Here is a 114,287-nt window from a genome sequence, read left to right as displayed (position 1 = left end):
CCGGCACGATCGGCCTGCCGCTGCCCTCGACCGAGATCGCCATCCGCGACGACGACGGCAACAATTTGCCGCTCGGCGAAGTCGGCGAAATCTGCATCCGCGGACCGCAGGTGATGGCCGGCTACTGGAACCGGCCGGACGAGACCGCCAAGGTGATGACCGAGGACGGCTTCTTCAAATCGGGCGACATGGGCTTCATGGACGAGCTTGGCTACACCAAGATCGTCGACCGCAAGAAGGACATGATCCTGGTTTCCGGCTTCAACGTCTATCCGAACGAACTCGAGGAAGTGGTGGCGCAGCATCCAGGCGTACTCGAAGTGGCGGCGATCGGCGTGCCGGACGAGCATTCGGGTGAAGTGCCGAAGCTGTTCGTCGTCAAGAAGGACCCGGCACTGACCGCCGACATGCTGACGGCTTATTGCCGCGAGAACCTGACCGGCTACAAGCGTCCCAGGTATATTGAGTTCCGCACCGAGCTGCCGAAGACACCGGTCGGCAAGATCCTGCGACGGGCGTTGCGGGGCTAGGCGCAGCTTGAGCGATTGCATCGCCGGCGCCAACGCCGTGAGTATAGGTTCGCGCCCGGACCCGGCAGAGTTCATCCGGGCGAACATGCGGATCGCCCCCGTGCCCGCGCTTCCCGAAATTCGGCTTTACACCGCCCATCCGGGAAGCGGGCTCAGGCGGCTTCTCGAATGGAACCAACATGCGACCGAAGAAGACGGACCTGAACCGGAGCCACCGTACTGGGCCTATGTCTGGGCCGGCGGCGCGGTGCTCGCCCGCTACATATTCGACCGGCCGGAGACCGTGGCCGGCCGTCGCGTACTCGACCTCGGCGCCGGCTCCGGCCTTGTAGGTATCGCCGCCGAGAAGGCCGGCGCAAGCGCGGTGATCGCGGCCGAGATCGATCACAACGCCGTTGCCGCGATCGGCCTCAACGCCGCGGCCAATAGTGTCACGATCAATATCGTCGACAAGGATATCACCACCGGTCCGCCACCACGGGTCGACGTCGTGGTTGCCGGCGACGTGTTCTACGGTCGCGAGGTTGCTCTACGGGTTATCCCATTCCTCGACCGCTGCCTAGCAGCCGGCATCAAGGTGCTGGTCGGCGACCCCCGCCGCACGGACCTGCCGCTGTCCCGGCTTCGGCTGCTCGCCGAATACCAAGTGCCGGATTTCGGCGACGCGAAGGGTGTGACCAGGCCGAGCGGCGTCTTTTCCTTCGAGCAGGACGATCGCTAGCGCCAGGATCAAAATCAAATCGCTATGAACGGCCGACTTCGACCCGTTGCGTACCAAGCAGTAGCTAGCGTTGCTCACCTGAAGTGCGCTTAGCCGAACCTTTATTGGCAACCGCTTCCTTCATCATTGCAAGCCATTGCAACCGCCAAGACGGAGAATTGCCCGGCAGGCTCGCCATACCAATCAGTACGCCCGCTTCCTCCCATGTGATTGGAGTTTGAGGGCCACTCAGTTCGCTGTAGATCATCCCCGCAGAAGCGCGCGGTCGCAGTTTGATGTTGCAGTTGATCAATACTGGATCATGGTAGCGAGCATAGGATGCTTGGCTATTTTGATCCGCCTCGTGGACAATCTGCAAAAGAAGTATGTGGTTATGGTCATCGTCATTAAAAGTAGCTGTGAGCGAGCCGCCATCCCTAAGCATTTCAATATCGACAAAGCGCGACAGGTTGGGGAGCATATCAGGCAGACAACATTGATCCGTGTGCACTCGCTTCTACCACGGCTAGTGCTATCCGACCATCCGCGATACCAACGGCAATGTCCGCTTCCACCCATCTCGGCCATTGTGGAAAAGCCCAAGTGATTTGCGTTTTGCCCCCGGGCCTCGGCCGTCAGGCCGTCTCTGTCACTCGTGCCGAAAGAAAATCAGGCAGGTCGGCCACCGAATCCAGAATGACGTCGGCTATCTGGGACAGCGATTCACGTGTGCCGGTGCCGGACAGCACGCCGACCGCCAGACCGCAGCCGCCGGCCCGCGCCATTTCAAGATCGTGACGGTTGTCGCCGACCATGGCGATTGCCGCGGGCCTGAGCCCCGCCAGATCCCGAGCGGCGTGTTTTCTTTGAACCGAAAGATTGCTGACATCGGCTCAAAACCAAATCATTCGAATGACTGAGTTCGACCCCTTGCAGACGATTCTATGGAGGCTATAATCCAGCGATGGGGTATCGGCTCGTCCTTCGATGTAGCAGCCTTGCTAGCCCCGCTTGAACTTGATCATACCGCCCGCGAACATAGACCAAGACCTGTTTTTACAGTTTCGTTCGCCCAGTCGAGGTTCTGGCAATCCGGAACCTATGACCAACCCTGTCTGGGTATGGGCAATTGAGCACCGTCTCACCGGTTACTCCCTGAACAAAGCGTTCCACGGCCCGCCTTCAAAGGATGTCGGGCCGTGCTGGAGCTTCAGCCGGTACGGGCGCACTGAAACGGTGCTGCCAGACGGCCGCCTTGTCAGGATCGGCGGCGAGTATGAAGATCACTATGATGCAGATTTCTATATCTACAACGATGTGATCGTGAGTCATCCTGGGAGCGGCACCGAGATTTTGGGCTACTCGGATGAGGTTTTTCCACCGACCGACTTTCATACGGCAAATCTTGTCGACGACCGAATATTTATAGTAGGCAACCTATCTTATCCGAATGTTCGCGGTCACAAGGCCCAGGTGCTCGTTTTAGACATAACAAACTTTGGTGTTGGCCGCTTCGATACGACCGGAGAAACGCCGCCATGGATATACAAGCACTCTTCGGAACTCGTGGAAGATGGTGGCGCACTCCTGGTTCGCGGCGGGCGCCTGATCGGGCCGCGATGGCCTGGAGTGGTCGAGAACATCGACGATTGGCGCCTGGACCTCCATACAGGCCGCTGGGAGCGCCTTACCAGGCGGCTCTGGCCGCGATTTGCATTCGTTCGAGATGATGGCTGTCAAAATCATATCTTTTGGCTTCGCCGCCGCCTTTCAGATCGCGCCAGCGGCAGACCAGAGGACAGCGACGGCTTTCGAGCCAAACATCTTCGCCATCTCGGCCCCAATCCTCGAATAGACTTGCTCGAAACATTGTACACGCCCGACGTGCCTCACTCGAAGATGCCTGAAATCACGGACGAGCATCGTGTCTATCGCCTCTGCGTCGAAGGCGTCACCGTGCGCTATGTCGAGGACTGGTATGATATTCAGCTGACAGTGGAAGGGGTTCTACCGAGCCGGACTGTCGAGATGATCCGCTTGGACCTGCTGGCCAAACTGACGGCCATCGAGAATACGACCATCAACTGTACCCATCTGATGGTCGATTAGGCTCCGGAAGAAGTCCTATGCAAGGAAGAGATGGCCTCGGCCGTCAGGCTGTCTCCGTCACTCGCGCCGAAAGAAAATCAGGCAGGTCGGCCACCGAATCCAGAATGACGTCGGCTATCTGCGACAGCGATTCACGTGTGCCGGTGCCGGACAGCACGCCAATCGCCAGGCCACAGCCGCCGGCGCGCGCCATTTCCAGATCGTGGCGATTGTCGCCGACCATTGCGATCGCCGCCGGCCTGAGCCCTGTCAGGTCCGAGAAGGCAAGGATCGTATCCGGCGCCGGTTTTGGATTGGCCACCGCATCGTAACCATAGGCGGCGTCGAAAAGCTGCGCGACGCCCAGCGTGACCAAGGTTTTTTCCGCGCCGCTGGTCGAGTCGTTGGTGGCGACGCCAAGCCGGTAGGATTTTCTGTGAAGCAGCCCAAGCGTCTCGACCACACCCGGCAGCGCCACCGCCATTGCCGATCCTTGCGCCGAAGTGATGGCGTTGAAGCGGGCGACGGCAAGCATCTGGTCCTCGTCGGACAGCCGTGGAAACCACAGCTCGACGACGTCCATGTTGGTACCGGAGGCAAAAATCGAATCCGGCTTGAAGCGCTTGGTGGCGAAGTCGAAGCCCGCCGCCGCAAGCAGCCTGTCTGCTTTCCACCGATCGCCTTCGGCCGCATCCATCGCCATGAAGTCGGCGATGCCCAGCCATGTCGCGTTGAAATCCACGAGCGTGCCGTCCTTGTCGAACAATATTCCCTTAATGTCCGCCAAGCTTTTCACTCCGGGCCGCGCAAGCGGTGGATGTATTCCACCAGTCCGGCAGTCGAGGCATCCCGCTTTGCGGCGTTCTCCTTGCCTTCAACGACGGGCAGCAGCCCGGTCGCCAGTTCCTTGCCGAGTTCGACGCCCCATTGGTCGAAGGAGTTGATGTTGAACAGCGTGCCTTCGACAAAGACGCGGTGTTCGTAAAGCGCAATCAGCCGTCCGAATGTATGCGGGTCGAGCTTTCTGTAGAGAATCGTCACCGAGGGGCGGTCGCCGGAGAAGACGCGGTGCGGAGCAATCCTGTCGACATCGGCGGGCTTCATGCCTTTCGCCAGCATCTGCGCTCGGGCTTCCTCAAGCGTGCGGCCCTTCATGAAGGCTTCCGACTGCGCCAGGCAATTGGCAAGCAGAAGGTCGTGGTGATGCTTCAGTTCCGGCTCGTGGCCGACGGCAGCGGCAAGGAATTCGACCGGAATGAAATCGGTGCCCTGATGCAGAAGTTGGAAGAAGGCATGCTGGCCATTGGTGCCGGGCTCGCCCCAGACCAGCGGGCCGGTCGGCGTCGTTACAGCGCCGCCTTCCAGGGTGACGCTCTTGCCGTTCGATTCCATGTCGAGCTGCTGCAGATAGGCCGGCAGCCTGGACAGACGCTGATCGTAGGGGATGACGGCGCGAGCGGGGTATTTGCAGATCACGCGGTGCCACCAGCCAATCAGCCCCATCAGCGCCGGCAGGTTCTTCGCCAGCGGCGCGGTGCGGAAATGCTCGTCCATCTCATGGGCGCCGTCGAGAAAGGCGCGAAAATCCTTCGGGCCGATGGCGATCATCACTGGCAGACCGATCGCACCCCAGACGGAATAGCGGCCGCCGACCCAGTCCCAGAAGCCGAAGACGCGATCGGGCGCGATGCCGAATTTGGCGACCAGGTCGAGCGCCGTCGAGACGGCGGCGAAATGCTTGCCGACCGCTTCCTTGCCGAGCGCCTTCTCGACCCATCTGCGCGCGGTTTCGGCATTGGTCATCGTCTCGACCGTGGTGAAGGTCTTGGAGGCGATGATGAACAGGGTGGTTTCGGCGGAAAGACCCTTCAGCGTGTCGTGGATATGGGCACCGTCGATATTGGATACGTAATGCGCGCGCGGCCCGTCATGATAGGGCGCCAGCGCCAGCGTCGCCATGGCCGGGCCGAGATCGGAGCCGCCGATGCCGATGTTGACGATGTCGGTGATTTTCTTGCCGGTCGCGCCGGCCGCCTTGCCGGAACGCACCGCGTCGGCGAAGGCACCCATCGCGTCGAGTACGGCAAGGACGTCCGCCTTCACGTCCTGGCCGTCGAGCACGATGCCCTTGCCGGTCAGGTTGCGCAGCGCCGTGTGCAGCACGGCACGGCCTTCAGTGACGTTGATCTTCTTGCCGGCAAACATCGCGTCGCGCCGGCCTTCGAGGTCAGCGGCCTCAGCCAGTTTCTCCAGCAACTCCATAGTCCGCGCATCGACCGCGCATTTCGACCAGTCGAGCAGCAGGTCGCCGTCACTGGCGGAGAATTTCTCGAAGCGCTGCGGATCGGCAGCGAAAGCCTCGCGCATCGAGCCCGATTTGGCCGCACGGTGATCGCGCAATGCGTCGAGCTGCTTTTGAAAGGACGATTGATCCACTGCTTCGCTCCGGTCTCTTGAGATGCATCTTATCAGGCCGGATGTTTCCGGCGCGTGTCGTCGCGGCAAACTATCGGGTCGAATTCCATCTGTTTCAATGCGCAGCGATGCCGCAGCGCAGCGTGGGCCGGCTCAAAGGATCACTGGCATAAATCCCAGCGATCAGAAAAATTGATTGGCGCAACACCTTGTGCCACCGGTACATTCGACTGGTCCAGCCAAGTGAAAAAGCTGGCCATCGAGGAACATCTCCCATGCCACAGCGAAACGACACGGCCATATGGTCCGGCCTGTTCCGGATTTCGGCGGAATCCGGTCAGACCCTGCAGGCGCAGATCCGCCAGGCGATCGTCGCCGCCATCCTCGACCGGCAGATCGCGGCTTCCATGCCGCTTCCGTCCTGCCGGATTCTTGCCGAAAAACTCGGCGTGGCGCGCGGCACCGTGGTGCTGGCCTTCCAGCAGTTGGTCGATCAGGGCTTCCTGGTGGCGCGCGAGCGCCGCGGCCATTTCGTCAATCCCGAAGTGCTGGCGACGCCGGCCAAGCCGCATCAGAAGGCGCCCGACCAGGCCAACGAGATCGACTGGAAGGCGCGTCGGCAGATCGCGGCGAGCGACATGCCGCCGCCGGCCAAGCACGACAACTGGATCAAGTCGTCATACCCCTTCGTCTATGGCCAATTCGACCCGGCGCTGTTCCCGACCGCCGAATGGCGCGAGTGCAACCGCATGGCGTTGGCGGTGCTCGAAATCCGCAACTGGGCATCCGACATGGTCGATCGCGACGATCCGCTCCTGATCGAGCAGATCCAGGCACGGCTGCTGCCGCGACGCGGCATCTTCGCCAATCCGGACGAGATCATCGTGACGTTGGGCGCGCAGAACGCGCTTTACATGCTGGCGACGCTGTTGATGACCAAGGGCTCCAAGGTGGCGATGGAGGACCCGGGCTATCCCGATGCACGTTCGATCTTCCGGCTGGCCGGCGCCGAGATCCAGCCGGTTCCGGTCGACCACTCCGGCATCGTAACCTCGGCCATTCCCAATGATTCCGGCTTCGTCTTCGTCACGCCCAGCCACCATTGCCCGACCATGGTGCCGCTGTCGGCAGAGCGGCGGCAGGAGCTTTTGGCGCGCGCCAACCGGCACAACCAGATCATCATCGAGGACGGATATGACAGCCAGCTCCTGGACGAGGCGCCGCAGCAGGCGCTGAAGAGCCTCGATCGCTCCGGCCGGGTCGTCTATGTCGGCTCGATGTCGAAGACGCTGGCTCCCGGCCTCAGGCTCGGCTACATCGTCGCCTCGGCCGGGCTGATCTCCGAGCTTCGGGCGCTACGCCGCTTCATGCTGCGCCATCCGCCGGCGAACAACCAGCGCGCCGTCGCATTGTTCCTGTCGCTCGGCCATCACGAGGCGCTGGTGCGGCGGCTGTCGAGCGCCTTCGACGAGAGGCGCAAGCGTCTGGTCCATGCGATTTCCGCCTTCCTGCCGGAGTGGCGCTCGACCGATTCGGCCGGCGGCACGTCGCTCTGGCTCGAGGGGCCGCGCGGCACCGATTCGCGCGGGCTGGCGGAGGCCGCGGCCTCGCGCAGCGTCATCATCGAGCCTGGCGACCGCTTCTTCGACCGTACCGAAAAGCCATCGCGTTTCATGCGCTTGGGCATTTCCTCGATCGCGTTGCAGCACATCGAACCCGGCATCCGCGAACTGGCGACGGCAGCTGGACGCAGGCCGGCAGCGGCCTGATCTCCCTTCCCCGACCGGAGCCTGGCGCATGTAGTGCGGCTCCGGTTCTTTAGCTCCTTGGCATATGCGACGGGACCGGCTGGCACATAGGCTGTGCCAATGCCGGCGGCATAGTCGCTGCATAGAGGGGACGAAGCAGGCCGATGGTGGACCAACCGCCGCGCCCGCTCCGCAGCTAAAGTTGGAGTGCCTTCATGCCAATGGCCCATGAGAAGCAGGACGTGTCCGCAGACCAGCGTTCGCGGCGGTCCGGCGGGCGCGAGGCGCGCCGCGCCATGCGGGCGGCACCGCTTGCCGACGACGTCAAGCCGGTGCGTGCCGGCCTCGAAGGCGGAAGCTACAGCCCGCTCAGCGGCAGCGATTGCGAACGTATCCACGAGGCCGTGCTTACCCTTCTGGAGACGGTCGGCTTCGCCAACGCCATCCCCTCCTGCATCGAGGCGCTGACCAAAGCCGGCGCGACCTTCAGTGAGGACGGCCGCCTGCGCTTTCCTCGCGGCCTTGTGCTCGACACCATCAAGAACGCGGCGCGGCATTTCACCCTCCACGGCCAGGATCCGAAGCACGACATGGTGATCCAGGGCAAGCGTGTGCACTACGGCACGGCCGGTGCTGCGGTGCATCTTGTCGATGTCGAAAAGCGTGAGTATCGCGAGTCGCTGCTGCAGGACATTTACGATGCCGCGCGCCTGGTCGAAGGGCTCGACAACATCCATTTCTTCCAGCGGCCGATGGTGCCGCGCGACATTCCCGACCCGCTCGATATGGATTTCAACACGCTCTACGCCTGCGTCATGGGCACGTCGAAGCATGTCGGCACCTCGTTTACCGTGCGTGAGAACGTCAAGCCGGCGCTCGACATGCTCTATGCGATCGCGGGCGGCGAAGAGAATTTTCGCGCGCGGCCTTTCGTCTCCAATTCGAACTGCTTCGTCGTGCCGCCGATGAAGTTTGCCGAGGACGCCTGTGGCGTTCTCGAAGCCTGCGTCGAGGGCGGCATTCCGATCCTGCTGCTGTCGGCAGGACAGGCGGGTGCGACGGCACCGGCGGCGATTGCCGGCGCCGTGGTGCAGGCGGTCGCCGAAGTCCTCGTCGGCCTCATCTACGTCAACGCCATCAAGCCAGGCCATCCGGCGATTTTCGGTACCTGGCCGTTTGTCTCGGATCTCCGGACCGGCGCCATGTCGGGCGGTTCGGCCGAGCAGGCGGTGCTGACCGCGGCCTGCGCGCAGATGGCGCAATTTTACGACCTGCCGGGCGGTTCGGCCGCCGGCATGACAGATTCGAAACTGCCTGATATTCAGTCCGGCTACGAAAAGGGCATAACCGACGTGATGGCCGGTCTTGCCGGCCTCAACCTGGTTTACGAATCGGCCGGCATGCACGCCTCGCTGCTCGGCTTTTGCCTTGAGAGCCTGATCATCGACAACGACATGCTCGGCCACTGCCTGCGCTGCGTGCGCGGCATCGAAGTGACGGACGAGTCGCTGTCGATCGACACGATTGCCGATGTCTGCCTGAAGGGCCCGGGCCATTATCTCGGCAACGAGCAGACGCTGCGGCTGATGCAGACCGAATATTTCTATCCGGCCGTCGGCGACCGCTTTTCGCCGAAGGAATGGAATGAGAAAGGCAGGCCCGATATCCTGCAGCGGGCGATCATCGAGAAGAAACGCGTGCTTGCCGAACGCTTCCCGCGCCATGTGCCAAAGCCGGTCGACGACAAATTGCGCGCCCGCTTCGGCGATATGATCAAGCTGCCGCGCAGCGGCATGGGCGGTTGAGGCTCTACCCGCTCACCGCCAGCAACAACACACCGGCCAGCGCCGATCCGGCAAGCGTCGGCAGCATGCCGATTTTCAGCTTCAGAATGGCGATCATGGCGGCACAGGAAAGCAGCGCCGCGCGCCAGTCTATCGATGAAAGCACCGGCACGTCCATTCCAAGCCCGACATTGCGCACTTCGCCGAAGATGACGTGTAAGCCGAACCAAAGCGCGAGGTTCATGATGACGCCGACGACCGCAGCGGTGATCGCGCCGAGCGCCGCCGACAGCGCCCTGTTGCCGCGCAGCGCTTCGATGTAGGGCGCGCCGAGGAATATCCACAAGAAGCACGGCGTAAACGTCACCCACAGTGTGAGCAGTGCCCCAAGCGCGCCGGCAAGCAGCGGGGCGAGCGCGCCGGAGTGGCGGAAGGCGGCAATGTAACCGACGAACTGCAAGACCAGGATCAGCGGGCCCGGCGTGGTTTCGGCCAGCCCAAGGCCGTCGACCATTTCACCGGGTGCGAGCCAGCCGAAGGACTCGACCGCTGCCTGCGCGACATAGGCAAGCACGGCATAGGCGCCACCAAAGGTGACGACCGCCATGAGACTGAAGAACCCACCGATTTGTGTCCACACGCTGGCCGAGCCGGTGAAAGCCCAGATCAGCAGAACAGGCCCGAGCCAGATCGGCAGCCAGATCGCCAAAATGCGCGGCGCATGCCATCGCGTCGGCTTGACGTGGGTCAGTTCGCCGCGCTCGAACATCAGATCGACCGCGCCCTTAATGTCGGGAACATCGCCTTTGCCCTGCGATGTGCCGGAAAAAAATGCCGGTGCAATGCGGTTGCCGATCCAGCCTGTCAGGCCGGCAAGCAGGACGATCAGCGGGAACGGCACGTTTAGCGCGTAGATGGCGATGAAGGCGGCGAGTGCGATCGACACCATGATCCGGTTCTTCAGCGCACGTCGCCCGATCCGGATCACCGCCTCGATGACAATGGCGAGCACCGTCGCTTTGACCCCGAAAAACAGCGCCTCGACGAAGGGTATGTCGCCGTAGAGCGCATAGAGGCTGCTCAAGACGAGCATAACAAGCGCGCCCGGCACAACGAAGAGAATGCCGGCAACAAGGCCGCCGACTGTTTTGTGCAGCAGCCAGCCGATATAGATGGCAAGCTGCTGAGCCTCGGGGCCGGGCAGCAGCATGCAGTAGTTCAACGCATGCAGAAAGCGCTGTTCCCCGATCCAGCGCCGTTCCTCGACCAGTTCCTTGTGCATGAGCGCGATCTGCCCGGCCGGGCCGCCAAAGCTGAGCACGCCGATTTTCGCCCAGACCTTCACGGCCTGCCGGAAGCTCGGCACAGCGGGCTCCTGGATCTCCGCCGGCTTTTTCGAAAAGACGGCGCTCACGATGGTTTGCCTGCGCCGAGACTGACTGCGCCGGCGACCGGCCAGTTATGCGTCTCCTCGGTGGCATCGCGGCACCAGCGGAAGAACGCATCGTAAAGCAGCATGCCGGCCTCGAGCTGCTCCAGATCGTCGCGAAACATCCGTGACAGGCCAAGCGAGGCGGCCAGGAACCCGGCCGCCTGTGGAACAAGATCGAGGCTCGCAGTATCGGCAGCGCGTATGATCGTGGCCAGGCGATCGAGCGCTTCGGATTTGAGCCCGAACTCCTCGATCATGGTGTCGAAGGTGCAGCGTTCGCCGCGGTGGCTCCAGAACACGTTCTCGATGTCGAAAGGGATGGCCTGAAAGCGATCGGCGACGGCCGCCACTTCGGCCGGCTCGACGAAGAGAAAGACCGCGTGAGGATCGATGAAGCGCCGGATCAGCCAGGGGCAGGCGATGCGATCGACCTTCGGGCGCGTACGCGTGACCCAAACGGTGCGGCCCTTGGCATCGGCGGGCGGTATCTTATCGGCGTGAACGAGAAGGCCCTTGGCATCGCGCCATGCTTCAAACCCGCCATCGAGCGATTCGGCGGCAACGCCCTCCTGCCGTAGCCATGCGGCCACGCCTTGCGAGAGCTTTTTTCCCTGTTGGCAGACGACTGTCACTTGCCTGCCGACGAAGTCGGCAGCCCAGTTCGAGACACTCCTGAAATCACGACGATCCGACCCCGGCAGCAGGCGCGGATCGGCGTTGTAGTCATCGTCGATGCGGACGTCGATGATCGCGGGTGCACCCGGCAGCCCAATCAGACGGGACAGTTGCGGTACGGTGATGGTTGTTGTCGACGGCATGGCGTCCACCTCCTTGAAAGAGAAGCTTGGACGCGAACATTGGGCTGACGCCTCACGGGGTCGTCGCGATTAACCCCTTGCGATGATCGTGGATTTGTCGCGCTCGCTTGTCAAGCATTGCCGTTCTCGCGGGAGCAATCGCTGTTGACAAATGACCGCGTCCAACCCTGTGCCGGGCATTTCTGCCCATTAACGGCAGGCTATCGCAGGTGGAAAGCCGAGGCTTTCGCTCTACGATGTACCCCCACCCCTACCCCTCCTGGCGCTGACCTCGGCAAATTGCCTGCACCGGCGGCTGGCTCGTGCGACGGAACCCTGGTGTCAGTGATTGTCCCTCGGTACGCCGCTTGTATGCGCCACATCCTGGTATTTCACCGCCGGCTTCAGCACCATGCCTTCGGAAAACTGGTCGACCATGCCACGCTGGATCTCCTGCCACGGCGTCTGGTGCATGGGATAGTGATAGCCGCCATTGTTCTGCAGCTCGGCGCGCCGCCGCGTGATCTCGTCGTCGCTGACGAGGATGTCGGCGGTGCCCTTGCGCAGATCGACGCGGACGCGGTCACCGGTCTTCAGCAGCGCCAGCCCGCCGCCGATGGCGGCTTCCGGCGAGGCGTTGAGGATCGAGGGCGAACCCGACGTGCCCGACTGGCGGCCGTCGCCGATACAGGCCAGCGCGTGGATGCCCTTTTTGATCAGATAGGCCGGCGGCTGCATGTTGACGACTTCGGCGCCGCCGGGATAGCCGATCGGGCCGGCGCCGCGCATGAACAGGATGGTGTGCTCGTCGATGCCCTGTGCCGGATCGTCGATGCGGGCGTGGTAGTCCTCGGGCCCGTCGAACACCATGGCGTTGCCCTCGAAGGCTTCGGGGTCCTTCGGGTTCGACAGATAGCGCTCGCGGAATTCGGGCGAGATGCCGCTGGTCTTCATGATCGCCGAATCGAACAGATTGCCCTTGAGATTGATGAAGCCGGCATTGGCTTTCAGCGGCTCGGCAACCGTGCGGATGACGTCGAAGTTCTCGTTGACGGCGCCGCTGCAATTGTCGCCGATGGTCTTGCCGTTAGCTGTCATGGCTTCCGGATAGGGCAGCAGGCCGCCCTTCATCAGTTCGGCGACCACGGCCGGCACGCCGCCGGCATGGTGATAGTCCTCGCCGAGATATTCGCCCGTCGGCTGCAGATTGACGATGAGCGGTATGTTGAGGCCGACCTTCTGCCAATCGTCATTGTCGAGCGAAACGCCGAGATGGCGGGCGATGGCGTTGAGGTGGATCGGCGCATTGGTCGAGCCGCCGATCGCCGAGTTGACGACGATGGCGTTCTCGAAGGCCTTACGGGTCATGATGTCGGAGGGCTTCAGATCCTCATGCACCATGTCGACGATGCGCTTTCCGGTCTCGTAGGCGATCTGGCCGCGCTCGCGATAGGGGGCGGGGATAGCGGCCGAGCCCGGCAATTGCATGCCGAGCGCCTCGGCCAGCGAATTCATCGTGGTGGCGGTACCCATCGTGTTGCAATAGCCGGTCGACGGCGCCGAGGAGGCAACGATATCCATGAACTCGTCATAGCCAATCTCGCCGGCCGACAGGCGCTGGCGCGATTCCCAGACGATGGTGCCGGAGCCGGTGCGCTTGCCCTTGTGCCAGCCGTTGAGCATCGGGCCGACCGAAAGCGCGATAGCCGGAATGTTGACGGTGGCCGCGGCCATCAGCATGGCCGGCGTCGTCTTGTCGCAGCCGATGGTGAGCACCACGCCGTCGAGCGGATAGCCGTAAAGCACCTCTACCAGGCTGAGATAGGCAAGGTTGCGGTCAAGTGCAGCAGTCGGCCGCTTGCCGGTCTCCTGGATCGGGTGGCAAGGGAACTCGAAAGGGATGCCACCCATCGAGACGATGCCTTCGCGCACGCGCTTGGCCAGTTCGATGTGATGGCGGTTGCAGGGCGACAGGTCGGAGCCGGTCTGGGCGATGCCGATCAGCGGCTTGCCGGACATCAGTTCGGCCCGCGTCAGCCCGTAATTCAGGTAGCGCTCCAGATAGAGTGCCGTCATGCCCGGATTGTCGGGATTGTCGAACCACTCCTGCGAGCGAAATTTTTTCTTGTGGGTGGGGGCGCCTGCCATCGTGGTCTCCGTATTTGTATGACAAATCGATATGACAACGCGCGGGAGCAGGCAAGGGGCACGCGCCATCCGAATCCGCTCTTTGGTACGAAAGACATACATTTGCCTCCGCGCTAGACGGGATCGTGGTTTGTCAGCCCGCTATCCCGGAGAGTTGGAGCGCGTCGCCGCGAACCCACCCGGCCCTTCCGGCCACCCTCCCCTCAAGGGTACCACTTGGGGGAGGGACATCCGTATCACTCGAATACGATGCTCGGCACTGCAGCCTCGGCCGCGCCGCGCTCTTCATTGACGCGGTCCCAGACCTTGGCGGCGATGTCGCGATAGATTTTCGCCTCAGCGCCATCCGGCTTGGAGACCACCACCGGCGTGCCGGCATCGGAGCTTTCGCGGATGCCCATCTCGAGCGGCACTTCGCCAAGGAAGGTGACGCCGAGACGCTCGGCCTCGCGGCGGGCGCCGCCATGGCCGAAGATGTCGTAGCGTTTTCCCGTATCGGGGGCGAGAAAATAGCTCATGTTTTCGACGATACCCAATAGCGGCACGTCGACCTTCCTGAACATGTTTAGGCCTTTGCGCGCATCGATCAGGGCCAGGTCCTGTGGCGTCGAGACGATGACGGCGCCGGCCAGCGGCACCTGTTGGGCCATGGTCAGCTGGGCGTCGCCGGTGCCGGGCGGCATGTCGACGACGAGCACATCAAGCGGTCCCCATTCGACCTCGCGCAGCATCTGCGTCAATGCCGACATCACCATCGGCCCGCGCCAGATCATCGGCGTCTCCTCATCGACGAGGAAGCCCATCGACATGACCTTGAGGCCATAATTCTGCATCGGCTTCAGGATCTTGCCGTCGACGGTCTGCGGCCTGCCACGAATGTTGAGCAGACGCGGCATGGAAGGGCCATAAATGTCGGCATCGAGCACCCCGACCCGCAGCCCGTTGGCGGCAAGCCCAAGGGCGATATTGACGGCGGTGGTCGACTTGCCGACGCCGCCCTTGCCGGAAGCGACGGCGATGATCGCTTCGATGCCGGGTACGCCGCGCTTGCCCTGGCTGTGCGAGGCGGGCGCCTGCGGCGCGGGACGCGCAGGTGCGGTCGGCGGAGCGGGCCTCTGAGCCGGTCTTTGCGGAACCGGCGCCTCCATGCCGCCGCCCTTCTTTTCCGCCGTCAACGCGACCACGGCGCCGGCAACACCGGGGATCGCCTTGACGACACGTTCGGCCGCCGCACGCAGCGGTTCCATCTCCTGGGCACGGGCAGCGGGAACGGTGATCGAAAAGAACACCTTGGCATCGGCAATGAAAATCTCGGAAACCAGGCCGAGGTCGACGATATTGCCGGTGAAATCCGGCCCATTGACCGTCTTCAGGCGCTCGATAACGATTTCCTTGGTCACGTTTTCATTGGCGGCGGGCATGAGTTTTTCCTCTACTTTTCCGCTCCAGATAATGCAGTTCCGGAACAGAACCAAGCGATGGACCACCAATTGCAGCGGCGTATCGGGGAGGCAGCGAGCATATGACGGCATTTCCAGTGGGAGCAGCCGTCGCCAAATCGTCAACGCAGCCTATTTCATGAGCATGGAATGACAGCCAGGGAAGGAGACGAATCATGCTCGCAAACAGCAACGCGACGGCCAATCTCGCCGTGAAGGACCTGGCCAAGGCCAAGGCATTCTACGAAGGGGTCCTTGGCCTGAAAGAGGTGCACAATGAAGGTGGCGAACTGATCGTCTATAAAAGCGGCGACACCAGCATCAACGTCTACCGTTCGAACTTCGCTGGGACCAACAAGGCGACGGCTGTGACATGGACGGTCGGCGACGAACTCGGCAAGATCGTTGAGGCATTGAAATCGAAGGGCGTGACCTTCGAGCATTACGACATGCCAGGCCTGACGCTGGAGGGCGATGTTCATGTCGGTCAGGGCATGAAGGTCGCATGGTTCAAGGATCCGGACGGCAACATCCTGAACCTTGTGGATAGGTAGATACGGCGCATCGCCTGCCGCGCAGTGCTACGGTGCTGTCACCATGCCAGGCCGACCGCGAGGTAGGTGAGAGCCGCGATCGCCGCGGTTGCCGGCAGGGTGACGATCCATGCCACCACGATGTTACCGGCAATGCCCCAGCGAACGGCGGAGACGCGGCGGGCGGCGCCGACGCCGATGATGGCGCCGGTGATCGTGTGCGTGGTCGATACAGGAATACCGAGCCAGGTGGCGGCGAACAGGGTGATCGCTCCGCCGGTCTCGGCGCAGAAACCCTGCATCGGGTTCAGCCGGGTGATCTTCGAGCCCATCGTGTGGACGATGCGCCAGCCGCCGAGCAACGTGCCCAGCGCCAGCGCCGACTGACAGGTGATGACGACCCACAGCGGCACGTAAAAATTCGCGCCGAGCATGCCTTGCGAATAGAGCAGCACGGCGATGATGCCCATAGTCTTCTGCGCGTCGTTGCCGCCATGGCCGAGCGAATAGAGCGAGGCGGAAAAGAACTGCATGACGCGGAAGGTGCTGTCGACGGCGAACGGCGTCCGCCGCACGAACAGCCAGGAGACCGCGAGGATCAGGACGAGCGCCAGCAGAAAACCTGCCGCCGGCGATAGCACGATGGCCGCCGTCGTTTTGCCCAACCCGGTCCAGACGATGGCGCCGGTGCCTGCCTTGGCAACGCCGGCGCCAACCAAACCGCCGATCAGAGCGTGCGAGCTGCTGGACGGGATGCCGACGAGCCAGGTGACGATATTCCAGACGATGGCGCCGACAAGTGCTGCAAAGATCACTGCCGGCGTGACGATGCTGGCGTCGATGATGCCGGTTCCCAGCGTCTCCGCCACGTGGAGACCGAAGAACATGAAGGCGATGAAATTGAAGAAGGCCGCCCAGAACACCGCATAATGCGGCCGCAGCACCCGGGTGGAGACGATGGTGGCGATAGAGTTGGCGGCATCGTGCAGGCCGTTGAGGAAATCGAAGAACAGCGCGACGACGACAAGGCCGACCAGCACCGGAAAGGCTATCGCGGCTTCCACTATACGTTCTCGATGACGATGCCGCTGATTTCGTTGGCGACGTCCTCGAAGCGGTCGACCACCTTTTCCAGCTGGCCGTAGATCTCGCTGCCGATCAGATAGGCCATAGGATCGCTGCGGCCGTGCCGCTTGAACAGGTCCTTCAGGCCCTGTTCGTGCAGGTCGTCGGCCCGGCCTTCGGCGCGCATGACTTCCTCGGCGATGGCGTTGAGGCGCACCGTGTGCGCCCCGACCTTGCCGAGAAGCGGGATCGCCTCGGCCACCAACTTGGCGGCCTCGACGATGACGCCCCCCATTTCCTGCATCAGCGGGTCGAATTCCTTCTTTTCGAACAGCTTTACCGTCTTGACGGTCTTGTGCATCATGTCGATGGCATCATCCATCGACTGGATCAGGTCCTTGATGTCGCCGCGGTCGAAGGGCGTGATGAAGGAGCGGCGCACGGCCAGCAGCACTTCCGCGGTGATCTGATCGGCTTCGTCCTCGAGATCGATGATCGTCTGACACCAGCGGTCGATGTCGTTGCCCTGCAAAAGCTGCTGCAGTGCCTCGGCGCCACCGACCACGGTGCGGGAATGCCGCTCGAACAGGTCGAAGAAGCGATCTTCGCGCGGCAAAAGCTTGCGGAACCAGCCCAGCATGTTCGGTCTCCCGTCGTGTCCAGTCCACGACCCCGTCTCATTCACATAGCGCCGCATTCCATCGCGGGAAACAGTAAGCCGGCTGAAAGATGTGGATGCGGACGATTTAGACAGGCGGCTTGCGGCCGAAGGCGATTTCCACGACGTTGCGCGCTACAATCGGACACAGCGTCCGTGACAGGCTCCCGACGGCATGATCGATAAGCTGGAATTCTTCATAGCACTTGCCAGGGAAGAACATTTCGGCCGGGCGGCGGAGGTGTGCGGCGTCACCCAACCGACGCTTTCGGCCGGCATCAAGCAGCTGGAAGGCCAGCTCGGCGTGATGCTGGTGCTGCGCGGCTCGCGCTTCCAGGGATTGACGCCGGAAGGCAAGCAGGTGTTGGTGTGGGCGCGCCGCATCGTCGGCGACAGCAGGACCATGCGCGAGGAGATGCGGGCGGCACGCCACGGCCTGTCAGGGCGCATCCGCATCGCCGCGATCCCGACGGCGCTGGCCATGGTGGCGCGACTGACGACGCCGTTTCGGGCAAAGCACCCCGGCGTCACCTTCTCGGTGCTGTCGCGGACCTCGATCGAGGTGCTGTCGCTGCTCGGCAATTTCGACATCGACGCCGGTATCACCTATCTCGACAACGAGCCGCTCGGACGCGTCACCAGCGTGCCGCTCTACGACGAGCGCTACCAGCTGATCACCGCCGTCGGGAACCCCTATTTCGACCGCGACAAAGTGACATGGGCGGAACTCAGTCAGCTGCCGCTCTGCCTGCTGACGCCCGACATGCAGAACCGCCGCATCATCGACCAGCATCTGGCCGAAGCCGGCGTGCAGGTGCGGCCGACATTGGAATCCAACTCGATGATCGTGCTGTTTTCGCATATCCGCACCGGCAAATGGTCGTCCATCATGCCGCTTAACCTTGCGGAAACGTTCGGCTTTTCCGAGCCGATCCGGGCTATCCCGATCGTCGAGCCGGATGCCAGCCACACCGTCGGGCTGGTGGCGGCACGGCGCGAACCGCACACGCCACTGGTCTCGGCGCTGTTGGACGAGGCAATGGCGCTGGCGGACGATTTCCGCGCCCGCCGCTAGGCTAGACAAGGCTGGTGACCGCGAACGATTGGAAATTTCTATCGAGCAACGGATCGGCTTTATTGATTTAGCGGGTTTCCTCTGATTTCCTAAGCACTTAGCGGAAGACCGCCACGACCAGGGAGGGCGCTGCATGACGATGCAGCCTGCAAGTACCGAGATCGCATCGCGCACCGCGGCGATCATCCACGAGCTGAAAGGCCTCGAAGGCCCGCTGCTGCCGATCCTGCACGGCATCCAGGAAGAGTTCGGTTATGTGCCGCAGGACGCGCTGCCGGTCATCGCCGAGGCGCTGAACATTTCCAGGGCCGAGGTGCACGGCGTCGTGACCTTCTATCACGATTATCGCAGCCAGCCGGCTGGCCGCCATGTGCTGAAGCTCTGCCAGGCGGAAGCCTGCCAGTCGATGGGCTCGGATGCGATTGCCGCCAAGCTCAAATCATTGCTGGGCATCGGTTTCCACGAGACAACCCGCGACGGTTCGGTGACACTGGAGCCGGTCTATTGCCTCGGCCTTTGCGCCTGCTCGCCGTCGGCAATGCTGGATGACGAGGTGATCGGGCGGCTCGACGACGAAAAGCTCAACGAGATCGTTGCCGAGGTGCGCTCATGATCCCGCGTATCTATATTCCCGGCGATTCCGGCGCGCTGGCGCTCGGTGCGGAAAAGGTCGCCAAGGCGGTTCGTGCGGAATTGGCCGAGCGCGGCATCGAGGCCAAGATCGTGCGCAACGGCTCGCGCGGCGCCTATTTCCTCGAGCCGATGGTCGAAGTGGCAACAGCTAATGGCCGCGTCGCCTATGGGCCGGTGAAGCCCTCCGACGTCAAAAGCCTGTTCGACTGCGGCTTCCTCACCGGCGGCCACCACAAGCGCTGGCTGGGCGCACCGGACAAGATCCCGTTCCTTGCCAGGCAGACGCGGCTGACCTTTGCGCGCTGCGGCGTCACCGATCCGCTGTCGCTCGATCACTACAAGGCGCATGGCGGGCTGAAGGGCCTGCAGAATGCAGTGGCGATGACGCCGGCCGAGGTCGTCAAGCAGGTGACCGAGTCCGGGCTGCGCGGTCGCGGCGGCGCCGGCTTCCCGACCGGCATCAAATGGAAAACTGTGCTCGATACGTCGGCCGACCGCAAATACATCGTCTGCAATGCCGATGAAGGCGATTCCGGCACGTTCGCCGACCGCATGATCATGGAAGGCGACCCCTTCGTGCTGATCGAAGGCATGGCGATCGCCGGCATCGCCACCGGCGCGACCAAGGGCTTTATCTATATCCGCTCCGAATATCCGCACGCGGTGGCGGTGATGCAGAAGGCCGTCGAGATCGCCCGCAAGGCCGGCGTGCTCGGCGTCAATGTGCTCGGCTCGGCCAATTCATTCGACATGGAAGTGCGCGTCGGCGCCGGCGCCTATGTTTGCGGCGAGGAAACCGCCCTGCTCGACAGCCTCGAAGGCAAGCGCGGACAGGTGCGGGCCAAGCCGCCGCTGCCGGCGCACAAGGGCCTGTTCGGCAAGCCGACAGTGATCAACAACGTCATCTCGCTGGCCTCGGTGCCGGTGATCATGGACAAGGGCGCTGCCTTCTACAAGGATTTCGGCATGGGCCGTTCGCGCGGCACCATCCCGATCCAGATTGCCGGCAACGTCAAGTATCCCGGTCTCTACGAGGCCGCGTTCGGCATGACGCTGGGTGAGATCGTCGACGATATCGGCGGCGGCACGGCGACCGGGCGTCCGGTCAAGGCGGTACAGGTCGGCGGTCCGCTCGGCGCCTATTTCCCGCGCGCCCTGTTCGACACGCCGTTCGACTACGAAGCGTTTGCGGCCAAGGACGGGCTGATCGGCCATGCCGGCATCGTCGTTTTCGACGACAGCGCCGACATGCTGAAGCAGGCACGCTTCGCCATGGAATTCTGCGCCATCGAGAGCTGCGGCAAGTGCACGCCGTGCCGCATCGGCTCGACGCGCGGTGTCGAGGTGCTGGACCGGCTCTCCCAGAACGTCGAACCGGAAAAGCAGATCGCGCTGGTCACCGACCTTTGCAACACGATGAAGTTCGGCTCGCTTTGCGCTCTCGGCGGCTTCACCCCATATCCAGTGATGAGTGCACTCAACCATTTCCCGGACGACTTTCGGCCGACGCCGGTCGCCGAAGCAGCGGAATAGGAGCGGACAGGTATGAACGCGGCATTCGACATCAAATCGCTGGTCCAGGAAATCGACTACGGCACACCCGCCTCTGAAGCAGAACAAAAGGTAACGCTGACGGTCGACGGCAAGTCGGTGACGGTGCCGGCGGGGACCTCGATCATGCGCGCTTCGATGGAAGCGGGCGTCGAAATCCCGAAACTCTGCGCCACCGACATGCTGGACTCGTTCGGCTCCTGCCGGGTCTGCCTCGTCGAGATCGACGGGCGCGGCGGCACGCCGGCCTCGTGTACGACGCCGGTCGGCGAAGGCATGGTCGTGCATACGCAGAGCGACCGGCTAGACGCCATTCGCCGCGGCGTGATGGAACTCTACGTCTCCGACCATCCTGCGGCGTGGGGCGAGAAGGCCGGCACTGGCGCCAGCGAGTTCGACAAGGTCGTCAGGACGGTCGGCCTGACCGAGAACCGCTATGGCGTGGACGGCCGCAACCACGTCAAGCAGGAAAACGGCGTGGCGCCCGGCCATGGCTCGCTGACCATCGATTACATCGCCCGCGATGAATCGAACCCGTATTTCACCTACGATCCGACGCAGTGCATCGTCTGCTCGCGCTGCGTGCGCGCCTGTGAGGAGGTGCAGGGCACGTTCGCGCTGACCATCGAGGGCCGCGGCTTCGAATCCAGGGTCTCGGCCGGCATGCACGAGGCGTTCGTCGATTCCGAATGCGTGTCGTGCGGGGCCTGCGTGCAGGCCTGCCCGACCGATGCGCTGAGGGAAAAGACCGTGCTGGCGAAGGGCCTGCCCGAGCGCTCGACCGTCACCACCTGCGCCTATTGCGGCGTCGGCTGTTCGTTCAAGGCCGAGGTCAAGGGCGACGAGGTCATCCGCATGATGCCCTACAAGGCAGGCAAGGCCAACCACGGCCACTCCTGCGTCAAGGGCCGCTTCGCCTATGGCTACGCGACGCACAAGGACCGTATCCTGAAACCAATGATCCGCGAGAAGGTCAGCGATCCGTGGCGCGAAGTGTCGTGGGAAGAGGCGCTCACCCATACGGCGAATGAATTCCGCCGCATCCAGTACCAGTACGGCCGCACCTCGATCGGCGGCATCACCTCCTCGCGCTGCACCAACGAGGAGACCTACCTCGTCCAGAAGCTTGTCCGGCAGGGCTTCCGCAACAACAATGTCGATACCTGCGCCCGTGTCTGCCATTCGCCGACCGGCTATGGTCTCGGCCAGACCTTCGGCACCTCCGCCGGCACGCAGGACTTCGATTCGATCGAGCAGACGGACGTGATCCTGCTGATCGGCGCCAATCCGACCGATGCGCATCCGGTGTTCGCCTCGCGCATGAAGAAGCGCATGCGCGAGGGCGCCAAGCTGATCGTGCTCGATCCGCGCCGCACCGACATCGTGCGCTCGGCCCACGTCGAGGCGCAGTTCCATCTGCCGCTGAAGCCGGGCACCAACGTCGCCATGCTGACCGCACTTGCCCATGTCATCGTCACCGAGGGCCTGTTCGACGAGGCCTTCATCCGCGAGCGCTGCGACTGGGACGAGTTCCAGGACTGGGCATCGTTCGTGGCGCTGCCGGAAAATAGCCCGGAAGTGGTCGGCCAGCTTGCAAATGTCGATCCCGACGACATACGCGGCGCGGCGCGGCTCTACGCCCGCGGCGGTAACGGCGCGATCTATTACGGCCTCGGCGTGACCGAGCACAGCCAGGGCTCGACCACCGTCATCGCCATTGCCAACCTCGCCATGGCGACCGGCAATATCGGCCGGCCGGGCGTCGGCGTGAACCCGCTGCGCGGCCAGAACAATGTGCAGGGCTCCTGCGACATGGGCTCGTTCCCGCACGAGCTTCCCGGCTATCGCCACATTTCAGGCGACGCGGTGCGCGCCATCTATGAGAGCCTGTGGGGCGTCAAGCTCGACGACGAGCCCGGCCTGCGCATCCCCAATATGCTGGATGCGGCCGTCGACGGCTCGTTCAAGGGGCTCTATGTGCAGGGCGAGGACATCCTGCAGTCGGACCCCGACACCAAGCATGTCGCCGCCGGTCTCGCCGCGATGGAATGCGTCGTCGTGCACGACCTCTTCCTCAACGAGACGGCCAACTACGCGCATGTGTTCCTGCCCGGCTCGACGTTCCTCGAGAAGGACGGCACCTTCACCAATGCCGAGCGCCGCATCAACATGGTGCGCAAGGTGATGGAGCCGAAATGCGGCTATGCCGACTGGGAAACGACGCAGGAGCTCGCCAAGGCGCTCGGCCTCGGCTGGAACTACACGCATCCGTCCCAGATCATGGACGAGATCGCCAAGACAACCCCAAGTTTCGCCGGCGTTTCCTTCGACCTTCTCGACCGGGTGGGCTCGGTGCAGTGGCCCTGCAACGAGAAGTCGCCGGAAGGCACGCCGATCATGCATATCGGCGGCTTCGTGCGCGGCAAGGGCAAGTTCATCCGCACCGAATATGTGGCGACCGACGAAAGGACCGGACCGCGCTTCCCGCTGCTGCTGACCACCGGCCGCATCCTGTCGCAATACAATGTCGGCGCGCAGACCCGGCGCACCGACAATGTGGTCTGGCATAGCGAGGACCGGCTGGAGATCCATCCGCACGATGCCGAAAATCGCGGCCTGCGCGACGGCGACTGGGTGCGGCTGACCAGCCGCTCCGGCGAGACGACGCTGCGCGCGCTGATCACCGAGCGGGTGTCGCCGGGCGTCGTCTATACGACCTTCCACCATCCCGACACCCAGGCCAACGTCATTACCACCGACTTCTCCGACTGGGCGACCAACTGCCCGGAATACAAGGTGACCGCGGTGCAGGTGGGTGCATCCAACGGCCCGTCGGAATGGCAGCGCGACTATGACGAGCAGGCAAAGCAAAGCCGCCGCATCGCCCCGCTGCAAGCAGCGGAGTAGCGGTTTTGGTTTCGTGCCGGAGTACCCCCCTCTGGCCTGCCGGCCATCTCCCCCTCAGGGGGGGAGATTGGATGTCATCTCGACTTTCGCCAATCACCAAAGTCGAAAGGTGCGCTGCGACGCCTGAACTGCCGATCTCCCCCCTTGAGGGGGAGATGCCAAATGATGACAAAGAGGGCAGGCCAGAGGGGGATGCCGCGTGATGCCCAAACGTCGTGCTGTCACACAGATCAGCCGCCTGGCGCGCCGCGCCGGCGGTACTGCGGCCGCCAACCGCATGGTGCCGGAAGAGACGCCGGTGGCGTTCTCCTTTGCCGGCACCACGCATGCGGTGATGATGGCAAGCCCGGCTGATTTCGAGGATTTCGCGCTCGGCTTCTCGCTGACCGAAGGCATCATTGCCTCGCCGGACGAAATCGAAGCGATCGAGGTCGAGGATCACGGCGCCGGCATCGATATCCAGATCCGGCTGAAGGACCAGGCCAACACCCGCTTCGAAGCGCGGCGGCGCAGGCTCGCTGGGCCGGTCGGCTGCGGGCTGTGCGGCATCGAATCCATCGAAGAGGCAATGCGCTCGGTAAACCCGGTCGGTGCGTCGCAACTTACACTTCAGGCCAATGACATCGTCCGCTCGGTCAAGCTTTTGTCGAAGCTGCAGCCGCTGCACGCCGAGACCGGTGCCGTCCACGCCGCCGGTTTTTACCTCCCCGGCAAGGGCATCGTCATGGCGCGTGAGGATGTCGGCCGCCACAACGCGCTGGACAAGCTGGCTGGCGCGCTGGCCAAAGCCGGTATCGACGGCAGGTCGGGGGCCGTCGTCGTGACGTCGCGCGTTTCGGTCGAGATGGTGCAGAAGACCGCGGCGATCGGCTCGGCCGTCATCATTGCCGTCTCGGCGCCGACCGCACTTGCCATCCGCACCGCGGACGATTCCGGCATGACGCTGGTGGCGCTGGTGCGCGGCGACGATTTCGATATTTTCACCCATCCTGACCGAGTGGTTTCCGGAGTTGCCAAGCATGTCGCATGACGAGGGCCACCTCATGAGCACCAGCGAAAAGCTGGTTCGCATGGCCAACCAGATCGCCGCCTTTTTCCACTCCAAGCCGCGCGAGCAAGGCATTGCCGGCGTCGCCGAGCACATCAACAAGTTCTGGGAGCCGAGGATGCGCCGGCAATTGTTCGAGATGCTTGACAGCGGCGGCGAAGGGTTCAATGAACTTGTCGTCGCGGCCGCGCCACACATCAAGCGGCCGGGCGCGCCGGAGGGCGCAGGTTTCAGCGCTGGCGGAGCGAACACCGAGACGACCGCCGCGTCACAGAAGTAGGCGCCGCAGGCCCACATTCACGCTCTCTAAAGTTTCATCTGCCGCAAGCTGCGCGCCTCTGCTATGATCCGGCGATAAGAAATCGTCGGGTCGGGCGGACAACTCGTGAGGCCGATCGAAACTCGATACGCGCCCAGTGGCGACGTGCGGATCGCCTATCAGGTGGTCGGCCAGGGATCGCTCGATCTCGTCTTCGTGCCGGGTTTCATTTCCAATCTCGACCTGCACTGGGAAGACGAGGGCTACACCCGGCTGTTGAAGCGGCTTTCCGCGTTCTCACGGCTGATCCTGTTCGACAAGCGCGGCACCGGTCTGTCCGACCGCGTCGATGTCCACCACCTGCCCAGCCTCGAAACCCGCATGGACGATGTACGCGCGGTGATGGATGCGACCGGCAGCGGCCGCGCCGCCTTGCTCGGCGCTTCGGAAGGCGCGCCGATGGCAATGCTGTTCGCCGCCACCTACCCGGAGCGGACGCGGGCGCTGGCGCTTTATGGCGGCTATGCGCATTTCCACAAATGGGTGATGCCGCCGGAACGCTTTGAGGCGTTCATCGCGACGGCGGAGACCGCATGGGGTACCGGCGCCACCCTGCCGCATTTCGCGCCCGGCCGCGTCGACGATCCGCGTTTCGCCACATGGTGGGCGCGCTTCGAGCGGCTGTCGGCGAGCCCGACCGCGGCAATCGCCCTGGCCCGCATGAATGCAGCTATCGACGTGCGCGGCGTGCTGGCGGCGATCAGCGCACCGACGCTGCTGGTCCATCGCCGCAACGATGCGCGCGTCGACCCGGAGGCCAGCCGCTTCCTGGCAAGGAATATCCCGAATTCGCGGCTGGTCGAGGTGGCCGGGCGCGACCACCCGATCTGGACCGGCGATGTCGACCGGGTGGCCGATCTGATCGAGGAATTCCTGACCGGAGCGCGCGCCGTTGCCGAGGCCGAGCGCGTGCTGGCTGCACTGCTGGTCACCCGGATCTACGACACGGCGCGGCTTGGCGACCGCATGTGGAGCGAGCGCAGCCAGCGTTTCCAGGAAACATGGCGGCTGCTGGTCGGGCGCCATGGCGGCCGCCCGGCCGGCACGCATGGCGAGCTGATGATGGCGCGCTTCGACGGCCCGGCGCGGGCCGTACGCTGCGCGGCGGCGCTGCGCGATGCGGCGCAGGAGATCGGCGTCGCCAGCGCGCAGGGCGTGCATGTCGGCGAGGTCGAGTTGCGTGGGCCGCCGACGGGGTTGACGGCGCGCGTGACGATGCAGCTTGCCGCGCATGCCGGGCGCGGCGATATCCTCGCTTCGCGGCTGGTCGCCGACCTCGCCGCCGGTTCAGGCCTTCATTTCAATGACGCCGGGCGCATCGCGCTTGACGAGCTGGATGAGCCGCTGGCGCTGGTGCAGGCGACCTCGGAACAGCATCTGGAGCCGGCCTGCCGGCCGAAGGCCAAGGCTGCCGAGCCGGCCGCACTGACGGCGCGCGAAAGCGAGGTGGTGAACCTCATCGCCGATGGCAAGAGCAATGCCGCGATCGCCGCCGAACTCGGGTTGAGCGAACACACCGTCAAGCGTCACGTCGCCAATATTCTGCTCAAGCTGGACCTGCCGTCGCGGGCGGCGGCGGCGGCGTTCTCGGCCCGGCACGCTGGCCCGCACGGGCCATAGGAGCCATGGCGCTTTCGGGCGAAGCGGCCGGGCATGCGTAAGCGCTATCACTTCGTCCCATGCAGGCCAGGCGGATATCGCCGGGAAAGGCGCTGCGAAGGGAGGAATAAAATGCTGAAGTTGACACTCAAATCACTGGTGCTAGCGGCAGGCGTTGACGCGCTGTTGGCGATCGTTCCTGCCAAGGCCGAAGACGCCTCGGCGACGGCTGCCTACAAGGACATCCAGGCAACGCTCGGCTCGGTACCGGACATGTTCAAGACGCTGCCGGACGTCGCCGTTGCCGGCGCCTGGGCCGAGATCAAGGGCGTGCAGCTCAACCCGAACACCGCGCTCGACGGCAAGACCAAGGAATTGATGGGCCTCGCCGTCGCCTCGCAGATCCCCTGCCAGTACTGCATCTATTTCCACACGCAGGCGGCCAAGCTCAATGGCGCCAGCGACGAGGAGATCAAGGAGGCGGTGGCGATGGCGGCGATCGTGCGCCACTGGTCGACGATGCTCAACGGCAGCCAGGTCGATCTCGCCACTTTCAAGAAGCAGTCCGACGAGGTGTTCGCGGCCGTCAAGGCGAAGTCGCAGTGAAAAAGCCACTGCCCGGCGGCGAGCGCCGGGCAGTGCCTGATCAAGCAACCACCCGATCCGAGAAAACGGGCCTATGGAGGAAAAAATGCTGACCAAGACACAGACGATAGACGGCGCTGCGATCAAGAAGGCGATTGAGGGCCGTGATGGAAAATTGCTGGCGAGCTTCTATGCCGACGACGCATTGGTGCGGGTGATCGACCGCAACAACCCGCCGAGCAAGCCGCGCGAAATCCGCGGGCGCGCTGCGATCACCACATTCTGGGACGACATTTGCAGCCGGGCGATGACCCACAAGGTCGACACCACCATTGCCGACGGCAACAACCTCGCCTTCACCCAGGCCTGCTCCTATCCGGACGGGACCAAGGTATTCTGCGCGGCGATGCTGGAGCTGAAGAACGGCCAGATCGCACGGCAGACGGTCGTGCAGGCCTGGGACGAGTGAGGCGGCGATGTTCAGTGCCAGATGGCAGATCGACGCCAAGTTCGACCACAAGCAGACCGTGCTCTGTTGAAGAAATGGGAACGCGAGATCGGCTCGCAGGCCGGTCTCGACGACCTCAAGTTCCAGATCATGACCGGATCGATCGACGCGCGGGAAGCGACGGTCGGGTCACATCACCAGGTCGAAAGCCTCGCCAGTTGGAGGCGTTCTTCGCCAGGATCGGCAAGATCGACGCGCACGCCAAATGGGGCAAGGAGATGGAGCCCTATGTCGTGTCGGGCACCAGCCTGTGGAACATCTACCGCATCGTGGAATAGCAGTCCGGCTTACTCCCTTCTCCCCGTCACTTACGGGGAGAAGGTGGCGGCAGCCGGATGAGGGGCAGCGCGACGTCTATAATTACGGAGAGCGCAAACCTCTATTCGCTCTCGCCGTCCAGCGCGGGCACCGACACGCCGGCAAGCTCCGCCGCCAGCAGCCGCGACGCACCGGCGCGTGCGATCCTCAGCATCAGCGCCTTGCGCGTTGCCGCCGCCATGCGGTGCTCGGGCGCATCGCGCAAAATCTCGGCGCCGTAACCGTCGGAGAGAATGAAGCCGCACTCCTGCGGAAAAATTTCCTGGGGTACGCCGGGATGGGTGGCGAAGAAGAACCGGTCGGAATGCAGCCGGTAGTCCGGCCATTTGCGGTCGACCCTGAAATCCTCGATCGAGGATTTGATCTCGATGATCCAGATGTCGCCCTGGCGGGTCAGCGCAACCAGGTCGGCCCGCCGGCCGGTGGCCAGCGACAGTTCGGGCAAGACATGCGCGCCCATCTGCCTGAGCAGCCGCTGCACGCCGCGCCTGACCAGCATGGCGCGCTCCGACTGGCGGCCGTCGATGAGCGGATTGAGGGGTAGAGGTGAGATGATCGGCATTACCGCACCATGCCAGATTTTGTTCACGGTTTGAACCCGGTCGCGGCGATTATCTGGCTGACAAACCTAATCTGCAAAATACTGTGGAGCGGGCGCTACAAGGCCCGCCCTTCCACAAGGCGGGCCGCTCGCGTTATGAATGCGTTTCCTACTGGTGAGGGGAGCTATGTTTTCGCGAGGCGTCGCGGTTGATCTAATATTCACCGCTGCAGGCCCGATAGTGGTCGCAGCATAATCAAAAAGGTGGCGAAGCATGGTTACTGAGAATGCAAGTTTGACGGTCGAGCAGACTAGGCTCAATAGGATGCTCACGCGGGGCGTCGTATTTTCCGTCATTTGGCTCGCCGGTTTCGGGTCTTCTTATGCACTCTACCAGGGGCTTCTGGCGCGACGGATGATAAAAATGAATCCCGTGCTTCGGGGAAATGGCCGCGCCTGGTGGTGCATCATTGTGGGAGGGCTTGGGGCCGCAGCCTTATGTGCGATAGTTGGCGCCGGCATTTTCAATGCCATGACACAACCCTAGGTCACGCTGCAACACCGCCTGCCGATCTGGTGTTGGGTCATATTGATTTGTAGGTCCCGTCAATGAGTGCTTCCGGCGTCATCCTCCCATCATTGGCCGTCATTTCCCGCCCGCAAGTTTAAAGCTTGCTGATTCATATCAGAATGCTCCTGTCCCGTCGCCGGGCCGCACCAGATATGGCAACTCAGATTTGCCATTGTCATCGACCCGGCCCTCAGCTAATCGGCATCATCCCTTCCAGGGCAATAATTCTCGTCTTTGCGCAGCGTTCGCGGATGGCTTTGAGGCGGCTGTATTCTGGAGAGTCGTACCATGCCAGGAGGGACGCCATGTCCGGGAATTCGACAATGACGAGGCGATGAGGTTCCCAATCGCCCTCCAGAACTTTGGTGGCTCCGCCGCGAGCGATGTACCTCCCCCCATAGCGGGCTTCGGTTGCCGGCACATCCCGGCGGTATTCCTCGAAAACGGCGGCGTCGGTTATGTCTACATCAGCAATGAGATATGCGGCCATTGACCTTACTCCCTGAAAAAAACATTGAAACAGGTCTATTAGCGGCCCCGCAACTAAGCCAGCGGTACTACGCCTCGGAAACGACTCGCGTTCTCCCGGATTGGGGCGCTTAACTGTCTTGGTGGGGGCAGCTCTGGGAGAGACGAACCATGCCGATGTATCTCACGCGATTCAGCTACAGGCCCGAAACCTGGGCGCGCTTGATGGATAATCCCGAGGATAGACGCGAGGCTGCCCGTTCCTACATCGAGTCGGTCGGCGGAAAGCTGCACGGGTTCTGGTATGCCTTCGGAGAGTACGATGGCTGGAACCTATGGGAGGCGCCGGACAACGTGTCGATGGCATCCGTCATGCTCGCCATCGGTGCGGGAGGCGCGCTCAGCTCTTACGAGACCACCGTGCTGCTAAGTGTCGAAGAGACGATGGAAGCCCTTGGGAAAGCCAAGTCGATCCGGTATCGCCCACCGGGATCGTGACCGCCGCCCGCGCTTTGCGGAGTGTCGAAGGCTGGTAACGCTTGCTCGCGAACTGCGCACGTTCCTAAACTTTTGCGCAAAAGAGTCCACTGCGGCTCTTGGCAGCGCCGGCAGCTTGCGCTTTCAATGTCGGCTACGGTGTTTTACGAGGAGCATTAGATGACGGAAGATGACGACCGGAAATCAGCGACGCCGGAGGAAATCCGCCCGGCCATCAGAGGATGGGCGGTGCTTGGGGCAATTATCGTTGCCGTGTTTGGTGCGGCCTACGTCATGATCGATAGTTGAATGGCCGACGGTCCTGGTCGCCCCGATGGACTGCCTGAAACGATCGGCACGGTCCTGGGTGCATTGGTGGTGATCGGCACGTTCGGGCTTCTGGCTTGGACCGTGCTTCGCGGCGTCCTTTATTAAACCCGGCCCGTCTGGACTTTCTCCTGCAGCGGCCGCGTCTCAGTCCGATCTCCTCGCAGCAACGGATGGTCTTGGCCGCAGGCCAGAGCGCCGGGCAGCGTCACCGACATTCATGGGTGATTTCTTCGTCTCCCGGTTCTTGTTCTTGGCCCATTGATTTTGCAACATAATCCTGCGGGGGCTGTTGCCGAAATGCCATAGTCGCAGGTTTACCAGCACACAAGTCCAAGGATATAGGCATCGCCCGCTTGGCAAGCAAAGCAAATGCCAGCATGAATGAAGATGAAAAAAGCGGCCGACTCGAGCCGCTGTTGTTTGGGCAGGCATCGGACCTTTTCATGCGCATGAAGTCACTTGCAATCGTCGCGGCCCTGGCGCTGTCGACGGCTGTCGCCGGTTGCAGCACCATCGGCTCGCAGATCTTCACCAACAACTACGGCGCGGTGACCGACGCCGGCTATCACCTGCCGCGCGTTCCGATCGAAAAGGTGCCGTTCAAATACCGCCGGCAGATCGTCGACTACGACACCAAGGAAAAGCCGGGCACCATTATCGTCGATACGCAGAACAAGTTCCTCTATTTCGTCATGGGCGACGGCGAAGCGATGCGCTACGGCATCGGCGTCGGCCGTGAGGGTTTCGAATGGCACGGCACCGCCCATATCGCGCTGAAGCGCGAATGGCCGACCTGGACACCGCCTTCGCAGATGATCAAGCGCCAGCCGGAGTTGGCCAAGTTTGCCGGTGGCATGGACCCGGGGTTGAAGAACCCGCTCGGCGCGCGCGCCATGTACCTGTTCAACAAGGGCGGCGACATGGGTTATCGCCTGCATGGCAGCCCGGAATGGAATTCGATCGGCAAGGCGATGTCGTCGGGCTGCATCCGGCTGATGAACCAGGACATTATCGACCTCTACGACCGCACCTCGGTCGGCGCCAAGGTCATCGTGATATAAGACCCTTATACGCGGACCGTCTAGGCAACAACACAGACGTCGCAAACAGAAACCCGGGCACTTTGGCCCGGTTTTTTGTTGTCTATCGATGTTGACGATGGAACGGTGCGTCAGGAGACCTGTTCGACGTGCTGCACTTCCGGCACAAAGTGCCGGAGCAGGTTCTGGATGCCGTGCTTCAGCGTCGCGGTCGACGACGGGCAGCCGGCGCAGGCGCCCTTCATGTGCAGGAACACGGTGCCGTTCTCGAAGCCGCGGAAGGTGATGTCGCCGCCGTCCTGGGCCACCGCCGGGCGCACCCGCGTGTCGAGCAGCTCCTTGATGGTGACGACCAACTCCTCGTCGGCCTTGTCGTAGAATTCGCCGGTCTGGCTGGTCTCGGCGGCGGGGCCGGCCTTGGCCATCACCGGGGCGCCGGACATGAAATGCTCCATGATGGCGCCGAGGATAGCCGGCTTCAGATGCTGCCAGTCGGGGCCGTCCTTGGTCACGGTGATGAAATCATAGCCGAAGAAGACGCCGGTGACGCCGGGGATTTCGAACAGCCGGCCGGCGAGCGGCGAAGCCGTCGCGGCGCTATCGGCATCGCGGAAATCGGCGGTGCCTTCTTGCAGCACTTCCTTGCCGGGCAGGAATTTCAGCGTCGCCGGGTTTGGCGTCGACTCGGTCTGGATGAACATGGCCGTCTCCGTGCCCGTTTCGGGCAGCTAGTTTGGAATAATTCTAATTAGGCTTTATCCGCCCGACATTCAAGCGAAAGGCATCGTCGGCGGAAGCGGCAGGCGGAATGTTTTACCCCTGCCTTGAGCGAGGCGCGCTCAGGCGAGGCTGTCGATCTCTTCGTCCGACAGGTTCTGCGGCACCACCGTGACCGGAATCGGAAAGGCGGCGCCCTTGCCGGCGACCGCGCCGACCAGCGGCCCAGGCCCTTCCTTGCCGGCGCCTGCCGCCAGCACCAGGATGGCGATGTCCTGGTCTTCCTCGATCAGCTTGTGGATCTCTTCGGTCGGCTTGCCTTCGCGCACCACCAGTTCCGGCTCGATGCCGAGCTTCTGGCGCACCTTGTTGGCGTAGCTGTCGAGTGCCGCACGCGCCGTGGCGGTCGCCTCCTCGCGCATGATCTTCTCGACGCCCAGCCAGTGCTGGAAATCATCCGGCTCGATGACATAGAGCAGCACCAGTACGCCGCCCGTGCTTTGCGCCCGCTTCGAGGCGTAGGCGACGGCGCGCTCGCATTCTGGCGTATCGTCGATGATCGCCAGGAACTTGCGACGATGACCGGCTTCGCGGCTGAGGCGTTTGGAGACCATATTCACCCTGTTCGATGGTTTCGGTTCGCAATCTGCCACCGCCACAGCCCGCCCGCAAGCGACCGGCGGCTGTGGCGACAGGGCGCCGCTCTAAGGTCAGCCTTGCAGCAGGCCGATAATGTCGCGCACGGTCTTCATCGTCGCTTCGGCCAATGTGCCGGCACGCTCGCCGCCATCCCGCAGCACCGCGTCGACATAGGCGCGGTCAGCGGAGATGCGGCGCATCTCGCCGGCGATCGGCGCCAGCTTTTCCACGGCAAGATCGGCCAGCGCCGGCTTGAACACCGAAAACTGGTGGCCGCCGAACTCTTTCAGCACGGCCTCTTTCGAGATTTCGGCGAGGCCGGCATAGATGCCGACGAGGTTTTCCGCTTCCGGCCGACCGGCAAGCCCGTCCAGTTCGCCGGGCAAAGCCTCCGGGTCGGTCTTGGCCTTGCGGATCTTCTTCGAGATGGCATCGGCATCATCGGTCAGATTGATGCGCGACAGGTCCGACGGGTCGGACTTCGACATCTTCTTCGAACCATCGCGCAGCGACATGATGCGCGCCGCCGGGCCGCCGATGACCGGCTCGGTCAGTGGGAAATAGCCGTTCACCGTCTCTTCGCCGACCTGCATCTCGACGCCGACACCAAGCGCCGCGATGCGGTCTGAAAAGTCGTTGTTGAATTTCTGCGCAATGTCGCGGGTCAGCTCCAGATGCTGCTTCTGGTCGTCGCCGACCGGCACGTGGGTGGCGCGGTAGACAAGGATGTCGGCGGCCATCAGGGAGGGATAGGCAAGCAGGCCGAGCGAGGCGTTCTCGCGGTCCTTGCCGGCCTTGTCCTTGAACTGCGTCATGCGGTTCATCCAACCGATGCGCGCCACGCAGTTGAAGATCCAGGCAAGCTCGGCGTGCTGCATCACCCGCGACTGGTTGAAGACGATGTGCTTGGTCGGGTCGATGCCGGAGGCGAGAAACGCCGCGGTGATCGAACGCGTCTGGTCCTGAAGGTCCTCATAGACGAGCTGCGCGGTCAGCGAATGCAGGTCGACGACGCAATAGATGCAGTCGGAAGTGTCCTGCAGGGCGACGAATTTCTTGATGGCGCCGAGATAATTGCCGAGATGCAGATTGCCGGTTGGCTGGACGCCGGAAAACACGAGCGGCTTGAAGGCGGGCTGGTTGAGGTCGGTCATAGTGTTTCCCTGGCTTGTGGAGGGCCGTTTCGCGCGCGGCGAAAGTCTTGCGACGGCGCGCTTATGGACGAGAGCGAGGAGGCGATCAAGAGGGGTATTGACTGGGCGCGCAGGCTTTGGCGTCGGCCGAGCAAGACGCCGCAGGAGGCTGTTTGAAGGGGATGACGCCGACCAGAAACAAAAACCCGCCTTGCGGCGGGTCTTCGGCGCCAATGAGCACCCATACCGAAGTTACTAGCATAGCTGCCGGCACAAAGCAAGAACAAAATAGCTCGCCTCGGCAATCGCTTCGATTTGGCTTAGGGCCACATTGACGGACTGATGTAGATAGCTACATAATATTTGCTACACAGCGGAAGCAAAACAATGACGATCAACATCAACAACAAGGAAGCGGACAGCCTGACGCGGGCTTTTGCCAGGCTTGAAGGTGTCGGGATCACCGAGGCAATCGTGATCGCCATGCGCGAAGCTCTGGAGCGCCGACGCAATCGCGAGACGCCGCTGGAGACGGCGGCACGGCTCCGGGCCGAGTTCGGTATTGAGCTGAGCGAGCAGGCGCGCAAGCCGCTGCCGCGCTCGGTCTACGACGAATTGTCCGGCGAAGACTGATGTTCATCGATGCTGCCGCTATCGTTGCCATACTGAGCAACGAGACCGAAGCCCCGCGCTGCGCGCAGGCGGTCATGAAAGCGTCGGCTCCGTTCACGTCGGCGATCGCGGTTTGGGAAGCCGCGATGGCGCTTTCGCGATCGGAAAAGCTGGCCGTACCGGTCGCCACAAGCTTCAAGATAGTCAGCCGTTTTCTCGAAGAGCGTGGAATCACCTTGCGGGAGCTTCCGCCTTCCTCTGACGCAGCATCTCTGTCAGTCGAGGCTGCGTCGCGGTTTCGCAACAACGCTGGCCGCCTCAACATGGCCGACTGTTTCCACTACGCCTGTGCGCGCTACTACGCCGTTCCGATGCTTTCGACGGCGGACGAATTCCGCTTCACGGATCTGGAGACTGTTGCTTGACCGGCTGGGAGCCCTTGCGCCCGATATTGCGGCGGATCATGCCGAAATCGGCGCCGCCGGTGGCGAAGGCGGTGACGAAGTAAAGCAGCGCCCCGCCGGCGACGAGCGCAAGCAGGGTTACCGCCTTGATCACCAGCGGCGAGCCGGAGCCGAGACTTGCGGCGAACCAGTGCTCGGCAAAATAGAGCGCCGCGGCCATCACCGCCGCCGACAGCACCAGCCGCGGGATGCGTTTCATGAGCGGCACGTCGCGGCCCCAATGGCCGCGCCGGATCAGCACGGCGAGCAGCATCGCCGCATTGACCCAGCCTGCGACAGCGGAGGCAACGGCAATGCCGGGCGCGCCCATGGTCGGAAACAGCGTCAGCGCCGTCGTAATGTTAACCGCCACCGAGATGGCGGCGAAAATCATTGGCGTGCGCGTGTCCTCGCGGGCGAAATAGCCTGGGGTGAACGCCTTGATCAGCACGAAGGCCGGCAGGCCGAGGCCGAAGATCGCCAGGATTGCCGCGACCGTCGGCGTCGAATTGTTGGCGGCAAAGGCGCCGCGCTCATAGACCAGCCGCACGATCGGCTCGGACATAACCAGCAGCGCGGCCGCCGCCGGCAAGGTCATGAAAAGGGTAAACTCGACCGAGCGGTTCTGCAGATTGGCGGCCTCGACCAGATTGCCTGATTTCAGTGCCCGCGACAGTTCCGGCAAAAGCACGATGGCGACGGCGACGCCGACGACGCCCAGCGGCAGCTGGTAGACGCGGTCGGCATAGGCCAGCGACGACACCGCGCTGTCCTGCGCCGATGCGATCGCCGTGCCGATCAGCTGGTTGATCTGGGTGATGCCGCCGGTGATCGCCGCCGGCAGCGCCAGGATCAGCAGCCGCTTGACGTTCGGCGTCATCTTCGGCCGCCGGAAGCCGATCGAAATGCCGGCATGGCGCACCGCCGCCCAGACGATCGCCAGCTGCACCAGGCCGGCCGCCAGCACGCCCCAGGCCAGGCCGAAACCAACGGTGCCGGCGTCCGAACCCTTGTACCAGGCATAGGCAAGCACGGCGATAAGGATGACGTTGAGGAACACCGGCGCCACCGCAGCGGCGAAATAGCGGCGCAGCGAATTCAGCATCCCGGCCATCATGGCGCCGAGCGACATGCAGATCAGGTAGGGGAACATGACGGTCGCCAGCGCCACCGTCGTCTCGAATTTTCCCGGCGTGTCGGCAAAGCCCGGCGCCACCAGGTAGCGCACGATCAGCGGCATCGCCAGTTCCATGGCGATGGTCAGCGCCAGAAGCGCCGTGAACAAGACGCCGAACACCTCTTCGGAAAAGCGCTTGGCGCCGTCGGTGCCGTGTGTCTCGATCTCCTTGGCGAACAGCGGCACGAAGGCGGCATTGAAGGCGCCTTCGGCGAACAGCCGGCGAAAGGTGTTGGGAAACTGGAAGGCGGCGTTGAAGGCGTCGGCGATCGGCCCGGTGCCGAGTGCGGCAGCCATCAGCATCTCGCGGCCGAAACCGAGGGCGCGGCTCATCAGCGTGCCGGAAGCGACCGTGGCGAATTTCTTGACAAGGCTCATGCGCTTGAAGACTGCCTGTGCGATTGGGGCAAATGGAAGGTAACAGTCACTCGGCGGCCGTTTTGGTCTTGCCGCGCTCGGACGCCGTGCCCTCGAGCACCGCGATCAGCCTGTTGCGGATGGTCGCCGTACGCGACGGGCTGTCGATCTTCTGGCCGGTGAGATCGGTGACGTAGAACGTGTCGATGACTTTTTCGCCGAAGGTGGTGATGTGGGCCGAGGCGATGTCGAGCGACAGGTCCGACAACATGCCGGTGATCTCCGACAGAAGGCCCGGCCTGTCCAGCCCCTCGACCTCGATCACCGAGAAACGGTTCGACAGCGTGTTGCGGATCTCGGCGCGTGGCGGAATACGGAAAACCTTGGCGCCGCGCCGCGGCTTGGTCCGCTTCTCGATCATTTCGGGCAGCCAGCTCTTGCCCGACAGCACGTCCTCGATCAGCCGGCCGACGCGCTCGGCACGGCGGCGCTCGTCCTCGTCGAGGTCGAACTCCCTCGAGATCAGGATGGTGTCGAGCGCCCGACCATCCGAGGTGGTGAAGATCTGCGCGTCTACGATGTTGCCGCCGGCCGCGGCACAGGCGCCGGCAATCACCGAGAGCAGGCGCGGATGGTCCTGCGCCAGCACCGTGATCTCGGTCACCGCCTCGAACTGGTGGGTTTTCACCATGGTGGCGAGCTTCTTGCCGGCGTGATCGGCCTCGCGGATGAATTCGGCATGGCGGAGCTGGTCGGGAAGATCGACCGCCAGCAGATAGTTCTCGTAGTGCTGGCCGACATAACGCTTGCGGGCCTTTTCCGGCCAGTCGGCAAGCGCCTCGGCCAGTTGTTCGCGCGCCGCCGCCGTCCGTTTGGCGCGCGACACCTCCGAAAACCCGCCGGTCAACAAAAGCTCGGTCTCGTAATAGAGCGTACGCAGCAGCTGGCCCTTCCAGCCGTTCCAGACCCCAGGCCCGACGCCGCGGATATCGCAGACGGTAAGCACAAGCAGCATCTTCAGCCGTTCGACCGACTGCACGATGGCGGCAAAATCCTCGATCGTCTTGCGGTCGTTGAGATCGCGGGTCTGCGCCGTCATCGACATGACGAGGTGGTTCTCGACCAGCCAGGCGACCGTTTCGGTGTCGGCCGGCGAGAGCCCCATATGCGGGCAGATGCGCCGGGCGATCCTGGCGCCGGCTTGCGAATGGTCCTCCGGCCTGCCCTTGGCGATGTCGTGCAGCAGCACGGCGACATAGAGCGCCTCGCGGCTCTTCTTCAGCCCCGGCATCAGCGAGTGGGCGAGTGGATGGATCTTTTCCCCGTCGCCGCGCTCGATCTCGGCCAGCACCCCGATGCAGCGGATGAGGTGCTCGTCCACCGTGTAGTGGTGGTACATCGAGAACTGCATCATGGCGACGATCTTGCCGAAGTCCGGGATCAGCTTGGCCAGCAGTCCGGCCTCGTTCATGCGCCGTAGATTGAGCTCGGCGTTGCGGTCCGAGGTCAAGATGTCGAGGAACAGCCGGTTGGCTTCCTCGTCGCGCCGCAGTGCCTTGCCGACGAGGCCGAGCGAACGGGTCAAAAGCTTCAGCGCATCGGGGTGAAATTCCAGGCCGTGCTTGTCGGCGAACCAGAACAGCCTGAGGAGATTAACCGGATCGCGCTCGAACACCTCGTCGTCGGCAATGTTGATGCGGTGGTTGTCGACGATGAAATCGGCCGTGCCGGCGAGCTTGCGCTTGCGGCGCGAAAAGGTGAGGAAAATGCGGTTGAAGCCCGGCACATGCTTGGCCTGCTCCTCCTCGAGCGCGGCGCAGAAAATGCGGGTTAGGTCGCCGACATCCTTGGCGACGAGGAAGTAGTGCTTCATGAAGCGTTCGACCGCCGACAGGCCGGGATGGGTGGTGTAGCCCAGCCGCTCGGCAATGTCGCGCTGGATGTCGAAATGCAGCCGCTCCTCGGCCTTGCCGGTGAGGAAATGCATGTGGCAGCGCACCGCCCATAGGAAATCCTCGGCCTTCTGGAATTCCCTGTATTCGGCGTCGGTGAAGACGCCCTTGTCGACCAGTTCCTCGCCGGTGCGCACGCGGTAGAAATATTTGGCGATCCAGAACAGCGTCTGCAGGTCGCGCAGGCCGCCCTTGCCGTCCTTGACGTTGGGTTCGACCAGGTAACGGCTCTCGCCGGCCTTGGCGTGGCGCTCGTCGCGTTCGGCGAGCTTGGCCTGGACATATTCGGGGCCGGTGGTGCGCACCACCTCGTGGTCGAAGCGTTGCAAAAGCTCGTCATAGAGCTTTTGCTCGCCCCACAGGAAGCGCGCCTCCAGGATCGAGGTGCGGATGGTGATGTCGGTGCGCGACAGCCTGAGGCACTCGTCGATGTTGCGGGTGGCGTGGCCGACCTTCAGCCCGAGATCCCACAGCATGTAGAGCATGTATTCGACGATCTGCTCGCCCCATGGCGTCTGCTTGTAGGGCAGGAGGAACAGCAGGTCGATGTCGGACCCGGGCGCCAGCGTGCCACGGCCATAGCCGCCGACGGCCACGACCGCCATGCGCTCGGCCGATGACGGGTTTTTGACGCGATAGACATGGGTGGCGGCGAAGTCGTAGAGCGCGCGGATGATCTCATCCATCAGATGCGACAGCCGGCCGGCGCAGGCGGTACCGCTGCCATCGTCCATCAGCATGCGTTCGGCGACCGTGCGGCCGTCAGCGAGCCGGCTTTTGAGAAGCTTGAGAACGCCGCTGCGCGCGGCCTTGCCGGAGCCGTCGCCTGCCGACGCCTCGGTCAGTTCGGTCATCTCGCGGCGCAAGGCTTCGCCGTCGATCAGTTCCTCGAGCTTCAGGGATATTCTTGCCATAAATGCCGTTCGGCCTCGCCGTTTCGGCGGCGTCTATAGCGCGTTTTCGCGGCGCTGGGTATGGGGCGGACGGACGCGTTCTCCGCAGCCGTGGAACGGGACGATCGTCTCATGCCCGCGGCCGGTGCAGTTTGGGCCTGGCCACGAAAAATCGAAATCAGCCCTTGACCTTCCAGTTACTGGAAGCACTACTTCCGCCGCAACATCGAAATACAGGGGCTTTCGGCATGACGCATTCCGATCACCATCATCACGCCCATGGCAGCTGCTGCTCGCCAAAAGGCGTCTCCTCTGCTGCGGACGCCGTCGTCCGCGATCCGGTCTGCGGCATGACCGTCGATCCGGCTGCCGGCAAGCCAACGGCCGAGCATGACGGCCATCGCTATCATTTCTGCAGCGAAAGCTGCCGTTCGAAATTCGTCGCCGAACCGGAAAAATACCTGACCGCAACCGATCCCGTCTGCGGCATGAGCGTCGACCGTGCCACGGCCAAGCACTTTTTGCGGCACGAGGGCCGGGGCTTCTATTTCTGCTCGGCCGCTTGCCAGGCGAAGTTCGAAACCGAGCCGGCAAAATATCTCGGCGACAGGCCGGCGCCGCAGCCGATGCCCAAGGGCACGCAATACACCTGCCCGATGCATCCGGAAATCATCCGCGACAAGCCCGGCTCCTGCCCGATCTGCGGCATGGCGCTGGAGCCGATGGGCGTGCCGACCGGCGACGAGGGACCTAACCCCGAACTGGTCGACTTCACCAGGCGCTTTTGGGTGAGCGCGGTGCTGTCCGTGCCGTTGCTGGTCATCGCCATGGCGCCGATGCTCGGCCTGACGTTCCAGGCCTTCATCGACGACCGCGCGAAGGTCTGGCTGGAGCTGGCGCTGGCCAGCCCGGTGGTGCTGTGGGCGGCATTCCCGTTCTTCCATCGCGGCTGGAACTCGGTCCTCAACCGCAGCCCCAATATGTGGACGCTGATTTCGCTCGGCGTCGGTGCCGCCTATCTCTACAGCGTCGTCGCCACGCTGTTTCCAGGCCTCTTTCCGCACCAGTTCCGCGGCCATGACGGCACCGTGCCGGTCTATTTCGAGGCGGCGGCGGTGATCGTCGCGCTGGTGTTCCTTGGCCAGGTGCTGGAATTGCGCGCCCGCGAGAAAACCGGCTCGGCGATCCGCGCGCTGCTCGACCTGGCGCCGAAGACGGCGCGGCAGATCGGCGCGGACGGTTCCGAAAACGACGTGCCGCTCGAAACCGTCAAGGCCGGCGACCGCCTGCGCATCCGCCCCGGTGACGCCGTGCCGGTCGACGGCATTGTGCTCGAAGGGCGCTCGTCCATCGACGAATCGATGATCACAGGCGAGCCGCTGCCGGTCGAAAAGACCGAAGGCGACAACCTCACCGGCGGCACGCTCAACAAGAACGGTTCGCTGATCATGCGCGCCGAAAAGATCGGCGCCGAGACGACGCTGGCGCGCATCGTCGAGCTGGTCGCCAAGGCGCAGCGTTCACGCGCGCCGATCCAGGGGTTGGCCGACCGCGTCTCGTTCTACTTCGTCCCGGCCGTCGTTCTGATTGCCATCATTGCGTTTGTCGCCTGGGCGATCGTCGGACCGGAACCCAGCCTGGTGTTTGCCATCGTCTCGGCGGTCTCGGTGCTGATCATCGCCTGCCCCTGTGCGCTCGGCCTTGCCACGCCAATGTCGATCATGACCGCCACCGGGCGCGGCGCGCATGCCGGCGTGCTGATCAAGGAAGCGGCGGCGCTCGAGCGCTTTGCCTCGGTCGATACGCTGATCGTCGACAAGACGGGAACGCTGACCGAAGGCCGGCCCAAACTGACCGACGTCATCGCGGTCGAAGGCATGGCACAAGACGAGCTGCTGGCGCTCGCCGCCGGTCTGGAAAAAGGCTCGGAGCATCCGCTGGCCGAGGCGATCGTCGAAGGCGCCCGCGAACGCGGCGTGAAGGTCCCCGACGCCGGCGGTTTCGAGGCCGTCACCGGCAAGGGCGTTTCCGGCACGGTCTCGGGGCAGAAGGTAGCGCTCGGCAATGCCGCGATGATGGCCGATCTCGGCATCGACACGGCGGCGGTCCTGGCCAGCGCCGAGGCGCTGCAGGCCGACGGCAAGACCGCGATGTTCGTTGCTGTCGGCAACCGGCTCGCCGGCCTCGTCGCCGTCGCCGACCCGATCAAGGCGACCACCGCCGAGGCGATCAAGGCACTGCATTACAGCGGGCTGAAGATCGTCATGGCGACCGGCGACAACGAGCGCACGGCGAAAGCCATCGCCGCCAAGCTCGGCATCGACGAGGTGCGTGCCGGGCTTTTGCCCGAGCAGAAGGGTGCGCTGGTCGAGGAATTGCGTGCAAACGGCGCCGGCGTCGCCATGGCCGGCGACGGCGTCAACGATGCGCCAGCACTCGCCGCTGCCGATGTCGGCATCGCCATGGGCACCGGCGCCGATGTCGCGGTCGAGAGTGCAGGGATCACGCTGGTCAAGGGCGATCTCAACGGCATCGTCCGAGCCCGCACGCTTGCCCAGGGCACGATCCGCAACATCCGCCAGAACCTGTTTTTCGCTTTCCTCTACAACGTGCTTGGCGTGCCGGTCGCCGCCGGCGTGCTCTATCCGCTCACCGGCACGCTGTTGTCGCCGATGATTGCGGCGGCGGCGATGAGCCTATCGTCGGTTTCGGTGATCTCCAACGCGTTGCGGCTCAGGACGTTGAAACTCTGAGTCGACTGCCCAGATAGACCCTGTTCAAAAAAGGAGACGATGAATGACCTTGGCCAAGAAGATCGTGCTGCTGATGATGGCGGCGGGAATGCTGCTTGCCGTTTTCCTCGAAAGCGTTCCGGCGCAAGCCGAGGAGATGAAACACGACATGGGCGCGATGGGCGCGCAGGGCCCTTCGACCGAAGGCTACAAGGCGGCGATGGACAAGATGCATACCGACATGATGGCAATCGAATATTCCGGCAATGCCGACGTCGATTTCGCCCGCGGCATGATCCCGCATCACCAGGCGGCGATCGACATGGCCAAGGTCGAGCTCGCCAATGGCAAGGATCCGGAAATCCGCAAGCTGGCCGAAGCGGTGATCGCCGCGCAGCAGGCCGAAATCAAGCAGATGCAGGACTGGCTTGCCGCCCATCCGGTGAAGTAGGCGTCACGCTGTCGGGGAATCCGGGCGAGAGGCTTCACCTGGATTTCTGCTTCACCTGGATTTCCCTTGGCGGCTATGGTGCTATCCGGGCCTCGGACTGGAGCATGCCATGCCATCGACGATAAGAACGACCACCCTGCCCTGCGGCGAAGCTGTGCCGGTGCTCGGCCAGGGCACCTGGAAGATGGGCGAAGACGGCCGCCGCCGTGGCGACGAGGCCAATGCCCTGAAGCTCGGGCTGGATCTCGGCATGACGCTGATCGACACCGCCGAAATGTATGCCAGCGGCGGTGCCGAGGAGGTGGTGGCGGAGGCCATCGCCGGGCGCCGCGACGAGGTTTTCCTGGTCTCCAAGGTGCTGCCGTCCAATGCCTCGCGCGCCGGCGTGAAACGGGCATGCGAGAACAGCCTGAGGCATCTCGCCACCGACCGCATCGATCTCTATCTCTTGCATTGGCCGGGCAGCGTTCCTTTGATGGAAACGGTAGAGGCGTTCGAAGCGTTGAAGGCGGCCGGCAAGATCCGCCATTGGGGCGTCAGCAATTTCGATACCGGCGAGATGGAGGAGCTGGTCCGGTTGCCGGCCGGCGGCAACGTCCAGACCAACCAGGTGCTCTACAATCTGTCGCAGCGCGGCGTCGAGTTCGACCTCGCCCCGTGGAGCCGGCAACGCGGCATGCCGCTGATGGCCTATTCGCCGGTCGATCAGGGGGTATTGGCGCGCAACGCCAGGTTAGATGCCATCGCCGCCCGCCACGGTGCGACGCCGGCGCAGATCGCACTTGCATGGGTGATGGCGCTGGAGGGCGTCATCGCCATTCCGAAGGCCAGCCGCCCGGAGCATATCCGGCAGAATGTCGCGGCGTTGGAGATCGAGCTCACGAGCGAAGATTTCGCCGAAATTGACCGCGCCTTCCCACCGCCGAGGCGGAAGTCGGGCCTGGCGATGATTTGAGGGGTGGGGCGGAAGGCAAGCCAAAGCAGCGTTCCGTCACACCCCCTCTGTCCGGCAGGACAGAGGGGGGTGCCGTAGAGCGCTATCGGACGAGCACTACTTCCCAGCCATCCCCTTCAGCCGGTACAGCGCCTCCAGCGCTTCCCTTGGCGTCATCTCGTCGGGATTGATCTCCGCTAGCGCCAAACCCAGCCCATCACTCTTCACCGGCTTCGACGCCTCCCGCTTCGCTGCCACGGAAAACAGCGGCAGGTCGTCAACCAGACGGTTGGCCTTGCCCGAGACCTCGCCTGCTTCAAGCTGGTGCAGCACTTCCTTGGCCCGGCCGACGACGGCCTCTGGCAGGCCGGCCAGCCGCGCTACTTGGACGCCGTAGGAACGGTCGGCCGCACCCTTGCCGACCTCGTGCAGGAAGACCACGTCGCCCTCCCATTCCTTGACCCGCATGGTGACGTTGGAGAGCCGCGGCAATTTTCCGGCCAGCGCCGTCATCTCGTGGAAATGCGTGGCGAAGATCGCCCGGCAGCGGTTTTTCTCGTGCAAATATTCGACCGCCGCCCAGGCGATCGACAGGCCGTCGAAAGTGGCGGTGCCGCGGCCGATCTCGTCGAGGATGACCAGTGCGCGTTCGCCTGCCTGGTTGAGGATCGCCGCCGTCTCGACCATCTCGACCATGAAGGTGGAGCGGCCGCGCGCCAGATCGTCGGAGGCGCCGACCCGCGAAAACAGCCGGTCGACGACGCCGATATGGGCTGATGCCGCCGGCACGAAGGAGCCGGTCTGGGCGAGGATGGCGATCAGCGCGTTTTGCCTGAGGAAGGTCGATTTGCCGCCCATATTGGGGCCGGTCAGCAGCCAGATCGCGCCGGCCTTGGCATCGCCTTGCGGCGACAGATCGCAATCATTGGCGACGAACGGGCCTTCGCCGGAACGCCGCAGCGCCTGTTCGACCACCGGATGACGTCCACCCGAAATCTCGAAGGCAAGGCTCGCATCGACCAGCGGCCGGCACCAGGCCTCGCTCTCGGAAAGCAAGGCAAGTGCGGCCGAAACGTCGAGCACGGCGAGCGCTTCGGCGCCGGCACGGATCGTGTCGGCCTGGCCGACCACTTCCGCCGTCAGCGCCTCGAAAGCGGCAAGCTCGATCGCCAGCGCCCGGTCGGCGGCGTTGGCGATCTTGGTTTCCAGTTCGGCGAGTTCCGTGGTGGTGAAGCGCATGGCGTTGGCCATGGTCTGGCGATGGATGAAGCGCGCCTTGGCGCCGTCGCTGCCGGTCATCAGCGCATGGTGGTTAGCGGTGACTTCGATATAATAGCCCAGCACATTGTTGTGCCTGATCTTCAGCGAGCGGATGCCGGTCTCGTCGATCAGCGAACGCTCCAGCCCGGCGATCACCTTTCGCGACTCGTCGCGCAGTGCCCGCATCTCGTCGAGTTCGGCGTGGTAGCCGCCGCGGACAAAGCCGCCGTCGCGCCTGAGCAACGGCAGCTCGTCGCTGAGCGCCTGTGCCAGATGCGTCGCCAGATCACTGGGCAGTGCCTTGATAGCTCCCAACGCCGCGGTCAGTTCGGCCGGCAATGCGGTTTGGCCGAACAGTTCGGCGATGGCGCCGGCCGCTTCGAAACCGGCGCGCAGCGCGCCGAGGTCGCGCGGGCCGCCGCGGTTGAGCGCCAGCCTGGACAGCGCCCGCGGCATGTCGGCGACGCTCTTCAGGCTTGCCCGCACTGCCTGGCAGAGGCGCGTTTCGGAGCGGAAGAACGACACCGAGTCCAGCCTTGCGGCGATGGCCGCCGGGTCGGTCAGCGGCGCCGTCAAGCGGTCGGCGAGCAGCCTTGCGCCGCCACCGGTCACCGTGCGGTCGATCGCCTTGAACAGCGACCCGTCGCGGCTGCCGGACAGCGTGCGCAGCAGCTCCAGATTGGCGCGCGTCGCCGGGTCGATGAACAGCGTCGAGCCCTGCTCCTCGCGCTCCGGCCGCGACAGCGGCGGCCGCTCGGCCTTCTGCGTCTTTTCGACATAGGCGATGACGCCTGAGATCGCCGACAGCTCGGCGCGCGAAAACGTGCCGAAACTATCCGGCGTTGCCACCTCGAAGAAGCGGGCGATGCGGCCGGCGGCCGAAGCCGAATCGAACAGTGACGGCGGCTGCGGGCTGGCGACGCGGCCGAGCACGTCGAACACCGGTTTCAGCTCCGGGTCGTAAAACACCGGCTCGGCGACGATCAGCTCGCGCGGATCGACACGGAAGACGTCGGCGAGCAGCCGGTCGGCGGTGGTCTCGGCGACGCGGAAGACACCGGTCGAGATCTCGATCCAGGCCAAGGCGAAAGCGTGCTCTGCCCCACCCTTGACCCGTCCCAGCGCCATCAGAAAACTCGATTCCGACGGCGCCAGCAATTTGTCCTCGGTGATGGTGCCGGGCGTTACCAGCCGCACCACGTCGCGGCGCACCACCGATTTGCCGCCGCGCTTCCTGGCCTCCGCCGGATCCTCGATCTGCTCGCAGACAGCGACGCGGAACCCCTGGCCGATCAGCTTCTGCAGATAATCGTCGGCGGCATGCACCGGCACGCCGCACATCGGGATGTCGAGCCCCTGATGCTTGCCGCGCTTGGTCAGCACGATGCCGAGCGCCCGGCTTGCCTTCTCGGCGTCGTCGAAGAACAGCTCGTAGAAATCGCCCATGCGGTAGAACAGCAGCGAATCCGGGTTCGCCGCCTTGATCTCGATATACTGCTCCATCATCGGCGTCGCCGGCGCGAAGGCCGGCGTGGCATCGTCGCTTCGAATGGGCGTCTCGTCGTTCAAGAAGCTGCTTCCAAAATTTTCCAAGCCATGCTTGGCGGTTTACAGCGGCGAAGTGTAGCCTTAATCCCGAACCTTCCACAAAAGAAAGCATGCGCACCCATCTCAAGCGGTGCCGTACGGGCGAGGAAACCAAAAGTACCATGGCCAAGAAAACCGAAAGCAACGGGCCCTCCGTCAGCGCCCAGGAGGCGTTGGAATTCCACGCCATGGGCCGTCCGGGCAAGCTGGAGATCGTCGCCACAAAACCGATGGCGACGCAGCGCGATCTCAGCCTCGCCTATTCGCCGGGCGTCGCGGTGCCGGTTCTCGCCATCGCCGAGGACCCGAGCCGCGCCTTCGACTACACGGTTCGCGGCAACATGGTCGCCGTCATCTCCAACGGCACCGCTATCCTCGGCCTCGGCAATCTCGGCGCGCTGGCCTCGAAGCCGGTGATGGAAGGCAAGGCGGTGCTGTTCAAGCGCTTCGCCGATGTCGATTCCATCGACCTCGAGGTCGACACCGAGGATGCCGACGAATTCATCAACTGCGTGCGCTTTCTCGGCCCCTCCTTCGGCGGCATCAACCTCGAGGACATCAAGGCGCCGGAATGCTTCATCATCGAGCAGCGGCTGCGCGAGCTGATGGACATCCCGGTCTTCCATGACGACCAGCACGGCACCGCCATCATCTCGGCCGCCGGCCTGATCAACGCGCTGGAAATCACCGGCCGCGACATGAAGACCACGAAAATGGTCTGCAACGGCGCCGGCGCTGCCGGCATCGCCTGCATCGAATTGATGAAGGCGATGGGCTTTGCGCCAGAAAATATCATCCTGTGCGACACCAAGGGCGTCGTCTTCCAGGGTCGCACCGAAGGCATGAACCAGTGGAAGTCGGCGCACGCCGTGAAAACCGGCGCGCGCTCGCTGGCCGAGGCGCTGGACGGCGCCGACGTGTTCCTCGGCCTCTCGGCCAAGGGCACGCTGACCACCAGGATGGTGCAGTCGATGGCCAAGAACCCGATCATCTTCGCCATGGCCAATCCCGACCCCGAGATCACGCCTGAGGAGGTCGCCGAGATCCGCACCGACGCCATCATGGCGACGGGACGGTCCGACTATCCCAACCAGGTCAACAACGTGCTTGGCTTCCCCTACATCTTCCGCGGCGCGCTCGATGTGCGGGCGACCACCATCAATGACGACATGAAGATCGCCGCGGCCAAAGCGCTCGCCGAACTGGCGCGCCAGGACGTGCCCGACGACGTCGCCGCCGCCTATCAGGGCATGCGGCCGAAATTCGGCCCCAACTACATCATCCCGGTGCCGTTCGACCCGCGCCTGATCTCGGCCATTCCGATCGCGGTGGCCAAAGCGGCGATGGACTCCGGCGTCGCGCGCAAGCCGATCCTCGATCTCGACCGCTACGCGCAGGAGCTTTCCGCCCGCCGCGACCCGATCGCCTCGACGCTGCAGCGCATCTACGACCGCGTCCGCCGCCAGCCCAAGCGCATCGTCTTTGCCGAGGGCGAGGAGGAGCAGGTGATGCGCGCCGCCGTCTCCTATGTGAACCAGCGGCTCGGCACCGCCATCCTGCTCGGCCGCGACGACATCATCAAGGAAAACGCCAGGAATGCCGGCATCGATCTCGGCAAGCAAGGCATCGAGATCATCAATGCGCGGCTGTCGCGGCGCAACTCGGTCTACACCGACTATCTCTACGAGCGCATGCAGCGCAAAGGCTTTCTGTTCCGCGACTGCCAGCGGCTGATCAACAACGACCGCAACCATTTCGCCGCCTGCATGGTGGCGCTGGGCGATGCCGACGGCATCGTCACCGGCGTTACCCGTAACTATTCGACGGCGCTCGACGACATCCGCCGCGTCATCGACGCAAGGCCCGGCCACTGCGTCATCGGCGTGTCGATCGTGCTCGCGCGGGGTCGCACCGTCCTCGTTGCCGACACCGCGGTGCACGACATGCCTGATGCCGTCGAGATCGCCGACATCGCCGAGGAGGCCGCCGGCTTCGCCCGCCGCATGGGCTACGAGCCGAGGCTCGCCATGCTCGCCTATTCGACCTTCGGCCATCCGCAGGGCGAACGCTCCGAGCGCGTCCAGGAAGCGGTGCGCATCCTCGACAAGCGCCGCGTCGATTTCGAGTATGACGGCGAGATGGCCGCCGACGTGGCGCTCAACGCCCGCGCCATGGCGCAGTATCCGTTCATCAGGCTGACCGGCCCGGCCAATGTGCTGATCATGCCGGCCTTCCACTCGGCCTCCATCTCGACCAAGATGCTGCAGGAGCTCGGCGGCTCGACCGTCATCGGCCCGCTGCTGGTCGGCCTGAACAAGCCGGTTCAGATCGTCTCGCTGAATGCCAAGGACAGCGACATCGTCAATATGGCGGCGATCGCGGCGTATAGCGCGGGGGCTTGAGGAGCGCGTAGCGGCAGCACCTCTTTCCTTCTCCCCCTGTGGGAGAAGGTGGCCGAGCGAAGCTCGGTCGGATGAGGGGTGCTCCAGCTTGGCACCGACGGCGATCCGTCCAGCACCCCTCAACCGTCTCGGCGCTGCGCGCCGATCCACCTTCTCCCACAAGGGGAGAAGGGAGAGGCGCTCCTACAACAACCCCGCCTGCTCGGCCTCGCGGCGCAGGTTCTGCCTCGGCCTTGGGCCGATTTGCTGGATGACCAGCCCGGCAGCCAGCGAGCCGAGATCGCCGCACTGCTTCAGGCTGCGGCCTTGCGTGTAGCCATAGAGGAAGCCGGCGGCGTAGAGGTCGCCGGCGCCGGTGGTGTCGACCAGCTCGCGGATCCTGGTCGCATTGATGGTGACGGTCTCGTCGCCGCGCACGATGACCGAGCCCTTTTCCGAGCGGGTGACGGCGGCGATCTTGCAGTCCTTGCGGATCCGCGCCAGCGCCTCGTCGAAGGAAGCGGTCTGGTAGAGCGACTTGATCTCGTGGCTATTGGCAAAGACGATGTCGACGGTGCCGGAGCGCATGAGATCGAGGAACTCGTCGCGGTAGCGGTCGACGCAGAACGAGTCCGACAATGTCATCGACACTTCGCGCCCGGCGGCGTGGGCGAGCTTAGCCGTCTGCCGGATCGCTTCCTTGGCGCGCGGCGGGTCCCACAGATAGCCCTCGAAATAAGTGACGGCGGCGCCCGACGCCTTGTCGGCCTCGACGTCCTCCGGGCCGAGCTCGACGCAGGCGCCGAGATAGGTGTTCATCGAGCGCTCGCCGTCCGGCGTGACGAAGATCATCGAGCGCGCCGTCGGTGGCTCGCCGCTGAGCGGCCTGGTGTCGAAGGCGACGCCCTGGGCATGGATGTCGTGCGCGTAGATTTCGCCGAGCGCGTCGTTCGAGACCTTGCCGAAGAAGGCGGCGCGGCCGCCGAAGCTGGCAACGCCCGCCGCCGTGTTGCCGGCGCTGCCGCCCGAGGCTTCGATGGCCGGGCCCATGCGGCTGTAGAGCAGTTCGGCGCGCCTCGTGTCGATCAAATTCATCGCGCCCTTGATGATGCCGTTGGTCTCCAGGAACGCCTCGTCGCACTGGGCGATGATGTCGACGATGGCATTTCCGACACAAAGCACGTCATAGTCCGGCATCAATTCATGTCTCCGCCAAAAACCCACCGGCTTTCTGCCACGCCGGGCGCGGGCGGGTCTAGCGGTTTGATGCGGCTTTGCCTAGGCCGCGAGTTATAAATCCGGGCAGAACGCATGCTTCGTATCGCGCGGTTTGCGCTTGTCTCGCGACCTGTCTCCGCCTATCCCGAAATATCGCCCATGGGCCTCGTTTGACATGGAATTGGAAACGCCGTGATCCTCGACGCCGCCCGTGCCGCCTTGAGCCGGCTGTTCTCGCCCGAATTCCGTTCTGTGTTCCTGAAGACGCTGGGGCTGACCTTGCTGGCGCTGGCGGCGCTTTGGTTCGGGATCAAGAGCTTGTTCGAATGGCTGGCCTGGCCGTGGATCGATGCATGGCTGCCCGCCCTACCCTCCTGGGCCGGATGGCTGGGCGCCGTCGTCGCCGGCATCGGCCTTGCGCTGGGCTTGGCGCTGCTCATCGCGCCGGTGACGGCGATCATCGCCGGCCTGTTCCTCGACGACGTCGCCGAAGTGGTCGAGCGCACGGATTATCCAAACGACCCGCCCGGCCGCGCCGTGCCGGCGTTGCGCTCGCTGGTGCTGGCGATCCGATTTTTCGGCGTCGTTATCCTCGGCAACATCGTCGCCCTGCTGCTGCTCTTGGTGCCGGGCGTGAACATCGCCGCTTTCTTCATCGTCAATGGGTATCTGCTCGGACGCGAGTTCTTCGAATTCGCCGCCATGCGCTTTCGCCCGGAGGCCGAGGCCAAGGCGCTGCGCAGAAAGCACTCCATCACCGTGTTCCTGGCCGGGCTGGTGGTCGCCGCTTTCCTCGCCGTGCCGCTACTCAATCTTCTGACGCCGCTGTTCGCCGCCGCCATGATGGTGCACCTGCACAAGGCGATCTCGGCACGGGAAGGGAGCTATCTCAGCAGAAAACCCCTGCCCAGTTCGTCGTCGTCCTCGACGATGAATTCGGCCCGCCCTGAGTAATAGGCGCGGCCGCCGACGCGGGCGATGATGGCGTCATGCGGCCCGGCTGTGGCCGTGCGTACGACGGCGCCGGAAAAGCGCGAGCCGGCGATGCTCTCGAACAGCCGCGTCCGGCCAATCTCGATTTGGCCCTTGGCGTGCATGGCCGCCAGCCGCGCGGTGACGCCGGAGCCGGTCGGCGAACGGTCGACCTCCGCCTCGGCGAAAACGCAGATGTTTTTGGTCGGCGTATCGGAGAACGCATCCTGTCCGTCGGTCAGGATGGTGCCGTAGAGAAAGGCGAGATCGGCATGGTCGGGATGCGACAGCGGCAATTCGGCCTTGAGCTTATTGGTCAGCGCGGTCGCTGCATCGACGAAATCGCGCACCCGGTTCTGGCCGAATTCCAGCCCGAACTGGCGGCAGTCGGCCAGTGCATAGAAGGCGCCGCCATAGGCGATGTCGAAGCCGACCGGACCATAGCCCGGCAGCTCGATCCGCTGGTTGCCGGCGAACAGAAACGCCGGCACGCTTTCGAAGGACACCGCGCCGGCCTTGCCGTCCCTTACCTCGACCGCAGCCGAAATCAGCCCGCATGGCGCCTCGACATTGACGGTCGTCATCGGCTCGCGTGGCGCCACCAGCCGCTCGTCGACGGCGTAGCGGCCGAGCGCGACGATGGCGTGGCCGCACATCGTCGAATAGCCCTCATTGTGCATGAACAGCACCGCGAGGTCGGCGCCCGGCAGGTCGGGCTCCACCAGCAGCGCGCCATACATGTCGTAATGGCCGCGCGGCTCGAACATCAGGATCTTTCTGAGATGATCGAGATGGTCGCGCACATAGGCACGCTTTTCGAGGATCGTGCCCTTGGGAATGTCGGGGTAGCCGCCGGTGACGATCCGCAGCGGCTCGCCGCCGGTGTGCATGTCGACGACGGTGAGCGTCATTCGCCGGGCCCCGCCTAGGCGGAAGATTTGGCAAACAGCGCCTGCAGCTTGCCGAACGGCATGGCGGCGCGGGTGAAGCCGAAGGTGCCATCCTGCTGGATCTCGCGCGCCGCGGTCTCCAGCATGCCGAAAGCAAAATTGGTCAGCCATGGGCCGAGCGAGATGCGCTTTACCCCAGCCATGGCAAGATCGGCGATGGTGAAGCCGGGCCTAGCCATGACGTTCACGGGCTTGGTCAGCGCCGAGCAGACGGTTCGCACCATCTCGATGTCGCCCAGGCCCGGTGCATAGAGCACGTCGGCACCGGCTTTCTCGAAGGCCTGCAGCCGCTTGATCGTGTCGTCGAGATCGGGCTTGCCCCACAGGAAATTCTCGGCCCGCGCGGTGAAGACGAAATCGCGTTTCAGTGCCCGTGCCGCTTCCGCCGCCGCCGCGACGCGATCGACGGCATGCGAAAAATCATAGATCGGCTTGGCGGGCTCGCCGGTATGGTCCTCGATCGAGCAGCCAGCGAGGCCAGCCGCCTCGGCGGCGAAGATGGTCTCGCCGGCACTTGTCGCGCTGTCGCCCTTGCCCTTTTCGAGGTCCGCCGAAACCGGCAGCCCGGTCGCCGCCGACACTTCACGGCAATGATGGATCATCGCCTCGAATGTCACCGCGCCGTCCGGCAGGCCGCGCGAAAAGGCAAAGCCGGCGCTGGTCGTGGCCAGCGCCTTGAAGCCGAATGAGGCCAAGAGCTTGGTCGTGCCGACGTCCCATGAATTGGCCATGACGAAGATCGATGTATGCAGGTCGCGAAAAATCTTGCCCTTATCCATGGATGCTCCCCTCCGGTGCGGATTATGAAGGAAATTCTAGCCCGGCGGAACGCGCCGGGCAAACAAATGCGGTTGGCTCAGAAGCGTTTGGCGTTCTCTCCTGCCAATCGGTCCAGCGCATCGGAATCCTTGACGTAACGCGAAGCGTTTTTGCCCCAATGATAGGTGACGGAAATGTCGCGTGAAGACGCCTCTGGCGGCGGCTGGCCGTCGCAGCTTTCATCGCCCGGCACTGTCGCGTCGGTCACCGTAACCTTGATGGCTGCATAGTGCTGGCCGTCGGCAATCGCCTGGAAGGCCGCATTCTGCGTCCTTCGGTTGGTGCAGAGGTTTTCGTCGAACGTATAGATCATGTCGATCAGCTCGAACCTGTCGTTGCGGACCATGACCAGCGGCGCGATCACATAGCCCTGGCTCGAATTGAAATGCGTGCTCGTGGTGATGATGACGTCATCGCCGGGCCCGATCGACAGCTTGCCCGGATCGCGAAAGTAGGTGCTGCGGTCGACGGCAACATTGACCGCGTCGAGCAAGGCCGGCTTGCCGGTGATGTCGTAGAGTGCCAGCACTGCATAACCCTCGGCGCTGTCAGGCGAGTCGCCGAGGTCGAGCAGCATCGCCAGCCGGTCCTTGCCGCCGGCCTTGATGTCGAGCACGTCGCCGCTGGAAAGACCCGACGTCGCCGGCGGCGAGCCGTCGTAGTCCGGTCCAGCGATGTGGCGCATCTCGATCGGCATCGAACCCCGGAAAAAGCCGTCCTTGTCCGCCGCCAGATCGGGAATGACCATCCTGGCGAGATCGAGATAGGTGACATCGCCGTGGCCGGGGACAGCGCTGCCGAGCTCCGGGAAGCTGACCGCCTCCGCGCCGGCCGTCGTCCAAAGACAGGGCAGCAGCAGGCAGGCAAAGATGAAACGAAGCAGGGAGAAGGTCATGCGCGCGCGCTCGTTATGTCGGGCGCGCGCAAGCTAGAGCATTTTGCGACCAAGAGGAAACCCCTGGCGTTGCCTCACTATGTTGGCTTGGCTTGGCTCGCCAGGGTCTGCTGGAAAACCGGCACCAGCTGATCCATGGCGGCTGCGAGCCACGTGCCGAGTTCGTCGGGCAGAGTGTCGTGGATCCAGACCAGGCGGCTCCGGCCCTCGCGCTCGGCAAAGACCTGCATGGAGGTATTATCGTGGGTGACCTCGTCGCCGAGCCATCCCCACACGATCCGCCGGCTCTGCTCGTCGCGGGCGATGAGCCGCTCTCGCACAATCTTGCCGTCGGCGAAAGTAAGGGCCCGCACGTCGCCCTTATCAACCCGGCAGTCGACGAAAACGCCTGGGGCTATCCGTTGGGCGCCGCCGGCGAAGTCGCCGACCGTCGCCCATACGCTTTCCGGTGAAGCATCTACGATGATTTCCCTGACTATCGAAGCCATGTTCGCTGGACCCTCTGTTAACAGGTAGACCTGTCTGTCTACATGTGGATGTATACAGACCTGTCTGCTATACGGTCAAGGCATGTCCACAGCCCGAATCAACGATCGTCCCGAAAGCCTTGCGCGCCGCCGCATCGTCGATACGGCGACCGCGCTGTTTTCTCTGGAGGGGGTCCGTGCAGTCGGCATCGACCGCATCATCGCCGAGGCCGACGTTGCGAAGGCGACGTTCTATCATCACTTCGCGGCCAAGGACGATCTCGTCCGCGCCTACATCGAGGAGCTCAGCAAGGGAGGACGGGCAGCGATCGCGAAGCTTAACCGGCGGCCACCTCGCCCGATGATCCTTGCCATATTCGATCTCATCGCCGATGCGGCGGATCAGCCGGGCTACCGCGGCTGCCCCTTCCAGAACGCCGCTGCGGAATACCCCGATCCCAGCAGCCCGGTTCGCCAAGCGATCGATAAGCATCGTCACTGGAAGTGGGGCATCCTAAGGGATCTGCTGATCGCTGACGCAAATCCCGATCCGGACCGCACCGCGGACGCGCTAACAGTGGCGGCCGACGGCCTCCTTGTCGTCAGTCATCTCGACAGGCCGGCCAATCTGCGCACTCTCATACGCGACACGGTCGACCGAGTACTTGGGGCGTCGCGCCCGGTCTGAGATCTGGCGCGCATGCAGCCTGCGCAAAGGCGGTCAGTGGATCGGCACCAGCCCGGCCAGTTTACGCATGTCGTCGAACAGGATGCCGCCGGCTTCGATCAGTCCATCGCGGTCGGAAAGCGGGTCGCCGTGGTAGGAATAGACGCGCATGCCGGCGGCGATGCCGGCTGTCGTTCCGGCGACGCTGTCCTCGATGACGATACAGTCGGCGGGCGCGAAGCCCATCGTCGCTGCCGCATGCAGGAAGAGGTCGGGGAACGGCTTGCCACGCGAGACCATGGTCGAGCTGAACAGCGCATGGTCGAACAGCGGCAGCAGTCCGGTCTGGCCGAGCGTGATGTGCATTTTGGACACCCGTGCCGACGAGGCGACACAGGTGGCGATGCCGGCGGCGTGCACGGTTTCGATGAACTCGCGAACGTTGGGGATGGCCTCGACGCCATGCGCGAACAGGTCCGGCAGGCCGGCGTTCCAGCGCTCGACGAAATCGGCGCCGAGGCTGACGCCGGTCGCCTCGACTTCCTTCTGCACCGAGACCATGCTGCGGCCGGAGAAATTCTTGCGGCAATATTCGAAGCTGGCCGGAAAGCCGGCCGCGGTCAGCCATTCGGCGAGGCGCCGATTGGCCAGGTTCTCGGTGTCGACCAGAACCCCGTCGCAATCGAAGATGACGAGCTTGGGTATTTTCATCAGGCCGTGCCGGTCGATCCGAAGCCGCCCGAGCCGCGCGTTGTGCCGCCAGCCAATGTGCGCTCCTCGACGGTCGCCTGCGTCACCGGGGCGAAGACGATCTGGGCGATCCGCATGCCGCGCGTCACCGCGAAATCCTCGTCGCCGAGATTGATCAGCAGCACCTTGACCTCGCCGCGATAGTCGCTGTCGATGGTGCCCGGCGTGTTGAGGCAGGTGAGCCCGTGCTTGAAGGCGAGGCCCGAACGCGGCCGGACCTGGCCTTCGACGCCCTCCGGAATTTCCAGGACCAGCCCGGTCGGCACCAGCGCGCGCTTTCCCGGCAGGATCAAAAGCGGCCTGTCGTCCGGGACGGCGGCGCGCAGGTCCATGCCGGCGGCGCCCGAGCTTTCATAGGCCGGAAGCGGCAAGCCCTCGCCATGCGGCAGCCTGACGAAGCCGACAGCCGGACCGATGACGGAGGTAGGATAAAGTGCTGCGCGCATGAGGCTGATCCTATCGTCGCGAACGCCGGTTCAGTCAACTCGGCGGCAATGCTATCAACGGCTTTCTTTCAGCACAGTTCCGCTTCAGCGCAGTTCCATCGGAACGACCGTGGTCTCCTTGATCTCCTCCATGACGAAGGAGGCCGAAACGTCCGATAGTGCCACCTTGGCGATCAGCCGTTGATAGAGCCGGTCATAGGCCTTCACATCGGCGACGCGGGCGCGCAGGACATAATCGAGATCGCCGGACATGCGGTAAGCGCCGGTGATCTCGGCAAAGCCGGTCACCGCCGCTCGGAATCTTTGCAGCCAGTCGGGATCGTGGTTCGAGGTGCGGATCAGGATGAACACCGAAAGGCCGAGCCCAAGCTTGTCGGCGTCGACCAGCGCCACCCGGCCGGTGATGACGCCGTCTTCCTCCAGCCGCTTGACCCGGCGCCAGCAAGCATTGCGCGACAGCGATATTCTTGCCGAGAGCTGGTCGACGGATAGCGTGCCGTCGCGTTGCAGCTCGGCCAGCAATCTCCGGTCTATTTCGTCGATTTCCGGCGTCATGTGAGATGTTTGTCCCAAAATTCAGCCTTTCACAAGGACAATTTGAGACCGATGAACCGAACACCCATGCCAGTATACTCATCGCCGGCTCTTCATGCCGGCAGGAGGGATCGACATGACGGCACGGCTCGCAAGACTTTTCACCTCTCACCCGGCCGCGGTCGGCGAGAGCTATTTCGGCCATATGGCTTTCGCCGCATGGTTCTCGTCGCGATTGTTCATGGCGGCCTTTGCCGCGCTCATTCATGCTTTCTTGCCGTTTCTGTTCGAGACCACGGCAAGCGGCATCATCCGTGAGCTCTATGAGCGGACGCATAACAGAGGACGGTAAGCCGTAGAGGTACCGAGCGCGGCGAGGCCGCTGGACGGCGCCAACGCTCAACGGATCCCGGCAGCGCAATCCCGATCAAGCGCCGCCATCGTCGAAATGTCGAGCCAGGCTTGAAGCCGCGCCGCAATCCGCCATTTTGAGGAGCGCGGCGCGATAGCCCGGAGCATCCACGATGGATATCGTCTTTTCCCCGACGACAGAATTGGCTGCCGCCATTCGCGACCGCAAGATTTCCGCTGTGGAAGCGCTGGACGCGCATCTGACGCAAATTGACAGGCACAATGAGGCGGTCAACGCAGTCGTAACCCTCGATCGGGAAGGTGCGCGGCAACGCGCTGGCAAGGCCGACGAAGCCCAGGCGCGCGGCGAGGCCCTTGGGCCGCTACACGGCGTGCCGTTCACACTGAAGGACACGCACGAAACCGCCGGCATGAGAACCACTGTCGGCTTCCCGGCTTTCGCCGACTATGCCCCGAGGGCAGACAGTCCGGTCGTTGCCCGGCTGAAGGCGGCAGGCGGCATACTGGTGGGCAAGACGAACGTGGCGACAATGCTCGGTGACTGGCAGTCGAGCAATCCGCTGTTCGGCCGCACCGGCAACCCCTGGAATCTCCAGCGCACCGCCGGCGGCTCCAGTGGCGGTGCGGCGGCGGCGCTCGGCACCGGAATGACGCCGTTCGAGGTCGGCACCGACATGCAGGATTCGATCCGGCTGCCCGCTGCCTTTTGCGGCGTCTACGGCCTCAAGCCGACCGAGCACCGCGTCTCGCTCGCCGGCGCCTTCCCCGATCCAGGCGGGGCGCCGCGCAGCGTGAGGCTGATCTCCTGCCTCGGACCGATGGCGCGCAGCGTCGAGGACCTGGCACTGATCTACGGCCTCATTGCCGGGCCGGATGGAAGCGATACCGACCTTGCGCCGGTACCGGTCGAAACCATGCCGGAGCTGGATCTCAGAAATTTGCGGATTGCCGTCGCGCCGTCCTTTCCGGGCTTTCCGGTGGCCGGCGAGATCAGCGCGGCGGTCGAAAGTCTGGCAAAAGAGCTTCAGGCCGCGGGCGCCATCGTCGAGGAAGCTAAGTTGCCGGAGTTCGACCTGCACGACGACCTAGCACAAGGCGGTGCGCTGATCGGCATGATGCTGGAGGCGGCCCAGCCCGAACCGCGGGAGAAGCCGACACCGGTCTCGCGCTGGTTCGAGGCGCTCGCCCGCCGCGACCGCTCCATCCTGGCGTGGGAACGGTTCTTCGACGGCTGCGACGCCTTGCTGTGCCCGGTCGCCATGGCCACCGCCTTCCCGCATTGCGAGCCAGGAACGCCGATCGAGGTCGACGGTAGCGAGCAAAGCTACTGGATGCTGCCGGCCTATGGCGCGGTGTTCAACTACAGCGGCCACCCCGCACTGTCGCTGCCCTGCGGACAGGACAGCGACGGCCTGCCCATCGGACTACAGATTGTTGGCAAACGCTGGTCGGAGTCGCGCCTGCTCGGGATCGCCAGGGCAATCGACCCGCTGGCCGGCGGCTTTCGCCGCCCGCCCGGTTATTGAGTAAACCGCGCCAGCCCGTAGGGATCAAGCAGCGGATCGCGCTCGCCGTCGAGGATTTCGCGGGCGGCGAACAGGCCGACGGCCGGCGCCAGCGTGATGCCGGAATGCATGACCGCGACGTAGACGCCGCTCGTGCCTTCGGCACGGCCAATGATCGGAAAGCCATCGACCGGCGTCGGCCGGTAGCCAATGGTGTGGAAATCGAGTTCCAGCCCGTCCGCGCCGCGCAGCATCGCCTTCATCGCCGCAAACAGGTCGCCAGCGGTGGCTGCGGCATCCATGCCCGGATCGGCGCCGCCGAAATCCGAGCCGGCGATGATGCGTCCCTCCGCCGTCTGGCGCATGTGCAGGCGGTCGCCGATCACCAGGCCGTTGAGCAGCTTTTGGTACGGCCGCGAATGCACGATCAGGCCGGGCGGCGTCTCGATCGGCAGTTCTATCCCGGCTGTTGCCGCTAGTGCCGGAGAGCCGGCTCCGGCCGCGATCACCACCTCGTCGGCAGCAATCCGCCCGCCGGATGTATCGACGCCGGCAATCCTGCCGTTGGCTTGCACCAGAGCGGTGACGGTCGTCCCGGCTACAATTCGCGCGGCGCGCCGTTCGGCGTCGGCCAGCAGTGCTTGCGTGGCGGCGACCGGCTCGGCGACACCTTCCTCGGCGACATAAAGGGCGAAATCGGGAAGTTCGGCCAGATTGGGCTCGATGCGCGCCGCTCCGGCACGGTCGACACGCTCGATGCCGTAGCCCCATGCGGAGTGCTCGGCCGCATAGGCCTCAAGTTCGGGACGTAGCAGGTCCCAGCACAAGCCACCGCACCACTGCAACGGGATGCCGGGCACCTCGTTCGCTAGCCGCGTCCATTCGGCCATCGACCGAATGCGCAGGCGGAAATAGACCTCCGGATTGCCCCAGCTGGCATTGATCCAGGCAAAGGAATTCGGTGTCCCGACGCCGCCGGCGCCGCTGCCGGCAATGACCGTCACCTTTGCTCCGGCCCTGGTCAGGTGCCAGGCGATGGAGGCGCCGATGATGCCGGCGCCGATGACGATGACTTGTTTCGCCGCTGTCATGCTCCACTCCTCGGTCCAACGCCACCACTGCGATGCCATTGCCCGTGGGTTCTGCCAAGAGCGCGCCGTATCAAATGTGCCTCTTGACTTTAATACGTACGTACGTATTGTACCGGTATGGCCAGACATTCACTTCGCGAAAAACTTTTGGACGCCGGTTTCAAAACCATCTGGAGTTCCGGCTATTCGGCCGCCGGCGTACGCGACATCGTCGCCGCGGCCGATGCCCGCCCGGGGTCCTTCACCAATCATTTTGTCTCCAAGGAGGCGTTCACCGGCGAGGTGCTGGACCGCTATTTCGCCTATGTGAGCGGTTTGGTGGAGCAGGCCCTTGCTCGGGACGGCACGCCCCCGGTCGGGCGCTTGCGCCGCTATCTCGAAATCATCACGTCGAAGCTGGAGGCGCATGATTGGGCACGGGGCTGCATGATCGGCAATCTCAGCCTCGAGACGGCGGCTCACAGCGAGGCGCTGAGGCTGCAACTCGTCGCCATTTTCGAACGCTGGCGTAAGCCCTTTGCCGAATGCATCGCCGAGGGCCAGGCGGCCGGCGACATCACCGACGCGTTCGATGCCGAGGACCTCGCCGATTTCCTGTTGAGTTCCTGGCAAGGCGCGATGCTGCGCATGAAGGTGGAGCGCAGTCCCGAACCGCTCGAGCGTTTCAAGAATATCGTCTTCAAAACAGTCTTCGCAAAAAGGAGCTGATCCGATGAACCCGAAACTCGAAAAGCAGCAATCCCGCACAACGGTGCCACGCTCGCAAGTCGCGGTGCTCGATTCCACCATCTCCTATGTCGAGGCAGGCACGGCTGGCCCGACGGTACTCTTCCTGCACGGCAACCCGACGTCGTCCTACATCTGGCGCGACATCATCCCGCATGTGGCGCCGTTCGGCCGCTGCATTGCGCCCGACCTGATCGGCTATGGCCAATCCGGCAAGCCGGACATCGACTATCGCTTCTTCGACCACGTCCGCTATCTCGACGCCTTCATCGAGACGCTTGGCATCACCGACGTGGTGGTCGTCGCGCAGGACTGGGGCACCGCGCTCGCCTTCCATCTCGCAGCCCGGCGGCCGCAGCGGATCCTCGGCCTCGCCTTCATGGAATTCATCCGCCCCTTCGAGAGTTGGGACGATTTTCACCAGCGTCCGCAGGCGCGCGAATTGTTCAAGGCAATGCGCACGCCTGGCGTCGGTGAGAAGCTTGTCCTGGAAGACAACGTCTTCGTCGAAAAGGTGCTGCCGGCTGCGGTGCTGCGCACGATGAGCGATGAGGAAATGGCCTCCTACCGGGCACCGTTCCCGACGCCGCAATCGCGCAAGCCGATCCTGCGGCTGCCGCGCGACCTGCCGATTGAAGGCCAGCCCGCCGATGTCGCTGCCATCAGCGAGCACGACCATCGGGCGCTCCGGCTCTCCTCCTACCCGAAGCTGCTTTTCTCAGGCGATCCGGGGGCCCTCGTCTCGCCGCAGGCGGCACGGGAATTCGCGGCCGGCCTGAAGAACAGCCGGTTGATCGATCTCGGACCCGGCGCGCATTATCTGCAGGAGGACCATGCCGACAGGATCGGCATCGCAATTGCCGAGTGGATTCCGGAGGTGGCCTTCGAGAGCCGAGCGACCGAATCGGCCTGACGTCGGGACGTGAACCGGCGGCTGCGGCAGCCGGAGAGGTCGACAGCACTGCACTCGGGTTCCAGGCGATGGAGGCGCCAATGATGCCGTATCCAATGACGATGATGTTCTTGCTCGCGGCCGTGTACCTTCAAACGCCCAGGACTTCTTGCCCTCATTGCCACCATGCTACAGACTTGCCAAGAGCGTTGCCGGGACCGCTCTCGAAGCGGGTCGATGACGATCGCCTCACTGGAAACGTTCAGCTCAATCACATGAGGGTCATTTGCGCCGCTGGATAAAAGGGCTGGTTTTTGCTGCAGCCGGAGCCGCCATTGTCTATGCCGTCTTCTTCGGCCCGCTGCCGATCGTTCGATCTTGGTGGCAGGACGACAACTGGCTGGATCCTTTGCATAAGCGCCATCGCATTGCTGACGGTTTGGTGCTGACCGGGGCGTTGGTTGGGAAATCGCGGGCAGAAGTTGTTGCCATGCTCGGCGAGCCGCCGAAGACGGACTATTTCGAGGACTGGAGTCTGGTTTATATTCTTGGTTCGGAAAGAGGATTTTTTTCGATCGACTCTGAATGGCTGGTTATGCGCCTGGATGACGCTGGCTCGGTCACGCAGGCGGCTATCGTCAGAGACTGAACCTGCTGCCGGGGTATCAGCGGTGTTTCCGTTCGACAGGCCGGAAAAGCGCTGCTAGAAGCCCGCGCCACAGACAGGATTCCATGAAATTGGCTGAAGACATCGAACAAGCGGTATCGCGCCGCCGCACTTTCGCGATCATTGCCCACCCCGACGCCGGCAAGACGACGCTCACCGAAAAACTGCTTTTGTTCGGCGGCGCCATCCAGCTTGCCGGCGAGGTCAAGGCCAAGAAGGACCGCATCCAGACCCGCTCGGACTGGATGAAGATCGAACGCGAGCGCGGCATTTCGGTGGTCACCTCGGTGATGACCTTTGAATACGAGGACACCGTCTTCAACCTGCTCGACACGCCCGGCCACGAGGATTTCGCCGACGACACCTATCGCACGCTGTCGGCGGTCGACAGCGCGGTCATGGTGATCGACGCCGCCAAGGGCATCGAGCCGCGCACGCTGAAACTGTTCGAGGTCTGCCGGCTGCGCGATATCCCGATCATCACCTTCGTCAACAAAATGGACCGCGAAAGCCGAGACCCATTCGACATCCTCGATGAGATCGAGCAGAAGCTGGCACTGGATACAGCGCCGATCACCTGGCCGATCGGCCGCGGCAAGACCTTTTCCGGGACCTACCATCTGGCGCTGAACGCGGTGCGCAAGGGCGACGCCGAAAAGGAGCGCACGCCGGTCAACGGTCCCGATTCCAACCGCGTTGCCGGCCTGTTGCCGGAGAACGAGCGGGAGGCCTTCATCGAGGAGCTGGAGCTGGCGCGCGCGGCCTGTCGCCCGCTCGACCTCGATGCCTTCCGCGAGGGCCATTTGACGCCGGTCTATTTCGGTTCGGCGCTGCGCAATTACGGCGTGCGCGACCTGATCGAGGCGCTCGGCGCCTACGGGCCGCCGCCGCGCGCGCAGGAGGCCGACAGCCGCAAGGTCGAGGCGACCGAGGACAAGATGACCTCCTTCGTCTTCAAGATCCAGGCCAATATGGACCCCAACCATCGCGACCGCATCGCTTTCGTCCGCGTCTGCTCCGGCAAGCTCGAGCGCGGCATGAAGGCCAAGCTGGTGCGCACGGGAAAACCGATGAGCCTGTCGGCACCGCAATTCTTCTTCGCCCGCACCCGCGTCACGGCCGACGAGGCGTTCGCCGGCGATGTCGTCGGCATCCCCAACCACGGCACGCTGCGCATCGGCGACACGCTGACCGAAGGCGAGGAGATCCTGTTTCGCGGCGTGCCGAATTTCGCGCCTGAAATCCTGCGCCGCGTTCGCCTCGGCGATGCCATGAAAGCCAAGAAGCTCAAGGAAGCGCTGCACCAGATGGCCGAGGAAGGCGTCGTGCAATTGTTCTCGCCGGAGGACGGCTCGCCAGCCATCGTCGGCGTCGTCGGCGCCCTGCAGCTCGACGTCTTGAAGGAGCGGCTAAACTTCGAATACACACTGCCGGTCGATTTCGAGATGTCGCGCTTTTCCGTCTGCCGCTGGATATCGGCCGACGACAGGGCCGAACTCCAGCGCTTCATCGAGGCGCATCGCGGCGACATCGCGCGCGATCTCGACAACGATCCGGTGTTCCTCGCCCAGCACGCCTTCTCGCTCAACTACGAGGCCGAGCGCTGGAAGGCGATCCGCTTCACCGCGGTCAAGGATTATCAGGTCCGCGACAGAGCGGCTTGATGCGCCCCTTCCCTTCTCCCTTTGTGGGAGAAGGTGTCGCCGAAGGCGACGGATGAGGGGTGTTCCAGGAAACACCAACGTCTCATTCCGTCCAGCACCCCTCAACCGTCTCGGCGCTTCGCGCCGATCCACCTTCTCCCACAGGGGGAGAAGGAAAGATCGCGTTCGTTCACCCTTTCGCTGCCTCTTCGATCTTGGCGATGTCGATCTTGCTCATCTGCATCATCGCCTGCATCACGCGGCCGGCCTTTTCCGTGTCGGGGTCCAGCAGCAGCCTGGGCAGCTGTTCGGGAACGACCTGCCAGGAGAGGCCGAATTTGTCCTTCAGCCAGCTGCACTGGCTGGGCTGGCCACCGCCCGCGATGAGCCTGTCCCAGAAATAGTCGACCTCTTCCTGCGTCTTGCAGTCGATGGAGAGCGAGACTGCCTGGGTGAACTTGAATTGCGGGCCGCCGTTGAGCGCCTGGAACTGAACGCCGTCGAGCTCGAATGAGACCATCAGCACCTTGCCCTCATTATCGCCGCTGCCCTTGGGCCAGCGCATCACGCTCAGCACCTTCGAATTCTTGAAGATGGAGATGTAATGGTTCATGGCCTCCTCGGCCTGGTCGTCGAACCACAGGCAGGGGGTGATCTTTTGCATTCTCTTGCTCCTCGGGCTGGTTTTGGCTTGTTTCACTCGCAAAACGGCCGGCTGGCAATTGATGCCCGGTCCCGCCGTCTGCTCAAGGACGCTCGAGCAAAACACGATCCGACAGCACTTCTGACTTTTTTACGGCCTGGACCGGCTGCGTCTTTGGCTGGCCGCTCGTTCCGCACCCTGGCGCAGCGCAAAATTGTGGCCAGACCAGAGTGTGGCGTCTATAAGGCCTGCGGCTCAATTCCGGTTTTCCGCACCTTTGGGCGCGACGCAGACAGCAAGGACAGTTCAATGCCCGCCTACCGTTCCCGCACCACCACCCATGGCCGCAACATGGCCGGCGCCCGCGGCCTGTGGCGCGCTACCGGCATGAAGGATTCGGATTTCGGCAAGCCGATCATTGCCGTGGTCAATTCCTTCACCCAATTCGTGCCGGGCCATGTCCATTTGAAGGATCTCGGCCAGCTGGTTGCCCGCGAGATCGAAAAAGCCGGCGGCGTCGCCAAGGAGTTCAACACCATTGCCGTCGATGACGGCATCGCCATGGGCCATGACGGCATGCTCTATTCGCTGCCGTCACGCGAATTGATCGCCGACTCGGTCGAATACATGGTCAACGCGCACTGCGCCGACGCGATGGTCTGCATCTCGAATTGCGACAAGATCACGCCCGGCATGCTGATGGCGTCGCTGCGCCTCAACATCCCGACCGTCTTCGTCTCCGGCGGGCCGATGGAGGCCGGCAAGGTGGTGCTCGCCGGCAAGAGCCAGGCGCTTGATCTGGTCGACGCCATGGTCGCGGCCGCCGACGACAAGGTGTCCGACGAGGACGTCAGGACCATCGAACGCTCGGCCTGTCCGACCTGCGGTTCCTGCTCCGGCATGTTCACCGCCAATTCGATGAACTGCCTGACCGAGGCGCTCGGCCTGTCCTTGCCCGGCAATGGTTCGACGCTAGCGACGCATGCCGACCGCAAGCGCCTGTTCGTCGAGGCCGGCCACCTGATCGTCGATCTTGCCCAGCGCTATTACGAGCAGGACGACGACACCGCGCTGCCGCGCAGCATCGCCTCGAAGGGCGCCTTCGAGAACTCCATGACACTCGACATTGCCATGGGCGGTTCGACCAACACCGTGCTGCACATCCTTGCTGCGGCACATGAGGGCGAGGTCGACTTCACCATGGAGGACATCGACCGGCTGTCGCGGCGGGTGCCAGTGCTGTGCAAGGTGGCCCCGGCCAAGGCAGACGTCCATATGGAGGATGTCCACCGCGCCGGCGGCATCATGGCCATCCTCGGCCAGTTGGATAGCGCCGGGCTGATCAACCGCGACCTGCCGACGGTGCACACCGCAAGCCTTGGCGAAGCGCTCGATCATTGGGATATTTCGCGCACCACCAGCCAGAATGTCCGCGATTTCTTCCTGGCGGCACCCGGCGGCGTGCCGACGCAAGTCGCGTTCAGCCAGGACCGCCGCTGGGACGATCTCGATCTCGACCGCGAGAATGGCGTCATCCGCTCGGCCGAACATCCTTTCTCCAGGGATGGCGGCCTTGCCGTGCTGAAAGGCAATCTGGCACTCGATGGCTGCATCGTGAAGACGGCGGGCGTCGATGAATCGATCCTGAAATTCACCGGTCCGGCAAGAGTGTTCGAAAGCCAGGACGCCAGCGTCAAGGCGATCCTGTCGAACGAGATCAAGGCCGGCGATGTCGTCGTCATCCGCTATGAAGGGCCACGCGGCGGACCCGGCATGCAGGAAATGCTCTACCCGACCAGCTATTTGAAATCGAAAGGCCTCGGCAAAGCCTGCGCACTGATCACCGACGGTCGTTTTTCCGGCGGCACCTCCGGCCTGTCGATCGGCCATGTCTCGCCGGAAGCCGCGGAAGGCGGTCTGATCGGGCTGGTCAGGGAAGGCGACACGATCGAGATCGATATCCCCAACCGCACCATCAGGCTTGCTGTCGACGACGCCGAACTCATCGCCCGTCGCGCCGCGATGGAGGCCAGGGGAACGGCTGCCTGGAAGCCCGAAGAAAAGCGCAAGCGCAAGGTGACGACGGCCTTGCGCGCCTATGCGGCGATGGCGACAAGTGCCGCCAAGGGGGCGGTGCGGTACGTGCCGGAATAGAGGCTTTTCCTTCTCCCCTTGTGGGAGAAGGTGGATTGGCGCGCAGCGCCAAGACGGTTGAGGGGTGCTGGACGGAGTGTCGTCGGCGCCAAGCTGGAACACCCCTCATCCGGCCGCTTCGCGGCTACCTTCTCCCACAAGGGAGAAGGGAAGGGGCGCGCCTGAAGGTTCCGCCTTGCGGCAGCACGCTGCATGGAAAGAAACGGCTTTTTTGAACGAGGTGGCGCTAGATGGATTTTGACCTTGTGGTGCGCGGCGGGACGCTGCCCGACGGCAGGATCGCGGATATCGGCATCGTCGGCGAAACGATCGCAGCGATAGAGCCCGAGCTGAACGTCAGCGCCGGCACGGCGATCGATGCCCATGGCAATCTGGTCTCGCCGCCCTTCGTCGATCCGCATTTCCATATGGACGCCACGCTTTCGCTCGGCATTCCGCGCATCAATGTCTCGGGCACGCTGCTCGAAGGCATCTCGCTTTGGGGCGAGTTGAAGCCGCTTCTGACCCACGAAGCGGTGCGCGACCGTGCGCTCGCCTATTGCGACTGGGCGGTGTCGATGGGCCTGCTCGCCATCCGCACCCATGTCGATGTTTGCGACGACCGCCTGCTGGCGGTCGAGGCGCTGCTCGACGTGAAGAAGACGGTTGGCCCCTATATCGACCTGCAGCTGGTCGCCTTCCCGCAGGACGGGTTTTACCGCTCGCCGACGGCGCGCGACAACACCATCCGGGCGCTCGACATAGGCGTCGATGTCGTCGGCGGCATTCCGCATTTCGAGCGCACAATGGCCGACGGCACGCGCTCCGTCACCGAGCTCTGCGAAATCGCGGCGAAGCGCGGCCTGATGGTCGACTTGCATTGCGACGAGACGGACGATCCGCTGTCGCGCCACATCGAGCAGCTTGCCTATGAGACGCAGCGGCTCGGGTTGCAGGGCAGAGTGGCCGGCTCGCACCTGACATCGATGCATTCGATGGATAATTACTACGTTTCGAAGCTATTGCCGCTGATTGCCGAGGCCGGCGTTTCGGCGATCCCCAATCCGCTGATCAACATCATGCTGCAGGGCCGCCACGACAGCTTTCCCAAGCGCCGCGGACTGACGCGAGTCAAGGAGATGCTGGCGCAAGGCATCCGCGTCGGCTGGGGCCAGGATTGCGTGCTCGACCCCTGGTATTCGCTGGGCACCGCAGACATGCTCGACGTCGCCTTCATGGGCCTGCATGTCGCGCAGATGTCGAGCCCGGCCGAGATGGCGCGCTGCTTCGACATGGTCACCAACGTCAATGCCGCCATCATGGGCCTCGACCACCTTGGCGTGGCGGTCGGCAAGCGCGCCAGCCTGGTCGTTCTCGATGCCGGCAACCCAGTCGAGGCGCTGCGGCTGCGCCCAGAGCGTCTCTGCGTCATCGCCAGGGGCAAGGTGGTGGCCGAGCGCAGCCGGCAGGACACGCGGCTTTCGATCGCCGGAAGGCCGGGCACGGTGAACCGGCGCCACGCTTAGTCCAGCCGATTTCCCGCGCTGGTCTTACCGAATTCTCGATTTTCGCCTCGTCATGGCCGCAGCTTGCGACTACGACGCGGGTCACCGTACCCCACGGCGAGGAACCGGTAACGGAATGGCGCAGCCCGCAGCCCAGTACTCAACGATCATGAACGTGCTGCTGGCCGGCATCCTGCTGATGCTCGCCGGCGACTTCCTGTTTGCGCTGAACGACGCGATGGGCAAGTGGCTGGTCGCCAGTTTTTCCGTCGGCCAGGTCGTGCTGATCCGCTCGATCGGCGCGTTTTTCATACTCGGGCCGATGATTGCACATCAGGGTGCGGCCAAGCTGTTTCGCATGGAGCGGCCGGAGCTGCAGCTGCTGCGCGTGGTGATGACGACGCTCGACACGGCGCTGTTCTACGCGGCGGTCGTCTATCTGCCGCTCGCCGATGTGATGAGCTTTTACATGGCCGGGCCGATCTATGTGGCGGCGCTGTCGCATTTCCTGCTCGGCGAAAGGGTCGGCTGGCGCCGCTGGGCGGCGATCCTGGTCGGCTTCTGCGGCGTGCTGATCATGCTGAAGCCATCCTCGGCCGCGTTCTCGCTGTCCTCGATGTTCGCGCTCGCCGGCACCATTTCATTTGCCTTCGCTATCATCCTCAACCGGCGGCTGCGCGGCACCAGCGACACTTCGCTGGTCACCTGGCAGAGCATCGGCACGCTGCTGGTCGGCGCTGCGTTGACCATAGGCAGTTGGAAGACGCCGTCATCGCTCGATTTCGGCGCCATGCTGCTTCTCGGCGTCGTCTCCTGCGGCGCGCACCTGATGATCACCCGGGCGTTGAAGCTTGCCCCTGCCTCGACCTTGGCGCCGCTGCATTACAGCCTGCTGTTGTGGGCAGTGGTCTTCGGCCTGGCCTTCTTCGGCGATGTGCCTGGGCCGCGCATCCTGGTCGGCTCGGCCATCGTCGTGCTGGCCGGCCTGTTCATCTTCCACCGCCAGAAGGTGGTCGACACGGTACCGCCCGAAAACGTGCCAAAGGGCGTGAACTAACCCCGGCGCATCGCCGCAAGATGCCGCGAAAATTCCGGCGTCTCCATCAGCGCCTTGCAGCGCGCAAACCGGCCGTCGGCATAGGCGCGAAAGTCGTCGGCCGGATTTTTGTTGGCAAGCTGGATCAGTCCCCACAGCGTCCACAGCAGGTCGCACATCGCCTTATAAATGACGATGCGGGCGCGCTCCGCCGGTCTCGGCTCGCCGCCGAAATAGGCCAGCGTCATCTCCTCGTCCTGCGCGGCGTCGAATTGCCCTTCGACGCTGAGGTCGCCGATATCCCAGAGCGGATCGTTCATGCCGGAATATTCCCAGTCGACGATCCACATCCTGTCCCCAGTATCGAGAAAGTTTTCGCATAGCGGGTCGCAGTGGCAGGCGACGATCGGCAGAGGTTGAGCCGCAAGTGCTGAGCGCACTGCCTCCGCCTCGCGGACCACATCGTGGTAGCCGGCAGGCAGGGCGACGTCCTTGGTCGACAGCACTTTCAGATAATCGTCGATCATCGCAAACAGCTCGAAGCGGAAGGGGAACACCGCGCCGGATGTGTGCAGTTTGCGAAAGGCCTTGCCGGCGCGTGCCGGACTGCCCGGCCGAGTCTTGAACTTTTCCGGTGACATCGTCTCGGCACCGGCAACGAAGCGGGTCACCAACACGCCGGTCTCGGCATCGACATGCAGCACATCGGGACTGACGCCGGCCTTCGCCGCTTCCCGCGCCGCCACTGCCTCGTTGGCGCGGTTGATGTATTCCTCGGTACCCTTGCCGGGGATACGCAGGCAGAAATCTCCCGCTCTGAAGACGAGATTGGTGAGGCCGCCAAGCCGTTCCAGCGGCCCCTCGTAGCCGGCCAGCACCGGAATAGCCGCAAGTGCGGCGCGCGCCCGGTCGTCCGCCATGGATTTCGCTCCTTTCCCCGTGTTATTGGGACGACGACGGTTCCACAGTTTTCGCCGTTTGGCTATGATCGCGTTGCGGATCGATACCAGGCGACGGAAAGCGATGACGGACAGCAATCAGCAGAGCGCACTCGCCGCAGCCTATGCGGCGAAGCGGCCGGAAGACGTCGCGGCGCTCTACGACAGTTGGGCAGGCACCTATGACGCCGACATGTCGGCGGCTGGCTATCGCCATCCCACCATCTGCCTTGCCTTGCTGGCCCGCCATCTGCCGCGCGGCGCCGCACCTCTCCTCGATGCCGGGGCAGGCACCGGGCTTATCGGCGAATGGCTTGCCATCATCGGTTATCCGCAGGTCGAGGCGCTCGACATCTCGGAAGGCATGCTGGCCCAGGCGGCGCGCAAGGGCGTCTATTCGGCGCTTCACTGCCTGGCGCTTGGCGGACCGCTGCCGTTCGTGGACGATGCCTATGCCGGGATCATCTCCGCCGGCGTCTTCACTTCGGGCCATGTCGGAGCCGAGGGGCTGGACGAGCTGATCCGCATCTGCCGGCCGGGTGGGGTGATCGTGCTGACGGTGAAGAACACGCTGTGGGATGCCGGGTTTGCCGCGCGGATCGCCGAGCTCGAGGCGCAAGCCACCGTCACGCGCGCCGAAGAGACGCTGCCCTATGTTTCGATGCCAGGCGAGGCCGATACCGTGCCGAGCCGGGGGCTGGTGCTCATCGTGAACTGAGGCTGAAACCGGAAGGCTCTACGCCTTCACCTTTGCTCCTGCCGGATCGTAAAGCGGCTCGAGGTGTATCTTAGCCGGCGTCCGTTCCATTGCCACCACCAGCTCGTAGTTGCCGGAAGTGAGGAAATCATCGTTGACGCCATCGGCATTGCGCACATAGCCGTAGCCGATGTTCTTGCCGATGGTGTAGCCATAGCCGCCGCTGGTGAGATAACCGACCGCCTCGCCGTTGCGCAGGATGGTCTCGCGCCCGAGCAGGACGATGTCCGGATCGTCGACCGTGAAGCCGGCAAAACGTTTCCTGGGCGGCGAACCGTCGACCTTCTCCAAGGCCCGCCGGCCGAGGAAATCGGTGTTTTTTCTGAGCTTCACCGCCCAGCCGAGGCCGGCCTCCTGCGGCGTGTCGTTGGGCGTGATGTCGGAGCCCCAGGCGCGGTAGCCTTTTTCCAGCCGCAGTGATTCCAGCGCCCGGTAGCCGACCGGGCGGATGTCGTAGGTCTCGCCCGCCGCCATCAGCGCATCGAAAACCTCGCCCGTCGCCGCGATCGGCGCATGCAATTCCCAGCCGAGCTCACCGACATAGGTGACGCGCAGTGCCCGCACGATGTGGCCGGCAATGGCGATCTCGCGAACATGGCCGAACGGGAAAGCTGTATTCGACACATCCGCGTCGGTCACATCGGACAGCACGTCGCGGGCGCGCGGCCCCATCAGCGACAGCGTGCCAAAATCCTCCGTGACGTCGGTCAGCGTCACGTCGAACTCCCTGCCGATATGATCGGCAATCCAGGAGAAATCATGCGTGCGGAACCCGGTGCCGGTGACGATGTAGAATTTCTCCTCACCGAGCCGCGCCACGGTCAAATCGGCCGCGATGCCGCCGCGCGTGTTGAGGAGCTGCGTGTAGGTCAGCCGGCCGACCGGTTTGGCGACGTCATTGGCGCAGATCCAGTCCAGCGCCTTCAGCGCGTCGGCTCCGGTCATTTCGTATTTGGCGAAAGACGACTGGTCGAAAATACCGATCTTTTCGCGCACGTGGCGGTGCTCGTCGCCAACCGCCGGGAACCAGTTCTGCCGGCCCATCGAATAGACGTCCTTCGGCTCGATGCCTTCCGGCGCGAACCAGTTCGGCCGCTCCCAGCCAAGTTTCGAGCCGAACACGGCGCGATGTTTTTGCAGCCGCTCGTACAAAGGCGAGACGATGCGCGGCCGGCCGCTGACATATTCCTCATGCGGGAAGCCGATCGTGTAGTGCTTGCCATAGGCTTCCAGCGTGCGGTCGCGGACCCATTGCCGGTCGCGGTGGAGATCGGAGAAGCGGCGGATGTCGACCACCCACAGATCGAGCGGCGCCTCGCCGTCGACGACCCATTGCGCCAGCACCCAGCCGGCGCCGCCGCCGGACGCGATGCCGAAGGCATTGAAGCCGGCGCCGACGAACATATTGGCGCATTCCGGCGCCACACCGAGGATGAAATTGCCATCCGGCGTAAAGCTCTCCGGCCCGTTGATCATCTGCTTGACGCCGGCATTGGCGAGCGCCGGGACACGCTCGATCGCCTGGCTCATATGCTGCTCGAAATGACCGTAATCATCGTCGAACAGCCGAAACTCCCAATCGTCCGGCACATCGCCGCCCGGCAGACCGGTCGTCCACGCCTGCGGGTTCGGCTCGTAGCCGCCCATCACCAACCCGCCGACCTCCTCCTTGAAATAGGTGCGGCGATCGGGGTCGCGAATTGTCGGCGCGTCGGTCGCCAAGCCGACGATCCTCTCGGTGATGATGTACTGGTGCTTCACCGGCTGCAGCGGCACGTTTATGCCGGCGAGCGCACCCACCTGCCGCGCCCATTGCCCGGCGCAGTTCACCACCTTGTCGCAGGCGATATCGCCCCTGTTCGTCCTAACCTTGACGATCCGGCCGTTGGTCATTTCAAAGCCGGTGACCCGCACCTCCTCGAACAATTTTGCGCCATGCATGCGCGCACCCTTGGCCAGCGACTGGGTGATGTCGGAAGGGCTTGCCTGACCGTCGGTCGGCAGCCAGGACGCGCCGACGAGGTCGCCGGCTTCCAGCAGCGGCCACATTTCCTTGACCTCGGCCGGCGACAGCAGATGCATGTCCATGCCGAAGCTCTTAGCCGTCGTTGCCAGCCGCTTATACTCGGTCCAGCGGTCGGCATTGGTGGCGAGGCGCAGGCAGCCAGTCATCTTCCAGCCGGTGGCGAGGCCGGTTTCGGCTTCCAGCCCCTTGTAGAGATCGACCGAATATTTGAGCACGCGCGTGATCGACGCCGACGAGCGTAGCTGGCCGACCAGCCCGGCAGCATGCCAGGTCGAACCCGAGGTCAGTTTGCCCTGTTCGAGCAGCACGATTTCGGCCTTGTGGTCGCGCGCCAGATGATAGGCCGTCGAACAGCCGATGATGCCACCGCCGATGACGACGATCCCGGCCTGGGCGGGCAAGGTCATGTCCGCGTCCCGTATTTTGTCCTGTAGTTTTCCAGGGCGGCTTCGAGCCGCGCCAGGTTTTCGTCGGCGTAGGCGGCGTAGTCGACACCGGGCGCGTCGAGGTAAAGCTCGGAAACCATGCCCCACATCGCCTCACGCAGCAGCGACGCGCATTGCATGGCGGCGTGCGAGCGCCGTATCGCCGGGTCCGGCTCCTTCATGAAATAGGCGGTGAGGAAGGCGAAGGACTCCTCGTCGCTCATGCCTGCATTCGACGCCGCGCCGGCAAGGTCGAACATCGCGGTGTTGAAGCCTGCATATTCGAAATCGATGAGCCACAGCCTGTGACCGTCGTCGATTATGTTAGCCGGCAAGAGGTCATTATGGCCGAAGACGATCGGCAGCAGCTTTTGCGCGCGCTCGAGCTCGTCCGCCAGCGTCAGCAGGCGCGGCAGTTCGCCCAGCTTGCGGCTGCGGCCTTCCTCCAGCGTGCGCGCATAGTCGCGAATGACATGGAATACCCAGAACATGAAGCCGGCGCCGGAGACATGACCGGGCATCTCCCGGTGGAAACCGCGCAGCAACGCGGCAACGCGGCCGAGATCGGCGCGCACGTCCTGCGCGACATAGGCCTTGGCGCCGAGATACTCCGTCACCATGACGCCGGGTCCAGTGTAGTGGACGGCCGGAGCGAAGCCTGCCGCGTGCGCTGCCCGCGCCGTCATCATCTCGCGCTCGCGAAAGACATGGTGGAACGGATAGTCCTGGCCGAGCCGCACGACGTGCCGCCCGGCCGCGTCCTTGACCAGATAATTGGCATTGCTCAGCCCGCCCGGCAGCGGCGCGATGTCGATGCTGCCCGTCCAGCAAGGCAGCGCACGGATGCGGTCTTCGACAGTCACGATCTCGTTCAACATTGGGTCAATCTTCCACGCATGTCACGGCTGGCCAGCGATGACAATCGGACGGAGGAATGGAGGCAACGCGAAGATCTCGTCGGTGCAGATCTCGGGATCGGTATCCCGCACCGCACCGACGAGCCCCTTTGTGCCGGGTTCTTCGACGCCGGCATCCGCCCCCGCGGATCCTGAATTTCGGTACCCTTGCACCCGACGATCTCCCGGGCGTTCGGGCAAGCGATTTTTCGTGCGGCTCAGCCGTCGTCCTCCGTTCCGAGCCTGTCACAGCGATAATGTCGCGCCACGCTGGAGGCGTTGTCAACGCGAAATTGTGGTATTTTCTGGTTTTTTGCCCGAATTTTGCTAAATTCCTTGGAGTTAGTGGCATTTATGCCGTAGAAGCGGTCAGCGGTGCAACAATCCGACCGGATGGAACCGATGGTCCACTCGAAGCGGCATGGCGAAATCCTGCGCCTCCTCAGGGAGGAAGGCACCGTGACCATTGCGAGCCTGGCCGACCGGCTGGGCGTCTCGCTGGAGACAGTACGCCGCGACGTCAAGCCACTGACCAGCGACGGTTCCATCCTCAAGATGCACGGCGCCGTCGGCCTGCCGTCGATTGCCGGCGAAGCGCCGTTCGAGCGGCGCATGCGCGAGAACGCCGATGCCAAGCGGGCAATAGCGCGCATGGTCGCCGCCACCATCCGCGACGGCGAATCGATCATGCTCGACACCGGCACCACCACGTCTTTCCTGGCCCGGGAACTGCTCGGCCACCGGCGGCTGACGGTCGTCACCAACTCTTCCGACATCGCCCGCACATTGGCCACCGTCAACGGCAATAAGGTCTACATGGCCGGCGGCGAGCTGCGCAGCGATTCCGGTGCTGCCTTTGGCGTCTCTGCCATCGAATTCGTCAGCCGCTTTTCCGTCAGCCATGCAGTGATATCGACCGGTGCGGTCGATGCCGTCACCGGCGTCATGGACTATGATCTGGAAGAGGCCGAATTCGCCCGCATGGTGCTGTCGCGCGGCCAGCGTTCGCTTGTCGTCACCGACCATAGCAAATTCGGCCGCCAGGGCCTTGTTCAGGTCTGCGGCTTCGGCGGCTTTTCCGAACTCGCGACCGACCGTCCGCCGCCGCACGACATCGCCGCCGCCCTTGCCCAGGCCGGCGCACGGCTCAGCATTGCCGATGGCGGAAGCGAGGGCTGAGCTCTATCGTGAGCTCTATCGGGAGATCTGCGCCAGCACCCACTTCCCAGCGCCGCCTCTGCCGTGTTTAGTCCGGCCATGGCTTTCACCATCCGCCAATTGCAGTTCTTCATCGCCGTCGCCGAGCAGGGCACAGTGTCGGGCGCCGCCCAGAACCTGTCGATCTCGCAATCCTCGGTCACCGAGGCGATCAAGGAGCTGGAGCACGATCTCGGCGTCGAGCTGTTCGAGCGCCACCCGCGCGGCTTGAACATCACCCACAAAGGCCACCAGTTCCTGCGCCATGCGAGAAAGATCCTGGCCGACGTTTCCGATGCGCGCCGCGCCTTCTTCGGCGAACAGGCCGCGGCAAGCGGGCGGCTGCAACTTGGCGTCACCTCGCTGGTCGCCGGCTATGTGCTTTCCGATCTTCTTGCCCGCTACCGCCGCGCCTATCCGGGTGTCGAGGTCTCGGCGATCGAGGACAATGGCGACTATCTCGAGCACCTGTTAATTGGCGGCAAGCTCGACATTGCCGTCATGGTCACCTCGAACCTGCGCGACCGCACGGCACTGCAGTCCGAAATCCTCGAAGTCTCGGCCTACCGGCTATGGCTGCCGCTCGGCCATCCCTTGGCCGGTGCCGACATCATCGGCATCGGCGACATCGCCTCGGAACCGCTGATCATGCTGACCGTCGACGAGATCGAGGAGAATACCGGAAAGCTGCTGACGGCAATCGGCGCCAAGCCGCATGTCGCCTTCCGCACCCGCTCGGTCGAAGCGGTGCGCAGCCTCGTCGCTACCGGCGCCGGCGTGGCGCTGCTGCCCGACCTCGTCTACCGGCCATGGTCGCTGGAAGGCGACCGCATCGAATCTCGCGATATTTCGGGGTCGTTACCAGTCGTCCAGGTCGGCATGGTCTGGCGGCGCGGCTCCGGCCTGCCGCAGGCGGCTCGTGACTTCATCGGACTTGCCCAGTCGCAGCGCATGGTGCGCCAACGGCCTGAGAAGATCGGCCGCTGATATATCGGAAAAACCGATATCGGCTTTCTAATAAATGAATTTGCGAAACCGGAAATTTCGCAGCACTTTTCGGTCAGGGAACAAAGCTGCCGTTAGAGCGACGTGCGTCCAATTGGACGCACATAGTACGCTCTAAGACTTTTAGTTTTCGCATCGGACTTTCCGAAAATCGATTCCGATTTTCGGGCCGATGCGAGGAGCACGGCCCTTCAGAGCCGCGCATCCAACGTTTTGGAACGGGCGCATGATCTTCTTCCGAAACCCGAAACCGGTTTCGAGGTCATGCAAAAATGGGAGATCGACGATGAATTCATTGCTGAAATCATGCACTGCCTTGACGGTCGCGCTGAGCTTCTCCGGCCAGGCCATCGCCCAGGTCAAGGAGCTCGGCAAAGGCGAAGGCGAGGTCACTATCGTCGCCTGGCCGGGCTATATCGAGCGCGGCGAAACCGACAAGGGCTATGATTGGGTCACGTCCTTCGAGAAGGAAACCGGCTGCAAGGTCAACGTCAAGACCGCCAACACCTCCGACGAGATGGTCTCGCTGATGAACGAGGGCGGTTTCGACCTGGTCACCGCCTCGGGCGATGCCTCGCTGCGTCTGGTCGCCGGCAAGCGCGTCCAGCCGATCAACACCGACCTCATCCCGAGCTGGAAGACGGTCGACGACCGGCTGAAGGATGCGCCCTGGTTCACCGTCGGCGGAGTCCATTACGGCGTCCCCTATCAGTGGGGGCCGAACGTGCTGATGTACAACACCGAAGTGTTCAAGGAGGCGCCGAAGAGCTGGAACGTGGTCTTCGAGGAATTGAAGCTTCCCGACGGCAAGTCGAACAAGGGCCGCGTCCAGGCCTATGACGGGCCGATCCACATCGCCGACGCCGCCAATTACCTGATGGCTCACAAGCCGGAGCTCGGCATCAAGGATCCGTACGAACTGACCGAGGATCAGTACAAGGCGGCGCTCGACCTGTTGCGGGTCCAGCGTACGCTGGTCGGACGCTATTGGCACGACGCCGCCATCCAGGTCGACGATTTCCAGAACGAAGGCGTCGTCGCCTCCGGTTCTTGGCCCTACCAGGTCAACACGCTGATCGCGGCCAAGAAGCCGGTCGCCTCGACTATCCCCGAGGAGGGCGTCACCGGCTGGGCCGATACCACGATGATGGAGGCCGATGCTGCCCACCCGAACTGCGCCTACATGTGGATGGAGCATTCGCTGTCGCCAAAAGTGCAGGGCGACGTCTCCGCCTGGTTCGGCTCGCTGCCGGTGGTGCCCGCCGCCTGCAAGGGCAACGAACTGCTCGGCGAAGAAGGCTGCAAGACCAACGGGTACGACAATTTCGACAAGATCAAGTTCTGGAAGACGCCGGTCTCGAAATGCGCCACCCAGAACGACCAGTGCGTGCCCTATTACCGCTGGGTGTCGGACTATATCGGCGTCATCGGCGGGCGGTGAGTTCGCCTCACCTACGAAGCTCGGCGCTGCCCCTCACCCTTACCCTCTCCCCGTGAAGAACGGGGGTCGCCAGCGTTGGAGCGCCTCCCTTCTCCCCGTCCACTATACGAGGAGAAGGTGCCGGCAGGCGGATGAGAGGCAGCGCTACCGCCTGAAATTTGATGAGCCTGACAGATCAGGACAGCCCCATGACCTCCGCCGTTTCCTTCCAAAACGTCTCTCGCCATTTCGGCAGCGTGCGTGCCGTCGACGCGGTCGATCTCGACATCGTGCCGGGCGAGTTCTTCGCTATGCTCGGGCCTTCCGGCTCGGGCAAGACGACGTGCCTGCGCCTCATCGCCGGTTTCGAGCAGCCGACGGCGGGCTCGATCGCGATCTTCGGCGAACGCGCCGAGGGCGTGCCGCCCTATCGCCGCAACGTCAACACCGTGTTCCAGGATTATGCGCTGTTCCCGCATCTCAACGTGCTCGACAACGTCGCCTATGGGCTGATGGTCAAGGGCGTCGGCAGACCGGAGCGGCAAAAGGCGGCGGAAGAAGCGCTGGCGCTGGTGCGGCTTCCCGGCTACGGCGCCCGTCGCCCTGGCCAGCTTTCCGGCGGCCAGCGCCAGCGCGTCGCGCTCGCCCGTGCGCTGGTCAACCAGCCCAAGGTGCTGTTGCTCGACGAGCCGCTCGGCGCCCTCGACCTCAAGCTTCGCGAAAACATGCAGGAGGAGTTGAAATCGCTGCAGAAGGCGCTCGGCATCACCTTCGTGTTCGTCACCCACGACCAGGGCGAAGCGCTGTCGATGGCCGACCGCGTCGCCGTCTTCAATGACGGCAAGATTATGCAGATCGGCACGCCGGAAGACATCTACCAGCGTCCCAAGACCCGCTTCGTCGCCGATTTCGTCGGCTCGTCCAACGTGCTGCCGCCGGATTTCGTCCAGCGCTATGCCGGCCAGCATCGCTGGGGCAGCCTGCGGCCCGAATCCATCCGTATTGGCCGGGCCAACGGCGAAGGGGTTGCCGCCCGCCTGGTCTCGACCAACTATCTCGGCGCCACGACAAGACTGGCGCTCGATGCAGAGGGCTTGCGGCTGCATGCCATCGTGCCGGCGGGTGCTGCCTTGCCCCGGGAAGGCGAGGCGGTGGTGCTCACCTTCAACCGCGAGCATTTGCATCTGATGGACGAGCTAGGATGAGCCTGGACGCTGCCATGCCGCGGGCCACGGCCCCCGCCATCCTGCCGGGTAGTGGCGGCGTACGCGGCGGGCTCTCCGATCTCTTCTGGCGCCGGCCGCAATTCTTGCTGCTCCTGATGCTGCTACCCCCGGTTCTTTGGCTCGGCATCGTCTATATCGGCTCGCTGTTTGCGCTGCTTTTGCAGAGCTTCTTTTCGATCGATGAGTTCTCCGGCCTCATTAACCGCGAGTTCACGCTGAAGACTTATGGCGACCTGCTGCAGGCCGCCAATCTCGACATCATCCTGCGCACGGTGACGATGGCGGCGCTGGTGACGCTGGCTGCGGCGATCATCGCCTTTCCCATCGCCTATTACGCGGCGCGCTATGCGCGCGGCCGTTGGAAGGCGCTGTTTTATCTCGGCGTCATGCTGCCGCTGTGGTCGAGCTACCTGGTCAAGATCTATGCCTGGAAGCTGATCCTGGCCAAGGAAGGCATCCTGACATGGCTGCTGGCCAAATTGCATCTTCTCTGGCTGCTTGATGCCTGGCTATCGCTGCCGATCGTCGGCGGCAACTCATTGTCGGTCTCCTCAACCGGCACCTTCATCGTCTTCGTCTATGTCTGGCTGCCATTCATGATCCTGCCGGTGCAGGCCGCACTCGAGCGCGTGCCGGGCAATTTGGTCGAGGCTTCGTCCGATCTCGGCGCCTCGCCCGGCCAGACCTTCGGCAACGTGCTGTTCCCACTGGCGCTGCCCGGCATCGTTGCCGGCTCGATCTTCACCTTCTCGCTGACGCTCGGCGACTACATCATTCCTCAGATCATCGGCACCTCGCGGCTGTTCATCGGCCAGGCCGTCTATTCGCAGCAAGGCACCGCCGGCAACATCCCGCTCGCCGCCGCCTTTACCGTGGTGCCCATCGTTATCATGGGCTTCTATCTCTGGGGCGCCAAGCGCATGGGGGCTTTCGATGCGCTCTGACCGTGGCCCATCCGCGCCGATCGGCCTGAAGCTCGCTGCCACCGGCGGCCTGCTCTTTCTGCACCTGCCGATCCTGCTGATCTTCGTCTATGCCTTCACCACCGAGGAGAAGAGCTTCGTCTGGCCGCCGCCGGGCTTGACCACGCAATGGTTCGCCGTCACCTGGAACCGCCCCGACGTCTGGCAGGCGCTGTCATTGTCTGTGCGGGTCGCGGCGATCTCGACTGCCATCGCTCTGATCCTCGGCACGCTATGCGCAGCCGCCGTGTCCCGCACAAAATTCTTCGGCCGCGAAACCATCTCGCTGCTGGTCATCCTGCCGATCGCGCTGCCCGGCATCATCACCGGCATCGCGCTGCGCTCGGCCTTCGCGCTGGCCGAAATCCCGTTCTCGTTCTGGACGATCGTGCTCGGCCACGCCACTTTCTGCGTGGTCGTCGTCTACAACAATGCGGTCGCCCGTTTCCGCCGCACGTCCGGCTCGATGATCGAGGCGTCGATGGATCTCGGCGCCGATGGTTTCCAGACCTTTCGGCATGTCGTGCTGCCCAACATCGCAACCGCGCTGCTGGCCGGCGGCATGCTTGCCTTTGCGCTGTCCTTCGACGAGGTCATCGTCACCACCTTCACCGCCGGCCAGCAGCAGACGGTGCCGATCTGGATGCTCGAAGAATTGATCCGTCCGCGCCAGCGTCCGGTCACCAATGTCGTGGCGATGGTGGTAGTGCTGGTGACGCTGCTCCCCATCCTCGCTGCCTATTACCTGACCCGCGACGGCGACCAGATCGCCGGTTCGGGCAAATGATCTCGTTCATAAGGGAGAGACTTCCATGGACACGCAGATGCTGATCGGCTCGAAATTCGAAAAAGGCACCGAGACCGAGGAGCCGATCCTCAACCCGAAGACCGGGGCGACCATCCTCAATCTGCCTGAGGCCAGCCCAGCGCAGATCGAGGCGGCCGTGCTTGCTGCCGAAAAAGCCTTCGTCACCTGGTCCCGCACAACACCGGCGCAGCGCGCCGGCTATCTCCTGAAGATCGCCGATCGCATCGAGGCTGCTGCACAGGATTTCGCGGCGCTCGAGGCGCTGAACTGTGGCAAGCCGATCAATGCCGTGCTCAATGACGAGATCCCGGCGATCGTCGACTGCTACCGCTTCTTTGCCGGCGCGGTCCGCTCGATGCCCGGCCAGGTCGCAGGCGAATACATTCCCGGCCACACCTCGATGGTCCGCCGCGACGCCATCGGCGTTGTCGCGTCGATCGCGCCGTGGAACTATCCGCTGATGATGATGGCCTGGAAGCTGGCGCCGGCGATTGCCGGCGGCAACACCGTCGTCTTCAAGCCGTCGGAACAGACGCCGCTGACCGCGCTGAAGCTGGCGAAAATCCTTGCCGAGATCCTGCCGGAAGGCGTCGTCAACGTCGTGCTCGGTCGCGGCGACAGCGTCGGCAACACGCTGATCAACCACCCGAAGGTCAACATGATCTCGATCACCGGCGACGTCGCCACCGGCAAGAAGGTGCTGCAGGCTGCCGCCAAATCGGTCAAGCGCACGCATCTCGAGCTCGGCGGCAAGGCGCCGGTCATCGTCTTCGACGACGCCGATCTCGGCGCGGTGGTCAACGGCCTGCGCGCCTTCGGCTATTACAATGCCGGCCAGGACTGCACCGCCGCCTGCCGCATCTACGCTGGCAAGAAGATCTACGACAAGCTCGTCGCCGACCTCTCCGCTGCCGTCTCGACCATCAAGTATGATCGTCCTGACGATACCGAAAACGAGATCGGCCCGCTGATCTCGCGTCGCCAGCGCGACCGCGTCTCGAGCTTCGTCGAGCGCGCCTCTGAGCTCAAGCACATCGAGATCACCACGGGCGGCAAGCCGGGCGAGGGCTCCGGCTTCTTCTACCAGCCGACCGTCGTCGCCGGCGCGCTGCAGGAGGACGAGATCGTGCGCCGCGAAGTGTTCGGTCCGGTGGTCTCGGTCACCCGCTTTTCCGAAGTCGACGAAGCGGTGGACTGGGCCAATGACTCTGACTATGGCCTGGCGTCGTCGGTGTGGACCAAGGATGTTTCGCGCGCCATGGCGACGGCGGCCCGGCTGCAATATGGCTGCACCTGGATCAATACCCATTTCATGCTGACCAACGAGATGCCGCATGGCGGGTTGAAACAATCCGGCTACGGCAAGGACATGTCGCTCTACGCGCTGGAGGACTATACGGCCGTCCGCCACGTCATGGTCGCTCACGGGTAGCGCCCGCGAGGAGACGCCTATTCTTCCGCCTCCTCCGCCTCGCCTCCGGCCGGCGCCACCAGCAGCACAGCGGCGCCTAGGAGCGCGGCGATAAAGGAGCCAGCGAGGATGCCGACCTTGACCGCGTCCTGCAGGGCGGCGTCGCTGGCGAAGGCGAGCAGGCCGATGAACAGGCTCATGGTAAAACCGATGCCACAGAGCAGCGAAATGCCGACCATGTGCAGCCAGCCGGCATTGGCCGGCAGATCGGCGAAGCCAAGCCGGATGGCAAGCGCGGAAGACCCGAACACGCCGACCAGCTTGCCCAAGACGAGGCCGGCGGCGACGCCGAGCGTCAGCGGCTCGGCCAGGGCGGCAGCGCTGAGACCGGCGAGCGAGACGCCGGCGTTGGCAAAGCCGAAAATCGGGATGACGAAAAAGGCGACGACTTTGTGCAGGCCGTGTTCGAGCCGGTGCAGCGGCGAATGGTCGAGATCATGGCCGCTGCCCGGCGATATCTTCAGCGGTATGGTGAGGGCCAGCGCGACGCCGGCGAGCGTCGCATGGACGCCCGATTTGAGCACCAAAACCCACAGAACGATGCCGAGCAAGATGTACGGCAGCAGCGTCAGCACCCGCATGCGGTTGAGCACCACCAGCAGCGCGATCACGGCGAAGGCGGCGCCGAGATAGGCGAGCGAGAGGCCGCTGGTATAGAACACCGCGATGATGAGCACCGCGCCGAGATCGTCGATGATGGCGAGCGCGGTGAGGAATATCTTCAGCGAGCCCGGGACGCGCCTGCCGAGCAGCGACAGCACGCCGAGCGCAAAGGCGATATCGGTGGCGGTTGGGATCGCCCAGCCAGACAGAGCGGCTGGATTGTTGTGGTTGATGGCGACGTAGACCAGTGCCGGCGCTGCCATGCCGCCGGCGGCGGCGATGCCGGGCAGCACGCGGCGCGGCCAGGTCGACAGCTGGCCGTCAAGCATTTCGCGCTTGATCTCGAGGCCGACCAGCAGGAAGAACACCGCCATCAGGCCGTCATTGATCCAGTGCGAGACGCTGAGCGGTCCGAGATAGGCATGGAGGGCGGAGAAATAAGCCTCGCCCAGCGGCGAATTGGCGACGATCAGGGCCAAGGCCGCCGCAGCCATCAGGACGAGGCCGCCGGCCGCCTCGCTGTCGAGGAATTCGCGCAGCATGGAGACCAGCCGCTTTTCGTCCTGCATGTCGCCTCCGTCGTATCAGTAGCAAGGTCCGACACCGCCAAGCGATGATGCGCAAACAGCGCTGGCCGGGCAAGCCTGTAATGAGAGCCCTTTAGCGCGGCGCGCGCTTGGCGAGGATGCGTTGCAGCGTGCGGCGATGCATGTTCAGGCGGCGTGCGGTTTCCGAGACGTTGCGGTCGCACATTTCGTAGACGCGCTGGATGTGTTCCCAGCGCACGCGATCGGCCGACATCGGATTTTCTGGCGGCGCTGCGCGTTCGCCCGCGGTGCGGGTCAGGGCGGCAAAAATATCGTCGGCATCGGCCGGCTTCGACAGATAGTCGATGGCGCCGAGCTTTACCGCCGTCACCGCAGTGGCGATGTTGCCGTAGCCGGTGAGGATGATGGCGCGGGCATCGTCGCGCTTCTCGCGAATCGCGGCGACGACGTCGAGGCCGTTGCCGTCGGCCAGCCGCATGTCGACCACCGCATAGGCCGGCGGATTGGCGCGCGCTTTGGCAACCGCCTCCTCGACGCTCTCCGCCGTCTCGACCACGAAACCCCTGGTTTCCATGGCGCGGGCAAGCCGCGTCAGGAACGGCTTGTCGTCGTCTACGATCAGCAGCGAGGTATCCTCGCCTTCGACCATTGCGCCAATCGTTTCGTCAGTACTCATCGTGCTGAAAATCCTGCTGCCTGATTTTTACGCAAATATAGTTTCGCAACGCTATTGTCCAATTTAGGCCGTGTCGAACATGGTGGCCGAAGCCTGCTCGGGATTGAGGAAGACGCTGCGCGGCCACGATATCTGCACGATAGCGCCCTCGCCGGGCTCGCTTGAATTGCGGAAATCGAGCGTCGCGCCGGAGCGTTCGAGCAAGGTCTTGGCGATGAATAGGCCGAGGCCGAGGCCGCCGCCGGCTTCGGTGCCTTGTCGTGTCGACATATAGGGTTCGCCGATACGGTCGATGATCTCCGGTGGAAAGCCCGGCCCGTCGTCGATGATCGAGAAGCTGACGGCGGCTTCATTCCAGTTCCAGCGCACTGTCACGCTGTTGCGGGCGAAGTCGACCGCGTTCTCGACCAGATTGCCGAGGCCGTAAATGACGCCGGGATTGCGCCGGCCCACCGGTTCCGGGCCGATGCGCTCGCCCGGCCGAAGCTTGATCGAAATGCCGAAATCGCGGTGCGGCGCCGTCACCTCCTCGACCAGCGAGGTCAGCGGCAGGCGCGAGAGGTGCACCTCGCTCTCGGAGGACAGGCTGGTCAGGCGCTTCAGGATTTCGCGGCAGCGCTCGCTCTGCGAACGCAGCAGCCTCACGTCCTCGCCGTATTTCGGATCTTCGCCAAGCGCCTTCTCCATTTCCTTGGCGACAAGCGTGATGGTGGCGAGCGGTGTGCCGAGCTCGTGCGCGGCGGCCGCGGCGAGGCCGTCGAGGGCAGAGAGATGCTGCTCTCGCTGCAACACCAATTCCGTGGCGGCAAGCGCGTTGGCAAGCAGCCGCGCCTCCTCGGCCACCCGGAAGGCATAGATCGCGGTAAAGGCGATGGAGCAGAACACCGCCATCCACATGCCTGCGACATAGATGACCGGCATCGCCAATGGCGCGCCCTCATGCCATGGCAGCGGCAGGTGGTAAAAGACCAGCAGCGTCGCCGCCACGATCACCAGCGCGCCGAGCATGGCGGTCAGCCGCAGCGGCAGCGACGTCGCCGAGACGACGACGGGCACGGTCATCAACAGCGAAAACGGATTGGTGAGTCCGCCGGTCATGTAGAGCAGGCCGGCAAGCTGCAGGCTGTCGAAGGTCAGGATGGCGAAGGCCGAGAACGGGGTAAGCCGATGCGCCGCCGGATAGCGGAAGGTCAGCAAAAGGTTCATCCAGGCCGAACAGGCGATCAGCGCAAAACACATGCTGACCGGCAGCGGAAATTTCAGCCCGTAAGCGACGACAAGCACGGTCAGGCTCTGGCCGACGATGGCAAGCCAGCGCAACCTGATCAGCGTGTTGAGGCGCAGCCGCTGACTTTGCTGGAAGTCGGGTGCGTGCAGGATGTTTATCATGGCCAGTGATTATAGAGGGGAAACAGCCGGAGGTCTTTTCCGAAAAACCGCCGAAGCCGGCCCTCGGTTCGGGATGACAATCTGGAAGCATCAGGTACCGCGCGGCTTGGCGCGGCTGGTGGCGGCGGCGAGAAGCGGGTTCTCCGGCCAGACATGCCTGGGATAGCGGCCGCGCATCTCTGCCCGCACATCGGCCCAGGAGCCGCGCCAGAAGCCGGGTAGGTCGCGCGTCGTCTGGATCGGCCGGTGAGCCGGCGACAGCAATTCGAGCGTCAGCGGCACAGTGCCGTTGGCGATCGCCGGATGCCGGTCGAAGCCGAACAGTTCCTGCACGCGGATCGCCAGCACCGGCCATTCGCCGCCATAGCGGATCGGCAGCCGGCTGCCCGACGGCGCGTCGAAATGGGTCGGCGCCAATGTGTCGATCTTGCGCTGCAATTCGTGCGGCACCAGCGTCATCAGGCCTTGCGAAAGCACGCTGGGATCGATTGCCGCAAAGGATGCCGCGCCGGAAAGGAACGGCAGCAGCCAGTCGTCGAGGCGCTCGACGAGCGCGGCATCGGAGACATCGGGCCATGGCGCGCCGAGGCCGCGATGCAGCCAGCCGAGCCGCTGCCGCAACGTCTCCGCCTCCCTGTTCCACGGCAACAGGGACAGGCCGTGTTCGCGCAAGGCGTCGAGGATGGCGCGATCCGCGTCGGCACCGGTCGGCGCCGGCAGCATGCGTTCGGACAGCGTGATGGCGCCGAGGCGAACCGTTTCGCGCACCCGCACCGCGCGCCTGTCGCGGTCGAAGCTCACCTCGCGGCGGGTCTCGGTCTTTTCCGCCAGCGCAGTGCGGATGTCGGCCTCATCGATGGCTGCTGCTGCGGTGATGCGGGCGTTCTGCGCCTTGCCCTGCAGGTCGGCGACGACGAGCCAGGTCTCGCCGGCCAGCGGATCGGAGGCGTCGAGCATGGCGCCCGAGCCGTTGGCAAGCACGAAGCGGCCACGCTCGCCGCGCGCTTTGGCGACCCGATCCGGCCAGGCATGGATGAGGAGAGCGCCGGCTGTGCTGCCCTCCCTCTTGAGGGGGTCGGAAGGACGAGCGAGCCCCGTGGCTCGCCCCGGCGCGTCGATCCGCGTAGCGGATCGGGGTGGGGTCGGTTCGGGCACGCCATCGACGACCCCGCCCCGTCTCCCTCGTCTCGCTGCGCTCGGCTCGCTCGCCGACCCTCCCCTCGAGGGGGAGGGTGAAGCCTGCTTTGCCAGCCTCTCAGCCAGCTGCCGGGCGGCGGTGGCGCGCGGCGATCTTTCGGCGCGAAAGCGCAGCAGCCGCCGTTCGAGATCGGCACCATCGCCGCCAAGGCCACGCTCGGTCAACAATACGGCGAGCATCGCCGCCTCGAGCGCCTCTCCGGTTCTTGCCGCCTCGGCGACCATGTGGGCGAGCCGCACCGGTAGCGCCAGCCTGCGCATCGCGGCACCGGCATCCGTCAGGCGTCCTGCCGCATCGACAGCATCGAGCGCACGTAGCAGTACCCTCGCCTCGGTGAGCGCCGGAGCCGGCGGGGGGTCGAGGAAGGACAGGCTGGTCGGATCGGCGACGCCGAACGCCGCGCTATCGAGCAACAGGCCGGAAAGATCGGCCTCGAGGATTTCCGGCGGCGTGAAGGCCGGCAGGGCCGCTGTCTGCTCGGCCCGCCACAACCGGATGGCGACGCCCGGCTGCGTGCGCCCGGCACGGCCGGCGCGCTGGTCGGCGGAAGCGCGGGAAGCACGTACCGTCTCCAGCCGCGTCAGGCCGCTCGCCGGCTCATAGCGCGGCAGCCGCGACAGGCCGGAATCGATGACGACGCGCACACCGTCGATGGTGATGGAGGTTTCGGCGATCGACGTCGCCAGCACGACCTTGCGGCGGCCGAGCGGCGCCGGCTTAATCGCCGCGTCCTGCGCCTTGTTGTCGAGCATACCATAGAGCGGCACGATGTCGGTATCGGCGCCGACCTTGCCCGCCAGCCGCTCGGCGGTGCGCTCGATCTCGCGCTGGCCGGGCAGGAAAGCGAGCACGCTGCCCTCCTCCCCGGCAAGCGCCGAGCGGATCGCCTTGGCCATGGCGTCCTCGATGGTGACGCCGGCCGGCCGCTCGTCATAGCGGATGTCAACCGGGAAGGCGCGGCCTGCGCTCTCGATCACTGGCGCGCCGGACAGCAATTTTGCGACACGCGCGCCGTCGAGCGTTGCCGACATCACCAGCAATCTGAGTTCGGGCCTCAGCGCACCCTGCACGTCGAGCGCCAGCGCCAACCCGAAATCGCCGTCGAGCGAGCGTTCGTGGAACTCGTCGAATAGCACCGCCGCGACACCAGGCAGTTCCGGGTCGTCGAGGATCATGCGGGACAGCACGCCTTCGGTGACGACGAGAATCCTGGTCTTTGCGGAACTGCGGTTTTCCATGCGCATGGCATAGCCGACGGTTTCGCCGGGCTCTTGGCCGAGCAATTCGGCCATGCGGCGGGCGGCAGCGCGGGCGGCGAGGCGGCGCGGCTCGAGCAGGATGATCTTTCCGGCGCCGAGCCATTCAGCGTCGAGCAGCGCCAGTGGAACCAGCGTCGTCTTGCCGGCACCGGGCGGCGCCACCAGCACGGCGCTGTTACCATGGCTCAGCGTTTCATTGAGCGCCGGCAAGACAACGGAGACCGGCAGGTCCGGCAAGGGTTTTGTCGTCATTGTGCTATGCTGTGCAGCCAGTTGGCAGCGACCGCATATCAGCGGTGGCGGTCGCGACGCAACCTCGGCGCCGACTCAAAGCCTGGTCCGCGAAAACGGGTTCCAGCGCACCGTGCCGAGCCGCACCTCCTCGCGCACCATCGTCAGCAGGCCGGAACCGCCGACCACGGCCAAGCCGACCAGCGACAGAAAATCCGGATATTCCCTGAAGAACAGCGCACCTAGAACCACCGCCCAGACGATCTGCGAGTAATGCGTCGGCGCGATGCGGTTGGCCGGCGCGTATTTGACCGCCAGCAGATGCAGCAGCTGGCCGCCGGCGGTAAAGGCGCCGGCCAGCACCAGCCAGGCCCATTGCCTGCCATCCGGCAGCGAGAACGAGGTAGCCGCCGCACCGACGCCGTTGAAGAGCAGGCCGTAGCCGATCAGCACGCCGAGCATCGTCGTGCGCTTTTCCTGCGCGGCGAGTGAACGCATCAGGATGACATTGGTGGCGGCCAGGAAGGCGATGATGAACGCCGCCAGATGGCCGAGCTGCAACTCGCGAAAACCAGGCCTGACGACCAGCATGACCCCGGCAAAGCCGGCGGCGACCGCCAGCCATCGCCATGGGCCGACCTTTTCCTTGAGGACCAGCGTGGCCAGGATAGTGACGAACAGCGGCGCCAGAAAGATGAGCGCATAGACTTCCGCCAGCGGGATGGTGGTGAAGGCATAGACGCTGAGCACGCCCGAGGCGATGCCGGCCCAGGCCCGGGCCTGTACCGCCCAGGGCCGGTTGGTGCGCCAGAAATCGAGCCAGCGCTCGCCTGCCGGCCTGGCAAAGAGCAGAAAGCAGCCGGCAAACAATGTCGAGAAGAAGCCGATCTCGAAGACGTTGAACTGCCCGCCCAGGCTTTTGACAACCGCGTCGCTGCACGAATAGCTTGCATAGGCGATGAGCGCGAGCAGAATTCCGTTGGGCACGTTTTTCCATTTCCGGGAGAGATGAGAGTGAAGATATTGGCGCTTGGCGCGCATTCGGACGACATCGAGATCTTCATGTTCGGTACGATGGCGGCCTATGCCGCGCAAGGCGCAGAACTCTTTTTTGCCATAGCCACGGATGGCACCAGGGGCGGCTACGGCGATCCGTCAGCGCTGGCCCGCAGGCGCCGCAAGGAGGCGACGGCGGCGGCCGGCCTGCTTGGCTTGACGCCGCGCTTCCTCGACTTTCCCGATGGCGGGCTGGTCGCGGATGCCGCGCTGATCGGGGCGCTCAAAGCACTGATCGGCGAGATAGGGCCGGATCTGGTGATAACGCATGCGCCGAACGACTATCATGGCGACCACCGCGCGCTGTCGGATGGCGTGCGCATCGCAGCGTCATTCTCGGTGCCGGTGCTACATGCCGACACGTTCGGCGGCACCGGGTTTTCGCCAACGCACTACGTCGATACCTCCAGGCATTTCGATCTCAAGGCGGAGGCGATCCGGGCGCACCAGTCGCAGGATCCCGAGCGTTTCGTCGACGCGGCGCGCACCCAGAACGCCTTTCGCGCCGGCCAGTGCAACGGCCCAGCCGGATCGTTCGCCGAGGCCTTCCGCTTCGAGCCAGTCTTCCCCTTCGCCGATATCCGCGCGCTGCTGCCGCCGGCCCCAGTGATCCGTCCGGTGGCCGTCAGCAACAAGACGGTGACCTAGGCAGGTCGCCGCAACTTCTCACGTTGCTTTCGTATCCAGCATGCTGCGATGCAGCAACGAATTCGCTTGCCTTGTTTAGTAAAAATTGCATCACTAAACAAATTACTAAACATCCGGTGCGCCGCCGCGTCGTTGTGTTTGGGCCCCCGAGGAGGGGTTTAGCGGGCTCTTGAAACCGTCATCCGGACGCGTTTCGCAAATGGGAGGAAGGCATGAAATCGACCTTGAAATTGGCGTTGGGACTGGCATCGACACTCTTTGCGTCGACAGCCGTTTCGAATGTCGCGCAGGCAGAAGATCTGACGCTTTGCTGGGCAGCCTGGGACCCGGCCAACGCGCTTGTGGAATTGTCCAAGGACTTCACCAAGGAAACCGGCATCGGCATGAAATTCGAATTCGTGCCGTGGACCAACTATGCCGATCGCTTTCTCAACGAGCTGAATTCGCACGGCAAGCTGTGCGACCTCATCATCGGCGACAGCCAGTGGATCGGCGGTGCCGCCGAGAACGGCCATTACGTCAAGCTGAACGACTTCTTCGACAAGGAGAAGATCAGCATGGACGATTTCGTGCCGGCGACCGTCGTCGGCTATTCGGAATGGCCGAAGAACTCGCCGAATTACTGGGCGCTGCCGGCCATGGGTGACGTCGTCGGTTGGACTTACCGCAAGGACTGGTTCTCCAAGCCGGAGCTGCAGAAGGAATTCAAGGAAAAGTACGGCTGGGATCTCGGCCCGCCGACGACCTTCGACCAATTGAAGCAGATCGCCGAATTCTTCCAGAAGCGCGACATCGACGGCAAGACCGTCTATGGCGCGTCGATCTACACCGAGCGCGGCTCGGAAGGCATCACCATGGGCGCCATGGACGTGCTCTACAGCTTCGGCTTCCAGTACGAAAACCCGAAAAAGCCCTACGAGATGGAAGGCTTCGTCAACTCCGATAAATCGGTGAAGGGCCTGGAGTTCTACAAAGCCCTTTACGATTGCTGCACCCCTCCCGGCGCCTCGAACAGCTACATGGGCGAAGGCGTCGATGCCTTCAAATCCGGCCAGGTGGCGATGCACATGAACTTCGCCTTCACCTGGCCAGGCCTGCAGAAGGACGAGAATGTCGGCGGCGACAAGATCGGCTATTTCGTCAATCCCAAAGGTCCGGACGGGGACCAGTTCGCCCAGCTCGGCGGCCAGGGCATCTCGGTGGTCTCCTATTCCGACAAGCAGGAAGCCGCGCTCAAATACATCAAATGGTTCGCCAACAAGGACGTGCAGTCCAAATGGTGGTCGCTCGGCGGCTATTCCTGCCTCAACGCGGTCGTCAAGGACCCGGCCTTCCCGGCCAGCCAGCCCTACGCGCAGACCTTCCTCGACTCGATGGCCATCGTGAAGGACTTCTGGGCCGAGCCGAGCTATGCCCCGCTGTTGCAGGCATCGCAGAAGCGGTTCCACGACTATGTCGTTGCCGGGCAAGGCTCGGCCAAGGATGCGCTCGACGGCCTCGTCAAGGACTGGACCGAGGTCTTCCAGGACGATGGAAAGATGTAGCCGGGGCAAGATGTAAACGGCTCCTCCCGAGCCCATGACCGAACCGTCCCGTGCCACTTGGCACGGGACACAGTTCAGATAAATTCCATTGTCGAGACGAGCCAAGTGACCGAAGCAGGACTGACCATGCTCAATCGGACGGCGGACAGCGTTGCCCGGGCTACGCCCGAGCCGTTGGCCCGCAAGGTCCGGGGCATCAGCGACAAGGGCCTCGCCTGGCTGTTCATCTCGCCGACGATCCTGTTGCTTTTAGCTATCAACATCTTTCCGCTGTTCTGGGCAATCTATCTGTCCTTCACCAATTTTCGCGCCAATCGGCCCAACGAGGTTGTGAAGAACCTTGGGCTGGCAAACTACAAGCGCATCCTCGCCGACCAGGACATCTGGATCGCCATGCAGACGACGGCGCATTTCGTGTTCTGGACCATCCTGCTGCAGACGCTGATCGGCTTCACGCTGGCTTGGCTGATCGACCGCAAGTTTCGCGGCCACGCCTTCTGGACGACAATCATCCTGGTGCCGATGATGCTGTCGCCGGCGGTGGTCGGTAATTTCTGGCGCTTCCTCTACGAGCCGCAGATCGGGCTGTTCGCCTACGCCGTTTCGTTCGTCACCGGCATTCCGGCAACCGAAATCAGCATGCTCTCCAACGTGTCACTGGCGCCATGGTCGATCATCATCGTCGACACCTGGATGTGGACGCCTTACGTGATGCTGATCTGCCTCGCTGGCCTGCGCTCGATCCCCGAATACATCTACGAAGCGGCCGAGGTCGACCGCGCCTCCAACTGGCGGCAGTTCTGGTCGATCACGCTGCCGATGGCGCTGCCCTTCATCATGCTGGCGGTGCTGTTTCGCGGCATCGAGAACTTCAAGATGTTCGACATGGTCAATTTGCTCACCGGCGGCGGGCCGGGATCAACCACCGAAGTGGCCTCGATCACGCTGAAGCGGCAGGCCTTCGAAAGCTGGCGGACGGGCTATTCCTCGGCCTTCGCCATCATCCTGTTCGTCGCAGTGTTTGGCCTCGCAAACATCTACGTCAAGGCGCTCAACAAGGTGAAGCAGAGATGAGCCTGACGTCAGCCCATTCCGTTGTCGCGCCGTCGGCCACGTCGAAGCGCGTCGCCGGCACGATCATCGTCGCCTACGCGCTGATCTCGATCGTGCCGCTGCTGTGGATCTTCGCCACCAGCTTCAAGACGCCGCCGGATTCGATCGCCTATCCGCCGAAGATCCTGTTCCAGCCCAGCCTCGAGGGCTACTGCAACCTGTTCTCGACCCGGACTCGGCAAACACCGGAATACATCAACTCGCTGGGACCGGCGACGGGCCTGTGCGACGAGACGGTGCGCAAGCGCAACATGGTGATCGCCGGCCCGTCCAACTTCATGCCGCGCTTCGTCAATTCGCTGATCATCGCGTTCGGCTCGACGTTTTGCGCGGTGTTCCTCGGCACGCTGTCGGCCTATGGTTTTTCGCGCTTCAAGGTGCCGCTCGCCGACGACCTTCTGTTCTTCATCCTGTCGACGCGGATGATGCCGCCGATCGCCGTCGCCATCCCGATCTACCTGATGTACCGGGAGCTTGGCCTGTCGGACACGGCTCTCGGCATGATCCTGCTTTATACGGCGGTCAACGTGTCCTTGGCGGTGTGGCTGCTGAAAGGCTTCATCGACGAGATCCCGCGCGAATATGAAGAAGCGGCGATGATCGACGGCTACACCAGGCTGCAGGCGTTCTGGCGCACGGTACTGCCGCAGGCGACCACCGGTATTGCCGCAACCGCCATCTTCTGCCTGATCTTTGCCTGGAACGAATATGCGTTCGCTGCGCTACTGACCTCGGGCACGGCGCAGACCGCGCCGCCCTTCATCCCGACCATCATCGGCGAAGGCGGTCAGGACTGGCCGGCGGTCGCGGCCGGCACGACGATCTTCCTGGTGCCGATCCTGGTCTTCACCATCCTGCTTCGCAAGCAATTGCTGCGCGGCATCACCTTTGGCGCGGTGCGTAAATGAGCATGACCGCAAAACGCAAATCGCGCTGGCCCGTCCGGGCCAGGCGCGGGCTGATGGAAAACGTCGCCACCGCGATCATCGCCATCGGCTTCCTGATGCTGTTCCAGCCCTTCGCACTGGTGCTCTACACCTATTCCTTCATCACCATGCTTGCGGGCACGGCGATGTTCATCATCGTCTCGAAATTTCCGGAGTAGACGATGGCCGAGATCAGGGTCGAACATCTGAGGAAGGCATTCGGCGATTTCGTCGCCGTGCAGGATTCCAACTTCGTCGTCGAGGACGGCGAATTCTTCGTCATGCTGGGGCCGTCCGGCTGCGGCAAGACGACGACGTTGCGCATGATCGCCGGGCTCGAACTGCCGACCGGCGGCAAGATCCTGCTTGGCGGCGAGGACGTCACCATGCGGCGTGCCCGCGAGCGCGACATCGCCTTCGTCTTCCAGCTGTTCGCGCTCTATCCGCACATGAATGTGCAGAAGAACATCGGCTTTCCACTGCTGGCGCAAGGCATGCCAGGCGCTGAAATCCGGAGCCGAGTGGAGGAGACGGCGAAGCTTTTGCGGATCGACCATCTGCTCAACAAATCGGTCTCCGGGCTTGCCGGCGGCGATCGCCAGCGCGTGGCGCTCGGCCGCGCCATCGTACGGCGGCCAAAATGTTTCCTGATGGATGAGCCGCTCGGCACGCTCGACACCGAATTCCGCGACCTGATGGTCCATGAATTGCGAGAACTGCACAACCGCATCCACGCCACCACCGTCTATGTCACGCATGACCAGATGGAAGCGATGTCGATGGCCGACAAGATCGCGGTGATGAACCACGGCGTCATCGAGCAGTTCGGCACGCCGCGCGAGATCTACGACCGGCCGGCGACGATGTTCGTCGCCGACTTCATCGGCTCGCCGCCGATGAATTTCCTCGGCTTCGGCGGCGGGCTTTCAAAGGGCGCCAGGGAAATTGTTGTGCAAGGCGCGAAGGTGGCCGTGCCGGAGATCCGCGAGGACGTCGCGCCGGCCGAGATGGCGCTTGGCATCCGACCGGAGCACATCCGCTTCGACGACGCTTCGAAGCTGCGCGGTGCCATTTACGGCACGGAATATCTCGGCACCACTCAGATCGTGGCGGTGGAGACAGCAGACGGCATCATCAAGGCCAGGGTGCCGGCCGAAATCCGGCTCAATCCGGGCGATCATGTGGGCCTGGCGCTGAGCAGCGCGCGGCTGTCGCTGTTCGCAAAAGGATCCGGCCGTGCGGTGCGCACCGAAATCCATGACTCGGCCTCCCAGGGGAGAGCACATCATGGCTGACGTTCACATCAAAAGCGTGACCAAGGCTTTTGGCGAGCATGTCGCCGTCGACAATCTCGACCTGCATATCGCCGACGGGGAATTCGTCGTACTGCTCGGGCCGACCGGCGCCGGCAAGACGACGACGCTCAGGCTGATCGCCGGGCTGGAGCGTCCGGAAGCGGGCTCGATCCATATTGCCGGCCACGACACGACGACGCTGTCGCCGGCCGAGCGCGACACCGCTTTCGTGTTCCAGCAATATTCGCTCTATCCGCATCTGTCGGTTTACGACAACCTCGCCTTTCCGCTGCGCTCGCCAGCACGGAAAATGCCGGAGGATCAGATCCGCCGCCGCGTCGAGGACGTGGCCAAGATGGTGCGCATCCACCACAAGCTGAATAATCGCTCGACCAAACTCTCTGGCGGCGAGATGCAGCGCGTCGCCATCGGCCGCGCTTTGGTGCGCAAGCCGTCGATCTACCTGATGGACGAGCCGCTGTCGTCGCTCGACGCCAAGCTGCGCGCCGATCTCAGGCTCGAGCTGAAGCGCATCCAGGCGGAACTCGGCGCCACAATGCTCTACGTCACGCACGACCAGATCGAAGCGATGACCATGGCCGACCGCATCGGCATTCTCGCCGACGGCGTGCTGGTGCAGGTCGGTTCCCCGCGCACGATCTATTCTGAGCCGGCAAACCTTCACGTCGCCGCAAGGCTCGGCCAACCGGCAATCAATTTGTTGCCGGTCGGACTGCTGCCGGATGGTGGCGCGCCGGCGGGAACAAAGACGATCGGTGCTCGTACCGAACATCTTTCGATCGAGAAGGCGGCGAACGGCCATGCCGACGGCGTCGTCGATTGGGTCGAGCATCTCGGCGACCAGAACCATCTGCATGTGACGGTGGGGACCAGGAAGCTGGTGACGCTAACCGACCCCGACACCGACCTGGCGCAGGGCGACAAGATCATGATCCGCTATCGCTCGCCGCTGTATTTCGGCGCCGATGGGCGACGGCTGATGTGAGTGCTGCGCGAGTGTTTTCCTGGCACCTTTCAACCGGCAATTTCGGGCACCGGACTGGACCAATTCGATGAAGCATTTTTTCAATCGCAGGGATACGATCGTAACTGAGGCCCTGGACGGCTTCCTCGGTACGACCGGCGCCGGCGATCTCGCTCGCCTCGACGGCTATCCCGAGATCAAGGTCATTCTCCGCGCGGACTGGGATAAGACCAAGGTCGCGGTCATTTCCGGCGGCGGGGCCGGGCACGAACCTGCCCATGCCGGCTTTGTCGGCATTGGCATGCTGACGGCGGCGGTTTCGGGCGAGATCTTTGCTTCGCCGAGCGTGGAAGCGGTATTGGCCGCCATCCGCGCAGTGACCGGTCCCGCCGGGTGCCTGCTGATCGTCAAGAACTATACCGGCGATCGCCTCAACTTCGGCTTGGCCGCCGAGAAGGCGCGCGTCGAAGGCTTCCCCGTCGAGATGGTGATCGTCGCGGACGACATTGCCCTGCCTGATATTGCCCAGCCGCGTGGCGTTGCCGGCACCTTGTTCGTGCACAAGATCGCCGGCCACCTGTCGGAAGCCGGCAACGATCTGGCGACGGTTGCCGCTGCGGCGCGGGCCGCGGTGGCGGATATCGTTTCACTCGGCATATCGCTGTCATCGTGCTCGATCCCCGGCCAGAGCCATGACGAAAGATTTGGCGCCAACGACGCTGAACTCGGCCTCGGCATCCATGGCGAACCGGGCGTTGAGCGGATTGCGGTGCAAAGTGCCGAAAGGCTGGTTGCGATCATGTCGGAGCGCCTTGCCGCGCGGCTCGATCCGGTCAGCGACTACGCCTTGCTGATCAATAATCTCGGTTCGGTGCCACCGCTGGAAATGTTGCTTGTCGCCAATGCGGTATTGGCTTCACCGCTGGCACAAAAGGTGACGCTGACAATCGGGCCCGGGCAGCTTATGACCGCGCTCAACATGAACGGCTTTTCCCTGTCGCTGATCCGGCTCGATGCGTCGCGCGAAGCGGCGTTGCGGGCGCCGGTAGGCCCTCACGCCTGGCTGCCGGCAAGAGCCGTTCGCCAAGCCAGCGTCGTGCCGATGGCCAAAGCCGCCGGCCCGAACAACGCGTCGAAAGCCAGCAAGGACGCACGCACCGACCGGTTGGTTGTCGCGGTCTGCGAACGGCTGATCTCGCTTGAAGGCGCGTTGAACGGACTGGATGCCAAGGCGGGAGACGGTGACACCGGATCGACTGTGGCGGCCGGTGCGCGCAGCGTGCTTGGCCGCATTGCGACACTGCCGCTCGCTGACCCTGCCGCAACGCTCGCCGCCGTCGGCGACATCCTGAGCGCCAGCATGGGCGGCTCTAGCGGCGTGCTGTTGTCGATCTTCTTCACCGCCGCCGCGCAGGCGCTGGAGTCTGGCGAAACGCTTCCCAAGGCGCTTCTCGCCGGCCTCGATCGGATGTCCTTCTATGGTGGAGCGAGGGTCGGCGATCGCACGATGATCGATGCCCTGGAACCCGCCTTGAGGGCGCTGGATAGGGGGAGTCTGGAAGATGCGGCGGTCGCGGCGCAACGCGGAGCCGAGGCCACCGCTGCCATGCGCAAGGCCAAGGCCGGGCGGTCCGCCTATATTGGCAGCCAGCTCGACGGCGTGGTCGACCCCGGCGCCTTTGCCGTCGCCGAGGTCTTCACTGCCCTCGCTGCGTTGCTCGAACCCGCTTGACTGGGGAAAAGAATGCTTCAATTGCCGGATATGCAATTTTCTCGTACTGCCGGCAGCGCAGGGGCCAGGAGCATGGGTGATATGGCGGCAGCGGATATTTCCAGGCTGATCGAGGCGGCGGCAAACGCGATCGCCGCACATGCCGAAGAGCTGACCAGTCTCGACCAGGCCATCGGCGACGGCGACCATGGGCTCAACATGAAACGCGGCTTCGAGGCAGTGCGGGCCGAGGCCGGCGCGTTTGCGGCAAAGCCGTTGCCCGAGGCGCTGAAGGCGATCGGCACCAAACTGGTGATGACCGTCGGCGGAGCCTCCGGTCCCTTGTTCGGCACGCTGTTCATGGCGCTCGGCAAGGAGATTTCCGCCGCGCCGGGTCGCGCCGACCTGGCGGCGGCCTTCGGCAAGGCGATCGAAGCGGTTGCCGCCAGAGGCAAGTCGCAGGCCGGGCAAAAAACCATGCTCGACGTGCTGCAGCCGGTGCATGAGGCCCTGCTGCAGGGAAAGACGGCAGCGGACATCGTCGAGATCGCCGACAACGCGGCCGACGCGACCGTGCCGATGAAGGCACTGCGTGGGCGCGCCTCATTCCTTGGCGACCGTTCGATCGGTCATATGGATGCCGGCGCACGCTCGACTGCGCTTCTGGTGCGGGCAGTAGCCGAGGCAATCGAGAGGCGCGCATGAGCAATGTCGGCATCGTCATCGTATCGCATTCGCCGCTGGTCGCCGAAGGCACCGCCGACATGGTGCGGCAGATGGTCGGCAACGAAGTGCCGCTTGCATGGTGCGGCGGAAACGGCCATGGCGGGCTGGGAACCAATGTCGAGGCGATCATGGGCGCCATCGACAAGGCCTGGTCGGAGGCGGGGGTCGCGATCCTCGTCGATCTCGGCGGTGCCGAGACCAATAGCGAGATGGCGGTCGAGATGATCGGCGAACCACGCGCCCAGAAGATCATCGTCTGCAATGCGCCGATCGTCGAAGGCGCGGTGATGGCGGCGACCGAGGCTTCCGGCGGCGCCTCGCTCAGGGAAGTGGTGGCGACGGCGCACGAATTGTCGCCGTCGTGAACGAACGGGAATTTTGACAAGCATGTCCGCAGCAGCCGAAGCCAGCGTCCTGATCACCCATGAGGTGGGACTGCATGCGCGTCCTTCGGTGAAGTTCACCAAGCTTGCCAAGACGTTTTCGGCCGACGTCGAGATTGCGCTCGCCGCCAACGGGCCATGGTTCGACGCCAAGAGCATCGTCAAGGTGATGGCGGCGAAAGCGCCGAAAGGCACTGTCCTGCATATCAGAGCCAAAGGGGACGGCGCCGGCGAGGCGGTCGGCGCACTGGTCGAGCTGGTGCGGCGCGATTTCGACGAAGGCAAGGACCATGCCCGAACCGCTTAGGCTGCAGGGCATTTCGGCATCGGCCGGCTATGCCGAGGGGCCGCTGTTCGATCTGGACCAGGCTGCTGTGCGTTATGTCCGCAAGGCGACTGCCGCGGACGAGAAGGCGGCGCTTGAGGCCGCCATCTCCATTGCCGCAGGCCGGCTCGCGACATTGATCGAAACCAGCGACAGCGAGGCGGCCGGGATCCTCGAATTCCAGCTCGCCATGCTGGAGGACGACGCGCTGACCGGCCCGGCCTTTGCGCGAATTGCCGAGGGCATGGCTGCTGATGTGGCTTGGCGAAAAGCGCTCGACGCCGAGATAGCCGGCTATGAAACATCCGAGCAGGACTATTTCCGGGCGCGCGCGGCCGACATGCGCGACATACGCGACCAGGTGCTACGCGCGCTTGCCGGGGGCGGCGACATTGCCGCGCCGGCAGGTGCGATCTTCTACGGCGAGGATATCGCACCGACGCGCTTCCTCGAAACCGACTGGAGTGCCGGCGGCGGCATAGCACTTACGGCCGGAAGTGCCGCAAGTCATGTCGCAATGCTGGCACGCTCACGCGGCGTGCCAATGGTGGTGGGGTTGGGGCTCGTAGCGCGTGGGGTAGCCGGGCCCGGTGCTTCGCCGGCTCAGCTTGCCGGAATCGCACTGCTCGATGCCGAACATGGCGGCATCGTGTTGGCGCCTTCGAAAGCGGAGATCGACGCATTCCGGCGATCGTCAGCGTCTTTCGCGGCGCATCGCGACAAAGCGGCAGCCTATTTGACAAGGCCGGCAGCAACGAAGACCGGCATAGCGGTCCACGTGCAGGTGAATATTGCCGATCCGTCCGATGTCGACCGCATCGATGCTGCGGCGTGCGACGGTGTCGGGCTGATGCGGACCGAATTCCTGTTCGGCAAGACGCTGCCGGACGAGGAGACGCAATATCGCGCCTACCGTAGAGTGCTGGAATGGGCAGGCGACAGGCCGGTGACGATCCGTACTGTCGATGCGGGCGGCGATAAACCTGTGCCGGGCCTGACCGTCGAGGAAGGTAATCCATTCCTTGGCCTGCGCGGGATCAGGCTGTCGCTGATGCGTCCGGAGGTCTTTCGTGTGCAGATCCGCGCCTTGCTACGTGCCGCCATGCACGGCAATCTGAAGGTGATGTTCCCGATGATCGCCGTTCCGGAAGAGTATGAACACGCCACCGCGCTGTTCGCTGAGGAGCAGGCTGACCTTTTGGCGCGCGGCATCGCGCACAAAATGCCGCCGCTTGGCATCATGGTCGAGGTGCCGTCGGTGGCCATCGCACCGGAGGCATTCGCCAAGGCCGCCTTCTTCTCGATCGGTTCGAATGATTTGACCCAATACGTGATGGCCGCCGCGCGCGACAATGCGTCGGTCGCACATCTGAATTCCGTCAGGCACCCGGCCGTGCTCCGGTTGATCGCCTCGGTTGCCGCCTTCGGCCGCGAGCATAATATCCCGGTCAGCCTGTGTGGCGATGCCGGCGGCGACCCCGCCTCGATCCCGGCGCTGCTCGAAACCGGCCTGCGTGACCTCTCCGTCGCTCCCGCCCAACTCGCGATGGCCAAGGCGGCCATCGCGGACGTTTCGATCTAGGCCCCGGTATGGCAGACAAGGCGTCGCAATCCGGCCCCGAAGAGGCGATCTGCGCCTACAAGACGATCCTGTCGCAGGTGATCGACCAGCGCCCGTCCGGCATGCGCCAGCGCCTCGCCGATGCGCTGGGCAAGCATCGCAGCTTCGTCACGCAGATTTCCAGCCCGGCCTATTCGACGCCGATCCCGTCGAAGCATTTGCCGGCTATCTTCTCCGTCTGCCATTTCAGCCCGGCCGAACGCGATCATTTCCTTGAGGCCTACCATCGGGCGCATCCGGGAAAGATGTCGCTGGCCGCAGGCTTGCGCAAGACACGCCATGTCTCGCTGATCGTTCCCGATTTCGGCGACGACAAGCAGAACGCGGCGCTCGACCGGGCGGTCAACGATTTCATCCAGAAGATCACCAGCATCGCCGGCAAGGGCAGCTGACGCTGGGCTATTTCGGGAGGACGGCCATGAAGAAATTTTTGAATTCGGTCGATACGGTGCTGACCGAGAGCCTCGACGGCTTCGTTGCCGCGCATGCCGATATCCTGGCGCTTGGCGAGGAACACAAATTTGTCCGCCGCAAACTGCTCACACCGGGCAAGGTGGCGCTGATCTCCGGCGGCGGCTCGGGTCACGAGCCGCTACATGGAGGGTTCGTCGGGCACGGCATGCTGGATGCGGCCTGCCCCGGCCAGGTATTCACCTCGCCAACGCCTGACCAGATGATGGCGGCGGCCGAAGTCGTCAATACGGGCGCCGGCTGCCTGTTCATCGTCAAGAACTACGAGGGCGACGTGATGAATTTCGACATGGCCGCTGAAATGTCGGAAGGCGTGATGCAAATCGTGACCAATGACGACGTTGCGGTCGAAAACTCGTCCTACACCACCGGCCGGCGCGGCGTCGCCGGCACGCTGGTGGTCGAGAAAATCGTCGGCGCGGCGGCCGAACAAGGCATGGCGCTGGAGCCGTTGAAGGCGCTCGGCGAGCGCGTCAACGGCGCGACGCGCTCGATGGGCGTGGCGCTGACCAGTTGCACCGTGCCGGCGGCGGGCAAGCCGACCTTCGATATCGGCGACGGCGAGATGGAGTTCGGGGTCGGCATCCACGGCGAGCCTGGGAGGCGGCGCGACACATTGAAAAGCGCCGATGCTATCGCCGAGGAGATCTGTACCGCAATCCTGGGTGACCTGGGCGACGGTGCCAGAGGCCAGGCGCTACTCTTCGTCAACGGCTTTGGCGGCACACCGTTGATGGAGCTTTATCTGATGTACAACAGCGCCCGCAAAATCTTCGAGAAGCACGGCGTGACGGTGATCCGGTCGCTGGTCGGGTCCTATGTGACCTCGCTCGACATGGCCGGCTGTTCGATCACGCTGAGCATGCTCGACGACGAGGCGGCTGTTTGGTGGGATGCACCGGTACATACGGCCGCGCTGCGCTGGGGCATGTAGCGGCGGAGAATGCCCCAGAAATAGTCGGTGACAAGACCGGTATCGGCAACGCCGCGCATCGCCAGACAGTTGCCCTCCTCACCCTGCGTAAGATAAAGAATCTGCGGGTTTGGGGAGTTCGAGCATGCGTTACAATTGGGATCGGGCGCCGACGGGTTTCGAGCGCCATGGAAAGGTGCTGGCAGCCGCCTTGCTGATCGTCGGCGGGGTCGGACTTATGCTCGCTGCCCTCCCGCTTTAGGGACAACAAACTCGGGTAGCGGACTACGTCTCAGCGCGTTGCCTCAATGCACCTGGCCAGTCACGGCGATGAAACGGCGGTCGCGCCCTTCAAATCCCTGGCTGAAGCGCTGCACGAGCACCGCAAGCACGCCCGGTTTTCCATCCGGGGTGAATGCGTAAGATTCCGACAGGCTGTAGGAAGTCGGGCAATTCCTCGAACCGGGCACCGCCTTGTCCTCATGCAGCAGCTTGATCGGCTTGCCGTCCTGACCCTGCAGCGTCAGGCGAAAGCCGAGCGCCTTGCCGGTCGTTTCGCCTTGCTGCGTCGCGTCGAAACTCGCTGAACAATCCGCCGTGCTGTCGGCACGGATCTGCTCGAGCTGGATGGTGCCAAGCTCGTCATAGGCCGGCGAAAGCCATTTTTGCGAAACCTGCTCGAGGCGCGCAATGTCATTGTAGGCGACCATGTCGTCGGGAAAGGTGAACCTGTCCAAGGCAGTCCGCTCGCCGCGCGGCGCGATGGCATATTTGGCCAGCAAGGGCGCCGCCAGTTCGGCGGCCTGTGCCCTCGCCTGCGCAAGCGTCAATGTCGAATCCTCCGTCTCGTCGGCGATGACGATCGGCTTGCCGCCGACGAACTCATCGGTCCGCGTGTCGATGATGTCGATCTCCGACCAGCCCGAATCCGAAGCACCGGCATCGAGCGTGCCGTACTGTTCGAAGGCGAAGTAGTTGCCGTCTGGCGAAAAGCCGATGACGCGCCGGGCCGCCGCGTCGCCTGCCTGAGCAGCTGAAGCGAGCACCACCGCCAGCGTCGCAACCGCGGCAAACCCAAGCTCATATCGCAATTTCATCGCGCCCTGCCCCTAATGCCGAAAATTCGAACGATACCGGCCCCCAGACCACCATGACCCGCACTTGCGGCCAAGTTAGAACGACAGCAAACGAAACGCACAAATACATGGTTACACAAACCAGCATACGCTATTTCAAGGACAGCAAACATTCCTGGGGAGGAAGCTGGATGGCGTCACGCTACCACGAGGTCTATGACGGCTGGAAACGCGACCCGGAAAAATTCTGGGCCGATGCCGCCGGCGCAATCGACTGGTTCTCGCCCTTCGAGACGGTGTTCGACGCCAATGCCGGCGTCTATGGCAGGTGGTTCATTGGCGCCTCGTGCAACACCTGCTTCAATGCCGTCGATCGTCATGTGGCGGGCGGCCGTGCCGACCAGATCGCGTTGATCCATGACAGCGCGATTTCGGGCACAATCAGGAAATTCACGTATGCCGAGTTGAAGCGCGAGGTGGTCGCGCTGACCTCGGTGCTCAAGAATCGTGGCATCCAAAAAGGCGATCGCGTCATCATCTACATGCCGATGGTACCGGAAGCAGCCTTCGCCATGCTTGCCTGTGCGCGGATCGGCGCCGTGCATTCGGTGGTCTTCGGCGGCTTTGCCTCGCATGAGCTCGCCACCCGCATCGACGACGCCAAGCCGAAGCTGATCATCTCCGCTTCCTGCGGCCTGGAGCCAGGGCGCGTGGTTGCCTATAAGCCGCTGCTCGACAAGGCGATCGAGATGTCGCGGCACAAGCCGGAAAGCTGCCTTATCCTGCAGCGCGACCAACTGCGCTGCGAACTCAGGGAAAACCACGATATCGACTATGCCGACGCCGTGGCGCGCGAGCGGGCCGCTGGTGCCAATGTCGACTGTGTTCCGGTGCTTGCCACCGATCCGCTCTACATCATCTACACGTCGGGCACGACCGGCCAGCCGAAGGGCATCGTGCGCGACAATGGCGGCCATATGGTCGCGCTGAAATGGTCGATGGAAAACGAGTTCGGCGTCAAGCCGGGCGAAGTGTTCTGGGCGGCTTCCGATGTCGGCTGGGTGGTCGGCCATTCCTATATCGTCTACGGCCCGCTGCTGCATGGCTGCACAACGATCCTGTTCGAGGGCAAGCCGGTCGGCACGCCCGATGCCGGCACCTATTGGCGTGTGATCGCCGAGCATGGCGTCGTCGCGCTGTTCACCGCGCCAACCGCCTTTCGCGCCATCAAGGGACAGGACCCGAGGGGCGAATTCGTCCCGAAATACGACCTGTCCAAATTCCGGACGCTGTTCCTCGCCGGCGAGCGCGCCGATCCGGAAACCATCAAATGGGCGGAGCAGAAATTGACCGTGCCGGTGATCGACCATTGGTGGCAGACCGAGACCGGCTCGCCGATGACCATCAACCCCGCCGGACTAGGCCTGCTGCCGGTCAAATACGGCTCGCCCGGCGTGCCGATGCCCGGTCATGACATCCGCGTGCTCGACGATGCCGGGCATGAGGTCAAGCGTGGCACGCTTGGCAACGTCGTGGTCAAATTGCCGTTGCCCCCCGGCTGCCTGCCGACGCTGTGGAATGCCGACGAGCGGTTTCGCCAAGCCTATCTCGACGAGTTCCCCGGCTTCTACAAAACCGCGGATGCCGGCATGATGGACGAGGACGGCTATCTCTATGTCATGGCTCGCACCGACGACATCATCAATGTCGCCGGCCACCGGCTATCGACCGGCGCCATGGAGGAGGTTCTGGCCGCGCATCCCGACGTCGCCGAATGCGCCGTCGTCGGTATTGCCGATGCTATGAAAGGCCAGGTTCCACTCGGCTTCGTCGTGCTGAATGCCGGCGTCGACCGCGACGCCGGCATCATCGAAAATGAGGTTGTCACCCTGGTGCGCGAACGGATCGGCCCGGTCGCTGCCTTCAAGACGGTGGTGACGATCAAGCGCCTGCCGAAGACGCGCTCCGGCAAGATCCTGCGCGGCACCATGCAGAAGATCGCCGACAAGGAGGAATGGGCCATGCCGGCAACGATCGACGACCCGGCCATCCTCGACGAGATCACCGCCGCGCTGAACCGGCGCGGCATCGGCCTGTAAGGGGCGCCGAAGCCGAGTTGCGTCCGAAGCTCCGGTATGGAACGACCGGCGCCGGACGTGGTATCCACGCGCGGTGTCGTCATGTTGTTTCGGAATCGAGACGCACCCACAGCCATGCGAGATGCCATACGTGACCCTGTTCCAGCGATCGAGAAAGCCCCAGGCCGCGGCACGCCAGCGGCTGGAGATCGATATGCGGGGCGCAGTCGTCTATGCGATCGGCGACGTGCATGGCTGCTACAAGGAACTCCGCGCCCTGGAGCAGAAGATCCTGCTCGATTCGGCGCCCTTCGAAGGGCGCAAGCTCATCATCATGCTTGGCGACTACGTCGATCGTGGACCCCAGTCGGCGCGTGTGCTCGATCATCTGCTGGCGCCGCCGCTCCAAGGCTTCCAGCGCATCTGCCTCGCCGGCAACCACGAAGTCGTGATGCTGAACTATCTCGACGGGATCATTTCGAGAGAGTCGTGGCTGGCAATAGGCGGCCTGCAAACGCTGTTTTCCTACGGCGTCGACCCGGAGCGCATGGCCGATCTCTATGGGTCAAGCGAGGAGGTCGACAGGCGCATTCGGGAGATCATCCCCGCCGACCACGTCAGTTTCATGCGCGCGCTGCCGGTCATGGTCTGTTCGGCGAAATTCGTATTCGTTCATGCCGGCATCAGGCCGGGCATCGACCTCGCCGCGCAGGACGAGGACGACCTGCTGAACATCCGCTCGGACTTCTTCGACGCTGCGCATCTTCTCGACCGCTATGTCGTGCACGGACATACGCCGGTCGACACTCCGAAGCTCGAGGGACGCCGGCTTGGCATAGACACCGGCGCCTTCCAAACCGGCCAGCTGACCGCCCTCAGGATCGTCGACAACCGCGCCAGGTTGATATTTTCCTGAGCGCGATGTCGTCGCTCAGGCGGCTGCCCTGGTGCGCGCTTCCGATTTTTCCAGATAGTAGCTCGAATATTTGTCGAAGAATTTTTCCGAGCCGCCGATCGCGCCATATTTGGCCAGCTTCTTCAGTTCGACCTTGTTCAGCACCGCGCCAATGATCTTCTTGGCGATGTAGGGCTCCGAGCTGAGCATGGATTGCACCATCGCACGCGGCGTGCGTCCCCACTCGGTGACCAGCACGAAGCCGTCGACAAGCGGAGCGAAGGCCTTGGCGTCGACGACAGGCCCGAGCGGCGGCAGATCGACGATGATGTATTCGAAGGTTTCCTTGGCGTTATCGATGAAACGCCGCATGCCGGCTGAAGACAGAAGCTCGCTGGTATGCGAAAACTGGCCACGCAGGACGGCCGGGATGATAGCCAGCTTGGTCTGCCGGTCGATCTTGCCGACCGACTGCCATGTCTGCCCGCTCACCACAGCTTCCATCAGGCCCTGCTCGGCCTCCATACCGAGGCTGCGGCTGAGGCCGGGATTGCGCAGGTCGCCGTCGATCAGCAGCGTTTTCGATCCGTTGACGGCAAGCAACCCGGCAAGATTGGCCGCCACCGTCGACTTGCCTTCGCCGGGAAGCACCGAGACCACGCCGATGACCCGGCTGCCCTGGCCCTCCATGACGACGTCGAAGGCGATCTTTGCGTTGCGCAGCGTCTCGGAGAACATCGATGCCGGTGCATCGACGGTTACCCGCATCCGCGCACGTTTTTCGGCTGCCGACAATGTTTTGGAGGGCTGGGATTTAGAGGACTTGGCGGTCTTGGATTCAACGACCTTGACGTCAGGCTGACCGCCATTGCGCTGGTCATCCTTGCCAGCCTTGCCGATGACCGGCAGATAGCCGAGGAATTTGAGGCCGACCCGGTCGCGCACATCCTCGCCGGTCCTGAAGAAGCGTTCTCTGAATTCATTCAGGCCACCAACCCCTGCCCCCATCATTATGCCAAGCGCCAGCGAAAGCCCCAGCACGATGGCCGTGCGCGGGGTTGCGGCCGACTGCGGCATCGTCGCGTCCGAGATGACCCGGATCTTGCCGACCGGGAAGGATTGCTGCTGGGCGGCCTCCTCATAGCGGTTCAGGAACGTCTGGTAGAGCGTCGACAGCGCCGTCGCCTTTTGGTCCAGCTCACGCAGCTTGACCTGCGACTGGTTGTCGATGGAGCTCTTGCCAGCCGCCAAGGCGACATTTGCGCGGAGCGCGGTTTCGCGCGCCAGAGCGACCTCGTATTCGTTGCGGTAGCTTTCGGTCAGTTGCTTCAGCTCGCCGAAAATCTGCGCCGATATGTCGGCCTTCTCCTTGGCGAGCGCGACGGCCTGCGGATGTTGCGGGCCGAAATTGGCTTCGACGTCCTGCTGCCGCTTGGCGACGGTGAGATAGCGGTTCTTCAGCGTCGTGATGACGGAGCTGCTCGGCTGGTCGTTCGATATCGCGGCGTCCTTGAATGCATTGTCCGAGCCGCTTTCGACGATCGACTTGTACTGCTGATAGCGGGCGCCGGCACGTGCGGTATCGGCCTGCGCGACGATCAGCTGGGTGTTGAGATCGGACAATTGCTTGTCGCTGATCAGCTGGCCGTCATTGACGGCCAATCCGTGTTCGGCCCTGAACTTTTCGACCGCTAGTGCAGCCGCCTGGGAGCTCTCACGAAGCTCGGTCAGCCGGCCTTGCAGCCAGACCGCCGCCCGCTCGGTCGCGTCGAAGCTGGCATCGAGCTGATCGGCGAGATAGGCGTCGGCATAGGCCTTGGTGATGGCGGTCGCAAGCGCCGGATCCGTCGCCTGGAAGGAGATGCTGATGACAAAGCTTCGGCCGATCCGCTCGGCATCGAGTTGGGTCTGCAGTTTGAAGATTGCATAGTCGCGGGGCGACGACGATGCGGTGATCGCGTCACGCGTCGCAGCATCAAGCTGAGCGACATCGGTTGTGCTCGCGGCGCGCTTGGGGCGGACAGACTGGATGATACCGCGAACAAAGCCAGCAACCTTCGACAGGGCCGATGTCGGAGGGTTCATGAAAGCGTCGTTCTGATCGAGCTTCAGCTTGTCGACGACCACCCCAGCCAGCCTGGCCGACTGTAGTATTTCGATCTGGCTCAGAACGGCGGAGTCGGTCTGCATGCTGACCGACGCCGCCGAAATGTCGTCGACGACCTTGTTCAATCCTTCGTCGATCAGCACGCTGCTCGTCGCCACATAGGTAGGAGGCGTCGTCTGCAAGTAGAGCACGCCAAGAAAGAGACCGATGACGGCGCAGGCGGCAACCACTTTCGCCTGCCGCGCGGCCATGCCAAGCAGGCGCTCGATGTCGATGAAATCTTCGGCGTTTGCCGCATTTGAAGCCGGCAATGGCGTCCTCTTGTCGACAGGAAAATTGGCATAGTTCATCTTCGGTCCAATTCTAGTTTGCAGGCGCTACCGCCTCGAAGGTCGGGACATAGGGTGCAAACCTTGCGCCGGACAGTGCGCGTCGCGCGCGGCGCAACGGCCTGTCCTGCGTCATCAGCCGCACCCACAATGCCTCGAAAAAATGGACATTATGCGGCTTCTTCCCGACGCTGATGCGACCGTACGAATTCCTGCAGCATCTCGAAGATCGGGCCCTTCATGTCCTCCCGCGCCAGCGCGAAAGCGACATTGGCCTGGATGAAGCCCTCCTTCGAACCGCAGTCGAACATGCGGCCGTCGAAAGGCTGGGCGAAGAAGGCCTGGGTCTGTGCGAGACGCACCATTGCGTCGGTCAGTTGTATTTCGTTGCCGGCGCCGCGCTGCTGGCTGGCCAGCAACGAGAATATCTCGGGCTGCAGGATGTAGCGGCCGTTGATGTAGAAGTTCGACGGCGCGTTGGCAGGAGCCGGCTTTTCGACCATGGCCGTCACCTCGAAGCCCGTGCCGACATCAGCGCCGCGCCCGACAATGCCGTATTTGCTGGTCTCGGTCGGATCGCAACGCTCGACGGCGATAACGTTTGCGCCAGTCTGCGCATAAAGATCGGCGACCTCGGCGAGACACCCGCGCCCGCCGAAGGACACCATGTCCGGCAAAAGCAATGCGAAGGGCTCGTCACCGATGACTTCGCGCGCGCACCAGACGGCATGGCCGAGGCCTTGCGGCGACTGCTGGCGGATGAAGCTCGTCGCGCCGGCGACGGGAAGCAGGCTTTCAAGCGATTCGAGTTGCGCCTTCTTGCCGCTCTGCTCCAGGGTTCCGGTCAGTTCAGGATGTAGGTCGAAATAGTCCTCGATCACCGCCTTGTTGCGGCCGGTGACGAAGACGATGTGCTCGATGCCGGCCTCGAACGCCTCGTCAACCGCATATTGCACGACAGGCCTGTCGACCACCGGCAGCATTTCCTTCGGCATGGACTTGGTCGCCGGCAGGAACCGCGTTCCGAGCCCCGCCACCGGTATGACTGCCTTCCTGACTTTTTTCATTGCATGTTCCTTCTGAGGAGATCGATTTCAACCCTGTCGCAGGCGGCGAAACTGTCTTCATTCACCTGCAGCCCTTCACCTCCCCGCCACCACGGCAAACTGTGCCGCTACCCTTCGCAGCCGGACGGCGATCGGCATGCTCATATGCCGAACCGCCGCCGGATCGCTGAGCGCCGTCCATATCGCCTTGAGCGGGGACCGCGCCTTGATGTGCTGGACCAGCGACAGGAATGATGCCGCCCGGCGCAGGCTGCGAGCGCGCCTGGCGAACGCCGCCTCGGCCGCAGCATCCATGGAATGGGTCGCGGCGAAGGTGGCATCGGCCCTGCGCATCGCCTCGACGTGATGAAGTTCGAGCACCCGGGAGATGGAACCGGTGCGAATGTGGTAGATATAGCCCGTCGTCGGCTCGACCACGCAATTGCCGCCTTTAGCCAGAGCACTGGCCAGGAGGATATAGTCTTCGCCAATGATCAGGCTTTCATCGTAACGAAGCCCGTTCTCGTTCAGGAACCGGCGCTGGAAGATCGGCTTGAGGTAGCCGAGATTGAACCTCGATTCGAAGAGGACATTGCCGCCGATGAAATCCGCCAGCGAGATTGAACCGAGGCCTTCCAGATAGTCGGCCGGGAACATCGTCTCTTCGGCAACGCCATCCTCGCGAACGACCTGCAGATTATCGACCGCGATCTCGGCGCCCGCTTTCTCCGCGCGTTCGATCATGGTGCAGAGTCGCCCGGGATAGACCGCGTCGTCGGAATCGAGGACCGCGACCCACCTGCCGCGTGCAAGCTCAAGGCCGGCATTCCTGGCGCCGCCGGGGCCACGGTTTTGCTCAAGCGCGACAACGCGTACGATGTCTTCGGGGTACGATCTCGCCAGGTCGAGCGTCCGGTCGCGCGACTTGTCGTCGACGACGATGACCTCGACGCTGATATTGCGCTGGGCGACGGCGCTGGCAATCGCCCGATCGATGGTCGCCTCGGCATTGTAGGCGGCAATCACGAAGCTCACGTCAGGCTGCACGCTTGCCCCCTTGCTGCGGCGAAGACAGGCCGTATTGGCGGATTTCACGAACCCCGACGAGGCCGCTGACGACGCCGACATGCATAATGCCGCGAAGCAGGCTGCGGTTCCGACGTACGGGGTCGATGGCGACCGGAATTGCCGACAGGAAACTGTAGGCGGCCTTTGCCGCGGCAATGCCGACCTGCTTGAGCCGGGCAAGGCCGTGTGCGTTGCGCCCCAGAAGATGACCGTGCGTCTGCCCAACGCGGAACCGGCGGCGGCCGAGCCAGTCGAATGCCGCCCTGGCAGGTGGCACCGCTTCGTCGACCCAAGCCTCCGGCGAAAAGGCGATGCGGCCGCCGGACTTGACCATCTGGTCGAAAAATTCCGTATCTTCGCCGCCGGTCTGGCCACGTGCCAGGCTGAAGCGCCGGCCGCGCAGGCTCTCAGCGCCAATCCTGAGCAGGACGTTGCAGGTGTAGCCGGTGCGGATTTCGCCGCTCACCCAGACCGGCAAGGTCGAGTGGAAATCGCCTTTGCGCATCCAGGCGGGCGCATCCGGCAGGTAACGGGCTTGCACCGGCCCAAGCACCGTCGCAGCACCTGTTGCTTCCGCCGTCGCCACCAGTTCGGCAAGCCAGCCAGCGGTGGCCGTCTCGTCGTCGTCGATAAAGGCGACGAAATCCGCCGCACTGGTATCGAGGCAAGCGTTGCGCGCGATCGAGATGTTGCGGGCCGGGGCGTGCCGGTAGGTCACCGGCAGCTTCAACTCCCCCGCCAGCTTGGCGACCAGCGTTCCGGCCGTCGGCGTATCGTCGTTGTCGGCGATGACGATACCGACGTCGAACCCCGCGGGCATGTCCATGACCGCTATGGAGCGAAGCGTGTCGGCAAGCTCCGGCCGGCGGAATGTGCAGACGCAGATATCGATGCTTCGATTTTTCCTGAGGGGGTCCATCACGCCACCCCGCGCTGCGGTCGCGGTGCGAGCAGTTGCAGCCAGAAACCGACCGACCAGCCGAAATGCATGACCATTGCCGAGACCCCGGCAAGCGCAATGTCGGCTTTGCGCTGGCTGACGGCGGTCCAAAAGCCGTAGCCGAGGCAGACCGACGCCCATAGCAAAAGCGGCACGGCCGCCAGCCAGTGGACGAAGGAAAAGGCGGCGAGAAGAACCACGGGGAACACCAGAAGCGGCACCATCTGCCGGATCTTCGGGATCATGCGGTGCTTGAGAACGTTCTTCGCCCGGCCACGGCCATAGCCGAGATATTGAAAATAGAGGCCCTTCAGCGAGGAGCGCGGGTAGTAGACCATTTGCGTCTTGCCGGTCATCCAGATGCGGTAGCCGGCCTGGCGGAGCCGATAGTCGAGTTCGGCATCCTCATTGTGGCTGAAGGTTTCGTCATAGCCGCCGACCGCGGTGAAGGCCGATATCCGTATCAGTGCGTGGTGGCCATGATCGACCCATTCCCCCGCCGAAAGATGCCGGTGCTTGGAGCCGCCGGTGCCGAGCCTGGAGTTCTGCGCCGCTGCCGCTGCTTTCTGAACCATGCCGCTGCCACTGGTCAGCATCGAGACGACGACCGAATCCGCACCGGTGGCCTGCGCTTCTTCGACCAGCCGGTCGCAATAATCCGTAGGATAGCCGCCATGCGCGTCGATGCGAATGAGATAGTCGACGCCTTCCCCGAACCTGGCGACGGCGAGATTGATTGCCGCGCTCTGCAAGCGCTTTTCATTGTGCAGCAGGATCACCCGCTGATCTTTTGCGGCGATGTCCGCGACGATCGTCCTGGTGCCGTCCGTGCTGCCGCCATCGGCAACGATGATCACGGCGCCCAGCCTCTCGGCCGCAGGGCGGAGCTCTCGAAGCAACGCGCCGATATGGGCTGCTTCGTTCAGGCACGGAACCACGATCATGCAGGATGGAATTTCGGTTTGCGTCATCGGCAGTCCTTCTATGCCAATGCTTCGGCAGCATATGGACCGGGAGCCGCAGTCAGCCCGCGGAGCTTTTCGACGAGCGCCCGGCAATCGGCGCGGTCGTAGCTCCATATGCGCGGATTGCGGGCGAGAACACGCGCCCTCAATGTCTCGAACCGATGCTGCTCCATCGTGCCGACGGCGGCTTCGAGCGCCTCGGGCGTGGCTTCTGGCAAAAGAACCCCTATGCCTTGCCGGTCAAGGAACCGGCCGGTTTCGGTGGCTCCCATCGAAATCGGCACGGCTCCGAAGCGGCAGCCCTCATAGAGCCGATTGGGCAGCAGCCATTCGGAGTTCAGGCCCTGCTCAAAAAAGTCGATGGCCCAGGAAAAGTGGACCTCGCGATAGATCGCCGCCATATCCTCGGGATTGCGGTAGGGCCCGCCAAACGAGAGCCAGGGTTCCGATTCGACGAAACCGTGGAAATCGGGAAATTCGGACAGCGCCGGCCGGCCCCTGAGGACGATTTCAAAGCGGCCGTCGAGGCGGCGCGAAAATTCGGCCAGAAGCTCCAGGGAGCGACGGCAGCGAAGCGCCCCGAACCAGCCGATCCGCCAAGGCGGCGCTACGGGGTTCTCCGGCGCCGCGCGGTCATCCAGCGAGGCCGCGGCTGGCTCGAAATACTTGTTTTCGAGCAGTTCGACCGGGGCGGCAATCTGTCCGAACGGCTTGAAATAGTTGGCGATGAAGGCCGGAGAGCTGGTCACCAGAAGCTTCACATCCCTGGCCAGGAAGCGTTCTGCGCCGCGCATCGCCCAGCCCAGCGGATCGTCGCGAAGCAGCAGGCGATGGATATCCAGGCACTCGTAGACGATCGGCACCGTTGCCTGGAAAGCCGACCTGGCGCGGCGGGCAAGCGCCAGCATTTCCAGATTGCGCGCGATAATGAGGTCGGGCCGTGGCATTGAGCCCAGCTTCGAGCCGGTCGAGACGACTGCCTTCATGATCGCGGCCAGACGTTGGGCGAATCGGCCATCACGAGTCGGGCCGAGATCGATCGGCTGCAAGCCCTCGACATCAGCAACTGCGCTTGCCGTACGACGAAAGCCCGCCAGCGTAACCTGGGCGCCGCCTGCCTTGAGCATTATGATCCGCCGGCGCACTGCCGGGTCGGAGACGTCGTGTACCAAGTACAAGACATGCAGCATGAAAACTCGACCGCTGTTGGCCCGCCCGCGACAATGCTAGTACAGCTCTTGCTGCATCGCAACATTTTTGGTTGCAGCGTAGCAAAGATCCCCGTTTTTTGTTGCACTGCAAAATCGATGGGTTAATCTCGCTCTGCTTGGGCCACATGGACCGCGCGTTGGCCTGCCATCGGGCTGCGCGCCAATAATCACGACGCGAGGACCATCCTTGGCGTGCAGCATTTTCGGCCAACCCGCCTGCAATCCGCCCCTTCGCACCCGTCGATGGAAGCACGGGACTACTCACGAAATGAGGTCATTCCATGAAGATCGCGGTTGAAAACACCGTCTGCCTGAATACCGGGGATGCAGCGATTCTCCTGGCGATCCGCCATGTTTTCAAGACGATCGTGCAAGACGATATCCAGTTCTGCGTCTTCGACAGCCAGCCGGAGGTGGCGGCGAGGCTCTACACGAAGAAAGAGTATCCTGATCTCGAATTCCACAAGCTGCTGTCGGAATCGCTGTTCCGCTACAAATACGGCAGCGGGCTGAAGAACCTGTTCAAGCCGATCTACAATCGGCTCGTCCTCAATGCCCTGCGGCGGTTCGGCATCCGCGGCGTTCTCGGGCGTTTGTTCAGCTCAAGCAATCGCCGTGGTCTCGAGATCTACAAAGGCGCCGACCTCGTGGTCACGACAGGCGGAACCTATCTTGTCGAGACTTACAATCTGGAACGGCGACTCAATCAATTCCGGATCGACGCGATTCTGGGCAAGGACCCCGTCTTCTTCACGCAATCGCTCGGCCCGTTCAACAAAAGTTACAATCGCCAGGAGTTGAGCCCAATCTTCGATCGGAGCCCGCTCATCCTGCTGCGCGACGAACGTTCGCGAGGCCACATTGTGGACATGGTGAAAGACCCCGGCAAATGCCACGTCGTGGCCGACGCCGTCTTTGCCCTGGCCGACACCGACAGGATCGGAAAAATTCTGGCCTCCGGCCAGTCGGCGACCGTCACCGGCCGCGTCGCCATTTCCGTCCGTCACTGGAACTATGTCAGCGACGGCGAGGGCGGCATGCGCCGCTACATCGACTCGATCCGTGCGATCGCGACCATCCTGGTCAGGGACCACGCCAAGGAGGTCACCTTCGTCTCCACCTGCCAGGGCGTGCCGGAATACGCCCATGACGATTCCAAGACGGCGCGGGCTATCGTTGCCGAACTCGATCCGGAGATCGCCAAGCATGTCAGCGTGGACGCTTCGTTCCACACGCCGGAGCAACTGATGGCACTGGTGAAAGGCTTCGACTTCGTTGTCGCAACGCGCATGCACATGATGATCATGTCGCTCT

102 protein-coding genes and 2 pseudogenes (2 of these 104 running past the window's edge) are annotated in these 114,287 nt (G+C 63.7%); 61 read left to right on the top strand and 43 right to left on the bottom strand.

Going from position 1 to position 114,287, the window contains the following annotated elements; all coding sequences use genetic code 11:
• Together NKI29_RS05810 and NKI29_RS05805 are read left to right on the top strand one after the other, a co-directional pair.
• On the top strand, positions 1-530 hold the 3' portion of the coding sequence (locus NKI29_RS05810; protein ID WP_352577486.1) for a long-chain fatty acid--CoA ligase. 1,216 nt of this gene lie to the left of the window's left edge; the window shows 530 of its 1,746 coding nt (coding positions 1,217-1,746); the start codon falls outside the window, past its left edge; its stop codon occupies positions 528-530.
• Positions 531-615: 85 nt separating this feature from the next.
• Entirely contained in the window at positions 616-1,251 is a 636-nt protein-coding gene (locus NKI29_RS05805; protein ID WP_352577485.1) for a class I SAM-dependent methyltransferase, read from the top strand.
• A gap of 64 nt (positions 1,252-1,315) precedes the next feature.
• Here NKI29_RS05805 and NKI29_RS05800 read toward each other — a convergent pair whose 3' ends face one another.
• Together NKI29_RS05800 and NKI29_RS05795 are read right to left on the bottom strand one after the other, a co-directional pair.
• Complete coding sequence (locus NKI29_RS05800) at positions 1,316-1,741, bottom strand: hypothetical protein (RefSeq protein ID WP_352795655.1); 426 nt, start codon at positions 1,739-1,741, stop codon at positions 1,316-1,318.
• 124 nt (positions 1,742-1,865) lie between these two features.
• Positions 1,866-2,078: pseudogene (locus tag NKI29_RS05795) on the bottom strand (HAD family hydrolase); the annotation flags it as partial.
• A gap of 253 nt (positions 2,079-2,331) precedes the next feature.
• Here NKI29_RS05795 and NKI29_RS05790 point away from each other — a divergent pair.
• A complete protein-coding gene (locus NKI29_RS05790; RefSeq protein ID WP_352703331.1) occupies positions 2,332-3,339 on the top strand; it encodes a hypothetical protein in 1,008 nt (335 codons plus the stop codon).
• Positions 3,340-3,382: 43 nt separating this feature from the next.
• Here NKI29_RS05790 and NKI29_RS05785 read toward each other — a convergent pair whose 3' ends face one another.
• Positions 3,383-4,105 (bottom strand): HAD family hydrolase, encoded by a 723-nt coding sequence (locus NKI29_RS05785; protein ID WP_352577481.1) that lies wholly within the window; start codon positions 4,103-4,105, stop codon positions 3,383-3,385.
• A gap of 5 nt (positions 4,106-4,110) precedes the next feature.
• Positions 4,111-5,754, bottom strand: a complete 1,644-nt coding sequence (pgi, locus tag NKI29_RS05780) for a glucose-6-phosphate isomerase (protein ID WP_352577480.1) — start codon at positions 5,752-5,754, stop codon at positions 4,111-4,113.
• Positions 5,755-6,008: 254 nt separating this feature from the next.
• Between pgi and pdxR the strand changes: the two genes are divergently transcribed.
• Together pdxR and NKI29_RS05770 are read left to right on the top strand one after the other, a co-directional pair.
• Positions 6,009-7,502, top strand: a complete 1,494-nt coding sequence (pdxR, locus tag NKI29_RS05775) for a MocR-like pyridoxine biosynthesis transcription factor PdxR (protein ID WP_023676815.1) — start codon at positions 6,009-6,011, stop codon at positions 7,500-7,502.
• 194 nt (positions 7,503-7,696) lie between these two features.
• On the top strand, positions 7,697-9,286 hold the full coding sequence (locus NKI29_RS05770) for a trimethylamine methyltransferase family protein (RefSeq protein ID WP_023676814.1): 1,590 nt from the start codon (positions 7,697-7,699) through the stop codon (positions 9,284-9,286).
• 4 nt (positions 9,287-9,290) lie between these two features.
• Here NKI29_RS05770 and chrA read toward each other — a convergent pair whose 3' ends face one another.
• The 4 genes from chrA to NKI29_RS05750 all read right to left on the bottom strand — a co-directional run bounded on the left by chrA (position 9,291) and on the right by NKI29_RS05750 (position 15,063).
• Positions 9,291-10,679, bottom strand: coding sequence for a chromate efflux transporter (chrA, locus tag NKI29_RS05765; protein WP_023676813.1), 1,389 nt, complete (start codon positions 10,677-10,679; stop codon positions 9,291-9,293).
• Complete coding sequence (locus tag NKI29_RS05760) at positions 10,676-11,515, bottom strand: chromate resistance protein ChrB domain-containing protein (protein WP_023676812.1); 840 nt, start codon at positions 11,513-11,515, stop codon at positions 10,676-10,678. Before NKI29_RS05760 ends, chrA begins: the two co-directional genes overlap by 4 nt.
• A gap of 321 nt (positions 11,516-11,836) precedes the next feature.
• The gene (locus NKI29_RS05755; protein WP_023676811.1) at positions 11,837-13,642 is read right to left on the bottom strand and encodes an IlvD/Edd family dehydratase; all 1,806 of its coding nucleotides are present in this window, start codon (positions 13,640-13,642) and stop codon (positions 11,837-11,839) included.
• A 236-nt stretch (positions 13,643-13,878) separates the two neighbouring features.
• Entirely contained in the window at positions 13,879-15,063 is a 1,185-nt protein-coding gene (locus NKI29_RS05750; protein ID WP_023676810.1) for an Mrp/NBP35 family ATP-binding protein, read from the bottom strand.
• 194 nt (positions 15,064-15,257) lie between these two features.
• Here NKI29_RS05750 and NKI29_RS05745 point away from each other — a divergent pair, with 194 nt between their 5' ends.
• The gene (locus NKI29_RS05745) at positions 15,258-15,635 is read left to right on the top strand and encodes a VOC family protein (protein ID WP_023676809.1); all 378 of its coding nucleotides are present in this window, start codon (positions 15,258-15,260) and stop codon (positions 15,633-15,635) included.
• A 38-nt stretch (positions 15,636-15,673) separates the two neighbouring features.
• On the opposite strand, the gene NKI29_RS05740 is transcribed toward NKI29_RS05745, so the two are convergent.
• Both NKI29_RS05740 and NKI29_RS05735 read right to left on the bottom strand, forming a co-directional pair.
• Positions 15,674-16,678, bottom strand: coding sequence for an inorganic phosphate transporter (locus NKI29_RS05740; protein ID WP_023676808.1), 1,005 nt, complete (start codon positions 16,676-16,678; stop codon positions 15,674-15,676).
• Entirely contained in the window at positions 16,678-17,319 is a 642-nt protein-coding gene (locus NKI29_RS05735; RefSeq protein ID WP_023676807.1) for a DUF47 domain-containing protein, read from the bottom strand. Before NKI29_RS05735 ends, NKI29_RS05740 begins: the two co-directional genes overlap by 1 nt.
• Positions 17,320-17,512: 193 nt before the next feature.
• Between NKI29_RS05735 and NKI29_RS05730 the strand changes: the two genes are divergently transcribed.
• The 9 genes from NKI29_RS05730 (at position 17,513) to NKI29_RS05690 (ending at position 27,523) form a co-directional block, all read left to right on the top strand.
• Entirely contained in the window at positions 17,513-18,412 is a 900-nt protein-coding gene (locus tag NKI29_RS05730; protein WP_023676806.1) for a LysR family transcriptional regulator, read from the top strand.
• Positions 18,413-18,545: 133 nt separating this feature from the next.
• A complete protein-coding gene (locus tag NKI29_RS05725; protein WP_023676805.1) occupies positions 18,546-19,025 on the top strand; it encodes a formate dehydrogenase subunit gamma in 480 nt (159 codons plus the stop codon).
• Positions 19,022-20,578: a formate dehydrogenase beta subunit gene (locus NKI29_RS05720; protein ID WP_023676804.1), complete on the top strand. Its 1,557-nt coding sequence runs from the start codon at positions 19,022-19,024 to the stop codon at positions 20,576-20,578. Before NKI29_RS05725 ends, NKI29_RS05720 begins: the two co-directional genes overlap by 4 nt.
• Positions 20,579-20,590: 12 nt before the next feature.
• The gene (gene fdhF / locus NKI29_RS05715; RefSeq protein ID WP_023676803.1) at positions 20,591-23,503 is read left to right on the top strand and encodes a formate dehydrogenase subunit alpha; all 2,913 of its coding nucleotides are present in this window, start codon (positions 20,591-20,593) and stop codon (positions 23,501-23,503) included.
• A gap of 202 nt (positions 23,504-23,705) precedes the next feature.
• On the top strand, positions 23,706-24,533 hold the full coding sequence (fdhD, locus tag NKI29_RS05710; protein ID WP_502896638.1) for a formate dehydrogenase accessory sulfurtransferase FdhD: 828 nt from the start codon (positions 23,706-23,708) through the stop codon (positions 24,531-24,533).
• Complete coding sequence (locus NKI29_RS05705; RefSeq protein WP_352570237.1) at positions 24,523-24,831, top strand: formate dehydrogenase subunit delta; 309 nt, start codon at positions 24,523-24,525, stop codon at positions 24,829-24,831. Before fdhD ends, NKI29_RS05705 begins: the two co-directional genes overlap by 11 nt.
• 105 nt (positions 24,832-24,936) lie before the next feature.
• Positions 24,937-26,490 carry an alpha/beta fold hydrolase gene (locus tag NKI29_RS05700; protein ID WP_352724961.1) on the top strand — a complete coding sequence of 518 codons (1,554 nt, stop codon included), beginning with the start codon at positions 24,937-24,939 and terminating at the stop codon, positions 26,488-26,490.
• A 111-nt stretch (positions 26,491-26,601) separates the two neighbouring features.
• On the top strand, positions 26,602-27,075 hold the full coding sequence (locus tag NKI29_RS05695; protein WP_352724960.1) for a carboxymuconolactone decarboxylase family protein: 474 nt from the start codon (positions 26,602-26,604) through the stop codon (positions 27,073-27,075).
• A gap of 85 nt (positions 27,076-27,160) precedes the next feature.
• Positions 27,161-27,523, top strand: coding sequence for a nuclear transport factor 2 family protein (locus NKI29_RS05690; protein WP_352448516.1), 363 nt, complete (start codon positions 27,161-27,163; stop codon positions 27,521-27,523).
• 418 nt (positions 27,524-27,941) lie between these two features.
• Here the strand turns inward: NKI29_RS05690 and NKI29_RS05685 are convergent, their stop codons facing one another.
• The gene (locus NKI29_RS05685; RefSeq protein ID WP_023676393.1) at positions 27,942-28,442 is read right to left on the bottom strand and encodes an MmcB family DNA repair protein; all 501 of its coding nucleotides are present in this window, start codon (positions 28,440-28,442) and stop codon (positions 27,942-27,944) included.
• A gap of 740 nt (positions 28,443-29,182) precedes the next feature.
• Positions 29,183-29,482, bottom strand: a complete 300-nt coding sequence (locus tag NKI29_RS05680; protein ID WP_352570234.1) for a DUF1330 domain-containing protein — start codon at positions 29,480-29,482, stop codon at positions 29,183-29,185.
• Positions 29,483-29,631: 149 nt separating this feature from the next.
• Between NKI29_RS05680 and NKI29_RS05675 the strand changes: the two genes are divergently transcribed.
• The 4 genes from NKI29_RS05675 (at position 29,632) to NKI29_RS05660 (ending at position 31,328) form a co-directional block, all read left to right on the top strand.
• Entirely contained in the window at positions 29,632-29,958 is a 327-nt protein-coding gene (locus NKI29_RS05675; RefSeq protein ID WP_352476054.1) for a GYD domain-containing protein, read from the top strand.
• A gap of 159 nt (positions 29,959-30,117) precedes the next feature.
• A complete protein-coding gene (locus NKI29_RS05670; RefSeq protein WP_023676389.1) occupies positions 30,118-30,246 on the top strand; it encodes a hypothetical protein in 129 nt (42 codons plus the stop codon).
• A complete protein-coding gene (locus tag NKI29_RS05665) occupies positions 30,247-30,372 on the top strand; it encodes a hypothetical protein (protein ID WP_023676388.1) in 126 nt (41 codons plus the stop codon).
• Between the two features lie 338 nt (positions 30,373-30,710).
• Positions 30,711-31,328, top strand: a complete 618-nt coding sequence (locus NKI29_RS05660) for a L,D-transpeptidase (RefSeq protein WP_352591300.1) — start codon at positions 30,711-30,713, stop codon at positions 31,326-31,328.
• Between the two features lie 110 nt (positions 31,329-31,438).
• Here the strand turns inward: NKI29_RS05660 and NKI29_RS05655 are convergent, their stop codons facing one another.
• The 3 genes from NKI29_RS05655 to trpS form a co-directional block, all read right to left on the bottom strand.
• A complete protein-coding gene (locus NKI29_RS05655) occupies positions 31,439-32,008 on the bottom strand; it encodes a NifU family protein (RefSeq protein ID WP_023676386.1) in 570 nt (189 codons plus the stop codon).
• A gap of 138 nt (positions 32,009-32,146) precedes the next feature.
• The gene (locus NKI29_RS05650; RefSeq protein ID WP_023717912.1) at positions 32,147-32,638 is read right to left on the bottom strand and encodes a universal stress protein; all 492 of its coding nucleotides are present in this window, start codon (positions 32,636-32,638) and stop codon (positions 32,147-32,149) included.
• A gap of 96 nt (positions 32,639-32,734) precedes the next feature.
• Positions 32,735-33,817, bottom strand: coding sequence for a tryptophan--tRNA ligase (trpS, locus tag NKI29_RS05645; protein ID WP_352690993.1), 1,083 nt, complete (start codon positions 33,815-33,817; stop codon positions 32,735-32,737).
• 366 nt (positions 33,818-34,183) lie between these two features.
• Between trpS and NKI29_RS05640 the strand changes: the two genes are divergently transcribed.
• A complete protein-coding gene (locus tag NKI29_RS05640; RefSeq protein WP_023676383.1) occupies positions 34,184-34,429 on the top strand; it encodes a type II toxin-antitoxin system VapB family antitoxin in 246 nt (81 codons plus the stop codon).
• Positions 34,429-34,833 (top strand): type II toxin-antitoxin system VapC family toxin, encoded by a 405-nt coding sequence (locus NKI29_RS05635; protein ID WP_352614480.1) that lies wholly within the window; start codon positions 34,429-34,431, stop codon positions 34,831-34,833. The genes NKI29_RS05640 and NKI29_RS05635 overlap by 1 nt, the downstream gene beginning before the upstream one ends.
• Here NKI29_RS05635 and murJ read toward each other — a convergent pair.
• Both murJ and NKI29_RS05625 read right to left on the bottom strand, forming a co-directional pair.
• Positions 34,808-36,406, bottom strand: a complete 1,599-nt coding sequence (gene murJ, locus NKI29_RS05630; RefSeq protein ID WP_352755992.1) for a murein biosynthesis integral membrane protein MurJ — start codon at positions 36,404-36,406, stop codon at positions 34,808-34,810. The two genes, NKI29_RS05635 and murJ, sit on opposite strands and share 26 nt — an antisense overlap.
• Positions 36,407-36,452: 46 nt before the next feature.
• Complete coding sequence (locus tag NKI29_RS05625; protein ID WP_352795654.1) at positions 36,453-39,251, bottom strand: [protein-PII] uridylyltransferase; 2,799 nt, start codon at positions 39,249-39,251, stop codon at positions 36,453-36,455.
• 227 nt (positions 39,252-39,478) lie between these two features.
• Between NKI29_RS05625 and NKI29_RS05620 the strand changes: the two genes are divergently transcribed.
• From NKI29_RS05620 to NKI29_RS05610, 3 genes are all read left to right on the top strand, one after another.
• A complete protein-coding gene (locus NKI29_RS05620; RefSeq protein ID WP_352795653.1) occupies positions 39,479-41,983 on the top strand; it encodes a heavy metal translocating P-type ATPase in 2,505 nt (834 codons plus the stop codon).
• A gap of 43 nt (positions 41,984-42,026) precedes the next feature.
• The gene (copM, locus tag NKI29_RS05615) at positions 42,027-42,413 is read left to right on the top strand and encodes a CopM family metallochaperone (RefSeq protein ID WP_352570225.1); all 387 of its coding nucleotides are present in this window, start codon (positions 42,027-42,029) and stop codon (positions 42,411-42,413) included.
• Positions 42,414-42,522: 109 nt separating this feature from the next.
• On the top strand, positions 42,523-43,368 hold the full coding sequence (locus NKI29_RS05610; protein WP_352795652.1) for an aldo/keto reductase: 846 nt from the start codon (positions 42,523-42,525) through the stop codon (positions 43,366-43,368).
• Positions 43,369-43,464: 96 nt separating this feature from the next.
• Here NKI29_RS05610 and mutS read toward each other — a convergent pair whose 3' ends face one another.
• Positions 43,465-46,113 carry a DNA mismatch repair protein MutS gene (gene mutS, locus NKI29_RS05605; protein WP_352795714.1) on the bottom strand — a complete coding sequence of 883 codons (2,649 nt, stop codon included), beginning with the start codon at positions 46,111-46,113 and terminating at the stop codon, positions 43,465-43,467.
• 203 nt (positions 46,114-46,316) lie between these two features.
• Between mutS and NKI29_RS05600 the strand changes: the two genes are divergently transcribed.
• Positions 46,317-48,596: an NADP-dependent malic enzyme gene (locus NKI29_RS05600; protein ID WP_352570223.1), complete on the top strand. Its 2,280-nt coding sequence runs from the start codon at positions 46,317-46,319 to the stop codon at positions 48,594-48,596.
• A gap of 183 nt (positions 48,597-48,779) precedes the next feature.
• On the opposite strand, the gene NKI29_RS05595 is transcribed toward NKI29_RS05600, so the two are convergent.
• Entirely contained in the window at positions 48,780-49,772 is a 993-nt protein-coding gene (locus NKI29_RS05595; RefSeq protein ID WP_352591197.1) for an adenosine kinase, read from the bottom strand.
• A gap of 213 nt (positions 49,773-49,985) precedes the next feature.
• Between NKI29_RS05595 and NKI29_RS05590 the strand changes: the two genes are divergently transcribed.
• Positions 49,986-50,747, top strand: coding sequence for a sulfate transporter family protein (locus NKI29_RS05590; protein WP_352570221.1), 762 nt, complete (start codon positions 49,986-49,988; stop codon positions 50,745-50,747).
• Here NKI29_RS05590 and NKI29_RS05585 read toward each other — a convergent pair.
• From NKI29_RS05585 to NKI29_RS05570, 4 genes are all read right to left on the bottom strand, one after another.
• Positions 50,678-51,676 carry a proline racemase family protein gene (locus NKI29_RS05585; protein ID WP_352570220.1) on the bottom strand — a complete coding sequence of 333 codons (999 nt, stop codon included), beginning with the start codon at positions 51,674-51,676 and terminating at the stop codon, positions 50,678-50,680. The two genes, NKI29_RS05590 and NKI29_RS05585, sit on opposite strands and share 70 nt — an antisense overlap.
• A gap of 14 nt (positions 51,677-51,690) precedes the next feature.
• Entirely contained in the window at positions 51,691-52,494 is an 804-nt protein-coding gene (locus NKI29_RS05580; RefSeq protein ID WP_023676373.1) for an isocitrate lyase/PEP mutase family protein, read from the bottom strand.
• A 77-nt stretch (positions 52,495-52,571) separates the two neighbouring features.
• On the bottom strand, positions 52,572-53,429 hold the full coding sequence (locus NKI29_RS05575) for a hypothetical protein (RefSeq protein WP_352795650.1): 858 nt from the start codon (positions 53,427-53,429) through the stop codon (positions 52,572-52,574).
• A 77-nt stretch (positions 53,430-53,506) separates the two neighbouring features.
• Complete coding sequence (locus NKI29_RS05570) at positions 53,507-53,917, bottom strand: SRPBCC family protein (protein WP_352795649.1); 411 nt, start codon at positions 53,915-53,917, stop codon at positions 53,507-53,509.
• Between the two features lie 82 nt (positions 53,918-53,999).
• Between NKI29_RS05570 and NKI29_RS05565 the strand changes: the two genes are divergently transcribed.
• Positions 54,000-54,584, top strand: a complete 585-nt coding sequence (locus NKI29_RS05565) for a TetR/AcrR family transcriptional regulator (RefSeq protein ID WP_352795647.1) — start codon at positions 54,000-54,002, stop codon at positions 54,582-54,584.
• A gap of 33 nt (positions 54,585-54,617) precedes the next feature.
• Here NKI29_RS05565 and NKI29_RS05560 read toward each other — a convergent pair whose 3' ends face one another.
• The 3 genes from NKI29_RS05560 to NKI29_RS05550 form a co-directional block, all read right to left on the bottom strand.
• Entirely contained in the window at positions 54,618-55,274 is a 657-nt protein-coding gene (locus NKI29_RS05560; protein ID WP_352623203.1) for an HAD family hydrolase, read from the bottom strand.
• Complete coding sequence (gene dut / locus NKI29_RS05555; protein WP_023717930.1) at positions 55,274-55,759, bottom strand: dUTP diphosphatase; 486 nt, start codon at positions 55,757-55,759, stop codon at positions 55,274-55,276. The genes NKI29_RS05560 and dut overlap by 1 nt, the downstream gene beginning before the upstream one ends.
• Positions 55,760-55,843: 84 nt before the next feature.
• Positions 55,844-56,314 carry an Lrp/AsnC family transcriptional regulator gene (locus NKI29_RS05550; RefSeq protein WP_292662427.1) on the bottom strand — a complete coding sequence of 157 codons (471 nt, stop codon included), beginning with the start codon at positions 56,312-56,314 and terminating at the stop codon, positions 55,844-55,846.
• A 115-nt stretch (positions 56,315-56,429) separates the two neighbouring features.
• Between NKI29_RS05550 and NKI29_RS05545 the strand changes: the two genes are divergently transcribed.
• Complete coding sequence (locus NKI29_RS05545; RefSeq protein ID WP_023717932.1) at positions 56,430-56,645, top strand: DUF6356 family protein; 216 nt, start codon at positions 56,430-56,432, stop codon at positions 56,643-56,645.
• Positions 56,646-56,817: 172 nt separating this feature from the next.
• A complete protein-coding gene (locus tag NKI29_RS05540; protein ID WP_352623202.1) occupies positions 56,818-58,191 on the top strand; it encodes an amidase in 1,374 nt (457 codons plus the stop codon).
• On the opposite strand, the gene NKI29_RS05535 is transcribed toward NKI29_RS05540, so the two are convergent.
• On the bottom strand, positions 58,185-59,261 hold the full coding sequence (locus NKI29_RS05535; RefSeq protein ID WP_352795645.1) for an NAD(P)/FAD-dependent oxidoreductase: 1,077 nt from the start codon (positions 59,259-59,261) through the stop codon (positions 58,185-58,187). The two genes, NKI29_RS05540 and NKI29_RS05535, sit on opposite strands and share 7 nt — an antisense overlap.
• A 117-nt stretch (positions 59,262-59,378) precedes the next feature.
• Between NKI29_RS05535 and NKI29_RS05530 the strand changes: the two genes are divergently transcribed.
• The 4 genes from NKI29_RS05530 to NKI29_RS05515 all read left to right on the top strand — a co-directional run bounded on the left by NKI29_RS05530 (position 59,379) and on the right by NKI29_RS05515 (position 63,210).
• On the top strand, positions 59,379-59,969 hold the full coding sequence (locus tag NKI29_RS05530) for a TetR/AcrR family transcriptional regulator (RefSeq protein WP_352577789.1): 591 nt from the start codon (positions 59,379-59,381) through the stop codon (positions 59,967-59,969).
• 4 nt (positions 59,970-59,973) lie between these two features.
• Entirely contained in the window at positions 59,974-60,900 is a 927-nt protein-coding gene (locus NKI29_RS05525; protein ID WP_352577790.1) for a haloalkane dehalogenase, read from the top strand.
• A gap of 265 nt (positions 60,901-61,165) precedes the next feature.
• Positions 61,166-61,528, top strand: coding sequence for a hypothetical protein (locus NKI29_RS05520; protein WP_352458662.1), 363 nt, complete (start codon positions 61,166-61,168; stop codon positions 61,526-61,528).
• 83 nt (positions 61,529-61,611) lie between these two features.
• The gene (locus tag NKI29_RS05515) at positions 61,612-63,210 is read left to right on the top strand and encodes a peptide chain release factor 3 (RefSeq protein ID WP_502893745.1); all 1,599 of its coding nucleotides are present in this window, start codon (positions 61,612-61,614) and stop codon (positions 63,208-63,210) included.
• A gap of 169 nt (positions 63,211-63,379) precedes the next feature.
• Here the strand turns inward: NKI29_RS05515 and NKI29_RS05510 are convergent, their stop codons facing one another.
• Positions 63,380-63,853 carry a VOC family protein gene (locus NKI29_RS05510; RefSeq protein WP_023676360.1) on the bottom strand — a complete coding sequence of 158 codons (474 nt, stop codon included), beginning with the start codon at positions 63,851-63,853 and terminating at the stop codon, positions 63,380-63,382.
• Between the two features lie 288 nt (positions 63,854-64,141).
• On the opposite strand from NKI29_RS05510, the gene ilvD reads away from it, so the two are divergent.
• From ilvD to NKI29_RS05495, 3 genes are all read left to right on the top strand, one after another.
• Entirely contained in the window at positions 64,142-65,986 is a 1,845-nt protein-coding gene (gene ilvD, locus NKI29_RS05505) for a dihydroxy-acid dehydratase (protein WP_352591161.1), read from the top strand.
• A gap of 230 nt (positions 65,987-66,216) precedes the next feature.
• Positions 66,217-67,491 (top strand): amidohydrolase family protein, encoded by a 1,275-nt coding sequence (locus tag NKI29_RS05500; RefSeq protein WP_352568322.1) that lies wholly within the window; start codon positions 66,217-66,219, stop codon positions 67,489-67,491.
• 115 nt (positions 67,492-67,606) lie between these two features.
• Complete coding sequence (locus NKI29_RS05495) at positions 67,607-68,527, top strand: DMT family transporter (protein ID WP_352795642.1); 921 nt, start codon at positions 67,607-67,609, stop codon at positions 68,525-68,527.
• Here the strand turns inward: NKI29_RS05495 and NKI29_RS05490 are convergent.
• Entirely contained in the window at positions 68,524-69,426 is a 903-nt protein-coding gene (locus NKI29_RS05490; RefSeq protein WP_352568326.1) for a phosphotransferase, read from the bottom strand. The two genes, NKI29_RS05495 and NKI29_RS05490, sit on opposite strands and share 4 nt — an antisense overlap.
• A 103-nt stretch (positions 69,427-69,529) precedes the next feature.
• On the opposite strand from NKI29_RS05490, the gene NKI29_RS05485 reads away from it, so the two are divergent.
• Entirely contained in the window at positions 69,530-70,162 is a 633-nt protein-coding gene (locus NKI29_RS05485) for a class I SAM-dependent DNA methyltransferase (RefSeq protein WP_352623199.1), read from the top strand.
• 18 nt (positions 70,163-70,180) lie between these two features.
• On the opposite strand, the gene NKI29_RS05480 is transcribed toward NKI29_RS05485, so the two are convergent.
• Both NKI29_RS05480 and NKI29_RS05475 read right to left on the bottom strand, forming a co-directional pair.
• Positions 70,181-72,634, bottom strand: a complete 2,454-nt coding sequence (locus tag NKI29_RS05480) for a GcvT family protein (RefSeq protein WP_352623198.1) — start codon at positions 72,632-72,634, stop codon at positions 70,181-70,183.
• A complete protein-coding gene (locus tag NKI29_RS05475) occupies positions 72,631-73,515 on the bottom strand; it encodes a phosphotransferase family protein (RefSeq protein WP_023676353.1) in 885 nt (294 codons plus the stop codon). Before NKI29_RS05475 ends, NKI29_RS05480 begins: the two co-directional genes overlap by 4 nt.
• Positions 73,516-73,950: 435 nt before the next feature.
• Here NKI29_RS05475 and NKI29_RS05470 point away from each other — a divergent pair, with 435 nt between their 5' ends.
• The 7 genes from NKI29_RS05470 (at position 73,951) to NKI29_RS05440 (ending at position 81,598) form a co-directional block, all read left to right on the top strand.
• Entirely contained in the window at positions 73,951-74,727 is a 777-nt protein-coding gene (locus tag NKI29_RS05470; RefSeq protein ID WP_352568329.1) for a DeoR/GlpR family DNA-binding transcription regulator, read from the top strand.
• A 78-nt stretch (positions 74,728-74,805) separates the two neighbouring features.
• Positions 74,806-75,732, top strand: coding sequence for a LysR family transcriptional regulator (locus NKI29_RS05465; RefSeq protein ID WP_023676350.1), 927 nt, complete (start codon positions 74,806-74,808; stop codon positions 75,730-75,732).
• Between the two features lie 304 nt (positions 75,733-76,036).
• Positions 76,037-77,191 carry an ABC transporter substrate-binding protein gene (locus NKI29_RS05460; RefSeq protein ID WP_023676348.1) on the top strand — a complete coding sequence of 385 codons (1,155 nt, stop codon included), beginning with the start codon at positions 76,037-76,039 and terminating at the stop codon, positions 77,189-77,191.
• A 188-nt stretch (positions 77,192-77,379) separates the two neighbouring features.
• Entirely contained in the window at positions 77,380-78,375 is a 996-nt protein-coding gene (locus NKI29_RS05455; protein WP_352568330.1) for an ABC transporter ATP-binding protein, read from the top strand.
• Between the two features lie 14 nt (positions 78,376-78,389).
• A complete protein-coding gene (locus tag NKI29_RS05450; RefSeq protein ID WP_023676346.1) occupies positions 78,390-79,340 on the top strand; it encodes an ABC transporter permease in 951 nt (316 codons plus the stop codon).
• Positions 79,330-80,145: an ABC transporter permease gene (locus NKI29_RS05445; RefSeq protein ID WP_023676345.1), complete on the top strand. Its 816-nt coding sequence runs from the start codon at positions 79,330-79,332 to the stop codon at positions 80,143-80,145. The genes NKI29_RS05450 and NKI29_RS05445 overlap by 11 nt, the downstream gene beginning before the upstream one ends.
• A gap of 25 nt (positions 80,146-80,170) precedes the next feature.
• Positions 80,171-81,598: a gamma-aminobutyraldehyde dehydrogenase gene (locus tag NKI29_RS05440; RefSeq protein WP_352568331.1), complete on the top strand. Its 1,428-nt coding sequence runs from the start codon at positions 80,171-80,173 to the stop codon at positions 81,596-81,598.
• A gap of 17 nt (positions 81,599-81,615) precedes the next feature.
• Here the strand turns inward: NKI29_RS05440 and nhaA are convergent, their stop codons facing one another.
• From nhaA to NKI29_RS05415, 5 genes are all read right to left on the bottom strand, one after another.
• Positions 81,616-82,809: a Na+/H+ antiporter NhaA gene (gene nhaA / locus NKI29_RS05435; RefSeq protein WP_352568332.1), complete on the bottom strand. Its 1,194-nt coding sequence runs from the start codon at positions 82,807-82,809 to the stop codon at positions 81,616-81,618.
• A 91-nt stretch (positions 82,810-82,900) separates the two neighbouring features.
• Positions 82,901-83,464, bottom strand: coding sequence for an ActR/PrrA/RegA family redox response regulator transcription factor (locus NKI29_RS05430; protein WP_023676342.1), 564 nt, complete (start codon positions 83,462-83,464; stop codon positions 82,901-82,903).
• A gap of 63 nt (positions 83,465-83,527) precedes the next feature.
• Positions 83,528-84,853, bottom strand: a complete 1,326-nt coding sequence (locus NKI29_RS05425; RefSeq protein WP_023676341.1) for an ActS/PrrB/RegB family redox-sensitive histidine kinase — start codon at positions 84,851-84,853, stop codon at positions 83,528-83,530.
• A 90-nt stretch (positions 84,854-84,943) separates the two neighbouring features.
• The gene (gene hrpB, locus NKI29_RS05420) at positions 84,944-87,562 is read right to left on the bottom strand and encodes an ATP-dependent helicase HrpB (RefSeq protein WP_023676340.1); all 2,619 of its coding nucleotides are present in this window, start codon (positions 87,560-87,562) and stop codon (positions 84,944-84,946) included.
• Between the two features lie 75 nt (positions 87,563-87,637).
• Positions 87,638-88,528 carry a DMT family transporter gene (locus NKI29_RS05415; protein ID WP_023676339.1) on the bottom strand — a complete coding sequence of 297 codons (891 nt, stop codon included), beginning with the start codon at positions 88,526-88,528 and terminating at the stop codon, positions 87,638-87,640.
• Positions 88,529-88,555: 27 nt separating this feature from the next.
• Here NKI29_RS05415 and NKI29_RS05410 point away from each other — a divergent pair, with 27 nt between their 5' ends.
• The 14 genes from NKI29_RS05410 (at position 88,556) to dhaK (ending at position 101,279) form a co-directional block, all read left to right on the top strand.
• Positions 88,556-89,245: a PIG-L deacetylase family protein gene (locus tag NKI29_RS05410; RefSeq protein WP_023676338.1), complete on the top strand. Its 690-nt coding sequence runs from the start codon at positions 88,556-88,558 to the stop codon at positions 89,243-89,245.
• Positions 89,246-89,457: 212 nt separating this feature from the next.
• A complete protein-coding gene (locus NKI29_RS05405; protein ID WP_352454682.1) occupies positions 89,458-90,789 on the top strand; it encodes an ABC transporter substrate-binding protein in 1,332 nt (443 codons plus the stop codon).
• A 126-nt stretch (positions 90,790-90,915) separates the two neighbouring features.
• Positions 90,916-91,863, top strand: coding sequence for a carbohydrate ABC transporter permease (locus NKI29_RS05400; RefSeq protein WP_031211681.1), 948 nt, complete (start codon positions 90,916-90,918; stop codon positions 91,861-91,863).
• Positions 91,860-92,810 (top strand): carbohydrate ABC transporter permease, encoded by a 951-nt coding sequence (locus NKI29_RS05395; RefSeq protein ID WP_023676335.1) that lies wholly within the window; start codon positions 91,860-91,862, stop codon positions 92,808-92,810. Before NKI29_RS05400 ends, NKI29_RS05395 begins: the two co-directional genes overlap by 4 nt.
• Positions 92,807-93,007, top strand: coding sequence for a hypothetical protein (locus NKI29_RS05390; RefSeq protein WP_352795641.1), 201 nt, complete (start codon positions 92,807-92,809; stop codon positions 93,005-93,007). The genes NKI29_RS05395 and NKI29_RS05390 overlap by 4 nt, the downstream gene beginning before the upstream one ends.
• A gap of 3 nt (positions 93,008-93,010) precedes the next feature.
• On the top strand, positions 93,011-94,123 hold the full coding sequence (locus NKI29_RS05385) for an ABC transporter ATP-binding protein (RefSeq protein ID WP_352591126.1): 1,113 nt from the start codon (positions 93,011-93,013) through the stop codon (positions 94,121-94,123).
• The gene (locus tag NKI29_RS05380; RefSeq protein WP_352591123.1) at positions 94,116-95,129 is read left to right on the top strand and encodes an ABC transporter ATP-binding protein; all 1,014 of its coding nucleotides are present in this window, start codon (positions 94,116-94,118) and stop codon (positions 95,127-95,129) included. The genes NKI29_RS05385 and NKI29_RS05380 overlap by 8 nt, the downstream gene beginning before the upstream one ends.
• 67 nt (positions 95,130-95,196) lie before the next feature.
• Positions 95,197-96,840, top strand: coding sequence for a dihydroxyacetone kinase subunit DhaK (locus tag NKI29_RS05375; RefSeq protein ID WP_352795639.1), 1,644 nt, complete (start codon positions 95,197-95,199; stop codon positions 96,838-96,840).
• A gap of 81 nt (positions 96,841-96,921) precedes the next feature.
• Positions 96,922-97,524 (top strand): dihydroxyacetone kinase subunit DhaL, encoded by a 603-nt coding sequence (gene dhaL, locus NKI29_RS05370; RefSeq protein ID WP_352795638.1) that lies wholly within the window; start codon positions 96,922-96,924, stop codon positions 97,522-97,524.
• Positions 97,521-97,910, top strand: a complete 390-nt coding sequence (gene dhaM / locus NKI29_RS05365; protein WP_352448466.1) for a dihydroxyacetone kinase phosphoryl donor subunit DhaM — start codon at positions 97,521-97,523, stop codon at positions 97,908-97,910. Before dhaL ends, dhaM begins: the two co-directional genes overlap by 4 nt.
• Positions 97,911-97,932: 22 nt before the next feature.
• Positions 97,933-98,235: an HPr family phosphocarrier protein gene (locus NKI29_RS05360; RefSeq protein WP_023676329.1), complete on the top strand. Its 303-nt coding sequence runs from the start codon at positions 97,933-97,935 to the stop codon at positions 98,233-98,235.
• A complete protein-coding gene (gene ptsP, locus NKI29_RS05355; RefSeq protein ID WP_352795636.1) occupies positions 98,219-99,835 on the top strand; it encodes a phosphoenolpyruvate--protein phosphotransferase in 1,617 nt (538 codons plus the stop codon). The genes NKI29_RS05360 and ptsP overlap by 17 nt, the downstream gene beginning before the upstream one ends.
• Positions 99,836-99,843: 8 nt before the next feature.
• Complete coding sequence (locus tag NKI29_RS05350; protein ID WP_352795634.1) at positions 99,844-100,266, top strand: hypothetical protein; 423 nt, start codon at positions 99,844-99,846, stop codon at positions 100,264-100,266.
• Between the two features lie 26 nt (positions 100,267-100,292).
• Positions 100,293-101,279, top strand: a complete 987-nt coding sequence (gene dhaK, locus NKI29_RS05345) for a dihydroxyacetone kinase subunit DhaK (protein ID WP_352454687.1) — start codon at positions 100,293-100,295, stop codon at positions 101,277-101,279.
• A gap of 284 nt (positions 101,280-101,563) precedes the next feature.
• On the opposite strand, the gene NKI29_RS05340 is transcribed toward dhaK, so the two are convergent.
• Positions 101,564-102,355, bottom strand: coding sequence for a DUF2259 domain-containing protein (locus NKI29_RS05340; protein WP_352795632.1), 792 nt, complete (start codon positions 102,353-102,355; stop codon positions 101,564-101,566).
• Positions 102,356-102,525: 170 nt separating this feature from the next.
• Between NKI29_RS05340 and NKI29_RS05335 the strand changes: the two genes are divergently transcribed.
• Together NKI29_RS05335 and NKI29_RS05330 are read left to right on the top strand one after the other, a co-directional pair.
• On the top strand, positions 102,526-104,433 hold the full coding sequence (locus NKI29_RS05335) for a propionyl-CoA synthetase (protein WP_352795631.1): 1,908 nt from the start codon (positions 102,526-102,528) through the stop codon (positions 104,431-104,433).
• A gap of 193 nt (positions 104,434-104,626) precedes the next feature.
• Complete coding sequence (locus tag NKI29_RS05330) at positions 104,627-105,328, top strand: metallophosphoesterase family protein (protein ID WP_352795629.1); 702 nt, start codon at positions 104,627-104,629, stop codon at positions 105,326-105,328.
• Between the two features lie 15 nt (positions 105,329-105,343).
• Here NKI29_RS05330 and NKI29_RS05325 read toward each other — a convergent pair whose 3' ends face one another.
• The 6 genes from NKI29_RS05325 to NKI29_RS05300 all read right to left on the bottom strand — a co-directional run bounded on the left by NKI29_RS05325 (position 105,344) and on the right by NKI29_RS05300 (position 112,952).
• A complete protein-coding gene (locus tag NKI29_RS05325) occupies positions 105,344-107,764 on the bottom strand; it encodes a polysaccharide biosynthesis tyrosine autokinase (protein ID WP_352795627.1) in 2,421 nt (806 codons plus the stop codon).
• A 149-nt stretch (positions 107,765-107,913) separates the two neighbouring features.
• Positions 107,914-108,810: a UTP--glucose-1-phosphate uridylyltransferase GalU gene (galU, locus tag NKI29_RS05320; RefSeq protein ID WP_352568344.1), complete on the bottom strand. Its 897-nt coding sequence runs from the start codon at positions 108,808-108,810 to the stop codon at positions 107,914-107,916.
• Positions 108,811-108,885: 75 nt separating this feature from the next.
• Complete coding sequence (locus tag NKI29_RS05315) at positions 108,886-109,836, bottom strand: glycosyltransferase family 2 protein (protein WP_352568345.1); 951 nt, start codon at positions 109,834-109,836, stop codon at positions 108,886-108,888.
• Positions 109,826-110,776: a glycosyltransferase family 2 protein gene (locus tag NKI29_RS05310; protein ID WP_352568346.1), complete on the bottom strand. Its 951-nt coding sequence runs from the start codon at positions 110,774-110,776 to the stop codon at positions 109,826-109,828. Before NKI29_RS05310 ends, NKI29_RS05315 begins: the two co-directional genes overlap by 11 nt.
• A complete protein-coding gene (locus tag NKI29_RS05305) occupies positions 110,776-111,768 on the bottom strand; it encodes a glycosyltransferase family 2 protein (protein WP_352568347.1) in 993 nt (330 codons plus the stop codon). The genes NKI29_RS05310 and NKI29_RS05305 overlap by 1 nt, the downstream gene beginning before the upstream one ends.
• A gap of 11 nt (positions 111,769-111,779) precedes the next feature.
• Positions 111,780-112,952 carry a glycosyltransferase family protein gene (locus tag NKI29_RS05300; protein ID WP_352568348.1) on the bottom strand — a complete coding sequence of 391 codons (1,173 nt, stop codon included), beginning with the start codon at positions 112,950-112,952 and terminating at the stop codon, positions 111,780-111,782.
• A gap of 302 nt (positions 112,953-113,254) precedes the next feature.
• Between NKI29_RS05300 and NKI29_RS05295 the strand changes: the two are divergent.
• Positions 113,255-114,287, top strand: a pseudogene (locus NKI29_RS05295) (polysaccharide pyruvyl transferase family protein) (its annotated part continues 20 nt past the right edge of the window); the annotation flags it as partial.

Source organism: Mesorhizobium sp. M0678 (genome assembly GCF_040320505.1).
Taxonomy (GTDB): Bacteria; Pseudomonadota; Alphaproteobacteria; order Rhizobiales; family Rhizobiaceae; genus Mesorhizobium.
This window is presented reverse-complemented; position numbering and strand designations above follow the sequence as displayed.

What these genes read in the sequence shown, in the direction of transcription:
- copM (WP_352570225.1), top strand. Translation starts at nt 42,027, where the DNA reads ATGACCTTGGCCAAGAAGATCGTGCTGCTGATGATGGCGGCGGGAATG.
- galU (WP_352568344.1), bottom strand. Translation starts at nt 108,810, where the DNA reads ATGAAAAAAGTCAGGAAGGCAGTCATACCGGTGGCGGGGCTCGGAACG.
- NKI29_RS05455 (WP_352568330.1), top strand. Translation starts at nt 77,380, where the DNA reads ATGACCTCCGCCGTTTCCTTCCAAAACGTCTCTCGCCATTTCGGCAGC.
- NKI29_RS05405 (WP_352454682.1), top strand. Translation starts at nt 89,458, where the DNA reads ATGAAATCGACCTTGAAATTGGCGTTGGGACTGGCATCGACACTCTTT.
- NKI29_RS05670 (WP_023676389.1), top strand. Translation starts at nt 30,118, where the DNA reads ATGACGGAAGATGACGACCGGAAATCAGCGACGCCGGAGGAAATCCGC.
- NKI29_RS05660 (WP_352591300.1), top strand. Translation starts at nt 30,711, where the DNA reads ATGCGCATGAAGTCACTTGCAATCGTCGCGGCCCTGGCGCTGTCGACG.
- NKI29_RS05735 (WP_023676807.1), bottom strand. Translation starts at nt 17,319, where the DNA reads ATGCTGGGCTGGTTCCGCAAGCTTTTGCCGCGCGAAGATCGCTTCTTC.
- NKI29_RS05465 (WP_023676350.1), top strand. Translation starts at nt 74,806, where the DNA reads ATGGCTTTCACCATCCGCCAATTGCAGTTCTTCATCGCCGTCGCCGAG.
- NKI29_RS05310 (WP_352568346.1), bottom strand. Translation starts at nt 110,776, where the DNA reads ATGGACCCCCTCAGGAAAAATCGAAGCATCGATATCTGCGTCTGCACA.
- NKI29_RS05540 (WP_352623202.1), top strand. Translation starts at nt 56,818, where the DNA reads ATGGATATCGTCTTTTCCCCGACGACAGAATTGGCTGCCGCCATTCGC.
- NKI29_RS05805 (WP_352577485.1), top strand. Translation starts at nt 616, where the DNA reads ATGCGGATCGCCCCCGTGCCCGCGCTTCCCGAAATTCGGCTTTACACC.
- NKI29_RS05750 (WP_023676810.1), bottom strand. Translation starts at nt 15,063, where the DNA reads ATGCCCGCCGCCAATGAAAACGTGACCAAGGAAATCGTTATCGAGCGC.
- NKI29_RS05685 (WP_023676393.1), bottom strand. Translation starts at nt 28,442, where the DNA reads ATGCCGATCATCTCACCTCTACCCCTCAATCCGCTCATCGACGGCCGC.
- NKI29_RS05635 (WP_352614480.1), top strand. Translation starts at nt 34,429, where the DNA reads ATGTTCATCGATGCTGCCGCTATCGTTGCCATACTGAGCAACGAGACC.
- NKI29_RS05745 (WP_023676809.1), top strand. Translation starts at nt 15,258, where the DNA reads ATGCTCGCAAACAGCAACGCGACGGCCAATCTCGCCGTGAAGGACCTG.
- NKI29_RS05720 (WP_023676804.1), top strand. Translation starts at nt 19,022, where the DNA reads ATGATCCCGCGTATCTATATTCCCGGCGATTCCGGCGCGCTGGCGCTC.
- NKI29_RS05535 (WP_352795645.1), bottom strand. Translation starts at nt 59,261, where the DNA reads ATGACAGCGGCGAAACAAGTCATCGTCATCGGCGCCGGCATCATCGGC.
- NKI29_RS05610 (WP_352795652.1), top strand. Translation starts at nt 42,523, where the DNA reads ATGCCATCGACGATAAGAACGACCACCCTGCCCTGCGGCGAAGCTGTG.
- NKI29_RS05335 (WP_352795631.1), top strand. Translation starts at nt 102,526, where the DNA reads ATGGCGTCACGCTACCACGAGGTCTATGACGGCTGGAAACGCGACCCG.
- NKI29_RS05570 (WP_352795649.1), bottom strand. Translation starts at nt 53,917, where the DNA reads ATGGCTTCGATAGTCAGGGAAATCATCGTAGATGCTTCACCGGAAAGC.
- NKI29_RS05550 (WP_292662427.1), bottom strand. Translation starts at nt 56,314, where the DNA reads ATGACGCCGGAAATCGACGAAATAGACCGGAGATTGCTGGCCGAGCTG.
- NKI29_RS05350 (WP_352795634.1), top strand. Translation starts at nt 99,844, where the DNA reads ATGGCAGACAAGGCGTCGCAATCCGGCCCCGAAGAGGCGATCTGCGCC.
- dhaK (WP_352454687.1), top strand. Translation starts at nt 100,293, where the DNA reads ATGAAGAAATTTTTGAATTCGGTCGATACGGTGCTGACCGAGAGCCTC.
- NKI29_RS05655 (WP_023676386.1), bottom strand. Translation starts at nt 32,008, where the DNA reads ATGTTCATCCAGACCGAGTCGACGCCAAACCCGGCGACGCTGAAATTC.
- NKI29_RS05510 (WP_023676360.1), bottom strand. Translation starts at nt 63,853, where the DNA reads ATGCAAAAGATCACCCCCTGCCTGTGGTTCGACGACCAGGCCGAGGAG.
- NKI29_RS05600 (WP_352570223.1), top strand. Translation starts at nt 46,317, where the DNA reads ATGGCCAAGAAAACCGAAAGCAACGGGCCCTCCGTCAGCGCCCAGGAG.
- NKI29_RS05725 (WP_023676805.1), top strand. Translation starts at nt 18,546, where the DNA reads ATGACGATGCAGCCTGCAAGTACCGAGATCGCATCGCGCACCGCGGCG.
- NKI29_RS05400 (WP_031211681.1), top strand. Translation starts at nt 90,916, where the DNA reads ATGCTCAATCGGACGGCGGACAGCGTTGCCCGGGCTACGCCCGAGCCG.
- NKI29_RS05545 (WP_023717932.1), top strand. Translation starts at nt 56,430, where the DNA reads ATGACGGCACGGCTCGCAAGACTTTTCACCTCTCACCCGGCCGCGGTC.
- NKI29_RS05690 (WP_352448516.1), top strand. Translation starts at nt 27,161, where the DNA reads ATGCTGACCAAGACACAGACGATAGACGGCGCTGCGATCAAGAAGGCG.
- NKI29_RS05650 (WP_023717912.1), bottom strand. Translation starts at nt 32,638, where the DNA reads ATGGTCTCCAAACGCCTCAGCCGCGAAGCCGGTCATCGTCGCAAGTTC.
- NKI29_RS05580 (WP_023676373.1), bottom strand. Translation starts at nt 52,494, where the DNA reads ATGGATAAGGGCAAGATTTTTCGCGACCTGCATACATCGATCTTCGTC.
- dhaM (WP_352448466.1), top strand. Translation starts at nt 97,521, where the DNA reads ATGAGCAATGTCGGCATCGTCATCGTATCGCATTCGCCGCTGGTCGCC.
- NKI29_RS05390 (WP_352795641.1), top strand. Translation starts at nt 92,807, where the DNA reads ATGAGCATGACCGCAAAACGCAAATCGCGCTGGCCCGTCCGGGCCAGG.
- NKI29_RS05790 (WP_352703331.1), top strand. Translation starts at nt 2,332, where the DNA reads ATGACCAACCCTGTCTGGGTATGGGCAATTGAGCACCGTCTCACCGGT.
- NKI29_RS05385 (WP_352591126.1), top strand. Translation starts at nt 93,011, where the DNA reads ATGGCCGAGATCAGGGTCGAACATCTGAGGAAGGCATTCGGCGATTTC.
- NKI29_RS05565 (WP_352795647.1), top strand. Translation starts at nt 54,000, where the DNA reads ATGTCCACAGCCCGAATCAACGATCGTCCCGAAAGCCTTGCGCGCCGC.
- murJ (WP_352755992.1), bottom strand. Translation starts at nt 36,406, where the DNA reads ATGAGCCTTGTCAAGAAATTCGCCACGGTCGCTTCCGGCACGCTGATG.
- NKI29_RS05360 (WP_023676329.1), top strand. Translation starts at nt 97,933, where the DNA reads ATGTCCGCAGCAGCCGAAGCCAGCGTCCTGATCACCCATGAGGTGGGA.
- NKI29_RS05530 (WP_352577789.1), top strand. Translation starts at nt 59,379, where the DNA reads ATGGCCAGACATTCACTTCGCGAAAAACTTTTGGACGCCGGTTTCAAA.
- NKI29_RS05380 (WP_352591123.1), top strand. Translation starts at nt 94,116, where the DNA reads ATGGCTGACGTTCACATCAAAAGCGTGACCAAGGCTTTTGGCGAGCAT.
- NKI29_RS05450 (WP_023676346.1), top strand. Translation starts at nt 78,390, where the DNA reads ATGCCGCGGGCCACGGCCCCCGCCATCCTGCCGGGTAGTGGCGGCGTA.
- NKI29_RS05440 (WP_352568331.1), top strand. Translation starts at nt 80,171, where the DNA reads ATGGACACGCAGATGCTGATCGGCTCGAAATTCGAAAAAGGCACCGAG.
- NKI29_RS05425 (WP_023676341.1), bottom strand. Translation starts at nt 84,853, where the DNA reads ATGATAAACATCCTGCACGCACCCGACTTCCAGCAAAGTCAGCGGCTG.
- NKI29_RS05305 (WP_352568347.1), bottom strand. Translation starts at nt 111,768, where the DNA reads ATGACGCAAACCGAAATTCCATCCTGCATGATCGTGGTTCCGTGCCTG.
- NKI29_RS05375 (WP_352795639.1), top strand. Translation starts at nt 95,197, where the DNA reads ATGAAGCATTTTTTCAATCGCAGGGATACGATCGTAACTGAGGCCCTG.
- trpS (WP_352690993.1), bottom strand. Translation starts at nt 33,817, where the DNA reads ATGACCGACCTCAACCAGCCCGCCTTCAAGCCGCTCGTGTTTTCCGGC.
- ilvD (WP_352591161.1), top strand. Translation starts at nt 64,142, where the DNA reads ATGCCCGCCTACCGTTCCCGCACCACCACCCATGGCCGCAACATGGCC.
- NKI29_RS05445 (WP_023676345.1), top strand. Translation starts at nt 79,330, where the DNA reads ATGCGCTCTGACCGTGGCCCATCCGCGCCGATCGGCCTGAAGCTCGCT.
- NKI29_RS05620 (WP_352795653.1), top strand. Translation starts at nt 39,479, where the DNA reads ATGACGCATTCCGATCACCATCATCACGCCCATGGCAGCTGCTGCTCG.
- NKI29_RS05665 (WP_023676388.1), top strand. Translation starts at nt 30,247, where the DNA reads ATGGCCGACGGTCCTGGTCGCCCCGATGGACTGCCTGAAACGATCGGC.
- NKI29_RS05730 (WP_023676806.1), top strand. Translation starts at nt 17,513, where the DNA reads ATGATCGATAAGCTGGAATTCTTCATAGCACTTGCCAGGGAAGAACAT.
- NKI29_RS05430 (WP_023676342.1), bottom strand. Translation starts at nt 83,464, where the DNA reads ATGAGTACTGACGAAACGATTGGCGCAATGGTCGAAGGCGAGGATACC.
- fdhD (WP_502896638.1), top strand. Translation starts at nt 23,706, where the DNA reads ATGCCCAAACGTCGTGCTGTCACACAGATCAGCCGCCTGGCGCGCCGC.
- NKI29_RS05460 (WP_023676348.1), top strand. Translation starts at nt 76,037, where the DNA reads ATGAATTCATTGCTGAAATCATGCACTGCCTTGACGGTCGCGCTGAGC.
- ptsP (WP_352795636.1), top strand. Translation starts at nt 98,219, where the DNA reads ATGCCCGAACCGCTTAGGCTGCAGGGCATTTCGGCATCGGCCGGCTAT.
- NKI29_RS05525 (WP_352577790.1), top strand. Translation starts at nt 59,974, where the DNA reads ATGAACCCGAAACTCGAAAAGCAGCAATCCCGCACAACGGTGCCACGC.
- NKI29_RS05515 (WP_502893745.1), top strand. Translation starts at nt 61,612, where the DNA reads ATGAAATTGGCTGAAGACATCGAACAAGCGGTATCGCGCCGCCGCACT.
- hrpB (WP_023676340.1), bottom strand. Translation starts at nt 87,562, where the DNA reads ATGACGACAAAACCCTTGCCGGACCTGCCGGTCTCCGTTGTCTTGCCG.
- NKI29_RS05755 (WP_023676811.1), bottom strand. Translation starts at nt 13,642, where the DNA reads ATGGCAGGCGCCCCCACCCACAAGAAAAAATTTCGCTCGCAGGAGTGG.
- NKI29_RS05695 (WP_352724960.1), top strand. Translation starts at nt 26,602, where the DNA reads ATGCTGAAGTTGACACTCAAATCACTGGTGCTAGCGGCAGGCGTTGAC.
- NKI29_RS05480 (WP_352623198.1), bottom strand. Translation starts at nt 72,634, where the DNA reads ATGACCTTGCCCGCCCAGGCCGGGATCGTCGTCATCGGCGGTGGCATC.
- pdxR (WP_023676815.1), top strand. Translation starts at nt 6,009, where the DNA reads ATGCCACAGCGAAACGACACGGCCATATGGTCCGGCCTGTTCCGGATT.
- dhaL (WP_352795638.1), top strand. Translation starts at nt 96,922, where the DNA reads ATGGCGGCAGCGGATATTTCCAGGCTGATCGAGGCGGCGGCAAACGCG.
- NKI29_RS05500 (WP_352568322.1), top strand. Translation starts at nt 66,217, where the DNA reads ATGGATTTTGACCTTGTGGTGCGCGGCGGGACGCTGCCCGACGGCAGG.
- NKI29_RS05675 (WP_352476054.1), top strand. Translation starts at nt 29,632, where the DNA reads ATGCCGATGTATCTCACGCGATTCAGCTACAGGCCCGAAACCTGGGCG.
- dut (WP_023717930.1), bottom strand. Translation starts at nt 55,759, where the DNA reads ATGCGCGCAGCACTTTATCCTACCTCCGTCATCGGTCCGGCTGTCGGC.
- NKI29_RS05585 (WP_352570220.1), bottom strand. Translation starts at nt 51,676, where the DNA reads ATGACGCTCACCGTCGTCGACATGCACACCGGCGGCGAGCCGCTGCGG.
- NKI29_RS05680 (WP_352570234.1), bottom strand. Translation starts at nt 29,482, where the DNA reads ATGGCCGCATATCTCATTGCTGATGTAGACATAACCGACGCCGCCGTT.
- NKI29_RS05395 (WP_023676335.1), top strand. Translation starts at nt 91,860, where the DNA reads ATGAGCCTGACGTCAGCCCATTCCGTTGTCGCGCCGTCGGCCACGTCG.
- NKI29_RS05495 (WP_352795642.1), top strand. Translation starts at nt 67,607, where the DNA reads ATGGCGCAGCCCGCAGCCCAGTACTCAACGATCATGAACGTGCTGCTG.
- NKI29_RS05595 (WP_352591197.1), bottom strand. Translation starts at nt 49,772, where the DNA reads ATGCCGGACTATGACGTGCTTTGTGTCGGAAATGCCATCGTCGACATC.
- NKI29_RS05770 (WP_023676814.1), top strand. Translation starts at nt 7,697, where the DNA reads ATGCCAATGGCCCATGAGAAGCAGGACGTGTCCGCAGACCAGCGTTCG.
- NKI29_RS05705 (WP_352570237.1), top strand. Translation starts at nt 24,523, where the DNA reads ATGTCGCATGACGAGGGCCACCTCATGAGCACCAGCGAAAAGCTGGTT.
- NKI29_RS05640 (WP_023676383.1), top strand. Translation starts at nt 34,184, where the DNA reads ATGACGATCAACATCAACAACAAGGAAGCGGACAGCCTGACGCGGGCT.
- NKI29_RS05325 (WP_352795627.1), bottom strand. Translation starts at nt 107,764, where the DNA reads ATGAACTATGCCAATTTTCCTGTCGACAAGAGGACGCCATTGCCGGCT.
- NKI29_RS05330 (WP_352795629.1), top strand. Translation starts at nt 104,627, where the DNA reads ATGCGGGGCGCAGTCGTCTATGCGATCGGCGACGTGCATGGCTGCTAC.
- nhaA (WP_352568332.1), bottom strand. Translation starts at nt 82,809, where the DNA reads ATGCAGGACGAAAAGCGGCTGGTCTCCATGCTGCGCGAATTCCTCGAC.
- NKI29_RS05470 (WP_352568329.1), top strand. Translation starts at nt 73,951, where the DNA reads ATGGTCCACTCGAAGCGGCATGGCGAAATCCTGCGCCTCCTCAGGGAG.
- NKI29_RS05490 (WP_352568326.1), bottom strand. Translation starts at nt 69,426, where the DNA reads ATGGCGGACGACCGGGCGCGCGCCGCACTTGCGGCTATTCCGGTGCTG.
- NKI29_RS05485 (WP_352623199.1), top strand. Translation starts at nt 69,530, where the DNA reads ATGACGGACAGCAATCAGCAGAGCGCACTCGCCGCAGCCTATGCGGCG.
- NKI29_RS05300 (WP_352568348.1), bottom strand. Translation starts at nt 112,952, where the DNA reads ATGCTGCATGTCTTGTACTTGGTACACGACGTCTCCGACCCGGCAGTG.
- NKI29_RS05575 (WP_352795650.1), bottom strand. Translation starts at nt 53,429, where the DNA reads ATGACCTTCTCCCTGCTTCGTTTCATCTTTGCCTGCCTGCTGCTGCCC.
- mutS (WP_352795714.1), bottom strand. Translation starts at nt 46,113, where the DNA reads ATGATGGAGCAGTATATCGAGATCAAGGCGGCGAACCCGGATTCGCTG.
- NKI29_RS05560 (WP_352623203.1), bottom strand. Translation starts at nt 55,274, where the DNA reads ATGAAAATACCCAAGCTCGTCATCTTCGATTGCGACGGGGTTCTGGTC.
- NKI29_RS05625 (WP_352795654.1), bottom strand. Translation starts at nt 39,251, where the DNA reads ATGGCAAGAATATCCCTGAAGCTCGAGGAACTGATCGACGGCGAAGCC.
- fdhF (WP_023676803.1), top strand. Translation starts at nt 20,591, where the DNA reads ATGAACGCGGCATTCGACATCAAATCGCTGGTCCAGGAAATCGACTAC.
- NKI29_RS05340 (WP_352795632.1), bottom strand. Translation starts at nt 102,355, where the DNA reads ATGAAATTGCGATATGAGCTTGGGTTTGCCGCGGTTGCGACGCTGGCG.
- NKI29_RS05760 (WP_023676812.1), bottom strand. Translation starts at nt 11,515, where the DNA reads ATGCCGTCGACAACAACCATCACCGTACCGCAACTGTCCCGTCTGATT.